Annotated in this window: 113 protein-coding genes and 2 tRNA genes (2 of these 115 only partly in view); 51 read left to right on the forward strand and 64 right to left on the reverse strand. The window is 61.9% G+C overall.

The genetic code is table 11. The annotated features are described in order from the left end of the window. On the forward strand, positions 1-956 hold the 3' end of the coding sequence (gene rapA, locus AC19YX_RS19160) for an RNA polymerase-associated protein RapA (protein WP_078470173.1). The gene continues 1,891 nt to the left of window position 1, outside the view; 956 of the gene's 2,847 nt are visible here — the last part of the coding sequence; its start codon lies beyond the left edge, outside the window; its stop codon occupies positions 954-956. A gap of 309 nt (positions 957-1,265) precedes the next feature. On the opposite strand, the gene AC19YX_RS19165 is transcribed toward rapA, so the two are convergent. Both AC19YX_RS19165 and AC19YX_RS19170 read right to left on the reverse strand, forming a co-directional pair. Then, entirely contained in the window at positions 1,266-1,706 is a 441-nt protein-coding gene (locus AC19YX_RS19165) for a hypothetical protein (RefSeq protein ID WP_078470172.1), read from the reverse strand. A 226-nt stretch (positions 1,707-1,932) separates the two neighbouring features. Next, positions 1,933-3,282, reverse strand: coding sequence for a spinster family MFS transporter (locus AC19YX_RS19170; protein ID WP_421547907.1), 1,350 nt, complete (start codon positions 3,280-3,282; stop codon positions 1,933-1,935). Between the two features lie 292 nt (positions 3,283-3,574). Between AC19YX_RS19170 and AC19YX_RS19175 the strand changes: the two genes are divergently transcribed. Both AC19YX_RS19175 and AC19YX_RS19180 read left to right on the forward strand, forming a co-directional pair. Continuing rightward, positions 3,575-3,943: a YkgJ family cysteine cluster protein gene (locus AC19YX_RS19175; protein WP_078470170.1), complete on the forward strand. Its 369-nt coding sequence runs from the start codon at positions 3,575-3,577 to the stop codon at positions 3,941-3,943. Between the two features lie 143 nt (positions 3,944-4,086). Beyond that, positions 4,087-6,372: a putative bifunctional diguanylate cyclase/phosphodiesterase gene (locus AC19YX_RS19180; RefSeq protein WP_201129758.1), complete on the forward strand. Its 2,286-nt coding sequence runs from the start codon at positions 4,087-4,089 to the stop codon at positions 6,370-6,372. Here AC19YX_RS19180 and AC19YX_RS19185 read toward each other — a convergent pair. Further along, positions 6,260-7,159, reverse strand: coding sequence for an NAD(P)-dependent oxidoreductase (locus AC19YX_RS19185; RefSeq protein ID WP_500606786.1), 900 nt, complete (start codon positions 7,157-7,159; stop codon positions 6,260-6,262). The genes AC19YX_RS19180 and AC19YX_RS19185 overlap by 113 nt on opposite strands. A gap of 195 nt (positions 7,160-7,354) precedes the next feature. Between AC19YX_RS19185 and AC19YX_RS19190 the strand changes: the two genes are divergently transcribed. Beyond that, positions 7,355-9,538 carry a hypothetical protein gene (locus tag AC19YX_RS19190; protein ID WP_078470167.1) on the forward strand — a complete coding sequence of 728 codons (2,184 nt, stop codon included), beginning with the start codon at positions 7,355-7,357 and terminating at the stop codon, positions 9,536-9,538. Between the two features lie 321 nt (positions 9,539-9,859). Here the strand turns inward: AC19YX_RS19190 and AC19YX_RS19195 are convergent, their stop codons facing one another. Further along, on the reverse strand, positions 9,860-10,165 hold the full coding sequence (locus AC19YX_RS19195; RefSeq protein ID WP_043230208.1) for a DUF2288 domain-containing protein: 306 nt from the start codon (positions 10,163-10,165) through the stop codon (positions 9,860-9,862). A gap of 349 nt (positions 10,166-10,514) precedes the next feature. On the opposite strand from AC19YX_RS19195, the gene AC19YX_RS19200 reads away from it, so the two are divergent. From AC19YX_RS19200 to AC19YX_RS19220, 5 genes are all read left to right on the forward strand, one after another. Continuing rightward, on the forward strand, positions 10,515-11,642 hold the full coding sequence (locus AC19YX_RS19200; protein WP_020299083.1) for a branched-chain amino acid ABC transporter substrate-binding protein: 1,128 nt from the start codon (positions 10,515-10,517) through the stop codon (positions 11,640-11,642). Positions 11,643-11,874: 232 nt separating this feature from the next. Continuing rightward, on the forward strand, positions 11,875-12,798 hold the full coding sequence (livH, locus tag AC19YX_RS19205; protein ID WP_078470166.1) for a high-affinity branched-chain amino acid ABC transporter permease LivH: 924 nt from the start codon (positions 11,875-11,877) through the stop codon (positions 12,796-12,798). Then, complete coding sequence (locus AC19YX_RS19210) at positions 12,795-14,051, forward strand: high-affinity branched-chain amino acid ABC transporter permease LivM (protein WP_078470165.1); 1,257 nt, start codon at positions 12,795-12,797, stop codon at positions 14,049-14,051. Before livH ends, AC19YX_RS19210 begins: the two co-directional genes overlap by 4 nt. Then, positions 14,048-14,815 (forward strand): high-affinity branched-chain amino acid ABC transporter ATP-binding protein LivG, encoded by a 768-nt coding sequence (livG, locus tag AC19YX_RS19215; protein ID WP_020299086.1) that lies wholly within the window; start codon positions 14,048-14,050, stop codon positions 14,813-14,815. The genes AC19YX_RS19210 and livG overlap by 4 nt, the downstream gene beginning before the upstream one ends. Further along, positions 14,816-15,517, forward strand: coding sequence for an ABC transporter ATP-binding protein (locus AC19YX_RS19220; protein ID WP_078470164.1), 702 nt, complete (start codon positions 14,816-14,818; stop codon positions 15,515-15,517). Between the two features lie 98 nt (positions 15,518-15,615). Here AC19YX_RS19220 and AC19YX_RS19225 read toward each other — a convergent pair whose 3' ends face one another. Continuing rightward, entirely contained in the window at positions 15,616-16,524 is a 909-nt protein-coding gene (locus AC19YX_RS19225) for a LysR family transcriptional regulator (RefSeq protein WP_500606787.1), read from the reverse strand. Positions 16,525-16,629: 105 nt separating this feature from the next. Between AC19YX_RS19225 and AC19YX_RS19230 the strand changes: the two genes are divergently transcribed. From AC19YX_RS19230 to AC19YX_RS19240, 3 genes are all read left to right on the forward strand, one after another. Next, positions 16,630-17,229 (forward strand): short chain dehydrogenase, encoded by a 600-nt coding sequence (locus tag AC19YX_RS19230; protein ID WP_201129750.1) that lies wholly within the window; start codon positions 16,630-16,632, stop codon positions 17,227-17,229. A gap of 72 nt (positions 17,230-17,301) precedes the next feature. Further along, positions 17,302-17,982 carry a COG3650 family protein gene (locus tag AC19YX_RS19235; protein WP_078470161.1) on the forward strand — a complete coding sequence of 227 codons (681 nt, stop codon included), beginning with the start codon at positions 17,302-17,304 and terminating at the stop codon, positions 17,980-17,982. Positions 17,983-18,092: 110 nt separating this feature from the next. Continuing rightward, positions 18,093-19,706, forward strand: a complete 1,614-nt coding sequence (locus AC19YX_RS19240; protein ID WP_500606788.1) for an NAD(P)/FAD-dependent oxidoreductase — start codon at positions 18,093-18,095, stop codon at positions 19,704-19,706. Between the two features lie 59 nt (positions 19,707-19,765). On the opposite strand, the gene AC19YX_RS19245 is transcribed toward AC19YX_RS19240, so the two are convergent. Continuing rightward, positions 19,766-20,860, reverse strand: coding sequence for a PLP-dependent cysteine synthase family protein (locus AC19YX_RS19245; RefSeq protein ID WP_421547911.1), 1,095 nt, complete (start codon positions 20,858-20,860; stop codon positions 19,766-19,768). A gap of 319 nt (positions 20,861-21,179) precedes the next feature. Between AC19YX_RS19245 and nhaA the strand changes: the two genes are divergently transcribed. Further along, positions 21,180-22,367: a Na+/H+ antiporter NhaA gene (nhaA, locus tag AC19YX_RS19250; protein ID WP_078470158.1), complete on the forward strand. Its 1,188-nt coding sequence runs from the start codon at positions 21,180-21,182 to the stop codon at positions 22,365-22,367. 75 nt (positions 22,368-22,442) lie between these two features. On the opposite strand, the gene AC19YX_RS19255 is transcribed toward nhaA, so the two are convergent. Beyond that, positions 22,443-22,907 (reverse strand): outer membrane lipoprotein, encoded by a 465-nt coding sequence (locus AC19YX_RS19255; protein WP_078470157.1) that lies wholly within the window; start codon positions 22,905-22,907, stop codon positions 22,443-22,445. 171 nt (positions 22,908-23,078) lie between these two features. Here AC19YX_RS19255 and AC19YX_RS19260 point away from each other — a divergent pair, with 171 nt between their 5' ends. Beyond that, complete coding sequence (locus tag AC19YX_RS19260; RefSeq protein ID WP_201129742.1) at positions 23,079-23,315, forward strand: hypothetical protein; 237 nt, start codon at positions 23,079-23,081, stop codon at positions 23,313-23,315. A gap of 9 nt (positions 23,316-23,324) precedes the next feature. On the opposite strand, the gene pdxH is transcribed toward AC19YX_RS19260, so the two are convergent. The 5 genes from pdxH to dinG all read right to left on the reverse strand — a co-directional run bounded on the left by pdxH (position 23,325) and on the right by dinG (position 31,375). Continuing rightward, positions 23,325-23,972 (reverse strand): pyridoxamine 5'-phosphate oxidase, encoded by a 648-nt coding sequence (gene pdxH, locus AC19YX_RS19265; RefSeq protein ID WP_078470155.1) that lies wholly within the window; start codon positions 23,970-23,972, stop codon positions 23,325-23,327. Between the two features lie 23 nt (positions 23,973-23,995). Beyond that, the gene (locus AC19YX_RS19270) at positions 23,996-25,246 is read right to left on the reverse strand and encodes an OmpA family protein (protein WP_500606789.1); all 1,251 of its coding nucleotides are present in this window, start codon (positions 25,244-25,246) and stop codon (positions 23,996-23,998) included. A 139-nt stretch (positions 25,247-25,385) separates the two neighbouring features. Further along, on the reverse strand, positions 25,386-26,531 hold the full coding sequence (locus AC19YX_RS19275; RefSeq protein WP_201129738.1) for a serine hydrolase: 1,146 nt from the start codon (positions 26,529-26,531) through the stop codon (positions 25,386-25,388). 176 nt (positions 26,532-26,707) lie between these two features. Then, a complete protein-coding gene (locus tag AC19YX_RS19280) occupies positions 26,708-29,137 on the reverse strand; it encodes a beta-agarase (protein WP_500606790.1) in 2,430 nt (809 codons plus the stop codon). Positions 29,138-29,230: 93 nt separating this feature from the next. After that, positions 29,231-31,375 carry an ATP-dependent DNA helicase DinG gene (gene dinG / locus AC19YX_RS19285; protein ID WP_078470151.1) on the reverse strand — a complete coding sequence of 715 codons (2,145 nt, stop codon included), beginning with the start codon at positions 31,373-31,375 and terminating at the stop codon, positions 29,231-29,233. Positions 31,376-31,473: 98 nt separating this feature from the next. On the opposite strand from dinG, the gene AC19YX_RS19290 reads away from it, so the two are divergent. Next, on the forward strand, positions 31,474-31,938 hold the full coding sequence (locus tag AC19YX_RS19290; RefSeq protein ID WP_078470150.1) for a CopD family protein: 465 nt from the start codon (positions 31,474-31,476) through the stop codon (positions 31,936-31,938). A gap of 78 nt (positions 31,939-32,016) precedes the next feature. Here the strand turns inward: AC19YX_RS19290 and AC19YX_RS19295 are convergent, their stop codons facing one another. The 3 genes from AC19YX_RS19295 to AC19YX_RS19305 form a co-directional block, all read right to left on the reverse strand. Next, entirely contained in the window at positions 32,017-32,775 is a 759-nt protein-coding gene (locus AC19YX_RS19295) for a collagen-like protein (protein ID WP_500606791.1), read from the reverse strand. Further along, on the reverse strand, positions 32,768-33,046 hold the full coding sequence (locus tag AC19YX_RS19300; RefSeq protein ID WP_020297196.1) for a DUF1145 domain-containing protein: 279 nt from the start codon (positions 33,044-33,046) through the stop codon (positions 32,768-32,770). The genes AC19YX_RS19295 and AC19YX_RS19300 overlap by 8 nt, the downstream gene beginning before the upstream one ends. 197 nt (positions 33,047-33,243) lie before the next feature. Continuing rightward, a complete protein-coding gene (locus AC19YX_RS19305) occupies positions 33,244-33,936 on the reverse strand; it encodes a PA1041 family peptidoglycan-binding anchor lipoprotein (RefSeq protein ID WP_078470147.1) in 693 nt (230 codons plus the stop codon). Positions 33,937-34,129: 193 nt separating this feature from the next. On the opposite strand from AC19YX_RS19305, the gene AC19YX_RS19310 reads away from it, so the two are divergent. The 4 genes from AC19YX_RS19310 to AC19YX_RS19325 all read left to right on the forward strand — a co-directional run bounded on the left by AC19YX_RS19310 (position 34,130) and on the right by AC19YX_RS19325 (position 35,884). Next, positions 34,130-34,627 (forward strand): DUF6231 family protein, encoded by a 498-nt coding sequence (locus tag AC19YX_RS19310; RefSeq protein WP_201129732.1) that lies wholly within the window; start codon positions 34,130-34,132, stop codon positions 34,625-34,627. 4 nt (positions 34,628-34,631) lie between these two features. Further along, a complete protein-coding gene (locus AC19YX_RS19315; RefSeq protein ID WP_201129730.1) occupies positions 34,632-35,108 on the forward strand; it encodes a YchJ family protein in 477 nt (158 codons plus the stop codon). Between the two features lie 72 nt (positions 35,109-35,180). Further along, positions 35,181-35,666 (forward strand): LEA/WHy family protein, encoded by a 486-nt coding sequence (locus tag AC19YX_RS19320; protein WP_500606792.1) that lies wholly within the window; start codon positions 35,181-35,183, stop codon positions 35,664-35,666. Between the two features lie 5 nt (positions 35,667-35,671). Further along, a complete protein-coding gene (locus AC19YX_RS19325) occupies positions 35,672-35,884 on the forward strand; it encodes an SEC-C metal-binding domain-containing protein (RefSeq protein ID WP_043229401.1) in 213 nt (70 codons plus the stop codon). A gap of 71 nt (positions 35,885-35,955) precedes the next feature. On the opposite strand, the gene AC19YX_RS19330 is transcribed toward AC19YX_RS19325, so the two are convergent. Then, the gene (locus tag AC19YX_RS19330) at positions 35,956-36,504 is read right to left on the reverse strand and encodes a cysteine hydrolase family protein (protein WP_078470143.1); all 549 of its coding nucleotides are present in this window, start codon (positions 36,502-36,504) and stop codon (positions 35,956-35,958) included. 145 nt (positions 36,505-36,649) lie between these two features. Here AC19YX_RS19330 and AC19YX_RS19335 point away from each other — a divergent pair, with 145 nt between their 5' ends. From AC19YX_RS19335 to pdeM, 11 genes are all read left to right on the forward strand, one after another. Next, on the forward strand, positions 36,650-37,288 hold the full coding sequence (locus tag AC19YX_RS19335; protein WP_421547919.1) for a glutathione binding-like protein: 639 nt from the start codon (positions 36,650-36,652) through the stop codon (positions 37,286-37,288). 178 nt (positions 37,289-37,466) lie between these two features. After that, a complete protein-coding gene (locus tag AC19YX_RS19340) occupies positions 37,467-39,896 on the forward strand; it encodes a penicillin acylase family protein (RefSeq protein ID WP_500606793.1) in 2,430 nt (809 codons plus the stop codon). A gap of 135 nt (positions 39,897-40,031) precedes the next feature. Beyond that, positions 40,032-41,063, forward strand: a complete 1,032-nt coding sequence (locus AC19YX_RS19345) for a ligase-associated DNA damage response exonuclease (RefSeq protein WP_500606794.1) — start codon at positions 40,032-40,034, stop codon at positions 41,061-41,063. Beyond that, positions 41,060-42,739 carry an ATP-dependent DNA ligase gene (locus tag AC19YX_RS19350; protein ID WP_500606795.1) on the forward strand — a complete coding sequence of 560 codons (1,680 nt, stop codon included), beginning with the start codon at positions 41,060-41,062 and terminating at the stop codon, positions 42,737-42,739. The genes AC19YX_RS19345 and AC19YX_RS19350 overlap by 4 nt, the downstream gene beginning before the upstream one ends. Positions 42,740-42,953: 214 nt before the next feature. After that, on the forward strand, positions 42,954-43,736 hold the full coding sequence (locus AC19YX_RS19355) for a transporter substrate-binding domain-containing protein (RefSeq protein WP_020297207.1): 783 nt from the start codon (positions 42,954-42,956) through the stop codon (positions 43,734-43,736). 55 nt (positions 43,737-43,791) lie between these two features. Beyond that, the gene (locus AC19YX_RS19360) at positions 43,792-44,520 is read left to right on the forward strand and encodes an ABC transporter permease (RefSeq protein ID WP_078470138.1); all 729 of its coding nucleotides are present in this window, start codon (positions 43,792-43,794) and stop codon (positions 44,518-44,520) included. Continuing rightward, positions 44,517-45,227, forward strand: a complete 711-nt coding sequence (locus tag AC19YX_RS19365) for an ABC transporter permease (protein WP_020297209.1) — start codon at positions 44,517-44,519, stop codon at positions 45,225-45,227. The genes AC19YX_RS19360 and AC19YX_RS19365 overlap by 4 nt, the downstream gene beginning before the upstream one ends. 9 nt (positions 45,228-45,236) lie before the next feature. After that, complete coding sequence (locus AC19YX_RS19370; protein ID WP_201129720.1) at positions 45,237-46,355, forward strand: succinylglutamate desuccinylase/aspartoacylase family protein; 1,119 nt, start codon at positions 45,237-45,239, stop codon at positions 46,353-46,355. A 13-nt stretch (positions 46,356-46,368) separates the two neighbouring features. After that, positions 46,369-47,133, forward strand: a complete 765-nt coding sequence (locus AC19YX_RS19375) for an ABC transporter ATP-binding protein (protein WP_078470136.1) — start codon at positions 46,369-46,371, stop codon at positions 47,131-47,133. Between the two features lie 100 nt (positions 47,134-47,233). Next, a complete protein-coding gene (locus AC19YX_RS19380; protein ID WP_500606796.1) occupies positions 47,234-49,729 on the forward strand; it encodes a ligase-associated DNA damage response DEXH box helicase in 2,496 nt (831 codons plus the stop codon). Further along, positions 49,726-50,382 carry a ligase-associated DNA damage response endonuclease PdeM gene (gene pdeM, locus AC19YX_RS19385; RefSeq protein ID WP_500606797.1) on the forward strand — a complete coding sequence of 219 codons (657 nt, stop codon included), beginning with the start codon at positions 49,726-49,728 and terminating at the stop codon, positions 50,380-50,382. Before AC19YX_RS19380 ends, pdeM begins: the two co-directional genes overlap by 4 nt. Positions 50,383-50,419: 37 nt before the next feature. Here the strand turns inward: pdeM and AC19YX_RS19390 are convergent, their stop codons facing one another. Then, positions 50,420-50,629: a hypothetical protein gene (locus AC19YX_RS19390; RefSeq protein ID WP_078470133.1), complete on the reverse strand. Its 210-nt coding sequence runs from the start codon at positions 50,627-50,629 to the stop codon at positions 50,420-50,422. Between the two features lie 105 nt (positions 50,630-50,734). Continuing rightward, complete coding sequence (gene dcd / locus AC19YX_RS19395) at positions 50,735-51,301, reverse strand: dCTP deaminase (protein ID WP_017129950.1); 567 nt, start codon at positions 51,299-51,301, stop codon at positions 50,735-50,737. Positions 51,302-51,653: 352 nt separating this feature from the next. Between dcd and AC19YX_RS19400 the strand changes: the two genes are divergently transcribed. Beyond that, positions 51,654-51,863 carry a cold-shock protein gene (locus AC19YX_RS19400; protein WP_002554837.1) on the forward strand — a complete coding sequence of 70 codons (210 nt, stop codon included), beginning with the start codon at positions 51,654-51,656 and terminating at the stop codon, positions 51,861-51,863. A gap of 123 nt (positions 51,864-51,986) precedes the next feature. Here AC19YX_RS19400 and AC19YX_RS19405 read toward each other — a convergent pair whose 3' ends face one another. After that, on the reverse strand, positions 51,987-52,994 hold the full coding sequence (locus AC19YX_RS19405; RefSeq protein ID WP_078470132.1) for a DUF481 domain-containing protein: 1,008 nt from the start codon (positions 52,992-52,994) through the stop codon (positions 51,987-51,989). A gap of 161 nt (positions 52,995-53,155) precedes the next feature. Here AC19YX_RS19405 and AC19YX_RS19410 point away from each other — a divergent pair, with 161 nt between their 5' ends. From AC19YX_RS19410 to AC19YX_RS19425, 4 genes are all read left to right on the forward strand, one after another. Beyond that, positions 53,156-53,509 carry an MGMT family protein gene (locus AC19YX_RS19410; RefSeq protein WP_500606798.1) on the forward strand — a complete coding sequence of 118 codons (354 nt, stop codon included), beginning with the start codon at positions 53,156-53,158 and terminating at the stop codon, positions 53,507-53,509. A 42-nt stretch (positions 53,510-53,551) separates the two neighbouring features. Further along, a complete protein-coding gene (locus tag AC19YX_RS19415) occupies positions 53,552-55,117 on the forward strand; it encodes an AmpG family muropeptide MFS transporter (protein ID WP_500606799.1) in 1,566 nt (521 codons plus the stop codon). Positions 55,118-55,246: 129 nt separating this feature from the next. Continuing rightward, positions 55,247-56,962 (forward strand): proline--tRNA ligase, encoded by a 1,716-nt coding sequence (locus AC19YX_RS19420; RefSeq protein ID WP_201129712.1) that lies wholly within the window; start codon positions 55,247-55,249, stop codon positions 56,960-56,962. A gap of 19 nt (positions 56,963-56,981) precedes the next feature. Next, positions 56,982-57,935, forward strand: a complete 954-nt coding sequence (locus tag AC19YX_RS19425; RefSeq protein ID WP_078470128.1) for a hypothetical protein — start codon at positions 56,982-56,984, stop codon at positions 57,933-57,935. A gap of 47 nt (positions 57,936-57,982) precedes the next feature. On the opposite strand, the gene dinB is transcribed toward AC19YX_RS19425, so the two are convergent. Beyond that, entirely contained in the window at positions 57,983-59,044 is a 1,062-nt protein-coding gene (dinB, locus tag AC19YX_RS19430; protein WP_020296533.1) for a DNA polymerase IV, read from the reverse strand. 295 nt (positions 59,045-59,339) lie between these two features. On the opposite strand from dinB, the gene AC19YX_RS19435 reads away from it, so the two are divergent. The 5 genes from AC19YX_RS19435 (at position 59,340) to AC19YX_RS19455 (ending at position 64,663) form a co-directional block, all read left to right on the forward strand. Beyond that, positions 59,340-59,416, forward strand: a tRNA-Met gene (locus tag AC19YX_RS19435). Between the two features lie 206 nt (positions 59,417-59,622). After that, a tRNA-Met gene (locus AC19YX_RS19440) sits at positions 59,623-59,699 on the forward strand. Positions 59,700-59,980: 281 nt separating this feature from the next. Beyond that, positions 59,981-62,629, forward strand: a complete 2,649-nt coding sequence (mprF, locus tag AC19YX_RS19445) for a bifunctional lysylphosphatidylglycerol flippase/synthetase MprF (protein WP_078470126.1) — start codon at positions 59,981-59,983, stop codon at positions 62,627-62,629. Further along, the gene (locus tag AC19YX_RS19450; protein ID WP_500606800.1) at positions 62,629-63,912 is read left to right on the forward strand and encodes a virulence factor family protein; all 1,284 of its coding nucleotides are present in this window, start codon (positions 62,629-62,631) and stop codon (positions 63,910-63,912) included. The genes mprF and AC19YX_RS19450 overlap by 1 nt, the downstream gene beginning before the upstream one ends. A 460-nt stretch (positions 63,913-64,372) precedes the next feature. Beyond that, complete coding sequence (locus AC19YX_RS19455) at positions 64,373-64,663, forward strand: DUF3077 domain-containing protein (RefSeq protein WP_078470124.1); 291 nt, start codon at positions 64,373-64,375, stop codon at positions 64,661-64,663. Between the two features lie 61 nt (positions 64,664-64,724). On the opposite strand, the gene AC19YX_RS19460 is transcribed toward AC19YX_RS19455, so the two are convergent. Beyond that, on the reverse strand, positions 64,725-66,566 hold the full coding sequence (locus tag AC19YX_RS19460) for a potassium transporter Kup (protein WP_421548324.1): 1,842 nt from the start codon (positions 66,564-66,566) through the stop codon (positions 64,725-64,727). Between the two features lie 368 nt (positions 66,567-66,934). Between AC19YX_RS19460 and rimO the strand changes: the two genes are divergently transcribed. From rimO to tsaA, 6 genes are all read left to right on the forward strand, one after another. Beyond that, positions 66,935-68,272, forward strand: a complete 1,338-nt coding sequence (gene rimO / locus AC19YX_RS19465) for a 30S ribosomal protein S12 methylthiotransferase RimO (RefSeq protein WP_500606801.1) — start codon at positions 66,935-66,937, stop codon at positions 68,270-68,272. 120 nt (positions 68,273-68,392) lie between these two features. Then, positions 68,393-68,866: a GNAT family N-acetyltransferase gene (locus AC19YX_RS19470; protein ID WP_500606802.1), complete on the forward strand. Its 474-nt coding sequence runs from the start codon at positions 68,393-68,395 to the stop codon at positions 68,864-68,866. Between the two features lie 82 nt (positions 68,867-68,948). Next, positions 68,949-69,659, forward strand: coding sequence for an rRNA pseudouridine synthase (locus AC19YX_RS19475; protein WP_020296541.1), 711 nt, complete (start codon positions 68,949-68,951; stop codon positions 69,657-69,659). 75 nt (positions 69,660-69,734) lie between these two features. Next, positions 69,735-70,202, forward strand: a complete 468-nt coding sequence (locus AC19YX_RS19480) for a YehS family protein (protein WP_020296542.1) — start codon at positions 69,735-69,737, stop codon at positions 70,200-70,202. 130 nt (positions 70,203-70,332) lie between these two features. Beyond that, positions 70,333-71,103 carry an SDR family oxidoreductase gene (locus AC19YX_RS19485; RefSeq protein WP_500606803.1) on the forward strand — a complete coding sequence of 257 codons (771 nt, stop codon included), beginning with the start codon at positions 70,333-70,335 and terminating at the stop codon, positions 71,101-71,103. Between the two features lie 73 nt (positions 71,104-71,176). Further along, a complete protein-coding gene (gene tsaA / locus AC19YX_RS19490; protein WP_500606804.1) occupies positions 71,177-71,872 on the forward strand; it encodes a tRNA (N6-threonylcarbamoyladenosine(37)-N6)-methyltransferase TrmO in 696 nt (231 codons plus the stop codon). 67 nt (positions 71,873-71,939) lie between these two features. Here the strand turns inward: tsaA and fpr are convergent, their stop codons facing one another. Next, positions 71,940-72,719, reverse strand: coding sequence for a ferredoxin-NADP reductase (fpr, locus tag AC19YX_RS19495; protein WP_003443014.1), 780 nt, complete (start codon positions 72,717-72,719; stop codon positions 71,940-71,942). Positions 72,720-72,854: 135 nt separating this feature from the next. On the opposite strand from fpr, the gene AC19YX_RS19500 reads away from it, so the two are divergent. Further along, positions 72,855-73,781, forward strand: a complete 927-nt coding sequence (locus AC19YX_RS19500; protein WP_078470119.1) for a LysR family transcriptional regulator — start codon at positions 72,855-72,857, stop codon at positions 73,779-73,781. Here the strand turns inward: AC19YX_RS19500 and AC19YX_RS19505 are convergent. After that, the gene (locus tag AC19YX_RS19505) at positions 73,778-74,140 is read right to left on the reverse strand and encodes a diacylglycerol kinase (protein ID WP_078470118.1); all 363 of its coding nucleotides are present in this window, start codon (positions 74,138-74,140) and stop codon (positions 73,778-73,780) included. The genes AC19YX_RS19500 and AC19YX_RS19505 overlap by 4 nt on opposite strands. A gap of 77 nt (positions 74,141-74,217) precedes the next feature. After that, entirely contained in the window at positions 74,218-74,868 is a 651-nt protein-coding gene (gene erdR, locus AC19YX_RS19510; protein WP_020296547.1) for a response regulator transcription factor ErdR, read from the reverse strand. On the opposite strand from erdR, the gene AC19YX_RS19515 reads away from it, so the two are divergent. Beyond that, positions 74,861-75,082: a hypothetical protein gene (locus AC19YX_RS19515; protein ID WP_153050225.1), complete on the forward strand. Its 222-nt coding sequence runs from the start codon at positions 74,861-74,863 to the stop codon at positions 75,080-75,082. The two genes, erdR and AC19YX_RS19515, sit on opposite strands and share 8 nt — an antisense overlap. Positions 75,083-75,107: 25 nt before the next feature. Continuing rightward, positions 75,108-76,019 (forward strand): DMT family transporter, encoded by a 912-nt coding sequence (locus tag AC19YX_RS19520; RefSeq protein ID WP_500606805.1) that lies wholly within the window; start codon positions 75,108-75,110, stop codon positions 76,017-76,019. Here the strand turns inward: AC19YX_RS19520 and AC19YX_RS19525 are convergent. Then, the gene (locus AC19YX_RS19525) at positions 75,991-76,713 is read right to left on the reverse strand and encodes a tRNA-uridine aminocarboxypropyltransferase (protein WP_078470116.1); all 723 of its coding nucleotides are present in this window, start codon (positions 76,711-76,713) and stop codon (positions 75,991-75,993) included. The two genes, AC19YX_RS19520 and AC19YX_RS19525, sit on opposite strands and share 29 nt — an antisense overlap. Before the next feature lie 188 nt (positions 76,714-76,901). Here AC19YX_RS19525 and AC19YX_RS19530 point away from each other — a divergent pair, with 188 nt between their 5' ends. Then, on the forward strand, positions 76,902-77,327 hold the full coding sequence (locus AC19YX_RS19530; RefSeq protein ID WP_020296550.1) for a PA3611 family quorum-sensing-regulated virulence factor: 426 nt from the start codon (positions 76,902-76,904) through the stop codon (positions 77,325-77,327). Positions 77,328-77,908: 581 nt separating this feature from the next. Next, positions 77,909-79,027 carry an LOG family protein gene (locus AC19YX_RS19535; protein ID WP_078470115.1) on the forward strand — a complete coding sequence of 373 codons (1,119 nt, stop codon included), beginning with the start codon at positions 77,909-77,911 and terminating at the stop codon, positions 79,025-79,027. 43 nt (positions 79,028-79,070) lie between these two features. On the opposite strand, the gene recX is transcribed toward AC19YX_RS19535, so the two are convergent. The 39 genes from recX to AC19YX_RS19730 form a co-directional block, all read right to left on the reverse strand. After that, positions 79,071-79,535: a recombination regulator RecX gene (gene recX / locus AC19YX_RS19540; protein ID WP_078470114.1), complete on the reverse strand. Its 465-nt coding sequence runs from the start codon at positions 79,533-79,535 to the stop codon at positions 79,071-79,073. An 8-nt stretch (positions 79,536-79,543) separates the two neighbouring features. After that, positions 79,544-80,596, reverse strand: a complete 1,053-nt coding sequence (recA, locus tag AC19YX_RS19545; RefSeq protein ID WP_020296553.1) for a recombinase RecA — start codon at positions 80,594-80,596, stop codon at positions 79,544-79,546. An 83-nt stretch (positions 80,597-80,679) separates the two neighbouring features. Then, entirely contained in the window at positions 80,680-81,180 is a 501-nt protein-coding gene (locus tag AC19YX_RS19550; protein ID WP_201129691.1) for a nicotinamide-nucleotide amidohydrolase family protein, read from the reverse strand. Between the two features lie 83 nt (positions 81,181-81,263). Further along, positions 81,264-81,800, reverse strand: coding sequence for a lysis system spanin subunit (locus tag AC19YX_RS19555; protein ID WP_500606806.1), 537 nt, complete (start codon positions 81,798-81,800; stop codon positions 81,264-81,266). Further along, positions 81,782-82,345 carry a glycoside hydrolase family 19 protein gene (locus tag AC19YX_RS19560; protein ID WP_421547932.1) on the reverse strand — a complete coding sequence of 188 codons (564 nt, stop codon included), beginning with the start codon at positions 82,343-82,345 and terminating at the stop codon, positions 81,782-81,784. Before AC19YX_RS19560 ends, AC19YX_RS19555 begins: the two co-directional genes overlap by 19 nt. A 47-nt stretch (positions 82,346-82,392) precedes the next feature. Further along, positions 82,393-82,752: a tail fiber assembly protein gene (locus tag AC19YX_RS19565; RefSeq protein ID WP_500606807.1), complete on the reverse strand. Its 360-nt coding sequence runs from the start codon at positions 82,750-82,752 to the stop codon at positions 82,393-82,395. After that, positions 82,749-84,530, reverse strand: a complete 1,782-nt coding sequence (locus AC19YX_RS19570) for a phage tail protein (RefSeq protein WP_500606808.1) — start codon at positions 84,528-84,530, stop codon at positions 82,749-82,751. Before AC19YX_RS19570 ends, AC19YX_RS19565 begins: the two co-directional genes overlap by 4 nt. A 283-nt stretch (positions 84,531-84,813) precedes the next feature. Next, positions 84,814-85,170 carry a tail fiber assembly protein gene (locus AC19YX_RS19575; RefSeq protein ID WP_500606809.1) on the reverse strand — a complete coding sequence of 119 codons (357 nt, stop codon included), beginning with the start codon at positions 85,168-85,170 and terminating at the stop codon, positions 84,814-84,816. After that, positions 85,167-86,924 carry a phage tail protein gene (locus AC19YX_RS19580; RefSeq protein WP_500606810.1) on the reverse strand — a complete coding sequence of 586 codons (1,758 nt, stop codon included), beginning with the start codon at positions 86,922-86,924 and terminating at the stop codon, positions 85,167-85,169. Before AC19YX_RS19580 ends, AC19YX_RS19575 begins: the two co-directional genes overlap by 4 nt. A 14-nt stretch (positions 86,925-86,938) precedes the next feature. Beyond that, positions 86,939-87,538: a YmfQ family protein gene (locus AC19YX_RS19585; RefSeq protein WP_201129680.1), complete on the reverse strand. Its 600-nt coding sequence runs from the start codon at positions 87,536-87,538 to the stop codon at positions 86,939-86,941. After that, the gene (locus AC19YX_RS19590; RefSeq protein ID WP_500606811.1) at positions 87,526-88,566 is read right to left on the reverse strand and encodes a baseplate J/gp47 family protein; all 1,041 of its coding nucleotides are present in this window, start codon (positions 88,564-88,566) and stop codon (positions 87,526-87,528) included. Before AC19YX_RS19590 ends, AC19YX_RS19585 begins: the two co-directional genes overlap by 13 nt. After that, on the reverse strand, positions 88,556-88,954 hold the full coding sequence (locus AC19YX_RS19595; RefSeq protein WP_020296564.1) for a phage GP46 family protein: 399 nt from the start codon (positions 88,952-88,954) through the stop codon (positions 88,556-88,558). Before AC19YX_RS19595 ends, AC19YX_RS19590 begins: the two co-directional genes overlap by 11 nt. Before the next feature lie 2 nt (positions 88,955-88,956). Beyond that, a complete protein-coding gene (locus AC19YX_RS19600; protein WP_078470107.1) occupies positions 88,957-89,463 on the reverse strand; it encodes a phage baseplate assembly protein V in 507 nt (168 codons plus the stop codon). A gap of 125 nt (positions 89,464-89,588) precedes the next feature. Continuing rightward, complete coding sequence (locus AC19YX_RS19605) at positions 89,589-90,629, reverse strand: phage baseplate assembly protein (RefSeq protein ID WP_500606812.1); 1,041 nt, start codon at positions 90,627-90,629, stop codon at positions 89,589-89,591. A 3-nt stretch (positions 90,630-90,632) separates the two neighbouring features. Continuing rightward, positions 90,633-91,877 (reverse strand): DNA circularization protein, encoded by a 1,245-nt coding sequence (locus AC19YX_RS19610; RefSeq protein ID WP_500606813.1) that lies wholly within the window; start codon positions 91,875-91,877, stop codon positions 90,633-90,635. Further along, positions 91,870-93,582 carry a phage tail tape measure protein gene (locus AC19YX_RS19615; RefSeq protein ID WP_500606814.1) on the reverse strand — a complete coding sequence of 571 codons (1,713 nt, stop codon included), beginning with the start codon at positions 93,580-93,582 and terminating at the stop codon, positions 91,870-91,872. The genes AC19YX_RS19610 and AC19YX_RS19615 overlap by 8 nt, the downstream gene beginning before the upstream one ends. Before the next feature lie 130 nt (positions 93,583-93,712). After that, positions 93,713-94,009, reverse strand: coding sequence for a phage tail assembly protein (locus AC19YX_RS19620; protein ID WP_078470103.1), 297 nt, complete (start codon positions 94,007-94,009; stop codon positions 93,713-93,715). Further along, a complete protein-coding gene (locus tag AC19YX_RS19625) occupies positions 94,006-94,353 on the reverse strand; it encodes a phage tail tube protein (protein WP_020296570.1) in 348 nt (115 codons plus the stop codon). Before AC19YX_RS19625 ends, AC19YX_RS19620 begins: the two co-directional genes overlap by 4 nt. 66 nt (positions 94,354-94,419) lie before the next feature. After that, positions 94,420-95,916, reverse strand: coding sequence for a phage tail sheath subtilisin-like domain-containing protein (locus AC19YX_RS19630; protein WP_078470102.1), 1,497 nt, complete (start codon positions 95,914-95,916; stop codon positions 94,420-94,422). Continuing rightward, positions 95,916-96,098 carry a DUF2635 domain-containing protein gene (locus tag AC19YX_RS19635; protein WP_078470101.1) on the reverse strand — a complete coding sequence of 61 codons (183 nt, stop codon included), beginning with the start codon at positions 96,096-96,098 and terminating at the stop codon, positions 95,916-95,918. The genes AC19YX_RS19630 and AC19YX_RS19635 overlap by 1 nt, the downstream gene beginning before the upstream one ends. After that, entirely contained in the window at positions 96,095-96,679 is a 585-nt protein-coding gene (locus AC19YX_RS19640) for a phage tail terminator protein (RefSeq protein WP_500606815.1), read from the reverse strand. The genes AC19YX_RS19635 and AC19YX_RS19640 overlap by 4 nt, the downstream gene beginning before the upstream one ends. Positions 96,680-96,865: 186 nt before the next feature. Then, positions 96,866-97,504: a hypothetical protein gene (locus AC19YX_RS19645; RefSeq protein ID WP_500606816.1), complete on the reverse strand. Its 639-nt coding sequence runs from the start codon at positions 97,502-97,504 to the stop codon at positions 96,866-96,868. Positions 97,505-97,712: 208 nt separating this feature from the next. Beyond that, positions 97,713-98,756 (reverse strand): phage late control D family protein, encoded by a 1,044-nt coding sequence (locus tag AC19YX_RS19650; RefSeq protein ID WP_500606817.1) that lies wholly within the window; start codon positions 98,754-98,756, stop codon positions 97,713-97,715. Between the two features lie 61 nt (positions 98,757-98,817). Next, entirely contained in the window at positions 98,818-99,024 is a 207-nt protein-coding gene (locus AC19YX_RS19655) for a tail protein X (protein WP_020296575.1), read from the reverse strand. Next, positions 98,999-99,844 carry a phage tail protein gene (locus tag AC19YX_RS19660; RefSeq protein ID WP_500606818.1) on the reverse strand — a complete coding sequence of 282 codons (846 nt, stop codon included), beginning with the start codon at positions 99,842-99,844 and terminating at the stop codon, positions 98,999-99,001. The genes AC19YX_RS19655 and AC19YX_RS19660 overlap by 26 nt, the downstream gene beginning before the upstream one ends. A 9-nt stretch (positions 99,845-99,853) precedes the next feature. After that, positions 99,854-102,427, reverse strand: coding sequence for a phage tail tape measure protein (locus AC19YX_RS19665; RefSeq protein WP_500606819.1), 2,574 nt, complete (start codon positions 102,425-102,427; stop codon positions 99,854-99,856). Positions 102,428-102,568: 141 nt separating this feature from the next. Continuing rightward, the gene (locus AC19YX_RS19670; protein WP_078470095.1) at positions 102,569-102,874 is read right to left on the reverse strand and encodes a phage tail assembly protein; all 306 of its coding nucleotides are present in this window, start codon (positions 102,872-102,874) and stop codon (positions 102,569-102,571) included. A 13-nt stretch (positions 102,875-102,887) separates the two neighbouring features. Continuing rightward, a complete protein-coding gene (locus AC19YX_RS19675; protein ID WP_201129639.1) occupies positions 102,888-103,397 on the reverse strand; it encodes a phage major tail tube protein in 510 nt (169 codons plus the stop codon). A 12-nt stretch (positions 103,398-103,409) separates the two neighbouring features. Beyond that, positions 103,410-104,576, reverse strand: a complete 1,167-nt coding sequence (locus AC19YX_RS19680) for a phage tail sheath subtilisin-like domain-containing protein (RefSeq protein WP_500606820.1) — start codon at positions 104,574-104,576, stop codon at positions 103,410-103,412. Positions 104,577-104,677: 101 nt separating this feature from the next. Beyond that, on the reverse strand, positions 104,678-105,112 hold the full coding sequence (locus AC19YX_RS19685; protein ID WP_500606821.1) for a phage tail assembly chaperone: 435 nt from the start codon (positions 105,110-105,112) through the stop codon (positions 104,678-104,680). After that, on the reverse strand, positions 105,112-107,031 hold the full coding sequence (locus AC19YX_RS19690; protein WP_500606822.1) for a phage tail-collar fiber domain-containing protein: 1,920 nt from the start codon (positions 107,029-107,031) through the stop codon (positions 105,112-105,114). The genes AC19YX_RS19685 and AC19YX_RS19690 overlap by 1 nt, the downstream gene beginning before the upstream one ends. Beyond that, entirely contained in the window at positions 107,028-107,633 is a 606-nt protein-coding gene (locus AC19YX_RS19695; protein ID WP_078470091.1) for a phage tail protein I, read from the reverse strand. The genes AC19YX_RS19690 and AC19YX_RS19695 overlap by 4 nt, the downstream gene beginning before the upstream one ends. Before the next feature lies 1 nt (position 107,634). Further along, positions 107,635-108,516 carry a baseplate assembly protein gene (locus AC19YX_RS19700; RefSeq protein WP_078470090.1) on the reverse strand — a complete coding sequence of 294 codons (882 nt, stop codon included), beginning with the start codon at positions 108,514-108,516 and terminating at the stop codon, positions 107,635-107,637. Continuing rightward, entirely contained in the window at positions 108,513-108,839 is a 327-nt protein-coding gene (locus AC19YX_RS19705) for a GPW/gp25 family protein (protein ID WP_020296586.1), read from the reverse strand. Before AC19YX_RS19705 ends, AC19YX_RS19700 begins: the two co-directional genes overlap by 4 nt. Positions 108,840-108,843: 4 nt before the next feature. Continuing rightward, positions 108,844-109,047, reverse strand: a complete 204-nt coding sequence (locus tag AC19YX_RS19710) for a hypothetical protein (protein WP_500606823.1) — start codon at positions 109,045-109,047, stop codon at positions 108,844-108,846. A 92-nt stretch (positions 109,048-109,139) separates the two neighbouring features. Then, positions 109,140-109,730, reverse strand: coding sequence for a phage baseplate assembly protein V (locus tag AC19YX_RS19715; RefSeq protein WP_500606824.1), 591 nt, complete (start codon positions 109,728-109,730; stop codon positions 109,140-109,142). Next, positions 109,727-110,248, reverse strand: coding sequence for a hypothetical protein (locus AC19YX_RS19720; RefSeq protein WP_500606825.1), 522 nt, complete (start codon positions 110,246-110,248; stop codon positions 109,727-109,729). Before AC19YX_RS19720 ends, AC19YX_RS19715 begins: the two co-directional genes overlap by 4 nt. An 88-nt stretch (positions 110,249-110,336) precedes the next feature. Then, entirely contained in the window at positions 110,337-110,687 is a 351-nt protein-coding gene (locus AC19YX_RS19725) for a phage holin family protein (RefSeq protein ID WP_020296590.1), read from the reverse strand. Between the two features lie 515 nt (positions 110,688-111,202). Next, a protein-coding gene (locus AC19YX_RS19730) for an XRE family transcriptional regulator (RefSeq protein WP_078470086.1) crosses the window boundary here: on the reverse strand, positions 111,203-111,509 show its end. It continues 437 nt past the right edge of the window; 307 of the gene's 744 nt are visible here — the last part of the coding sequence; its start codon lies off the right edge, out of view — the gene reads right to left on this strand; its stop codon occupies positions 111,203-111,205.

Here is a 111,509-nt window from a genome sequence, read left to right on the forward strand (position 1 = left end):
CACGCCTGCTGCCGCTGCTGGAAAACGCCGATGACGGCGAGTGGCAAGCCCTGATCGACGAAGCCCGTGCCGAGCGCGAGCGTCTGGAACAGGAGCTGCACACCGGCCGCGACCGCCTGCTGGAGCTCAACTCCGGCGGTGCCGGCGAAGGTGATGCGCTGGTGGAGGCGATCCTCGAACAGGACGATCAATTCGCCCTGCCGATCTACATGGAGACGCTGTTCGACGCCTTTGGCATCGACAGCGAAGACCATTCGGAAAACGCCCTGATCCTCAAGCCTAGCGAGAAAATGCTCGACGCCAGCTTCCCCCTGGGCGACGACGAAGGCGTGACCATCACCTACGACCGCAACCAGGCGCTGTCTCGCGAAGACATGCAGTTCATCACCTGGGAACACCCAATGGTGCAGGGCGGCATGGACCTGGTGCTGTCCGGCTCCATGGGCAATACCGCAGTAGCGCTGATCAAGAACAAGGCGCTCAAACCTGGCACCGTGCTGCTTGAGCTGTTGTATGTCAGCGAAGTGGTCGCCCCGCGCTCCCTGCAACTGGGCCGCTACCTGCCACCGGCCGCCCTGCGCTGCCTGCTGGACGCCAATGGCAACGACCTGTCGGCACGCGTCGCCTTCGAGACCCTCAACGAGCAGCTGGAAAGCGTGCCGCGGGCCAGCGCCAACAAGTTCATCCAGGCCCAGCGCGATCAGCTGACGCCCCGGATCAACGCCGGCGAAGAGAAAATCGCCCCGCGCCATGCCGAGCGTGTGGCCGAAGCCCAGCGTCGCCTGGCAGCTGACACCGACGAAGAACTGGCGCGCCTGACCGCCCTGCAAGCGGTCAACCCGACCGTGCGCGACAGCGAACTGGTGGCCCTGCGCCAACAACGCGAGCAAGGCCTGGCCATGCTCGACAAGGCGGCGCTGCGACTGGAAGCGATTCGGGTGTTGGTAGCCGGTTGATCACCGCCCTGCCCTGCTGAAACAAAAGGCCCGCGCAATGCGGGCCTTTTTTTGCCTTTGCGGGCGACTTCCAAGGATAAAAAAGCCCGCTGGGGAGGCGGGCTAACAGGGTTCATTAACGGTAGGGAGCTGAACCTGTGTCGCCAAGGACGCTGGCGGGCAAACCAGTTTCAGCCTAGGCGCAACAGCATTCAGCCCTGGAAACACCCCGCGAGGAGGATTATCTTCGCGGCACTGACAACAGCTGAAAACCAGGGCCACACGACCATCACCAGATAGAAGTCTTTGTGTGCGGCCTTGGTTGATCGCTTAACGAATGCTGCGGATGCTGCCTTTGTTACCTTTAACCGTCACCGAGACCTTCTTGAATACGAAGTAGTCTTCTTCAGTGACTTCATAACGAGGCGCAACAATCAGGTCGGCACCGGAAGCTTTGACTGCTTTGAAAGCCGCTGCCGATTTGACGGCTGCAACGGGATCAAGCCCCAGACCACCTAGACCACCCGAAGATTGGCCGCCGTAGGAAACACCATCGGCAAATTGGCTATCCCCGCCGAACTTGAACACACCAAAAAGCACATTGACCGAAGACTGGCCGGATATCGCCTCCCCGACCGCAACATCGGCCTTGAGGTCGGCTTTGACTTGGCTGTCAATCGGCGCCGAAGGTTGACTCATGTTGTAGCTCACGCAACCAGTGGCGCTAGCGATGATAGTGGAGAGAGCAATGACCTTGAAAACCGTTTTCACGAAAACCTTCCTTATTGCCTAAGTCAGACGAACGCATCCGAAGCTGGACACCTTTCCCGATGAAGCCGGGGTCCAGACACTAGCAATACAAAAAAGCCACCAACATGAGAAATTTCCCAAATATCCGCCAGAAACAACTGACGCATAGTGCGGCCTGAGCGCCTCTACAGCCCTGCCCTTCCCGCGAAACGCCCACCGATGACTGGGCGATTCCGACCATTGAGACTCACGAGACCACGGCTGCCACGATCGGCCTTTCACTCGCCACCAACCCCTCCTTCATCTGCTTCGCATCCTTCACAAAACTGCGCGAGGCCTGAAACAGAAACAGCATGGTCAAAAACAGTGCAACCGGAATCAGGTACATGGCGTCATGCAAGCCGACGGCCTTGAAGGCCTCGGTCATTTGCTCGGCACCGGCGGCGTACATCGCCGAGTGGGCAAAATGGTCGGACAGCCCGCCCACCACCACCGGCCCCAGGCCACCGCCCAGCAGGTACAGACCGGCAAAAAACAGGGCCATCGCCGTGGCCCGCAGCCGTGGCTCGACCACGTCCTGGATCGCCGTATAGACACAGGTGTAGAAGTTGTAGGCAAACAGCCAGCCGACACTGAACAGCGCGACAAACACGCCGATCTCAATCCGCCCGGCATGCAGCGCCCAGGCGGTGCACAGGGTGGAGATGATCAGACTGCAGGCGGCAAACAGCAGGCGCCCATTGGCTACGCGCTGGTGAATCTTGTCGGCGATCCAGCCGCCCAAGGTCAGGCCGATCAGGCCGGTCACCCCGACGATCACCCCGGTGGCCACGGCGGCCTCCTGCAGTGGCATCAGGAAATAACGCTGGAGCATCGGCACCAGGAACGAGTTGCAGGCATAGGTGGCGAAGTTGAAGCACAGGCCGGCCAGCACCAGCCAGAGAAAGGTCGGGATCGCCAGTACCCGGCGGATCGGCCGGTCCACCGGCTCCTGGGAAATCTTTACCGTCTCGGCGGCGCCTCGTGCCGGCTCCTTGATGAAGAACATGAATACCGCCAGCAGCAGGCCCGGCACGGCGGCGATAAAGAACGGCGCGCGCCAGCTGTCGAAGGCCTTGACCATCGCGCCGATGGTGAAGAACGCCAGCAGCAGCCCCAGGGGCAGGCCCAGCATGAAGATGCCCATGGCCCGGGCCCGACGGTGCGCGGGAAACAGGTCACCGATCAGCGAGTTGGCCGCCGGGGCATAACTGGCCTCGCCAATGCCCACCCCCATGCGCACGATCAGAAAGCTCCAGAAACTGCCCACCAGCCCGTTGACCGCCGTCAGCCCGCTCCACACCGCCAGGCCCCAGCCCATCAGTTTGCTGCGCGAGCCGGTATCGGCCATACGCCCCAGGGGCAGGCCGGCAATGGCGTAGACGATGGTAAAGGCGGTGCCGATGATCCCCAGCTGGAAGTCACTGAGGTGCCATTCCATGCGGATCGGCTCGATGATGATGGCCGGGATGGTGCGATCGAAAAAGTTGAACAGGTTCGCCAGAAACAACAGGAATAGAATGCGCCAGGCATTCGCCGCTTGGGTCGAGTTGTGCATGGTTCGGTCTCTTTATTGTTATTCGGCCAGACGCAAGCGAGCCTGGAAACTGCAATCTAGTCAGCCCTGCCGCACCTGTCTGTGATCATTCGCCATCCTGATATCAGGCCATGGCATCTTGCCCCGGGCTGAAGGCCGCGCCCCTTGGACCAAGCCCGAAAATCCGCAATCAAAGTGCCACCTTTATAGGCAGAAAATATAGTTCTCGCCCCCCCTTCCCAAGGCCAATGCGAAGCCTAGAATGGCGTCCTTGCCTCCCCCCTCTCTTCCCCCTTTTCTATTGATGACGCCCATGTCCGAAGCCAGTCCGTGTCTGAGTTGCGGTGCCTGCTGTTCACACTTTCGCGTGTCTTTTTTCTGGGGAGAATGCGCCTCGGCCGGGGGCTCGGTGCCCGACGACCTGGTGGCGTCCATCAGCCCCAGCCGGGTGGCCATGCTTGGCACTGACTGCAAACCCACGCGCTGCGTGGGGTTGGTCGGTGAAGTGGGCAGCCAGGTCAGTTGCTCGATTTACCATGAGCGCTCCAGCACCTGCCGCGAGTTCGAGGCCTCCTGGACCGACGGCCTGGCCAACCCCGATTGCGATGCCGCGCGTGCCGCGTTCGGCCTGCCCCCCCTTGAGCCGCGTTTCGACGAGCTGTATTTCGAACAGAGCGCTTAGCGCCAAACGCTATCGGGCCCATAACCAAATCATTAGAACCAGTTTGCCATCACCGCTTGCAGGCTACGGGCGAGCTCTATACTCAAGGCATTCGTCGGCGCCGGGATCCGCCAGGGCGAGCAAATTCCGTGATGGGGCATGCTATGGGATGGCTTGGGGCGCATTTTTTTACCGAGCTTCCGGAAGGTGGTCAGGTATTGCTCGACTGCAGCCATAACCCCTTTCTGGTGCTGCTGGCTTATCTGGTCGCCTGTGCGGCCAGCTTCGCCACGCTGGACATGGCCGAGCGCGTGGGCCACGTGGATAACCCCGCGGCCCAGCGGCTGTGGCGCTGGATAGGTGCCGCCTGCCTGGCGGGGGGGATCTGGGCCATGCATTTTATCGGCATGCTGGCCTTCCAGCCGCCGATCGAGGTCAGCTACGACCTGCCGATTACCGTGCTCTCGCTGCTGACAGCCCTGGTCGCCTCCTGGCTGGCGATGAATACCCTGAGCCAACCCGAACTGCGGTTGGGGCGCTACATCAGTGCCTCGATCTGGATCGGCCTTGGCATCTGCGCCATGCATTACGTGGGCATGGCCGCCATGCGCTCCAGCGCCGTGGCCATCTATGACCCGACCCGCTTCGCCCTGGCGGTGATCGTCGCCATCACCTGCAGCTTCGCCGCCTTGCTGCTGTCCAGTTTGTTGCGCGAAGGCAGCGGCATGTTCCATCAATTGCTCAAGTACGCCAGCAGCCTGGTGCTCGGCGCCGGGATCGTCAGCATGCATTTTCTCGGCATGTGGTCCATGACCCTGGCCCTGCCCCTCGGCGCGCCGCAACTCGCCCCTCAGGACAACAACCATATGCAGCTGGGGCTGACCATTGCGGTGATCATCCTGCTGCTGATCGGCAGCTGCATCAGCGCCGCCCTGGCCGACAAAAAACTGCAACACAAGGAGCGCGACCTGCGGCGGGTCAACGCCCTGCTCAGCCAGCTCGATCAGGCCCGTGTTTCCCTGCAGCAGGTGGCCCACTACGACGCCCTGACCAGCCTGATCAACCGTCGTGGCTTCAATCAGCTGTTCGCTGAAAAACTCATCGAAAAAACCGCATGCGGCGGCATGCTGGCGGTGATGTTTCTGGATATCGACCACTTCAAGCGCATCAACGACAGCCTCGGCCATGACGCCGGCGACGAGTTGCTCAAGGTGCTGGCCGGGCATATCAAGGGTTCCACCCGCAGCCACGAGGATGTGGTCGCACGTTTTGGTGGCGATGAGTTCTGCATCCTGATCAGCCTGCATAACCGCGACGAAGCGCGGCATATGGCCCAGCGCATCATGCAAAAGATGAAGCTGCCCATCGAGCTCGCCGGCCGGCGCATGGTCATGACCACCAGCATCGGTATCAGCGTGTTCCCCGACGACGGCCGCACCTGCGAAGAGCTGCTGAAAAACGCCGACCTGGCGCTGTATCAGTCCAAGGGCGCGGGTCGCAACAGCCTGCATTTTTTCAGCTCCAACCTGAAGACCCGCGCCACCCTGGAGCTGCAACTGGAAGAAGAGCTGCGCCACGCCCTGCGCAGCGAAGCCGGGCTGACCGTGTATTACCAGCCGATCTACGACCTGAAGAACGCCCGGGTCAGCAAACTCGAAGCGCTGATCCGCTGGCAGCACCCGGTACATGGGTTGCTGGCGCCGGACCGCTTTATCAGCATTGCCGAGGCCAACGGCCTGATCGCCGAACTCGACAATTGGGTGTTGCGCCGGGCCTGCGAGGACCTGGCCATGCTCAGGCGCCAGGGTTTCAACGAGCTCAAGGTGGCGGTCAATTGCTCGGCGCTGAACCTGATGCGCGACGAGCTGACCGACGAGATCAAGATGGCCCTGCACCACGCCGGCCTTCCGGCCCAGTGCCTGGAGCTGGAGGTCACGGAGAACGCCCTGATGGGCAACATTGCCAATACCCTGACGCTGCTCCAGCAGATCCGGGCCCTGGGCGTATCGCTGTCGATCGACGACTTCGGTACCGGCTATTCATCCCTGGCCTATCTCAAGCGCCTGCCCCTCAACACCTTGAAGATCGACCGCTCGTTCATCCAGGACATTCCCCATTCGACCCAGGACATGGAGATCGTCCAGGCCATTATCATCATGGCCCACACCCTGCATTTGCAGGTGGTCACCGAAGGCGTCGAAACCGTGCAGCAGTCCGCGTTCCTCAGCCATTACGGCTGCGACTTCATCCAGGGGTATCTGCTCAGCCGACCGGTGTCCCTGGAGCTGCTGCCGGCATTGCTCAGCGAACTCCAAGAGCACCAGCCGGCCTGGGCCGCTACGCGTCTTCACTCCCCGACTGGCGATAGAGATGGATCAGGGTCGCCGGGTCTTTTTCCAGATAGCCCTGGGCCCCATGCAGGCGCATCAACTGTGCTGCCAAGCCGCTGATGGGCGTGGCCGACCCCTGCTCGCGGGAAAACTTCACCGCCCCGTCCAGGTCCTTGAGCAAGGTCCGCACATGCCACTTCACCGGTTCGAAACGGCTTTCAGCCATTTGCGGGGCGAGGATCTGCAGCGGCCGCGAGTCGGCAAAACCTCCGGCCAGGGCCTCGGCAATCAGGCTGGCATCGACCCCGGAACGCTCGGCCAGGGCCACCACTTCGGCAATCACCAGGGCATTGCAGGCAACAATCATCTGATTGCAGGCCTTGGTCACCTGGCCGGCGCCTACCGGCCCCATGTGGGTCACCCGCTGCCCGAGGTTGAGCAGCAGCGGGCGAATCCGCTCGATATCCGCCACCGCACCGCCTGCCATGATCGCCAGGCTGCCGCTTTCGGCACCCGCCGTGCCGCCGGAAACCGGCGCATCGACCCAGCCCATGCCGGTCGCCTCGGCCAACTGGGCGGCCATTTCACGGGTGGCAGTGGGCTCTAGGCTGGAGAAGTCCACCAGCAACTGTCCGGCCCGGGCACCCTGGGCGATGCCCTGGTCACCGAAGACCACCTCGCGCACCACCTGGGTATTGGCCAGGCATAACAGCACCAGGTCACTGGCCTCGCACAACTGGGCCGGTGTGGCGACTTGTCGCGCCCCGGCGGCTACCAGTGGCGCGCACTTCTGCGGATTGCGGTTCCACACGGTCAGCGGATACCCCGCAGCCAAGAGGCGCCGGCACATGGGCAGCCCCATCAGGCCGATACCGGCAAATCCGAGTGAGGGTAACGCTGCCATCATCTTGCCTCCTTTTGATTAAAGATCGCCGGATATTGGCCGATTTATCTGGACGAAGGAAAGGATTCCCCCCTGCGTCCATAGGCACGTCCCCTGACGCGGGGGCCAATATCGCACTGTAAAAGTCGCGAAACCCACTCCGTGATGGCTCGATGATATTTTGTCGACGAGCCGACCAGTTCAGGCACATGGCGCACAATGACTTCTAAAAACAACTCTGCCGACGCAGTATCCGAGCTGACGCTGGCCTCTCCGATTCCAAGCCCCTCGATTTCGAAGCCATTGTCCAGCTCCCGCCCGCTGGCCACCCAGCAGTACCTGTATTTCACGGAGACCAACACCGACCGCATCCTCGACAACCTCGACGGCCTGCGCGACAGCGTGTTCCCGCGCCCACCGCACCTGGAAGGCGACAACGAGATCCGCCGCGACCAGGAATTCCCGTCGGTGTGCCTGATCGGCCTCGGCCGCTGCGGCTCGAACATTGCCCTGGATGTCGCGGAACTGGTGTACAACGCGCGCAAGTTCTACCTCAACGAATTCAATAACGAAGACAAATCCTACGAAGCCAAGGGCTACAGCCCGGGCCAATGGATTCGCAACAACCTGCGCCTGGGCCAGAACAAGGCCAGCAAGCCGGTGTTCCTGGTGGAACCGCTGGTGATGCTCGGCGACCTGGACAAGGACATCGCCGGGCGCATCCGCTTCTCGCGCAAGGGCGAAAAAAGCGGCTTTATCCGCGACTACAGCAAGATGAAGATCATGGACCTCTCGGAAGTCCATGCCGGCGGTGCCGGTAACGCGCCGATCCTGGGTCAGTACCTGGCCAAGATCATCCTCAACAAGGACACCCAGCGCTTCTCCAGCCCCGACTGGAAAATGATCCACTCGTACCTGATCGATTCCTGCGGGATCAAGGCCAACCAGTCGCGCCTGTATTTCTCGATCTTCAGCGCCGGCGGCGGTACCGGTTCGGGCATGGCGTCGGAGTTCGGCCTGGCCCAGCAGTACTCGTACATGAACAAGACGTTCGACACCAAGCCGGTGGATGAGCACGACAGCAAAAGCGGCCATTCCTTCGTCTTCGAGCCGATCTTCACCAGCGGCATCTGCGTGCTGCCGAATATCTCCGACCACCGCAGCGAAATGTCCGAGGCGCTGCATATCAACGCCGGCCGCCTGCTGTGCAAATACCTGTCGGAAGAGTGGGACTTCTCCTACAACTTCGACAACGAAGACAGCAGCGAAGCCAGCGTCATGGGCCGGATCCGTCCATGGAACGCGATGATGCTGATCTCCAACGACATCATGCGTTACGCCGAAGAAAGCGATGACGGCAACATCCAGAACATCGATGTCAACGCCATGGAGAAGCACGCCAACCAGTACATCTCCCAGCAGATCTTCAACATCCTCACGGCGCAGGCGGTGACCACCGACTACGACCAGAACTACTTCCGCCGCGCCGGCATCGACATTGGCGAAACCATCCGCCTGGATGCCAACGACCTGTTCATGAGCCTGGCCGGCCCGGTGGCGATTGCCTACGCCGAATCCGTGGTGCCCGAGCAGCCAGCGCCGTCGGGGGACAAGTTCAAGGTGTTCGAGAAAGAGCCGCAGCGCCTGAACATCGACGACCTGTTCTTCCGCTCGATCGATTTGCCGCACTTCAACAAGGTGACCCAGGCCATCGAGGGCATCAGCCTGCTGCCGATCGAGTCCAAGCGCTATCGCGCAGCCCTGGAGCAATACAAGGCTTCGGGCTACGACGCAGCGGCACTGCACGACCTGCACTTCTTCAAGAACTGCTCGTCGGTGGTCTCCATCGTCTCGCTGCCCAAAGACTACAAGCTGTCGTATATGGATCTGAATCGACTCAAGACCCATCTCAACAGCCTGTTCCCCAACACCACCCTCAAGCGCTATGCACTGGTGATCGGAGCTTCGGCCAACCTGTCGCTGACCACCCTGATTGCCAAGAGCCCGTGCCTGTCGGACGACTTCCTGACGCTGATCGTGGCCTTTATCAAGCGTTGCTTCGCGCGTAACCCGTACCGTTTCGACGAGACCCTGGACAACTCGATCCTCGACTTCATCGTCAGCGAGCACTTCGATGAAAGCCTGATCGACGACCTGCTGAACGAGTTCGAGAACCCGGCGAAGATCCTCGATACCAACTGGTACGCGATCAAACCGATGTACGAGAAGAAATACCGCGAGCTGATCAACGACAAAGACAAGTTCGTCTCGATCAATGACATCCGCCTGTCCCGCGATTGCGTGAAAAAAGCCATCAAGTACCTGCGCGAGATCTACCGTCACCGCATCGGCAAGACCAAGGTCATCTCCCTCAACAACCACACCGGCAAGACCGACCACTGATAGCCGCCGTGGTACGCCGGCTCCCGCCATTGCCTGGGGGAGTCGGTGTCAGCGGCCATTGCGTCGTTCCCCCCCTCTCCCTGCAAGACCAAGGCCTGGCGTTGATGGCACTTTTAGTGGCCGCGCGCCCTGCCAACTCACAATCCGAAACAATTAAGCAGCCCGTCGGCTGGGCTTGAAACTGTTCCCCTTCCGTGAACGTCATCCAGGCTGAAAAAGCGGTGGGGCCTTTCTTCACGGCAAGATGCCATCACCCGGATCGCGGTTACTCCGCTACACACTTTCTGTCGGGAAAAATGCGCACCATGAAGGTGCGCAGCATCAGGCAGACGCCCTTTCCTGGACCATAATCCACGGCGATACCACCACCGCCCACAGCTGCGGATCTCGTTCCACCAGATCCAGCGCCCGCGTCGCAGACACTTTGGCAACCTTCTCTTCGGCCAGCCAGGCAGCCACTTTCTCGGCCTGGTTCTCGGCCATGGCCTGCGCCGCTTCGATCAGATCCAGCCCGGGGTCGACCCACAATAGGGCACCCTTGGCGAAGAACGGTTCCAGCTCCTTCCAGGTAATAGATGCGGTTTCACCAAGCAGCTTGGCATAGAGGGTGCTAGGTTCTTGAGTCATGGGACTGTCCAGAAAAGAAATCGGCGCAATCATAACGTCGGTGATCTGGCAGAAAAACCCAGATGCCAACGCGTCAACGATAGAGAACTCCAGAAACGCCAAGGATTGCCCTCCAACAAGGCCGCACTACAGCGAAAATCCCGCCGCAATTCTGTCTTTTTCTTTCAATAAAGCGACACCCTATGGTTTTGCCCCCAGCAGCCAGCTTTTCAAGCGAACAACCGGCGCTCTACACTGTACCGGTACAGTTGCCAGGGGCATTTCCGGGGATAACAAAGATCTATCTGACCCGGTTCTGCGTCTCTGGCCGCCAGAACTATAAAAATTACAACAGTAAGAGTGGAGCACTATGAATAAGGCTACTAAGCAGATTTCCAAACTGTTTGCCGCTATGGTCCTGGCCGGGGTTGCCAGCCATTCGTTCGCAGCTGACACCATCAAGATCGGCATTGCCGGCCCTAAAACCGGCCCTGTAGCCCAGTACGGCGACATGCAGTTCAGTGGCGCCAAAATGGCCATCGAGCAAATCAACGCCAAGGGCGGCGTCAACGGCAAGAAACTCGAAGCCGTTGAATACGACGATGCCTGCGATCCGAAACAAGCCGTGGCCGTGGCCAACAAAGTCGTCAACGACGGCGTCAAGTTCGTGGTCGGTCACCTCTGCTCCAGCTCCACTCAACCCGCTTCCGACATCTACGAAGACGAAGGCGTGATCATGATCACCCCGGCTGCCACCAGCCCGGACATCACCGCCCGTGGTTACAAAATGGTGTTCCGCACCATCGGCCTCGACAGCGCCCAGGGCCCTGCCGCCGGTAACTACATCGCCGACCACGTGAAGCCGAAAATCGTCGCCGTGCTGCACGACAAACAGCAATACGGTGAAGGCATCGCCACCGCCGTGAAGCAGACCCTGGAGAAAAAAGGCACCAAGGTTGCCGTGTTCGAAGGCATCAACGCCGGCGACAAAGACTTCTCCTCGATGATCGCCAAGCTCAAGCAAGCCAATGTCGACTTCGTCTACTACGGCGGCTACCACCCAGAGCTGGGCCTGATCCTGCGTCAAGCCCAGGAAAAAGGCCTGAAAGCCAAGTTCATGGGTCCGGAAGGCGTGGGTAACGACTCCATTTCCCAGATCGCCAAGGACGCTTCCGAAGGCCTGCTGGTGACCCTGCCGAAATCCTTCGACCAGGATCCGGCCAACGTCGCCCTGGCAGATGCCTTCAAGGCCAAGAAAGAAGACCCAAGCGGCCCGTTCGTGTTCCCTGCCTACTCCGCTGTTGAAGTCATCGCCGGTGGTATCACTGCCGCCAAGAGCGAAGATGCCGCCAAGGTGGCTGAAGCCATCCACGCCGGCACGTTCAAAACCCCAACTGGCGATCTGAGCTTCGACGCCAAGGGTGACTTGAAAGACTTCAAATTCGTGGTCTACGAGTGGCACTTCGGCAAACCTAAAACCGAAGTCTCGCCTCAATAAGGCCCTGTCCTACTGAGCGTCCAATAAAGCCCACGGCGTGCCGTGGGCTTTGTTTTACGAATGTAATGGGCCGTGCTTCCGTGATCCGGGGCCTCCCCACCTGAAAATCTCAAAACCGTCATCAGCGGTTCGCTGGCAAAACTTGCACCCGAAGTGGATGCAGATCTACGGGGTCCAAGCGGGAAAATGACTCCACCAGTGAAATGCGTATCAGGTTTTTAGGAGCGTTGTAATGCCTGACATCTATCACTTTTTCCAACAGCTGGTTAACGGTCTGACCGTTGGCAGCACGTATGCCCTGATCGCCATCGGCTATACGATGGTTTACGGCATCATTGGAATGATCAACTTCGCCCACGGCGAGGTATACATGATCGGCTCCTACGTGGCGTTCATCGCCATCGCCGGGCTGGCCATGATGGGACTCGACAGTGTCCCGTTGTTGATGACCGCAGCCTTTATCGCGAGCATCGTCGTCACCAGTGCCTACGGCTACAGTATCGAACGGATCGCCTACCGCCCCTTGCGTGGCAGTAACCGCCTGATCCCGCTGATCTCGGCCATCGGCATGTCGATCTTCCTGCAGAACACGGTTCTGCTGGCGCAGGACTCCAAGGACAAATCCATCCCCAACCTGATCCCGGGCAACATCTCCATCGGGCCAGGCGGCGCACATGAAGTGCTGATCTCCTACATGCAGATCGTGGTGTTCGTGGTGACCCTGGTGGCCATGCTCGGCCTCACGCTGTTCATCTCCCGTTCTCGCCTGGGTCGCGCCTGCCGTGCCTGTGCCGAAGACATCAAGATGGCCAACCTGCTGGGTATCAATACCAACAACATCATCGCCCTGACCTTTGTCATCGGTGCGGCACTGGCGGCTGTGGCTGCGGTGTTGCTGAGCATGCAATACGGCGTGATCAACCCGAACGCCGGCTTCCTGGTCGGTCTCAAGGCCTTCACCGCAGCGGTTCTGGGCGGTATCGGCAGCATCCCGGGAGCCATGCTCGGCGGGCTGGTGCTGGGGGTGGCTGAAGCCTTTGGCGCCGATATATTCGGTGACCAGTACAAGGACGTCGTGGCTTTCGGCTTGTTGGTTCTGGTGCTGTTGTTCCGGCCGACCGGCATTCTGGGCCGTCCGGAGGTTGAGAAAGTATGACTAGGAATCTTAAATCGGCGCTGTTCAGCGCCCTGTTGGTCTGGGCCGTCGCCTACCCGGTACTCGGCCTGAAACTGACCATCGTCGGCATCAACCTGGAAGTCCACAACACCAGCAACACCACCCTGGCAATCATTGCGATCTGCTCGGTGCTGATGTTCCTGCGGGTGCTGTTCAACCACCAGATCAGCGCGGCCTGGAAATCCTCGCCAAGCATGCCGTTGATCCCGGCCAAGGCCAGCAACTTCCTGACCCTGCCAACGACCCAGCGCTGGATCATTCTCGCGCTGATCGTCGGGGCCCTGGTGTGGCCGTTCTTCGGCTCGCGGGGCGCGGTGGATATCGCCACCCTGATCCTGATCTACGTGATGCTGGGCCTGGGCCTGAACATCGTGGTCGGGCTCGCCGGCCTGCTGGACCTGGGTTATGTCGGTTTCTACGCCGTGGGCGCCTACAGCTACGCGCTGCTGTCGCACTACTTCGGCCTGAGCTTCTGGATCTGCCTGCCCATCGCCGGGATGATGGCCGCCACCTTCGGCTTCCTGCTGGGTTTCCCGGTACTGCGGCTGCGTGGCGACTACCTGGCGATCGTGACCCTGGGCTTTGGTGAAATCATCCGTCTGTTGCTGCGCAACATGACCGACCTCACCGGCGGCCCGAATGGCATCAGCAACATCGAGAAACCCACGTTCTTCGGCCTGACGTTCGAACGTAAAGCCGCTGAAGGCATGCAGACCTTCCACGAGTATTTCGGCCTGCAATACAACTCGATCAACAAAGTGATCTTCCTCTACCTGGTTGCGCTGTTGCTGGCATTGGCGGCCTTGTTCGTCATCAACCGCCTGCTGCGCATGCCGATCGGGCGTGCCTGGGAAGCGCTGCGTGAAGATGAAATCGCCTGCCGTGCCCTGGGTCTGAACCCGACCGTGATCAAACTCTCGGCCTTTACCCTGGGCGCCAGCTTCGCCGGTTTCGCCGGCAGCTTCTTTGCTGCGCGTCAGGGCCTGGTCACGCCCGAGTCCTTCACCTTCATCGAGTCGGCGATCATTCTCGCCATCGTGGTCCTGGGTGGCATGGGCTCGCAGCTGGGGGTGATCCTCGCTGCCGTGGTGATGATCCTGCTGCCGGAAATGATGCGCGAGTTCAGTGAATACCGCATGTTGATGTTTGGCGCCTTGATGGTGCTGATGATGATCTGGCGTCCACAAGGTCTGCTGCCGATGCAACGCCCACACATGGAGTTGCGAAAATGAGCCGCGAGATCCTTAAAGTCGAAAACTTGAGCATGCGCTTCGGCGGCCTGCTCGCGGTCAACGGCGTGGCCCTGACCGTCAAGGAAAAACAGGTCGTGGCCCTGATCGGCCCCAACGGTGCCGGCAAGACCACGGTCTTCAACTGCCTGACCGGTTTCTACAAGCCCAGCGGTGGCAGCATCCAGCTTGACGGCCAGGCCATCGAAGGCCTGCCAGGCCATGAGATCGCCCGTAAAGGCGTGGTGCGCACCTTCCAGAACGTGCGTCTGTTCAAGGACATGACCGCGGTCGAGAACCTGTTGATCGCCCAGCATCGGCACCTGAACACCAACTTCCTGGCGGGGTTGTTCAAGACCCCGGCATTTCGCAAGAGCGAGCGCGATGCCATGGAGTTCGCCGAGTACTGGCTGGACAAGGTCAACCTCACGGAGTTTGCCAACCGTACCGCCGGGACCCTGGCCTACGGTCAGCAACGGCGCCTGGAAATCGCTCGCTGCATGATGACCCGGCCGCGGATCCTGATGCTCGACGAACCTGCCGCCGGCCTCAACCCCAAGGAAACCGAGGACCTCAAGGCGCTGATCAGCATGTTGCGTGAAGAGCACAACGTCACCGTGCTGCTGATCGAACACGACATGAAACTGGTCATGAGCATTTCCGACCACATCGTTGTGATCAACCAGGGCACGCCCCTGGCCGACGGCACGCCGGAGCAGATCCGCGACAATCCTGAAGTGATCAAAGCCTACCTGGGGGAAGCGTAAATGCTGCAATTCGAAAACGTTTCCACCTTCTACGGCAAGATCCAGGCCCTGCACAGCGTCAACGTGGAGATCCGCCAGGGCGAAATCGTGACCCTGATCGGGGCCAACGGCGCGGGTAAATCCACCCTGCTGATGACCCTCTGCGGTTCGCCCCAGGCCCACAGCGGCAGCATCCGTTACATGGGTGAGGAACTGGTGGGGCAGACGTCGGCGCAGATCATGCGCAAGAGCATTGCCGTGGTGCCGGAAGGTCGTCGGGTGTTCGCGCGCCTGACCGTGGAAGAAAACCTCGCCATGGGTGGTTTCTTCACCGAAAAGGGCGACTACCAGGAGCAGATGGACAAGGTGCTGCACCTGTTCCCCCGGCTCAAGGAACGCTTCACCCAGCGCGGCGGCACCATGTCCGGCGGTGAACAGCAAATGCTCGCCATCGGCCGTGCGCTGATGAGCAAGCCCAAGCTGCTGCTGCTCGACGAGCCGTCGCTGGGCCTGGCACCGATCATCATCCAGCAGATTTTCGACATCATCGAACAGCTGCGACGTGATGGGGTGACGGTGTTCCTGGTGGAGCAAAACGCCAACCAGGCGCTGAAAATCGCCGACCGCGCCTACGTGCTGGAAAACGGCCGGGTGGTGATGCAAGGCTCCGGTGAAGACCTGCTGACCGACCCCAAAGTGCGCGAAGCGTACCTGGGCGGCTAGCCGCATGCGTCAACCAAAAACGGCCCTTCGGGGCCGTTTTTTTATGGCTCCGCTGCCCACTCCCAGCGTCCGAACACGGCCCGGGCCTGCGGCAGCGGCTACAGGCGGTCGAGGGCTTCGCCGCTGCGCTTGAACCAGCCGATCAGGTAATCGGCCAGGACCTGGGTGCGCTTGGGCAGGCCGCCCTGGTAGGGGTGCACCAGGTACATCGGCATGCTCCGGGTCTGGTAATCGCGCAGCAGCCAGCGCAGGCGGCCGTCGGCCAGTTCGGCCTGCAACAGGTAGGACGGTAGTCGCGCAACGCCGGCGCCCGCCAGTGCGGCCTTCTTCAACAGGTTGTAGTGATTGCTGGCAAACGGCCCGGAAACACGCACCCGCAACAGCTCGTGCTGTTGGTGATAAAGCCACTCCTCGCGGCCGCTATAGTGGCTGTTGAGCAGGCAGCGATGCTCGGCCAGGTCCCGGGGCGCCAGGGGCTCGCCGTGCTCCTCGAGGTAGGCCGGGCTGGCGCAGGTCAGCTCACGCCAGGCCAGCAGCGGCCTGGCCACCAGGCGCTGGTCATTGGCCACCTCGGAGCGGATCGCCAGGTCGAAACCGTCCCGTGACAGGTCGCGGTAGAGGTTATTGAGCTCCAGCTCGATCTGCACCTGGGGGTAGCGCCGGGAAAACTCCAGCAGCAGGCCATCGAAAAACGTCTCCCCCAACGACACCGGCACCGTGATCCGCACCGGCCCGGCCATGTCGTCCTTGAGCCGCGCCAGGGCTTGGCGCGCGCGTTCCACCTGCACCACCAGCGCCTGGGCCTGAGGCAGCAAGGCAGCGCCGGCGGCGGTCAGGCTCAGCTTACGGGTGGTGCGCTGCAACAGCACCACGGCGAATTTGGCCTCCAGCTGACTGATGCGCTTGGACAGTTGCCCCTTGCTGCAGCCCAACTGCTGGGCGGCCAGGGTAAAGCTGCCGGCTTCGATCAAAACGGCAAACGCCGCCAAGTCATCCATCTCGCTCATGGATTGTTTCCATTTGAAAACCAAAGATTGCCTATTAGCGCGTTAATCAACAGAAAAAACCACCTTAGACTGCAACTTCGTTCACCCACCCTCAGGAACCTCAACATGAAAATTCTCTTGATTGGCGCCCACGGCACCATTGGCTCGGCCGTTGACCATGAGCTCTCGCAACGTCATGAAGTGATCCGCATCGGTCGCACCAGTGGCGAGTTGCAGGTGGACATCAGCGACAGCGCCTCGATCCGCCGCCTGTTCGAACAAACCGGAAAATTCGACGCCCTGATCAGCGCCACCGGCAGAGTGACCTTCGCCCCCCTGGGGGACATGAGCGCCGACGACTTCACCCTGGGCCTGGAGAACAAACTGATGGGCCAGGTCAACCTGCTGCTGATCGGCCGTGAGTTCGCCAATGACGGTGCGTCCTTCACCCTGACCTCGGGCATCCTCAACCGCGACCCGATCCGCACCGGCGCCTCGGCGGCCCTGGTCAACGGCGCCATCGATGGTTTCGTACGCTCTGCCGCTCTCGAATTGCCCCGCGGCCTGCGAATCAACGCCATCAGCCCCACCGTGGTCCAGGAAGCGATGGGCAGCTATGCCCCGTACTTCCGAGGCTTCAAGCCAGTGAATGCCGCCGAAGTCGCCCTGGCTTACGCCAAGAGTGTTGAAGGTCTGCAAACCGGCCAGGTCTACCAGGTCGGCTAGGCATTGCCGGAGCGGGGTTGTGATGCGCGGCCAGCCTGCGTAACGTGGCGGCACTTGTCTGGAGACCCGATAATGCGCGCCGCCCGTTCACTGCTTTGTATCGCCCTGCTCCCTCTGTTTGCTGGCTGCCAGATGCTGCCGATGCTCAATGGCCAACCCCAGGCCCCGTCCATGGCGGGCCTGACCCGGATGCAAGGCGAACTCACCGCCGCCGACGGGCAACTGCTGTTCAAACCGTGCAACGAACAGCGCCGCTATGTGGTCAAGGACAGCGGCGGCACCAGCGTACTGCAGGAAGCCGCGACCCTGGCCGACCAACAGGGCAAGCTGTTCGCCGATCTGCGCGGCAGCTTCTCCTCGAACAAGGCCAGCGGCGATGGCCAGGTGGAGCTGCGCCAGCTATACCGCGTCGAACGCTCGGGCAATGCCTGCAACGACCCCAACTTCCAGCGCCTGATCCTGCGTGCCAGTGGCAAGACCCCGGCCTGGAACCTGGACGTCAGCGCCAAGGGCATGATGCTCGAACGCGCCGGCCAGCCGGCCCTGGCCCTGCCCTACCTGGAAGAGCAATTGGGTGACGGCCGCTTCAACCTCACCAGCGAAGCCAATAACCAGCACGTCGAGCTCTGGGTTGCGCCCCAGCGTTGCGTCGACAGCCAGACCGGCAGCGTCCAGCACCTGACGGCCGAGCTGCGGATCAACGGTGAAGTGCAGCGCGGTTGCGCCTATTTCGGCGGTTCGCGCAACGACTGATTCGACGGGCGACCGTTTTAACCTCACGGGATCCGGGCTTTGCGGCTTATAATCGCCGGTTTGTAAAACCGCCCTGACGCATTTGTGCGTCCCGCGAATCGGATCCCGTCATGTTACGAATCACTGAACTCAAGTTGCCGATCGACCATCCTGAAGAAGACCTGCGGCCTGCCATCGCGCAGCGCCTGGGCGTCGCCAGCGATGACCTGCTCGACTTCACCCTGTTCAAGCGCAGCTACGATGCGCGCAAGAAGTCCTCCGAACTCTGCTTCATCTACACCATCGACGCCCAGGTGCGCGACGAGGCCAAGGTGCTGGGCAAGTTCGCCGATGACCGTAACGTCAACCTGGCGCCGGATGTCAGCTACAAGGTGGTGGGCCAGGCCCCGGCCGATTTGAGCCAACGCCCGATCGTGGTCGGGTTCGGCCCGTGCGGCATCTTCGCCGGCCTGCTGCTGGCGCAGATGGGCTTCAAGCCGATCATCCTCGAACGTGGCAAGGAAGTGCGCGAGCGCACCAAGGACACCTGGGGCCTGTGGCGCAAAAGCGTGCTCAACCCCGAGTCCAACGTGCAGTTCGGTGAAGGCGGTGCCGGGACCTTCTCCGACGGCAAGCTCTACAGCCAGATCAAGGATCCGAAACACCAGGGCCGCAAGGTCCTGCACGAGTTCGTCAAGGCCGGCGCGCCGGAAGAGATCCTCTACGTCAGCAAGCCGCACATCGGCACCTTCCGCCTGACCGGCGTGGTGGAGAACATTCGCCAGCAGATCATCGCCCTGGGTGGTGAAGTGCGCTTCGGGCAACGGGTGACCGACGTACTGATCGAAGACGGGCAATTGACCGGTGTCGAGCTCAACAGCGGCGAACAGCTGCACTCCGAGCACGTGATCCTGGCCCTGGGCCACAGTGCCCGCGACACCTTCCGCATGCTCCACGACCGTGGCGTGTTCATGGAAGCCAAGCCGTTCTCGGTAGGCTTCCGGATCGAACACCCCCAGTCGCTGATCGACAGCGCACGCCTGGGCAAATACGCCGGGCACCCGAAACTCGGCGCCGCCGATTACAAGCTGGTGCACCATGCCAAGAACGGCCGCACGGTCTACAGCTTCTGCATGTGCCCCGGCGGCACCGTGGTTGCCGCAACCTCCGAGCCGAACCGGGTCGTGACCAACGGCATGAGCCAGTACTCGCGCAACGAGCGCAACGCCAACTCCGGGATCGTGGTCGGCATCACCCCGGAAGTGGACTACCCGGGTGGCCCGCTGGCCGGCATCGAATTGCAGGAGCGCCTGGAATCCCTGGCCTTCGAACTCGGCGGCAACAACTACGAAGCACCGGCGCAGCTGGTGGGCGACTTTATCGCCGGCAAACCTTCCACCGCCCTGGGCAGCGTCGAGCCGTCCTACAAGCCCGGTGTGGCCCTGGGCGACCTGGCCCTGGCCCTGCCGGACTTTGCCATCGAAGCCATTCGTGAAGCGCTGCCGGCCTTCGACCGCCAGATCAAGGGTTACTCGCTGCACGACGCGGTGTTGACCGGGATCGAGACCCGCACCTCATCGCCGCTGCGTATCACCCGCAACGAAGCCATGCAAAGCCTGAACGTCAAAGGCCTGTACCCGGCCGGGGAAGGCGCCGGTTACGCAGGCGGCATCCTCTCGGCGGGCGTCGACGGGATTCGCATCGCCGAAGCCGTAGCACGCAACATGCTTGGGCTCGAAGCTTAAGTCACAAGCCTGCATTGCCCTCGCCACGGTCCTGACCCAGGACCGTGGCGCCGGGTCGATCAGATGCCGGCGCGCAATACGCTGGCCGGTAGCGCAACGCCCTGCTCCACGCTGGCGGCTACCGCGTCGATCAAACCACTCAACTCATACCCCTGGGCGGCCAGCCACGGCTGATCGTAATAGGTGGTTGCATAGCGCTCGCCGCCGTCGCACAGAATCGCCACGATCGAACCCGACTCTCCCGCCTCCTTCATCTGCTGCGCGGCGATCAGGGCGCCAATCAGGTTGGTGCCACTTGAGCCCCCTACCCGCCGCCCCAGGCGCTGGGCCAGGTAATGCATGGCCGCGAGCGACAGCGCATCCGGCACCTTGACCATCGCATCGATCACCTTGGGCAGGAACGAAGCTTCTACCCGTGGCCGACCGATGCCTTCGATCCGCGAACCGCACTCCAGGCGCAGGCTGGCATCGCCGCTCTGGTAGTAATCGAAAAACACCGAACGCTCGGCATCGGCGCACAGGACCCGGGTGCAATGCTGGCGATAACGCACATAACGCCCCAGGGTCGCGGTAGTGCCGCCGGTGCCCGGGCTGGAGATCAGCCAGCTTGGCTCCGGGTAACGTTCGCAGCGCAGTTGCTGGAAAATCGACTCGGCGATGTTGTTGTTGGCGCGCCAGTCGGTGGCCCGCTCGGCGTAGGTGAACTGGTCCATGAAGTGCCCGCCGCTTTCCCGGGCCAGACGCTCGGACTCGGCGTAGATCTGCGTCGGGTCCTGCACCAGATGGCTCTTGCCGCCGTAAAAGGCGATCTGCGCGATCTTCTCCTGGGAGGTGCTGGCCGGCATCACCGCAATGAACGGCAAGCCCAGCAGGCGTGCGAAATAAGCTTCGGAAATCGCCGTCGAGCCGCTGGAGGCCTCGATCACCGGCGCGCCAGGCTTGAGCCAGCCATTACACAGCGCATAAAGGAACAGCGAGCGCGCCAGGCGATGCTTGAGGCTGCCGGTGGGGTGGCTGGACTCATCCTTGAAATACAGTTCGATCCCGGGCAGGCCAGGCAACGGCAGGGGGATGAGGTGGGTATCGGCGCTGCGCTGGAAGTCGGCTTCGATAATGCGGATGGCCTCGCGGGCCCATTGTCGGTTGTCGCTCATGGTCGGTTCTCGCTGGATCGAACGCCACGGCGGCGCAAGAGGAGGATAGTGGCCCGGAGTGGGAACCCGGCCCCCTTGAAACAGGCTGCACGACGGCGGCGATGGACTATGTTCAAGGGGCTATTGGGCGCCATGGTAGGAAAAATCCCGCGCGCCTCACAGGTACAGCTATGAAGCAATTGGATACACAACTGACAGGCCGTATTTTCAGCAGCGCGCTTTTCCTCTGCTTATAACAAAAAAGAATATAACTTTTGTTTTAACAACTAACGGTACGGGTTAGGGTGTGCCACCTTTAGCGTTTTTATGGAGAGCGACCTTGCCTCTGCGTAGTACTTTCACTCGTTTCTTTCAGTTGGAAGCTGCCAGCGGTCTGTTATTGATTGCCGCCGCAGTTCTGGCCCTGATCATCAATAATTCACCGCTGTCCTGGCTGTACAACGGCTTGCTGGACACCCCCGTGGTGGCCCAGATCGGCGCCCTGAAAATCGCCAAACCCCTGCTGCTGTGGATCAACGATGGCCTGATGGCGCTGTTTTTTCTGCTGATCGGGCTTGAGGTCAAGCGCGAAGTCCTCGAAGGCCATCTGTCCAAGCCGTCGCAGATCGTGCTCCCGGGCGCCGCGGCGATCGGCGGCATGCTGGTGCCGGCGCTGATCTACTGGTTCCTCAACAAGGACAACCCGCCGGCGCTGAACGGCTGGGCGATCCCGACTGCCACCGACATTGCCTTCGCCCTCGGGGTCCTGGCCCTGCTCGGCAAGCGGGTGCCGGTATCGCTGAAGCTGTTCCTGATGACCCTGGCGATCATCGACGACCTGGGCGCGATCATTATCATCGCGGTGTTCTACTCCGGGGCGCTGTCGACTCTGTCGCTGATGCTGGCGGCAGCCTGTGTGGCGGCGCTGGTAGCCATGAACCGGCTGGGGGTGGTCAAGCTCGGGCCCTATATGATCATTGGCCTGATCCTCTGGGTCTGCGTCCTCAAGAGCGGCGTGCATGCCACCCTGGCCGGCGTGACCCTGGCCCTGTGCATCCCGCTGCGCACTCGCAATGCCGAACCGTCGCCGTTGCGCAACCTGGAACACGCCCTGCACCCTTGGGTGGCCTACGGCATCCTGCCGCTGTTCGCCTTCGCCAATGCCGGGCTGTCCCTGACCGGGGTCACCGCCGAGAGCTTCACCCACTTCGTGCCCATGGGCATCGCCGTCGGCCTGCTGCTCGGCAAGACTGTCGGGGTATTCGGCCTGACCTGGCTGGCGGTCAAGAGCGGCCTGGCCGCGCTGCCCAGTGGCGCCAACTGGGGACAAGTGTTTGGCGTGGCGATCCTGTGCGGGATCGGCTTCACCATGAGCCTGTTCGTCGGCTCCCTGGCCTTTGTTCCGGGCAGCAGTGAATACGCCGGCATGGACCGCATGGGCATCCTCACCGGCTCGCTCTTCGCCGCCCTGATCGGCTACGCGGTGACTGCCGCCGCCAGCCGCAAGAGCAACGCCCTGCCCTCCTGAGCCAGGGTTGGCCCAGGCTGAAAACAAAAAACCCCGGTCAGGCAACTGACCGGGGTTTTGTTTTGCAGGATGCGATCAACGAGTAACGCGGCTGGTGCCATCGACCGTCATGATGCGCACGCGATCACCGACGCGGAACACTTCGTTTTCCTGCACCTGCTGCACATAGGCACGCATGCTGCCGTCGTCTTCACGTACGGTGATTTCCACGCCCTGGGTGCGGGTCAGGCCTTCCTCGGTGGCCGAGCCCAGCAGACCACCGGCGACTGCGCCGATCACCGCAGTGACGATGCTGCCGCGACCGCCACCGATGGCGCTGCCGCCGACACCACCGATCACGGCGCCAGCAGCGCCGCCGATTGGGGTCTTGGTGCCTTCGATTTTCACCGGACGCAGGGATTCAATGGTGCCCATGCGAACGGTCTGCACACGACGCGCTTCATCACGGGAGTAAGAGTCACCGGTCAGGTTCGAGGCACAGCCACCGAGCAACATCGCCATCGTGGTGAAGGAAGCAACTAGCAGAACAGACTTACGCATAGGATCAACTCCAAAGGACAGATCGTCATTAAACTCCGCAGCTTGATACCTGTCACGGCATCGCCCGGATAAAATTGCTTTCATTCAGTCTCAGTACAGACTACGCAGACTGCCAAAACGCTCAAAAAAGCTCAGGCAACATTTACGCGCACCCCAGGTACAGGACTTCTCATGGATTACTTCATCATCATTGCCACCACCGCCGCCGGCTTGTACTTCCACTGGTGGTTGTATGTGCGGATCAAACGCTGGATGGACCGAGACCTGGCGCTTTCCCTGGCAGGTGCGGATGAGCAGAAAAAAGCCTTCATGCTGCAACAACTGGCTAATGCCCATCAGCAGAAAGTAAAACGCCGGGACCTGCCGCAGTGGCTGGCAGCCGCCGCGACCGGTTATCCCGGCGCCTGACCTGAAACCTTAAGGCGCCAGGCGTTCACGCACCCAGTCAGCGCCCTGTACACGATAGTTCAGGCGATCGTGCAGACGGCTTGGGCGACCTTGCCAGAACTCGATACGCTCGGGCAGCAGGCGGTAACCGCCCCAATGCTCCGGACAATCGGGCTGACTGTCACTGAAGCGCGCCTCGGTCGCCTTGAGCAATTGCTCCAGCTCGCCGCGCCCATCTATCACCCGACTCTGGGGCGATGCCCAGGCCCCCAGGCGGCTGCCCAGCGGACGTACCTGGTAATAATCGTCGGACTCCTGCGGGCTGACCTTGACCACCCGGCCCTCGATGCGCACCTGACGCTCGAGGGTCGGCCAGAAGAAGGTCATGGCCGCAAAGGGATGAGCCGCAAGCTGCTCACCCTTGGCGCTCTGGTAGTTGGTGAAGAAGGTAAAACCCTGCTCATCCAAACCCTTGAGCAACAGGATGCGGCAATGCGGGCGGCCATCGGAGTCGACGGTCGCCAGCGTCATGGCATTGGCCTCCACCGGTGGCTGTTCGGTTTTCACCGCGTCTGCGAACCACTGGTGAAACAAGGCGAAGGGCTCGGCCGGAGCCTGGGCTTCGGTCAGTCCATCACGCGTGTAGTCGCGGCGCATATCAGCCAGGGCCTGGGTCATGGCAGCTTCCTTTCGCTAAAGAATCAGTTCTGTGCGGTGGTCGCCGGCGCTTTTGCCGGAACGGCTGCCTTGGCCGGGGCCACCTTCTTCGCTGGTTCTTTCTTGGTCGCTGGCTTCTTCGCAGGAGTGGCGGCCTTTTTCGCAGGAGCGGCTTTTTTGGCAGGTGCGGCTTTTTTCGAGGCAATGGCCGGCACAGCTGGCTTCACGTCCTGCACAGCTACCATTTCAGTTTCCGAAGGGGTTGGCTGGTTGTACTTGCTCAGCAGGCCGAGCATGGTGCTGCGCTGGGTCAGCATGATTTCCACGCGGCGGTTCAAGGCACGGCCCTGCGGGCTGTCATTGGCTGCACGTGGCATGACCGAACCCATGCCGCGCAGCATCAGACGGTCTTGTTTCAGGCCGCTGAGGCTGAAGATCGCTGCTACCGATTGCGCACGGTCACGGCTGATTTTCTGGTTCAGGGCAGTCGCACCAACAGTATCGGCGTGACCCAGCACCAGGACCGCAGTCTTGGAGTCGCCTTCAACAGCCTTGGCGACGCGGGTGAATGGACCCAGGGTCACCGGCAGCAGCATGGCTGGACGGTCCGGGTTGAACGAACCGTCGACCAGAGCGGTGACCACCAGTACGTTTTCGCGGCGTTCCAGTTGCAGCTTGCTGTCCTTGATCGCTTCACGCAGGCGAGGCTCGTAGTCATCCAGCCAGGCTTGGGTGATTTTCGGATCAGGCATCGGGATATCAGTGACATCGACCTTGCTCAGCGGCTTTGGCTCGCTCGGGCCAAATGGCCACCACCAGTTCTTGCCGGTGTCAGCCTTGGCAACGCTTGGAGCCGGTGCCGGTTCAGCTTTCTTGGCTTCGGCTACCGGCTTGTCGCCAGCGTCGTCCTTGGAGGAAAACGGCCACCACCAGCTGCTGCTTTCGCTCTTGGCTGCTGGAGCAGCGGCGGCGGCCGGTGCAGGCTCGACAGCGGCAATCGCGGCGGGCTTGGCAGCTGGGGCTGGCGCGGCGGCGGCTTTGACGGCGGGGGCTGCAGGCTTGGCGGCGGCGGTGGCCTTGCCGGCTGGGGCTGCTGCTGCAGGCTTTGCCGCTGGAGCTGGAGCCGGGGCTGCAGCCACGGGGGCTTTTTGTGCAGGCTCTGCGGCGCTGTTGTTGGTCGCCTTATCGGAACCGAACGACCACCAATGGCCACCTTCTGCGTCATTTTGCGGCGTTTGAGCACAACCGGTAACTGTGAGGCAAATGGCCAGGGCTAAAGACTTGTTCGACGACATGGGATATCCACAAAATGAGATAAATAATTACGGTCTGAGCGACCCGTAAACAGACGCTTGGAAATTATAAAAGCCACAAGGTTCCACCTTGCAGCTATTCCAGCATGTTTAAGCAAAAAAGTTCTTAACAGCAACCTTTTTACAGACAATCCGACAAAACCCTCGCTAGCTTCTGCGCCCGCGGATCCATCAATACATAAGGCCCCAGGGTATTTGTCACAAAACCGAAGGCCACATCATGCTCCGGGTCAGCAAAACCGGTGGAACCACCCGCCCCCGGATGACCAAAGGCCCGGGCACCCAGGCCAAAAGTCGCGTTCGGCACATCCGGTTGGTCCAGCATGCAGCCCAGGCCGAAACGGGTCTGGGTCAGCAGAGTCTTGTCCATGCCAATGCTGTGCTCACGGGTCAACTCGTCGAGCATGTCCGCTTCCAGCAGGCTGCCATCAAGCAGGCCACTGTAGAAACCGGCCAGGCTGCGGGCATTGCCATGCCCATTGGCCGCCGGCTGCTGCATGCGTCGCCACTCAGGTTTGTTGGTGCTGGTCATGATAGACGGCGGATTGGTAAACGCCCGGGTGGTCATGGCAGTGGGCTCGCGCATGGTCACTTGCAGCAGGCGCTGGGCGGCGGCATCACCGACATTGCCCTTGCCCCGGGCAATATGCGCCACCCGGTAGAACTCCGAATCCGCCAGGCCGACGTGAAAATCCAGGCCCAATGGCTTGGCCACGCGAGCCACGATCGACTCCCCCGGCCCCCGGCCATCGGCTCGGCGCAGCAATTCGCCGACCAGCCAGCCGTAAGTGATAGCGGCATACCCATGGCCTTCACCCGGCGTCCACCAGGGTTGCTCCGCGGCCAGGGCGTCGACCATGGTCTGCCATTCGTACAGCGCCTCTGGCGCGAGCATCTCGCGCAGCGCCGGAAGGCCGGCCTGATGGCACAGCAACTGACGCAGGGTGATGGCTTGTTTGCCGGCGGCGGCGAATTCCGGCCAGTACTGCGCCACCGGCGCGTCCAGCTTGAGCTTGCCTTCGGCCACCAGTTGCAGCGCGGTCACTGCAGTAAAGGTCTTGGTGCAGGAGAACAGGTTGGCAATGGTGTCGCTGTGCCAGGCCTCGGCGCCGTCTTTGTCGGCAGTACCGGCCCAGAGGTCGATCACGGTTTCACCGCCGACCTGAATGCACAGCGCCGCGCCGCGCTCCTGGGAATCTTCAAAGAGGGCCGCGAAGGCTTCACGCACGGCCTCGAATTTAAGCTCGTAATGACCTTGAATCTGCACCCGTGACTCCCCCCAAACCCATGCTCTACAAAGTGGCACGCATTGTTTCAGCCCCAGGCGGTTTTGGGAACAGATGCCAGCCGGTGATGAAATTCGCGCAAACCTGGGACGCCCGAGGGTTTTGCCCGGTGCCCCAGCGGATACGAAAGGGGCAGCCTGCAAGCTGCCCCTCGTGATCAATGACCGTTGCCGGAATGCCCGCCTGCGCGGCCGGCGCCGCCGTCCTTGCTGTCATGAGCCTTTTTGCCACCGTCGCCACCATGGCTTTCGGCAGCGGCAGCCTTGTCGGCTTCAGCCTTGGCCTTTTCGACCTCGGCGCCTAGTTGATCGACGGTCAGCAGGTTGCTCTTGCGCACGCTGTCGACGAACCCCTGGAACGGCAGGTCGGTGATGCCCACCAGGCCGAAGTGGCCATTCTCGCCATCCAGCAGGCGACCGGTCACCGGCTGGTCGAGGTACTGAAACCAGTGCACACCGACAATTGACGGCTCGCTGATCGCCTGCTTGAGGAAATTGGCATAGGCCGGCGCGCGATCTTCTTCACGGGCCAATTCGGTCACGCCACCCCAGAACGGGCCACGGTCACGGGAGCCGAAGTTGAATTCGGTGATCAGTACCGGCTTGTCCAGGCTGCGCAGTTGGGCGAAGTCATAACCGTCCTGGGGCTTGAGGGTGTACATGTTGAAGCTCAACACGTCGCAGTACTGGGCACAGGAGGTCACGGCCTCCGGGGTGCTGATGGCGAAACGACCGCCCAGCAGCAAGTGGTTCGGCGCATGCCACTTCAGCGAATCGGAGATGGTCTTGAAGTAGGTATCGGCAAACACTTTCTGGAAGTATTTGAAGTCGGCTTCGATTTCCGGGTGCTCGGGGTTCGGCAGCGGCGGCTCGAAACCCGGGTCTTCCATCAGCTCCCAGGCAGGCAGATCAATGCCCCAGGCCTTCGACAGGCCGGCCTGGTTACGGTATTTGTCGCGCAACTGCTTGAGAAACGCCCGTTTGGCCGGCACGTCGGTGGTCATGCGCAAGGTGCCGTAGGCCAGGGCGTAGCGGGCTTTGGGGCCATCACCGGGACCGGCCCAGGCCAGTTCGTTGTCGGCAAAGTAGCCGATCAACCAAGGGTCATCCCGATGGTCGCGGGCAGCGATGGCTACCGCACGCTCGGTGGCCATGGCAAAACGCGGGTCAAACGGGTCGGGCATGCCGCCCCACCAGTCGCTGCCGGTGCTGATGCTGGCGTAGTCGCCGACGATCGACAGCGGCAGGGTGTAAGGCACCCGCGCTTTGTCTTCAAGCGCCGAGGCGCTCCAGTTGCCGACGGTGTTGAAGCCCCAGGCCTGCAAGCGGTCCTGGGTGTGACTGACCCAGCGTTTGGTGTCTAGGGCCTCAGGGGCGCACGGCGCGGTCGTCGCAGTGGCAGGGGCGGCTGTCTGTTGCGCCTGCCGGGCATCGGCCTTGGCCGCGTCGGCTATCCCGGGCTGGGTTTCGCTGCCGGCTGCGCAAGGCACGCCGTAGGTGCGCTGCAAGTTGGCCGCGTAAAAGTCGTACCAGCGGCCACTGTTATAAGCACGGCCCTGGTCGGCGCCGTTGCCGCCACGGTTATCGCCCTCGCCGTAAAAACCGGCCAGAGGCTCACCGGGCTTGGGCAGGGCCGGGAACATCCATTCGCGGCCGGCTATATAGGTCTGGCTGTTCTCGGCAGTGACTGCATTGACCCCCAGGGAGTAAAACGGATGGCCTTCGGGGGTGACCAGGTACCAGCGCCCGTCACGCTTCTCGGTGCGGAAAAAACCGCTGGCCTTGAAGGGTGCGCCCTTGTCCCAGCCGCCGAACTTGTCCAGGGCACTGCGTTCGCGCTCGGCCAGCCAGGTCTTGAGCTGCTGCTGTTCCTTCCTCGCCGCGGTCTTCAACTGATCGTCGCTGCTGATTTTTTCCGGCCAGCGGGCGCGGGTCGACTGGCCGTAGCCATCCACCAGCGAACCGTAGACCGCCTTGACCACGCCCTCGCCGTCCTGCACGCCGAAGCGCTCAAGCAGAATGCTCTGGGCGGCCTTGGGTTGTTCCATCGACAGGGTGACCGACACCACCTGACTGCGATCCAGCTCGCCTTGGCTGCTGGCCAGCAGAATGCGCTGCCCGTCCACGGTCGTCGGCATCGGCGGCCCGGCCTTCATGCCCTGGCTCAACGGCGAGCTGGCCACCAGCGGTACCAACAGGGTTTGCGCCGGCCCGGCCGGCAGATCGATGCGGCTGACCAGGGTCTTGCCGTCATTGCTCTGGATTTTCACGTAGAGGGTCAGGGCCCAGTTCATGGCGCTCTGGATGCGCAGGCTCATCATTCCCGATTGCGACCAGTCCCAGGCACCACTTTGCGGGCTCAAGCGCAGGCTCGGCTGCGCCGCCGGGTTGAAGGTGACCCGCCGCAGCACTTCACCTTCGGCCGTTTGCTCTGCATTGGATTGCGGCAGGCCGGCATCCTGTGTCGTCACCTGGACCACAGCCGCGGGCCGGACAAAGTTGAACAGCGTCTGCTGTCCGGCAGGCGCAGCAAGCAGCGGCGCGGCGAACATCAGAGCCAATACGGCGGGCAACGAACGGCGAATCATATGAACCAGGTTCTCCCTAATGACCGATAAACGGCCTGTGTTGAATCGGTGACATGAAATAGACAGCGCGGGAAGCCAATCTGCAGACCGCGCTCAAGAAATTTCCCGCCGGAACGGCGGCAAGGCATTGAGGATAGCCTTGCCGTAGCGCTGGGTGACCAGACGCCGGTCCAACAGGGTGATGGTGCCGCGGTCCTGCTCGGTACGCAGCAGGCGACCGCAGGCCTGGACCAGCTTGAGCGAGGCATCGGGCACGGAGATTTCCATGAACGGATTGCCGCCCCGGGCCTCGATCCACTCCGCCAGCGCAGCCTCGACCGGATCATCCGGCACCGAGAACGGGATCTTGGCGATCACCACGTGCTCGCAGTAGGCCCCGGGCAAGTCCACGCCTTCGGCGAAACTGGCCAGGCCGAACAGGACGCTGGAGTCACCACCATCGACCCGCGCCTTGTGCTTGTTCAGGGTTTCCTGCTTCGACAGGTTGCCCTGAATGAACACTTGCTTGCGCCAGTCGCGGTCCAGGCCGTCGAACACGTCCTGCATCTGCTTGCGCGAGGAGAACAGCACCAGGGTGCCGCGCGAGCCTTCCACCAGTTCCGGCAGGTCGCGGATGATGGCCGCGGTATGGGCCGGCGCGTCCCGCGGGTCGGCCTTGAGGTCCGGAACCCGCAGCACACCGGCATCGGCGTGATGGAAGGGGCTGGGGACCACGGCGGTCACGGCTTTTTTCGGCAGGCCGGCGCGCATGCGGAACCGATCGAACGTGCCGAGGGCCGTCAGGGTGGCCGAAGTCACCAAGGCGCCATAGGCCACGTTCCACAGGTTACGTCGGAGCATTTCCGCAGCCAGGATCGGGCTGGCGTTGACTTCGATATCGAACAACGAGCCACTTTCAGCCAGGGTCAGCCAACGGGCCATGGGCGGGTTGTCTTCCGGGTCTTCGGTGGTGAAGGCGGTCCATAGCTCCCAGTTGCCCTGGGCCCGGGACAGCAGGCTGCCGAACAGTGGGTACCATTCTTCGGCCTGGTTGCTGGCGATGCCGATATTGACCTCGCCATCCATGCCTTCCTTGAGCAGGTCGGTGAGGCGGGTGAACAGGTCGGTCAGGCGTGAAAAGCCCTTCTTCAGCTCAATGCCCATCTCGCGCATGTGCTCGGGAATGACCCCGCCGACAAACCGATGGCGCGGCCGCTCGCGGCCCTCCATGTCTTCGCCGGTCTTGAAGTCCGCCAGTTGTTCGCAGGCGGTGAACATGAACTGCTGCTGGGTCTTGATCTCCCGCGCCAGCTCCGGCACCTGCTCGATCAGCTTGCCGAGGTCGCCCGGCAGCGGATGCTGGGCCAGCAGCTTGGTCAGGTTCTTGGCAGTCTGCTCCAGCCAATCGGCGGTGGAACGCAAGCGGGTGTAGTGGGCGAAGTGGCCGATGGCCTTGTCCGGCAGGTGGTGGCCTTCGTCGAACACATACAGCGTGTCCCGCGGGTCAGGCAGCACGGCACCGCCGCCCAGGGCCAGGTCGGCCAGGACCATGTCGTGGTTGGTGACAATCACGTCGACCTTGCCCATGCCTTCGCGGGCCTTGTAGAAGGCGCACTGGCCGAAGTTCGGGCAATGGCGATTGGTGCACTGGCTGTGGTCGGTGGTCAGGCGTGCCCAGTCGGAATCTTCGAGGGCGGTGGGCCAGCTGTCGCGGTCGCCGTCCCATTTATTGCCGGCGAGTTTCTCGATCATGCTGGTGAACAGCTTCTGGCTGGCTTCATCGACTTCGATCTTGAAGCCTTCTTCCTCGAACAGCTGGGCAGTGGCGGTTTGCGCGTGGCCTTCCTGCAGCAGCATGTCGAGCTTGGACAGGCACATATAGCGCCCGCGGCCCTTGGCCAGGGAGAAGGTGAAATTCAGCCCGCTGTTGCGCATCAGGTCGGGCAGGTCTTTGTAGACGATCTGCTCCTGCAGGGCGACGGTCGCGGTGGCGATCACCAGGCGCTTGCCGGCGGCCTTGGCGGTGGGGATGGCGGCCAGGCTGTAGGCCACGGTTTTCCCGGTACCGGTGCCGGCTTCCACGGCCACTACGGCCGGGTCGCCACTGCGCCGACCTTCTTCATCGGTATCGATGTCGCCAAGGACCTTGGCCACTTCGGCGATCATCAGGCGCTGGCCGTAACGCGGCTTGAGGCTCTTGGCTTCGAGAAAACGCGAGTAAGCGCCCTGGATCGTGGTTTTGAGTTCGTTGCTGATCATGGTCTTTGGGCGCGAAAAACGCTGGATAAATTTTCAGTGGTTCGGATCGGCCGCTATCATAACCCGCTAATTCATCCCGCGCAGAACGGAGTACCCGAATGACAGCCTTTGCCCTTGCTTACACCCTGCATGTCCTGGCCGCCCTGGTCTGGGTCGGCGGCATGTTTTTCGCCTGGATGGTGTTGCGTCCGGCGGCTGGGGCGGCACTTGAAGGCCCGACGCGCCTGAAGCTCTGGGTAGAAGTGTTTCAGCGTTTTTTTGTCTGGGTCTGGGTCGCGGTGGCGGTTTTGCCGATCAGCGGCGTCGGCCTGATCCAACTGCGCTTCAACGGCTTCGAGACCGCGCCGCGTTATGTGCAGGTGATGATCGGCCTGTACCTGGTAATGACCGCGCTGTTTATCCGCATCCAGTCGTTGCAGTTGCCGGAGCTGCGTAACGCGGTGGTGGCCGAGGACTGGCCGGCAGGCGCTGCGGCCCTGGGCAAGATCCGCCGACTGGTAGGCTGCAACCTGATTATCGGCCTGGTGCTGGTGGCCTTGGCTGCGGCACGGCCGATGTTCTAGGGCCGGTACGAAAACGGGCCGGCACGTGTAAGGAAACGTACCGGCCCGCCTTAACGCCCTGGCAGGCGCCCGTCTGTCTTACAACCGCTGGAGCGTCACCGAACCTGCTGGCCCTGCGGGCCCCGGCTGGCCTTCAGCCCCCGGGCGGCCACTCTTGCCACCGTCGGTACGATAGACGTAGCAGCCCTTGGACTTGCCACCTGTGCCCGGCTTGCCCGCAGGCCCCGCCAGACCGCCGGCGCCGCCATCGACCACGACCTTGATCTGCTCGGCCGGATAGTCACGCGGCAGTTCCACCCGAACCTGTGCCCCCGGCGCGCCCGGGCGGCCATCGCCGCCGTTGTCGCCATCGGCACCGCGCCCGGCCTGGCCCCAGGTGCAGCCCGGTTCCTGGCCATTGGCCCCATCCAGGCCGACAAAACCCGGAGCCCCGGCACCGCCACGGGCATCCACCGACAACTCCGGGCCATTCAGCGATTCGATGCGCAACGCAAGATTGCGCCCGGCCTTGGCCGGTTTTTGATAAGTGCCCGGGGCACCGCGCGAGGTGATCTGGCTGCCCGGTTCCAGTTCGGCACGCCGCACCTTCAGTTGCAGTGCCTGTTCGGCGGGGACAATGGCGATCCGAGCCTCACGGCCCAGGTGCAGTTCACCGACCTGAAGCTCGGTGACATTGGACGGGATCAACAAGGTGCCGTAGTCGGACACCTCCAGGCGCTCCAGTTGCAGGGTGCTGGTGGTGTTGGGCAAGCGCATCAGGGAGTTGGTTTCCACCGTCACCACTTGGGCCACGGCCAGGGGGCTGCACAGCAGCGCCAGCAGGCAGAATTTACGCATGATCAGCCTCCAGGCGGGGCGAATGGGGGATGCCTTGCAGGTGAAAAATCCCCACCAACAGGATCTGCAGGCGATCCCGCCAAGGGTTGCTGCGACCTTTGAGGCTGCCGTTGAACAGCACCAGCTCCAGCAAATGGGTGAGCAACAGCAGGCTGCCCGCCAGATTGACCAATAAATGCAGCGGATTGATCAACGGCTTGGCCAGGTTGATCAGCACCACCAGCCAGAACACCAGGGTCAAGATTTTCCCCAGCCCCCAAAAGACCTTCATACGCTCCCCCTATGTGAATTTTTCTTTGCGCGCACAGTAACGACTAATCCCGGGAATTAGCCAGCGCCTGGGAAAAAATCTTCGACATAGAGGTTCAAGGACCAGCGGCAAAGCGCTGCGGGGGGCAACAAACAGGGGAGGCCCCTGGATAGCCGCAATCACGGCCACCCCGGGGCAAGGCTGCTTATATAGAAGGATCAGCGGTTGATCTTGATTTCCGTCCGCCGGTTCAGGGCGCGCCCCTCAGCGGTTTTGTTGTCGGCCACTGGCTGGCTTTCACCGGCACCGGACACCGAGACGAAGCTGCTGCGTGGCACGCCGGCGTTGATCAGGTAATCGGTCACCGAATGCGCACGTTTATCCGAAAGCCGCTGGTTATAGGCATCACTGCCGACACTGTCGGTGTGCCCGGTCACGCGCAGTTGCGCCGACGCGGCTTCCTGTTTCAGGCGTGTGGCGATGGTGTCGAGCTTGGTTTTATCGGCGCCGGTCAGCCTGGCCGAGTCGAACTCGAAGTGCACATCGCGGATGACGATGGTTTCTTCCTTGACCACTACGACCTCTTCGACCACCGCCACCGGAACCGGTGGGCAGCCATTGGCATCGACCGGCACGCCTTTGGGCGTGTGCGGGCACTTGTCGCGGCTGTCCGGCACACCGTCGCCGTCTTCGTCGCCATCGCCGTGGACCCAGCAATAGGCACCGGCCAGGCCGCCTACCACCAAGGCGCCACCGCCGGCCCAGGACGCGCTTTCGGTCGCACCGAGCGCCGCACCGGTGACGCCCCCGACGGCGGCACAGGTCGGCCAGTCGGTTTTCTGCAAACCTGCGCAACCAGTCAACACACTGGTTAGCAGAACCAAGGGTAGTGCTGTGCGAACTATGCTCATCAAGGTGTTCTCCGTAGGGGATCGGCCCGGAGCCGATTCAGGGAGTAAAGACCGCGCTTTTAATCTGCGCCAGCAATAGGCCATGGCGGTTTGGGTCCTGTATTTGTTGGGGGCTTCGGCTATTTCGAGACAAGCGCTCTAGGCCCGGGCGTTCGGGCGCGCTAGTCTCTGCAGTTCTGATTGAGGATCTTCGATGACTGCTGGTATTTCTTCGCGCACGCCCCAGCAAGCCCTGGCGGCGCTGCTGGACCGCTATGCCCCACAACACCTGCTGCTGATCGGCGCCAGCGACTTCCCGGCCCTCGCCGCCTTCAAGCTGGCGCACCCCGACTGCCAGGTTGCCCAAACCGCGCCCGGCCCCTTGCCGGCGGAACTGGCGGCACGCCGTTTCGACCTGGCGGTGGTGGTCGATTGCCTGGAACACCTGCCCAAGCGCGATGGGCTGAACCTGCTCGGCGGGATCCGCAACCTCAACGCCAGCCGCATCGCGGTGCTGGCCGACCTGGCGGCCTGCGGCTGGCAGGAGACGGATTTCTTCTCCCTGGCATTGCAGGCCAGCGAACGCTTCCAGCGTGAAGAGCAGGTGCTGACCCTGTTTACCTACGATCTGCTTGAATACAAGCAAGTGCCGGACTGGCTCAACTCACGGTTCTGGGCCAACCCGGAAAACTTCGGAAAGTATTGGTGGTAACGCAATGAGTATGTCGATTTGTCCTTGTGGTAGCGGCACCCTGCTGGATGCCTGCTGCGGCCATTACCACGCTGGCCATCCGGCCCCCTGCGCCGAAGCGCTGATGCGTTCGCGCTACAGCGCCTATGTTCTGGGCCTGGTGGACTACATTGTGGCCACCACCCTGCCGGTGCAGCAGGCCGGCCTGGACCGCCAGGCCATCAGCGACTGGAGTGCTCAAAGCACCTGGCTCGGGCTGGAGGTGGAAAGCTCCGAAGTCTTCGGCGGCCAGCCCGAACACGCCTTCGTCACCTTCACCGCGCGCTGGCATGACAGCAACGGCGAGCACAGCCACCGCGAGCGCTCTTCGTTCGTGCAGAACAACGGCCACTGGTACTTCATCGACCCGACAGTCGGGTTCAAGGCCGGCCGCAACGACGCCTGCCCCTGCGCCAGCGGGCAGAAGTACAAGAAATGCTGCGCCAGCTACCTCACCCCTTGAGCCCCTGGCCGTGACCCAACCCTTACCACGCGCCCACGGTTGCTAGACTGGGAGTTCAAACGGAGTAATGGCATGGTTTCTGAGCTGCGCGTATTAAGGACAATCAGCCTGCTTTGGGTGCTAGGCCTCTCGGGGTGCGCGTCCTGGTTCGTCGATGACACCGTCGATCCCCAGGTGCACCTGGTGAAGGTCGAAGTGATTCGCGCCAATATGCTGGAGCAGCGCTTTCGCCTGCTGTTTCGCGTCGACAACCCCAACGACTCCGACCTCACGGTGCGCCACCTGTCGTACCGGATCCACCTCGACCGCCTGCTGCTGGCCGAAGGCGAGCACGAACACTGGTTTACCGTGGGCCCCAAAAGCAGCGGTTATTTCAAGGTGGCGGTGCGCACCAACCTCTGGCCCCAGGTGCGCGACGTGGTGAAATTGCTGCGCAACCCGCGGCAACCCACCCCCTATCGCCTGGAAGGCGAGTTGGAAACCGGATTATTCATCGGCTATGACGTGCACCTGAAGCGCAATGGCGAGATAATTCCCGGCGATTTTATTCCGGAGTGACACCGATGACCCAGCAACCCCATGTCCATGGCCCTGACTGCAACCACGATCACGATCATGATCACCACGCCCATGATCACGACCATGGCCATGTACACGGTCCGCATTGCAACCATGCGCCCCAGGAACCGGTGCGCAATACCCTGAAAGATGTCGGTCGCAACGACCCATGCCCGTGCGGCAGCAGCAAGAAGTTCAAGAAGTGCCACGGCGCTTGATGCACTGATCCTCATGCGCGGCCATGACAACCCGGTGCGACCTGCACCGTGTTGTCACGGCTATCCGGCTTTTATAGAAGCTCGGCGCTATTGATCACGGTGGCATATTCGCCGTGCAGGTTGCCCAGGGACATCCCGTGCACCTCATGCGCCGAACGCAGCCGACCAAAGAAGTCGACCTTGTCGAAGGTGTAGCAGGCGTCCTCGACCACCCAGGTCGCAAACCCCAGATTGCCCGCGGTACGCGCCGTCGCCTCCACTGAGTTGTGGGTGGCCACGCCGACGATGACCAATTGCCCGATCCCTGCCTTGCGCAATAGCCCTTCCAGCCCGGTGCCAGAGAATGCATCCGGCACCTGCTTCTGAATCAACTCCTCGCCGGCCCCCGGCACAAACTGCGGCTGGAACTCCACCCCCGATTGCTCGGGCCAGAACACCGAATCCGGCGAACGGGACAGATGCTGCACGTGGATCACCGGGCGCGCGGCCTGGCGCCACCTGGCCAGAAGCTCGGCCATGCGCTCCTCGGCCTCGGGATTGTTGCGCGGGCCGAGCCTGGGCTGAAGGATTCCCTGTTGCTGGTCGATCAGAATCAGCGCTGCGTTGGCATCGAGTTCCATGCTGATTTTCTCCGGGTTGGGCCATTGAATTCTGCGCACTTCAGCATCACCTCCCATGACAGGCAAGCCGACGCGCGCAAACAGGACGACCTAATGCCATTGTTTGCTGTCCCTATTTGAAGACCCGTCCCAGCTGGAGAGCTCCATGATCGACCTGTATTACTGGACCACCCCCAACGGCCACAAGATTTCACTGTTCCTCGAAGAAGCCGGCCTGCCCTATGAGGTTCACCCGGTGAATATCGGCCAGGGCGAACAGTTCAAGCCGGACTTTCTCAAGATCGCCCCCAACAACCGGATCCCGGCGATTGTCGATCACCAGCCCGAGGATGGCGGCGCGCCGCTGTCGCTGTTCGAGTCCGGGGCGATTCTTTTGTACCTCGCAGAAAAGACCGGACAGTTCCTGCCCAAGGACCTGCGCGGACGCCAGGAGGCCCTGCAGTGGCTGTTCTGGCAAATGGGCGGGCTGGGGCCAATGGCGGGCCAGAACCATCACTTCAGCCTCGCCGCCCCGGAGAAAGTCCCCTACGCGATCAAGCGCTACATCGACGAAACCGCGCGCCTGTATGGGGTGCTGGACCGGCGCCTGGCCGACCGCGACTTCGTAGCCGGCAGCGAGTACAGCATTGCCGACATGGCGATCTTTCCCTGGATCGTTTCCTACAAGAAGCAGAGCCAGCATCTGCAAGACTTCCCCCATGTGCAGCGCTGGTTCAACCGCATCCAGGCGCGACCTGCCACCGAACGCGCCTATGCCATCGTGCAGCGGGTCAACCCGAGCTGATACCCCGGCGCAATTGACCCATCGCCGGCAGGCCGCGTCCCGCTGAACCCGGACGCGGCCTGCCTTCGATCGCTATTTGCCCGGCAAAGCACAAATACCCGCTGCCCCGGCTTGCGCGGCACTCGCCTGCTCACTAACGTAGCGCCTTTATTGACGCTACCCCCGCAGGAGCTTTGCCATGGCCTCGCCAGCCCTCACACATTTTCTTCCCCGGTTCGGCGTTGCCGCGGCAGTGGCCGGCGTTCTCAGCCTGGCCGGTTGCCAGTCATGGAACACCCAGGACACCGTGCCCCCCTCCTCCGGCGTGCAGCCGCTCAAGGGCCTGGCGCAGAACGTTTCGGTGCGGCGCAATGCCATGGGCATGCCGCTGATCGAGAGCAACAGCTTCCACGATGCGCTGTTCACCCTGGGGTACGTGCACGCCAGCGACCGCATCAATCAGATGGTGACCCTGCGCCTGCTGGCTCAGGGCCGCCTGGCAGAAATGTCCGGTGCCGAGGTGCTGGACGTCGACCGCCTGATGCGCAGCGTCAACCTGAAAAAGAGCGCCGACGAGCTGTACAAGGCCTCCTCGCCGCGCATCAAACGCTTCTTCGAGGTCTATGCCCGCGGCGTCAACGCCTACCTGTTCCGCTACCGCGACAAGCTGCCGCCGGACCTGGCGGCCACCGGCTACAAGCCTGAGTATTGGAAACCCGAAGACTCGGCGCTGATCTTTTGCCTGCTGAATTTCGGCCAGTCGGCCAACCTGCAGGAAGAAATCAACGCCCTGGTACTGGCGCAGAAAGTCGGCGCCGACAAGCTGGCCTGGCTGACCCCAAGCTACCCGGACGAGCCGCTGCCCTTTGCCGAGGCAGAAAAACTCAAGGGCATCGCCCTCAATGTGCCGGGCCTGGCGCAAGTCAGCGGGGCCGCCGAGCGCCTGAGTGCGCTCAACCCGCTGGGCATCACCAGCGCCAGCAACCTGGCCATCGCCCCGCAGCGCAGCCGCAGTGGCCGCAGCCTGCTGGCCGCCGACAGCCACATGCAGGCCTGGAACTACGTGCAGATTCGCGCGCCGAAGTACCAGGCTGCCGGCGCTTCGATTGCCGGCCTGCCGGCGATTATCCAGGGCTTCAACGGCAAGGTGGCCTGGAGCCTGAGCGCAGTCAACGGCGACAACCAGGACCTGTTCCTGGAAAAACTCAAGTTCCAGGGCAACGCCCTGTACTACCTGGCGGGCGGCAAGTGGCAGCCGGCCGGCGTGCGTAACGAGACCTTTTTCGTCAAAGGCCAACGGCCGATTCGCGAAGCCGTGTACGAAACCCGCCACGGGCCTCTGCTCAACAGCGGCCAGGGCACAGCCCTCGGCAGCGGCTACGGTTTGGCCCTGCAAATGCCGGACCTCAAGGACGACAAGAGCCTGGACGCGTTCTTCGACCTGTCCCGGGCGCAAAACGTCGAAAAGGCCTCGGATGCCAGCCGCGAGATCCGTGCCATCGCGCTGAACATGGTGTTCGCCGATGCCAGCAATATCGGCTGGCAAGTGACCGGGCGCTTCCCCAACCGCCGTGAAGGCCAGGGCCTGCTGCCTTCGCCAGGCTGGGACGGGCGCTACGACTGGGACGGTTACGCCGATCCGATGCTCCACCCCTACGATCAGGACCCGGCCCAGGGCTGGCTCGGCACCGCCAACCAGCGAATCATCACCCAGGGCTACGGCATGCAGCTGTCCAACTCCTGGCACGCCCCGGAGCGCGGCGAGCGCATGGCGCAACTGGCCTCGAGTGGCAAGCAGGACAGCCGCAGCCTGATCGCCCTGCAATACGACCAGGGCACCACCTTTGCCGCCAAGCTGAAGAAAATGTTCGAAGCGCCGGGCATGTCCCAGCCGCTGAAAAAAGCCATCGACGCCCTGCCTGAAGCCGACCGCAGCAAAGCGCGCGAGGCCTACAGCCGCTTGCTGGCGTTTGATGGCAAGCTCAGCGCCGGCTCGGCGGATGCGGCGATCTACGAGCTATTCCTCCAGGAAAGCGCCAAACAGATCTTCCTCGACAAGCTCGGCCCATCCACCAGCGCCACCTGGAAAGCCTTTGTCGCCAACGGCACATTGTCCTACTCGGCCCAGGCCGCGCACCTGCTCGGCGAAGAAGACAGCCCGTTCTGGGATGACTCGCGCACCGCGCAAAAGGAAGACAAACCGGCGATCCTCGCCCGCAGCCTGGCCGCCGCCATCAGCGCCGGCGAAACCCAGCTCGGCGCCGACCGCAAGGCCTGGCAGTGGGGCAAGTTGCACAGCTACAGCTGGACCAACAGCAGTGGCCAAACCATCCGTGGCCCGCTGCAAATGGGCGGCGACCACAGCACCCTGAACGGCGGCGCCTACCGCTGGGGCCAGGACTTCGCGGTCACCGACACGCCCGCACTGCGCTTTATCGTCGACTTCGGCCAGAGCGAGCCGCTGATGGGCGTCAATAGCAGTGGCCAGTCCGGCAACCCGGCCAGCCCGAACTACGCCAACGCCATCGACCCGTGGCTCAAGGGCCAGTACCTGAGCCTGCCGCTGCAACCGCAGAACTTCGAGCGCAGCTACGGCAAGACCCGCCTGACCCTGGTCCCCGGCAAGTAAGCCGCCCCGCCCGTCCGGCACTCCAGCGCCGGGCGGGCGTCCGGCCTTGAGCCGCGCCTTCACCCCACACCCGATCGAACTTCTCCCGCGCCGCCCGCCTCCTACTTAGCAAGCCCACTGCTCCTGGCACTTTCCATGGACCTTGTGATTGCGCGCCCTGAAGGTTTGTACTGCACGGCCGGGGATTTCTATATCGACCCCTGGCGCCCGGTCGAGCGCGCCGTGATTACCCACGCCCATGGCGACCATGCCCGCGGCGGCAATCAGCATTACCTGGCGGCAACCCCGGGTGAAGGCATTCTGCGCTCGCGCCTGGGCCCGGCCATCAACCTGCAAACCCTCGAGTACGGCGAACGCCTGCTGCATCACGGCGTGACCTTGAGTTTTCACCCCGCCGGGCATGTGCTGGGCTCGGCCCAGGTGCGCCTGGAATACCAAGGTGAAGTCTGGGTCGCCTCCGGTGACTACAAGGTCGAGCCCGATGGCACCTGCGCGCCGTTCGAGCCGGTGCGGTGCCATACCTTTATTACCGAGTCGACCTTTGGCCTGCCGATTTATCGCTGGCAGCCACAGGCCGAGATCTTTGCCGAGATCAATCAGTGGTGGCAGGGCAACATCGGCGCGGGCAAAGCCAGCGTGTTGTTCTGTTATTCGTTCGGCAAAGCCCAGCGCATTCTCCACGGCATCGATGCCAGCCTCGGGCCGATCCTGGTCCACGGCGCGGTGGAACCACTGAACCAGGTGTATCGCGCAGGTGGCATCCACCTGCCACCGACGCTGTACGCCGGCGATGTCGACAAGAACGACCCGTTGATGCGCCAGGCACTGGTACTGGCGCCGCCCTCGGCCGGCGGCAGCAGCTGGATGCGCCGCTTTGGCGATTACAGCGATGCCTTTGCCAGCGGCTGGATGCGCTTGCGTGGCACCCGCCGGCGGCGCGGCGTCGATCGCGGTTTCGTGCTGTCTGACCATGCCGACTGGCCCGGGCTGCTCTGGGCCATCCAACAGACCGGCGCCCAACGGGTGCTGGTGACCCACGGCTCGGTCGCGGTGCTGGTGCGTTACCTGTGCGAACAGGGCCTGGACGCCCAGGGCTTCAGCACCGAATACGGCGATGACGAAGACGACAACGCCAGCCCGGAACCCGCTACCGAGGGCGCGCCATGAAAGCCTTTGCCAGCCTCTATGCCGACCTGGACGCCACCACCTCGAGCAACGCCAAACTGGCCGCCATGCAGGCCTACTTCGCCCAGGCGGCGCCAGAAGATGCGGCCTGGGCGGTGTACTTTCTGTCCGGCGGCCGGCCCCGGCAACTGGTACCCACCCGCACCCTGCGCGAGCTGGCCGTGGCCCTGTCCGGGCTTGAGCCCTGGCTGTTCGAAGAGAGCTACCAGGCCGTCGGCGACCTCGCGGAAACCATCTCCCTGGTGCTGCCCGAATCTCCCCAGGGCTCGAACGAAGGCCTGGCCCTGTGGATCGAGGACAAACTCCTGCCCCTGCGTGGCGCACCGGCAGAGACCCTGGCCGCCCAACTGCCCCGACTCTGGGCGCAACTGGACCGGCAAAGCCTGATGCTGTGCATCAAGTTGATCACCGGCAGCTTCCGCGTCGGCGTCTCCAAACTGCTGGTGACCCGAGCCCTGGCGGCCATGGCCGGGCTCGACAGCAAACGGGTGGCGCAGCGCCTGGTGGGCTACACCGATTTGTCGCACCGCCCCGACGCCGCCAGCTACCTCAAGCTGATCGCCCCCGAGTCGGCCGATGAGCACGCACAACGCGGTGGCCAGCCTTACCCGTTTTTCCTGGCCCACGCCCTGGCCCAGCCGGTGGAAAACTTCGAAGCCCTGCTGGGCCCGGTCAGCAACTGGCAAGTGGAATGGAAGTGGGACGGCATCCGCGCGCAACTGGTCAAGCGCGAGGGCCGGCTGTGGATCTGGTCCCGGGGCGAAGAGCTGGTCACCGAACGTTTTCCCGAACTGCTGGTTCTGGGCCAGCACCTGCCGGATGGCACAGTCATCGACGGCGAGATCCTGGTCTGGAAAGCACCCGCGCCGGATGACGCCGCGCCCGGCGCGGTGCCGGCCCCGTCAGTGCAGCCCTTTGCCCTGCTGCAACAGCGCATTGGTCGACGCAATGTGAGCAAGAAGGTCCTCGCCGACGCCCCGGTAGTGCTACTGGCCTACGACCTGCTGGAATGGCAGGGCCAGGACTGGCGCAACCAGCCCCAGGCGCAGCGCCGCAGCCAACTCGAGCAGGTGATCAAGGAGTGCGCCAGCCCACTGCTGTTGTCCTCCGAGGTTTTGCAGGGCCGAGACTGGTTCGACCTGGCGCGCCAGCGCGAAGCATCCCGCAGCCTGGGGGTCGAAGGCATGATGCTCAAGGCCCGCGACGCGCTCTATGGGGTTGGCCGGACCAAGGACATGGGCGTGTGGTGGAAGTGGAAGGTCGAGCCGTTCAGCGTCGATGCGGTGCTGATTTATGCCCAGCGCGGCCATGGCCGGCGCGCCAGTCTCTACAGCGATTACACCTTTGCCGTGTGGGATGGCCCGCCCGGCGCCAGCGAGCGCAACCTGGTGCCGTTCGCCAAGGCTTATTCCGGGCTGACCGATGAAGAGATGCGCAAAGTCGACAGCATCGTGCGCAAGACCACAGTCGAGAAGTTCGGCCCGGTGAGCAGTGTTACCCCAAGCCTGGTGTTCGAGCTGGGATTCGAGGGCATCGCCCTGTCCAAGCGGCATAAAAGCGGAATTGCCGTGCGCTTCCCGCGCATGCTGCGCTGGCGCCAGGACAAGCGCGTCGAGGACGCCGACAGCCTCGCCACCCTCCAGGATCTATTGGGCTGAACCCCTGTCAGCCCGCCTTGCACCTTATTGATGCGGCGCCTGGCGCGCGCCCTGTTTCGGCGCATGGGTCGCACCGACCAAACACTCGTGCCACCTTTTAAAACACTTGTTCGGGACTCTGGTTCGGAAATTGCTACTTTCATTGAGTCTGCTGCATTCCAGTAACAGTACCCATGCGCCACAAGCGCTCATATTGGTTTTTAGGGATTGAATAATGAAAAAAGCATTGCTGACCCTTTCTGCACTGGCTCTCTGCATGGCCGCCGGTTCCGCGCTGGCCAAGGAATACAAGGAACTGCGTTTTGGCGTCGACCCCTCCTATGCACCTTTTGAATCCAAAGCCGCCGACGGCAGCCTGGTGGGCTTCGATATCGATCTGGGGAATGCGATCTGCGCCGAGCTCAAGGTCAAGTGCAAATGGGTAGAAAGTGACTTCGACGGCATGATCCCTGGCCTCAAAGCCAACAAATTCGACGGTGTGATCTCTTCCATGACCGTCACTCCGGCCCGTGAAAAGGTCATCGATTTCTCCAATGAACTGTTCTCCGGCCCGACCTCCTTCGTGTTCAAAAAAGGCGCAGGCCTGAGCGAAGACCTCGCGTCCCTCAAGGGCAAGACCGTTGGCTACGAGCAGGGCACCATACAGGAAGCCTACGCCAAAGCCGTGCTGGACAAGGCTGGGGTCAAGACCCAGGCCTACCAGAACCAGGACCAGGTCTACGCCGACCTGATCTCCGGGCGTCTCGATGCGTCGATCCAGGACATGCTGCAAGCCGAACTGGGCTTCCTCAAGTCGCCACAAGGCGCGGATTACGAAGTCAGCAAGCCGGTGGACAGCCCATTGCTGCCAGCCAAGACCGCCGTCGGCATCTCGAAAGGTAACAAAGACCTCAAGGCCCTCCTCGATAAAGGTATCAAAGCGTTACACGATGATGGCACCTACGCCACCATCCAGAAAAAGCACTTCGGCGACCTGAATCTCTACAGCGGTAAGTAATGCTCTGGCGCCCATCTTCGATGGGCGCTTTTTTATCGCCACAGGTCCCTGATTTATGTTCGAAGAACTCTTGCAAACCCTAGGGCTTTCCGCCTTCAGCCTGAAGGGTTTCGGCCCCCTGCTGCTGGAAGGCACCTGGATGACGATCAAGCTGTCCGTGTTGTCGCTGTTGGTCGCCGTACTGCTCGGCCTGATCGGCGCCAGCGCCAAACTTTCCAGCCTGGCCCTGCTGCGGGTCCCGGCCCAGCTCTACACCACGCTGATTCGCGGGGTGCCGGACCTGGTGCTGATGCTGCTGATTTTCTACAGCCTGCAAACCTGGCTGACCTCCTTCACCGACTTGATGGAATGGGAATACATCGAAATCAACCCATTCAGCGCCGGGGTCATCACCCTGGGCTTTATCTATGGCGCCTACTTCACCGAAACCTTCCGCGGCGCGATCCTCGCCGTGCCCCGGGGCCAGGTCGAAGCCGCCACCGCCTATGGCCTCAAGCGCGGCCAGCGCTTTCGCTTCGTGGTGTTTCCGCAAATGATGCGTTTCGCCCTGCCGGGCATCGGCAATAACTGGATGGTGATGCTCAAGGCCACCGCCCTGGTCTCGATCATCGGCCTGGCCGACCTGGTCAAGGCTGCCCAGGATGCGGGCAAGAGTACCTACCAGCTGTTCTACTTCCTGGTCATCGCGGCGCTGATCTACCTGTTGATCACCAGCGCCTCGAACGTCGTCCTGCGCTGGCTCGAACGCCGCTACGCCGCCGGTTCCCGGGAGGCCGTACGATGATCGAGCTCCTGCAGGAATACTGGCGGCCGTTCCTCTACAGCGACGGCTACAACATCACCGGGCTGGCCATGACCATGTGGCTGCTCAGTGCCTCGATCTGCATCGGCTTTCTGGTGTCGATCCCGCTGTCCATCGCCCGGGTCTCGCCCAAGCGTTACATCCGCTGGCCGGTGCAGTTCTACACCTACCTGTTTCGCGGCACCCCGCTCTATATCCAGCTGCTGATCTGCTACACCGGGATCTACAGCATTGCCGCGATCCGCGCGCAGCCGGTGCTGGACGCGTTCTTTCGCGATGCCATGAACTGCACCATCCTCGCCTTCGCCCTCAACACCTGCGCCTACACCACGGAGATCTTCGCCGGGGCGATCCGCAGCATGGCCCATGGCGAAGTCGAGGCGGCCAAGGCCTATGGCCTCAGCGGCTGGAAGCTGTATGCCTACGTGATCATGCCCTCGGCCCTGCGCCGCTCGCTGCCCTACTACAGCAATGAAGTGATCCTGATGCTGCACTCCACCACCGTGGCCTTCACCGCGACCATCCCGGATGTGTTGAAAGTCGCGCGCGATGCCAACTCGGCCACCTTCCTGACCTTCCAGTCGTTCGGGATTGCCGCGGTGATCTACCTCTGCGTGACCTTCGCCCTGGTCGGCCTGTTCCGCCTGGCCGAACGTCGCTGGCTGGCCTTCCTCGGGCCGACCCACTAGGACTTGCACATGCGCCACCAGATCCACGACTTGCTCGCCCCGCTGCCCGGTACTGCGCGGCAGATCCACAGCTTCCACTTCGGGCCGCAGCACGCCGCCGGCAAAATCTATATCCAGGCGTCCCTGCACGCCGATGAAATGCCCGGCATGCTGGTGGCCTGGCACCTGAAACTGCGCCTGGCGGAGCTCGAAGCCGCCGGCCAACTGCTCAGTGAAATCGTCCTGGTGCCGGTGGCCAACCCGGTGGGCCTGGAGCAGGTGCTGATGGACGTGCCCCTGGGGCGCTACGAGCTGGAAAGCGGGCAGAACTTCAACCGCTGGTTCGTCGACCTTGGCGAACAGGTGGGCAACGCCCTCGAAGGCCAGTTGGGTGACGACCCGCAACTCAACCTGGAACTGATCCGCGCCAGCCTGCGCCAGGCCCTGGACCTGCACAGCGCGACCACCCAACTGCAATCCCAGCGCCTGACCCTGCAACGCCTGGCCTGCGACGCCGATATGGTGCTCGACCTGCACTGCGACTTCGAAGCCGTGGCCCACCTCTACACCACCCCCGAAGCCTGGGAGCAGGTCGAGCCCCTGGCGCGCTACATCGGCGCCGAGGCCAGCCTGCTGGCCACCGACTCTGGCGGACAGTCGTTCGACGAATGCTTCACCCTGCTCTGGTGGCAGTTGCAGCAGCGCTTCGGCGAACGTTTCGCGATCCCCCAGGGCAGCTTTTCCGTGACCCTGGAACTGCGCGGCCAGGGCGACGTCAACCACGGCCTGGCCAGCCTCGACTGCCAGGCCCTGCTGGATTACCTGACACACCACGGCGCCATTGCCGGCGAGGCGCCGCCCTTGCCCGAGCTGCCCTACCCGGCCACGCCCCTGGCGGGCGTTGAGCCGGTGACGACCCCGGTCGGCGGCCTGCTGGTGTTCACCGCCTTGCCGGGGGAGTACCTGGAAGCCGGGCAACTGGTGGCGCAAGTCATCGACCCGATCCACGACCGGGTGACCCCGATTCATTGTCGCCACGCCGGGCTGCTGTATGCCCGTTCGCTGCGGCGCATGGCCACCGCCGGCATGGTCATCGCCCATGTCGCCGGCCGCGAAGCCTATCGCAGCGGCTACCTACTTTCGCCTTGAGGATGTTCGCTCCATGTACAAACTAACCATCGAAGGCCTGCACAAGTGCTACGGCGACAACGAAGTGCTCAAAGGCGTTTCGCTCAAGGCCAGGACCGGCGACGTGATCAGCCTGATCGGTGCCAGCGGCTCGGGCAAAAGTACCTTCCTGCGCTGCATCAACTTTCTGGAGACCCCCGACGACGGCGCCATGAGCCTGGACGGCCAGCCGATCCGCATGGTCAGCGACCGCCACGGCATGCGCGTGGCCGACGATGACGAGTTGCAACGGATCCGTACCCGGCTGGCCATGGTGTTCCAGCACTTCAACCTGTGGAGCCACATGACCGTGCTGGAAAACATCACCATGGCCCCGCGCCGGGTGCTGGGGGTGAGTAAAAAGGACGCCGAAGACCGCGCCCGGCGCTACCTGGACAAGGTCGGGCTGCCGGCGCGGGTGGCCGATCAGTACCCGGCGTTTCTCTCGGGCGGCCAACAACAGCGGGTGGCCATCGCCCGCGCCCTGGCCATGGAACCGGAGGTGATGCTGTTCGACGAACCGACCTCGGCCCTGGACCCGGAGCTGGTGGGCGAAGTGCTGAAAGTGATCCAGGGCCTGGCCGAAGAAGGCCGGACCATGATCATGGTCACCCACGAAATGAGCTTTGCGCGCAAGGTTTCGAGCCAGGTGCTGTTTCTGCACAAGGGCCTGGTGGAAGAAGAAGGCACCCCGGAAGACGTGCTGGGCAATCCGAAAAGCGAGCGCTTGCAGCAGTTCCTCAGCGGCAACCTCAAGTAACCGGGGGCGCCGCCTTGAGCGGCGCCGCGGCCAACGCGATTAAACTAGTCGCCCGCTCCCGCGGTCTCTGAATCAGGAAGTTCAGAGCGCACGCCCCTGCATGGCCAAGACCTGCGACTACGCACACCAGTGGTTCAACACCCAAGGCTGGAAACCCTTCACCTTTCAAAAGGCGCTGTGGGCGGCGGTCAAGCGTGGCCAGTCGGGGGTGCTGCACGCCAACACCGGCGCCGGTAAAACCTACGCCCTGTGGTTCGCCGCGCTCAATCGCTACGCCAGCTCGACCGCACCCGGTACCAGCGATACTCCACGCCGGCGCAAGCCCGTGGCGCCCCCGCTGACCGTGCTCTGGATCACCCCGATGCGCGCCCTGGCCGCCGACAGCGCCCGTGCGCTGCAGGCGCCGCTGCCCTCTCTGGGCATTGCCTGGAGTGTCGGCCTGCGCACCGGAGATACCAGCGCCAGCGAACGCGCACGCCAGGGCCGGCGCCTGCCCACGGCGCTGATCACCACTCCGGAAAGCCTGACCCTGCTGCTGGCCCGCGCCGATGCCGAAACCGCGCTGGCGACCTTGCGCATGGTGGTGGTGGATGAATGGCACGAATTGCTTGGCAACAAGCGTGGCGTGCAGTTGCAACTGGCCCTGGCCCGCCTGCGCCAATGGCACCCGGAACTGATCGTCTGGGGCGTTTCCGCCACCCTGGGCAACCAGGCTTATGCCGAACAGGTACTGATCCCCCAGGGGCCGGCCCTCAGCGTGCAAGGCGACAACCGCAAGCCATTGCAGGTCGACACCCTATTGCCGGCGGTCATCGAGCGCTTCCCCTGGGCCGGGCACATGGGGCTGCGCCTGCTGCCCCAAGTGGTGGCAGAAATTGACGGCAGCCCCAGTTGCCTGGTGTTCACCAACACCCGCGCCCAGGCCGAGGTCTGGTATCAGGCGCTGCTCGAAGCACGTCCGGATTGGGCCGGCCTGATCGCCCTGCACCACAGCTCCCTGGCCCGGGAAACTCGTGATTGGGTGGAGCGCGCGCTCAAGGATGGGCAACTCAAGGCGGTGGTCTGCACCTCGAGCCTGGACCTGGGGGTGGATTTCCTGCCGGTGGAGCGGGTGCTGCAGATCGGTTCGGCCAAAGGCGTGGCGCGCCTGATACAACGCGCCGGCCGCTCGGGCCATGCGCCGGGGCGCGCCTCGCGGGTGACCCTGGTGCCGACCCACAGCCTGGAACTGATCGAAGCCGCCGCCGCACAGGACGCCGTGGCCCAGCGCCGCCTCGAACCGCGCACCTCGCCGCACAAGCCCCTGGACGTGTTGGTGCAGCACTTGGTGAGCATGGCGTTGGGCGGCGGTTTCGAGCCGGCGCAACTGCTGCAGGAAGTACGCAGCACCTGGGCCTACCGCGACCTCAGCGACGCCGAATGGGCCTGGGCCCTGGCCTTTGTGCGCCACGGCGGGCTGTCCCTGACCGCCTATCCCGACTACCGCCGGGTGGAGCCGGACGAACAGGGCATCTGGCGCGTGCCGGATGCGCGCCTGGCCCGCCGCCATCGCATGAGCATCGGCACCATCGTCAGCGACGCCAGCCTGCAATTGAAGTTCTGGAGCAAGGGCGGTGGCGGCAAGACCCTGGGTAATGTCGAGGAAGGTTTTATCGCCCGCCTGCGTCCGGGAGATGGTTTTTTGTTCGCCGGCCGCCTGCTGGAACTGGTGCGGGTGGAAAACATGACTGCCTATGTACGTCGCAGCACCGCGAAAAAGGCCGCCGTACCGCGCTGGAACGGCGGACGCATGCCACTTTCCGGGGAGCTGGCAGCTGCGATGATCCAGCGTTTTGGCGAAGCTGCCCAAGGCCAGTATCGCGGCCCGGAAATGCAGCGGGTGCAGCCCCTGCTGGAGCTCCAGCAACGCTGGTCGAGCCTGCCGACGCCGCAGACACTGCTGGCGGAAACCCTGAAATCCCGCGAAGGCTGGCATCTGTTTCTTTACCCCTTCGCCGGCCGCCAGGTGCACCTGGGCCTGGCCAGCCTGCTGGCATGGCGTATCAGCCAGCGCCAGGCCATCACCTTTTCCATTGCGGTCAACGACTACGGCCTGGAACTGCTCAGCGCCACGCCCATCGACTGGCACCACTCATTCAACGGCGAGCTGTTAAGCCGTGAGCAACTGCTGCCCGATGTGCTGGCCAGCCTCAATGCCGGGGAGCTCGCCCAACGGCGCTTTCGCGAAGTGGCGCGTATCGCCGGCCTGGTGTTCGCCGGCTACCCCGGCGCGCCGAAAAGCACGCGCCAGGTGCAGGCGTCCAGCAGCCTGTTCTTTGAAGTGTTCAAACAATACGACGCCGGCAACCTGCTGCTGGCCCAGGCTGCCGAGGAAGTGCTGCGCGAAGAACTGGATGTGCAGCGCCTGGAGCAGACCCTGGCCCATATCAGCCAGTTGCGGCTCGACCTGCATGCCATCAAACGCGCAACGCCCCTGGCATTTCCGTTGCTGGTGGAGCGTTTCAGGGAAAGCATGAGTTCGGAAAAACTCGCCGACCGTATCGCGCGGATGGTCAGCGACCTGGAAACCTCGGCTGACCGCGCAGGCCGATCATGAGCGCGCACTGCCCGGTCACCCTGGCGGGCGAAACCCTATGGTTGCTGGCGGAAAAAGCCATCTACTGGCCAGCCCGGCGTTGCCTGCTGATTGCCGATGCGCATTTCGGTAAGGCCGCCGCCTATCGCAGCCTGGGCCAGCCGGTACCCCGGGGCACCACCGCGAGCAACCTGCTGGTGCTTGAAGGGTTACTGGCCAAACTGGACTGTGAGCGGCTGATCTTTCTCGGCGACTTCCTGCATGGCCCGGGCTCCCAGGTCGAGGCCACCCTGGCACCCTTGCGCGCTTGGCGTCAGCGGCATCAGGCACTGCAAGTAACCTTGATCCGCGGCAACCACGACCAGCGGTCCGGCGATCCGCCGGCCGACCTGGATATCGAGGTGGTCGATGAACCGCTCAGCCTCGGGCCCTTCGCGCTGTGCCACGACCCCGTCCCACACTCCGGCCAGCACGTACTGGCCGGCCACGTGCACCCGGTGTACCGCTTGCAGGGCAAGGGCCGGCAAAGCCTGCGCCTGCCGTGCTTTCAACTGGGACATGAAGTCAGCCTGCTGCCGGCGTTCGGCGCCTTTACCGGCGGCTATCGAATAGCGCCAATGCCGGACAGCCGGATCTATGTGGTGGGTGAGCAACGGGTCTGGCCAGTCAGTTGAGCGTCCAGCGCAGCGCCTGACTGGCCATCGACCGGCCTCAGGCCACGGGGACGGGAGGCGGTTCGTCCGGCAGGGTCGGTTCGCCGGGCTCGGTAGGCTGGTTGGGTTGCGGGGTATCGGGATCAGGCTGGCCAGGGATGCCGCCTGCCATGCTGGCCGGATGGGCCAGGAGGGACCAGGCCAGTACACCGACCTGATTGGGTTCAAGCCTCGCCAATTCGGCGCTTATTCGCGGATCGATCTTCATAGGACACTCCTGAGCTAAGCGCGGCCCGCCTTGCGCGAACCGGGGCAGTACAATCATAGAGTGCCTGCCGGCTCAGGAATTCCCACAGTTCGTCAGATCAATGACTCAGGTACGCGGCAGAGTCACGCCACGCTGGCCCTGGTACTTGCCGCCACGGTCCTTATAGGACACTTCGCATTCTTCATCTGATTCCAGGAACAACATCTGTGCCACGCCTTCATTGGCATAAATCTTCGCCGGCAGCGTGGTGGTGTTGGAGAACTCCAGGGTCACGTGACCTTCCCACTCGGGCTCCAGCGGGGTCACGTTGACGATGATCCCGCAGCGCGCGTAGGTGCTCTTGCCGAGGCAGATGGTCAGCACATTGCGCGGAATACGGAAGTATTCGACGGTGCGCGCCAGGGCGAAGGAGTTCGGCGGGATGATGCAGACGTCGCTTTTGATATCGACGAAGCTCTTTTCGTCGAAGTTCTTCGGGTCCACGGTGGCCGAATTGATGTTGGTGAATACCTTGAATTCATCAGCGCAACGCACGTCGTAGCCGTAGCTCGAGACACCGAAGGAAATCACCCGGTCGGCGCCTTCGCCACGCATCTGGCGCTCGACGAAGGGTTCGATCATCCCGTGTTCTTGCGCCATGCGGCGAATCCACTTGTCCGATTTGATGCTCATGGCGGGTGTCCTGAAATAGCGAGGTGGAAAAATTCTGTCCGGCATCTTACCGGGGCAGGTCGCCGGGTTCAAAGACTGGGGCGTTTTTCTCGCTAATCCCCGCAATCCCTGGGGCTTCCCGGGGTTGCCAGACACCGTCAGTCACGAAAACAGAGAAACCTTCGCAAAGACCATTGGCACGTTCCGGAAAAAGGGTTAAGGTGGCGCCACTGTGCTGCTTGTGTCACTGAGAATCTCTACACGATGTTGAATTTCGATCCAACCATCTCCAAGAATTTTTCCTGCTCTTTGCACTCAGTCTCGGCCAGGGCTTTTCCTGAGTCGCAGTTAACTTTGTCCAAGGAGATACACCATGTCTAATCGCCAAACCGGTACCGTTAAGTGGTTCAACGATGAAAAAGGCTTCGGCTTCATCACTCCACAATCCGGTGACGACCTGTTCGTACACTTCAAAGCAATCCAATCCGACGGCTTCAAAAGCCTGAAAGAAGGCCAACAGGTTTCTTTCATCGCTACCCGCGGTCAGAAAGGCATGCAAGCTGAAGAAGTTCAAGTTATCTAACTTGTACTGATCCAGTAAAAAGCCCCGCCCTCAAAAGCGGGGCTTTTTTGTGCCCGTCTGTTTTGTTTGCAGCGCTGCATCTCAAGACGGACCGAGCCCTCAGGCCCGCCTTGAATCAGCCAACTACCAGGTGACGCCAAAGCCTGCGGTGTAGCGAGTCTTGCTCAGGTCGCTGTCTTCGGTGCCACTGATCACGTCTTTCTCGGCCTTGAGATTGAGGGAAGCCCAGTCGGTAACCTTGTACCGCAAGCCCATCTCGGCATCCAACGCGTAATCCGCCACGCCCGACAACGGCCTGCCCACCTCGCCCGTGGTGAAGAATTCGACTCGCTTGCCGATCAGGAAGCGGTTGTAGTCCCACTTCATGGCCAGGGAATAGAAGTTGTCCTTGCCGCCATCGGAATATTCGTAATCGGTACGGTTGAGCAGCGAGCCCAGGGAGAACGCACCCAACTCGTCATCCCAGAACTGGTAGCCCGGGCCGGTACCCACCACCCGCTGACGAGACAGGTCTTCAACCTTGTCGCGCTTGTAGGTCAGCCGCCCCTGCCAGAACCACTGATCAGTGATAAAGCGATCCAACGCGTACTCGGCTCGCCAGTTGTCCGTGGTCACCACGTCATCCTGGAACTCGCGGTTGTACTCGCCTTCGGCGGTGTGCCGCCATTTGCCGTGACGGGCCGAGGTCTTGAAGTCGACGTCGTAGTCGTCTGTATCCTTCTCCGCGCGCTGATAATCCAGGGCTACGTCGACGTGCCCTTTCCAGATCAGATCCTCGACCACCGGCTTGGGCTTCATGATCTGCTGGATACTGGCCAGCTCGACCGTGCGCGGCGCCTCACCATTGGCCAAAACCACCTTGCCATCATCGGCAGGCTTCAGCGATTTGGCCTTCTCGCCGGTGTAGGCGTCTTGCTTGACCAGCAGCTCCTGATCGCTTTCCAGGGTTTTGACCTGTTTCCAGTCGATCGGGATCGCCCCGGCGTAGTCGGTCTGGATCAACAGCTTTCCGCCGTCGAACACCTTGATCTTGCCGCTTAACCGGTCACCGTTTTTCAACCAGACGGTGTCGGCCAACAAGGGCGTGGAGGCGCTGAAGACAGCGAGGCACAGCAGGGTTCTTGGCAACATAAGCAAATACAGGGCTCGAGTTTGCGAAAAAAAGCGGCATTATCCCGTTGGATCAGGCCTTAGCTAGGACTGACCCAGGCATTTATAGTGAGTTCAATTCTCACTCCCTATTAAATGACTGCCCCGACCAACGACCGACAGGCAGATCAGGAACCACAAACGTGACCGAACCGAGCGACGCCGCTGAAAGCCCCGCGCAAATCCGACGCACGGCACTCTACCTGACCCTGGCCCAGGTGCCATCCGGCAAGGTTGTGAGCTACGGCCAACTGGCGGACATGGCCGGCTTGGGGCGAGCGGCGCGCTGGGTAGGACGCACCCTCAGCCAATTGCCGGCCGACACCCGCCTGCCCTGGCACCGGGTCCTGGCCGCCGGCGGACGTATCAGTTTGCCTGCGGGCAGCCCCTCGGGAGATGAACAGCGTGCGCGCCTGCGCGATGAAGGTGTCGTTATCCTGAACAATCGGGTGGATATTCGGTGCCATGGCTGGCGCCCGGTAGAGCACAGCGGTTAGAGTGCGCGCTTTGTTTCCGCAATCTGAGGCAGACTCCAGCCCATGCCCCGTAAAACCTGGCGCGCCGCGCTCGCCGCCTATGCCAGCCCCTCGACGCTCGTGCTGTTGCTGCTTGGTTTCGCCGCCGGCTTGCCATACATGCTGGTGTTTTCGACCCTTTCCGTCTGGCTGCGTGAGGCCGGTGTGGCCCGCGAGACCATCGGCTATGCCAGCCTGATTGGCCTGGCCTATGCCTTCAAGTGGGTGTGGTCACCCCTGCTCGACCAATGGCGCCTGCCACTGCTGGGCAAACTGGGCCGCCGCCGCTCCTGGCTGGTGCTGTCCCAGACCCTGGTGATTCTCGGCCTGATCGGCATGGGCTTCTGCGACCCGCAAAAACATTTGTCCTGGTTGATCGCCATTGCCGTGGTCGTGGCCTTCGCCTCGGCCACCCAGGACATCGCTGTCGACGCCTATCGCCTGGAAATCGCCGATGACAGCCGCCAGGCCGCCCTGGCTGCCAGCTACATGTCCGGCTATCGAATTGCCGCGCTACTGGCGACCGCCGGCGCGCTATTCTTCGCCGAAGGTTTCGGCTCCACCGGCTTCAACTACAAGCACTCGGCCTGGACCGGCACCTACGTCCTGTTTGGCTTGCTGATGGTGCCGGCCTTGCTGACCACACTCTTCATGCGCGAGCCGCCGGTGCCGCTGCGCACTCAGTTGTCGGCCGGGCGCTACAGCTTTGTTCACCAACTGATGTCGGTCTTCGTGCTGATCGTGCTGCTGGTCTCGGTACCGGCCATGTTCACCCAGCTGTACAACACCGACTTCGCCAGCGTGCTGTTCGGTGGTGCCAGCCCGCTTGACCTGCTGCTGGACGACCGCGCCTTCCTGCGGGCGATTCTCTACATCACCCTGACCACCCTGTGCCTGTCCACCATGGGCCGCCGTGGCCTGGCGCCGGTACTGACACCGGTCAACGACTTTATCCTGCGCTACCGCTGGCAGGCCTTCCTGCTGCTGGGCCTGATCGCCACCTACCGCATGTCCGACACCGTGATGGGCGTAATGGCCAACGTGTTCTACATCGACCAGGGCTTTACTAAGGACCAGATCGCCAGCGTGAGCAAGATTTTCGGGCTGATCATGACCCTGGTCGGCGCCGGCATGGGCGGTCTGCTGATCGTGCGCTTCGGCATTTTGCCGATTCTGTTCATCGGCGGCGTCGCCTCGGCCGGCACCAACCTGCTGTTCCTGATGCTGGCCGACATGGGCGCCAACCTGCAGATGCTGGTGGTGACCATTTCCCTGGACAACTTCAGCTCAGGCATGGCCACCTCGGCGTTCGTCGCCTACCTGTCGAGCCTGACCAACCTCAAGTTCTCCGCCACCCAGTACGCCCTGCTCAGCTCGATTATGTTGCTGTTGCCGCGCCTGATCGGCGGCTACTCCGGGGTCATGGTGGAAAAGTTCGGTTACCACGACTTTTTCCTGATCACCGCCCTGCTCGGCGTGCCGACCTTGATCCTGATCGCCCTGCACTGGTTCCAGGAAAGTCGCCGCTCCGGGCCGACTGCCACACCGGAACCCATCACGACGCCTGCCGCCGCCAGCGAAAATTCATAGCAAACCCCGGGGGTTGCGGGCTTTGGCCAGCCTCCCCCGCCCGGCCCGGCCACACGCCTGTACGCCAGCGGATCTCGCCCGTACAATGCTCCGTCATTTCTCGTCATCAGCAACCGACAACGGCCAACCATGCGCACCAGTCAATTTTTGCTCGCCACACAGAAAGAAACGCCTTCCGACGCGGTCGTCATCAGCCACCAGCTGATGCTGCGCGCCGGCATGATCCGCAAACTCGCCTCGGGCCTGTACACCTGGCTGCCGATGGGCTTGCGAGTGATGCGCAAGGTCGAAGCCGTCGTTCGTGAAGAAATGAACGCCGCCGGCTCGCTTGAAGTGTTGATGCCGAGCACTCAGCCGGCTGAGCTGTGGCAGGAATCCGGGCGCTGGGAAGAGTACGGCCCCGAGTTGCTGCGCTTCAAGGATCGTCACGGCCGCGACTTCTGCGCCGGCCCGACCCACGAAGAAGTGATCACCGATCTGATGCGCAACGAGTTGAGCAGCTATAAGCAGCTGCCGATCAACCTGTACCAGATCCAGACCAAATTCCGCGATGAAATCCGCCCACGCTTCGGCTTGATGCGCGGCCGCGAATTCATCATGAAGGACGCGTACTCCTTCCACGCCGACCAGGCATCGCTGCAAGTCACCTATGACCGCATGCACCAGGCCTACTGCAACGTCTTCACCCGCCTGGGCCTGAAATTCCGCCCGGTTGAAGCCGACAACGGCTCCATCGGTGGCGCCGGCTCCCACGAGTTCCACGTACTGGCCGAATCCGGCGAAGACGACATCGTCTTCAGCAACGGTTCCGACTACGCGGCGAACATCGAGAAAGCCGAAGCTGTGCCACGGGAAACGTCCCGCCCTGCACCAAGCGAAGAGCTGCGCCTGGTAGACACCCCGGAGACCAAGACCATTGCGGCCCTGGTGGATAAATTCAATCTGCCGATTGAAAAGACCATCAAGACCCTGATCGTGCACGCCGAAGAAGAAGGCAAGCTGATCGCCCTGGTGATCCGTGGCGACCACGAACTCAACGAAATCAAAGCCGCCCAGCAGCCAGGCGTGGCCAGCCCGCTGGTCATGGCCTCGGATGCCGAACTGCGTGACGCCATCGGCGCCGGCGCCGGTTCCCTGGGCCCGCTGAACCTGCCTCTGCCGATCATCATCGACCGTTCGGTCGAGCTGATGAGCGACTTCGGCATCGGCGCCAACATCGACGACAAGCACTACTTCGGCGTCAACTGGGAACGCGACCTGCCAGTTCCGACCGTTGCCGACCTGCGCAACGTGGTGGCCGGCGATCCGAGCCCGGATGGCAAGGGCACTCTGGAAATCAAGCGCGGCATCGAAGTCGGGCACATCTTCCAGCTGGGCAACAAGTACAGCAAGGCGATGAAGTGCGAAGTGCTGGGCGATAACGGCAAGCCGGTGACCCTGGAAATGGGCTGCTACGGCATTGGCGTATCCCGCGTGGTAGCCGCTGCCATCGAGCAGAACAACGACGCCAACGGCATCATCTGGAGCGACGGCCTGGCCCCGTTCCAGATCGCCCTGGTGCCACTGCGCTACGAAACCGAACAGGTGCGCGAAGCCACTGACAAGCTGTACGCGGAACTGACCGCTGCCGGCTTTGAAGTGCTGCTGGACGACCGCGACAAGAAAACCAGCCCGGGCATCAAGTTCGCGGACATGGAGCTGATCGGCATTCCGCACCGGATCGTGGTCAGTGACCGCGGCCTCGCCGAAGGCAACCTGGAATACAAGAGCCGCACCGAAGCCGAGGCACAAGCGTTGCCGGTGGCTGACGTACTGTCCTTCCTCCAAGCCCGTATCCGTCGCTGAAACCAGATCAAGAGAAGTCATGTTCAAGCGAAACACCTTAAGCCTCGGTGGTGCCGCCCTGTGCGGCACCCTGTTGCTCAGCGGCTGTGCCAATCAGATGTCACAACGCAGCGAGCACGAGGAGCGGGTCGAGCGTAAATTGCTCGATCACAGCCTGCAGATCGATGTCGGTGAGCCTAAGGTGCTTGAGCTGCCGCAACGCCGGGTTCGTATCCACGAGCAAAAGACCTTCGAAGTCACCGAATTCGAGGTCACCCGCCGCTATGATCGCTATACGCCCTACCAGCCCTGGCGCGAACTCTATGAGATCCCGGCAGGCCTGGTGGCGGTCGTCGCCGGCGTCGGCGCCAATGTGGTCAACGTCTTCGCCCTGGGCAACCTGCCGGACAGCGTCACCAAGGACTGGATCAGCTACGGCGTAGCCGGGCTCAACCCGTTCATGAACGTGCAGTCCCACGGTCGCGCGCAGCAGAACCTGGCGGGCATCGATGAAGTCCAGCGCGACAAGCGCGTGGAGTATTCGAGCCTGCCCTGGAGCGAGCGCCCGGTGCAGGTCACGGCCGGCAAGCTGACCCACGAGCTGAGCACCGACCGCAACGGCGTGTTGCGCCTGAACCTGCTGGACAGCCCGTTCTCCGAACAGGACCTGAACCACGTCGGCAAGCTGCTGATCCGTGTCGAAGATGCCCAGGATGACGTGCACACCGACTCCTCGCTGGCCATCAGCGGCAACCTGCGCAACAAATTGCTCGAAGCGCACACGCTGATCTACGACGACCTGGAAGACGACGAAGTGAGCCAGTGGGTACACCGGGTCAAGCGTCTGTCGGAACTGGGCCTGGAAGAAGAAGCCAGCGAGCTGGAACAGAGCCTGATCGAACTGACCCGCAACGACCCGGAACTGCAAAGCGAATTTCTCAAGTCGCTGACCAAGAACGCCGGCCGTCTGGTCGCCGACCCTGGCGCCAACTGACCCCCTGCGCAACCGATCGCCGGCTTACCGGTGATCGGCTTGCCACCTCAGCGATTGAACAACTCCAACTGTTCATGCCCGCCGCGCAAATCCTGCAATCGCACGCCAATCCCCAGCAAGCGCACCGGCTTGCCGCCGCGCTTGAACGCCTGGGTCAGCAACTGCTGATAACTTTCCAGATCCCTGCCGGCCCCCGCCTGCTCCAGCGTGGTTTGGGTGAAGTCGTGGAATTTCACTTTGACGAACGGCTTGCCCGGTCGATAGCTGCTGTCGATACGTTCGATGCGCCCGGCCAGGGTCGCCATCAGCTCGGGCAGCTTGTCCAGGCAGGCTTCCAGATCCGGTAGATCGACGTCGTACGTATTTTCGACGCTGATCGATTGCCGGCGGCTGTCGTTCTGCACCGGGCGCTCATCGATGCCCCGCGCCAAGCCCCACAGCCGCTCGCCAAAACTGCCGAACTCGCGCACCAGCGCCAGCTTGGTCCAGTCGCGCAACTCCTCACAGTTGACAATACCGAGCCGGCCCAGCTTGTCGGCGGTGACCTTGCCCACGCCATGCAACTTGTTGACCGGCAGCGCCGAGACAAAATCCTCCACCAGGTCCGGGGTGATCACAAACAAGCCGTTGGGCTTCTTCCAGTCACTGGCGATCTTGGCCAGGAACTTGTTCGGCGCGACCCCGGCCGACACTGTGATATGCAACTGATTGGACACCCGGCGCCGAATATCCTGGGCGATGCGCGTGGCACTGCCGGCGAAGCTCTGGCTGTCGGAAACATCGAGGTAGGCCTCATCCAGCGACAGCGGCTCGATCAGGTCGGTGTAGTCGCGAAAGATCGCCTGGATTTCCTTCGACGCCTCGCGGTAGGCGTCCATCCGCGGCTTGACGATGGTCAGGTCCGGGCACAGGGTCAGCGCGTGCCGCGAAGACATTGCCGAACGCACGCCATAGGCCCGCGCTTCGTAATTGCAGGTGGCAATCACCCCGCGCCGCTCCGCCGAGCCACCCACCGCCAGCGGCTTGCTGGCAAGCGTCGGGTCATCGCGCATTTCGATGGCGGCGTAGAAGCAATCACAGTCGATATGGATGATTTTGCGCTGCGTCATATAAAGGCAGAGTTCACGGACAGAGGTAACAATAAACCGGGCCGGCAGTATCTCACTGACACCTGTATATAGCACCAGTGCTTTGATTCCTCTGATATGAATGTAGGAAAAATCCGCGATGAATTTATTTCTTCAATCGTTCGCCCCCCTTCAATAGAGCTGAAAGCCCCGTGCGACAGGCCTCGCAGCCCCTTCCAAGGCCCCACCAGAGGCGCTAAGCGATTGAAGGAGAAGAGGTTTTCTTGAATTAGCATTTGACAGCCCAGCATTCCTCTGTAGAATGCCGACACACAGACGCGGGATGGAGCAGTCTGGTAGCTCGTCGGGCTCATAACCCGAAGGTCGTCGGTTCAAATCCGGCTCCCGCAACCAAACATCAAAAAAGGCTACTCGAAAGAGTGGCCTTTTTTGTGTCCGCAGGTTTTACCCCTTCCCGGCTCAGCCAGTCCGAAGCAAAAGCAAAACCCCTTGCAGGACCATGACTTACCCGCACTGATAACCGTTCAACGCTTATTTGACCCGTTTCTGCATTAACGGTTGACACTCAAGCGTTCGTCTGTAGAATGCCGCCACACAGACGCGGGATGGAGCAGTCTGGTAGCTCGTCGGGCTCATAACCCGAAGGTCGTCGGTTCAAATCCGGCTCCCGCAACCAAACATCAAAAAAGGCTGCTCGAAAGAGTGGCCTTTTTTGTATCCGTCGAAAAAGTTCTTTCGCAACAATGATCTGGCAATGTATGGCGATGCGTCAGCCGGCGCCCCCGACTCTTCTTATGCAGACTATGCTCAGTCGCAAACGACACCCTTTTGACACGCAAGGGTGCACAGTCGTCGACCATGGCAAGACGCGTTAATATTTGAAATTATTTTTTCTACAGGGATTGGTAACTTGGCTGGATACCTCCATCCTGTCGCGCACAATCCAAGAGGTGATTGATGCGCGCCAACTCGTCTGATTCACAAGACACCGATACCGTTACAGCGACCCAACCGATCACAGTCACTCGTTTGCGCTGGCTGGACCTATTGAGCAAATACCGCCAGCCCATCGGCCTGGCCGTGACCCTGCTGCTGTTCGCCATTGCCCTGATCGCCTGTCGCCACCTGCTGAGCGAGCTCGACCTCTACGCCCTGCATGACTCGATTCTGGAAGTGCCGAAACCGGCGCTGCTGGGCGCCTTGGGCGCAACCATTGTCGGCTTCATCATCCTCCTGGGGTATGAATGGTCCGCCAGCCGTTATGCCGGCGTCGACTTGCCGGCGCGGACCCTGGCCCTGGGCGGCTTCACCGCCTTTGCCATTGGCAATGCCATCGGGCTGTCACTGCTGTCCGGCGGTTCGGTGCGCTACCGACTCTATGCCCGGCATGGCGTGGGCGCCTCCGATGTGGCCCATATGACCCTGTTCGCCAGCCTGTCCCTGGGCTGCGCGCTGCCGCCGCTGGCCGCATTGGCCACCCTGAGCAACCTGCCGGCGGCCTCCGCGGCCCTGCGCCTGCCGGAAAGCCTGTTGGGCGGGATCGCCCTGGCGGTCCTGTTGCTGGCTGCCGTGCTGACCATCGGCATCTACCGTCGGCGCCTGCCGGAACAACCGCTGCGCGACAACCTGCTGGTCAAGGCCGGGCGTCGCACCCTGCGCCTGCCGGGCCGACGCCTGACCCTGCTGCAATTGCTGATCACCGCATTCGACGTCGCCGCTGCCGCCACCGTGCTGTACCTGCTGTTGCCCGAGGCTCCGCCCTTTGGCGCGTTCCTGCTGGTGTACCTGCTGGCCCTGGCCGCCGGTGTACTCAGCCATGTGCCCGGCGGTGTCGGGGTGTTCGAGGCGATTCTGCTGGCCGCCTTCGCCGATCAATTGGGTGCCGCGCCCCTGGCCGCCGCCCTGCTGCTGTACCGGCTGATCTATGTGGTGCTGCCGATGCTGGTGGCGTGCATTCTGCTGCTGATCAATGAGGCGCAACGGCTGTTTCAGTCTCGCCAATCGCTGCGGGTCGCCTCTGGCCTGGCCGCGCCGATCCTGGCGGTGCTGGTATTCCTGTCCGGGGTGGTGCTGCTGTTTTCCGGGGCCACGCCGGAGATCGACACCCGCCTGCAACACATCGGTTTTCTGATCCCCCATCGCCTGGTGGATGCCTCGCACTTTGGCGCGAGCCTGATCGGCGTGCTCTGCCTGCTATTGGCCCAGGGCCTGCGCCGGCGCCTGTCGGCGGCCTGGATGCTGACCACCATTTTGCTGCTGGTGGGCGCCCTGCTCTCGCTGCTCAAGGGCTTTGACTGGGAAGAAGCCTGCCTGATGACCCTGACCGCCAGCCTGCTGGCGGTGTTCCGGCGTTCGTTCTATCGCCCGAGCCGTCTCACCGAGCTGCCGTTCTCGCCGCTGTACCTGGTGGCCAGCGTCTGCGTCTTGGGGGCCTCGATCTGGCTGCTGCTGTTCGCCTATCAGGACGTGCCCTACAGCCATCAGCTCTGGTGGCAGTTCACCCTGGACGCCGATGCCCCACGTGGCCTGCGCTCCCTGCTGGGTGCCGCCGTGTTGCTGGTGGTGGTCTCGCTGACCTGGCTGCTGCGCACCGCGCGCCCGGTGATCCACCTGCCCACCCCCGAAGAGCTGGAAAAAGCCGCCAAGATCCTTATGGCCTCCTCCCAGCCCGATGGTGGCCTGGCCCTGACCGGTGACAAGGCGCTGCTGTTCCACCCCAACGACGACGCGTTCCTGATGTACGCCCGTCGCGGGCGCAGCCTGGTGGCGCTGTACGACCCGATCGGGCCGACCCAGCAACGGGCCGAGATGATCTGGCAGTTCCGTGACCTGTGCGACATCCACCATGCGCGCCCGGTGTTCTACCAGGTGCGTGCGGAGAACCTGCCGTACTACATGGACATCGGCCTGACCGCGATCAAGCTCGGTGAAGAAGCCCGGGTCGATCTCAAGCGCTTTGATCTCGAAGCCAAGGGCAAAGAGATGAAGGACCTGCGCTACACCTGGAACCGAGGCACCCGCGACGGCCTGTCGCTGGAGATCCACGAACCCGGTCTTGCGCCGATGGACGAGCTGAAAGTCATCTCCGACGCCTGGCTGACCGGCAAGAACGTGCGCGAGAAAGGCTTCTCCCTCGGCCGTTTCAGCGATGAGTACCTCAAGCACTTTCGCATCGCCATCATCCGCTTCGAAGGGCGCCCGGTGGCCTTTGCCAACCTGCTCGAGACCTACGGCCATGACTTGGCCAGCCTCGACCTGATGCGCGCCCACCCCGACGCGCCCAAGCTGACCATGGAATTCATGATGGTCGGCTTGATCCAGCATTATAAAAACCATGGCTACGCCCGTTTCAGCCTGGGGATGGTGCCGTTGTCAGGCCTGCAACCGCGTCGCGGCGCACCGCTGACCCAACGCCTGGGTTCGATGGTGTTCCGCCGCGGCGAGCAACTGTATAACTTCCAGGGCTTGCGCCGCTTCAAAGACAAATTCCAGCCTGACTGGGAACCCCGTTACATGGCCGTGCCCGCCGGACTCGATCCGCTGGTTGCCCTGGCCGATACCGCCGCCCTGATCGCGGGCGGCTTGACTGGATTGGTGAAACGCTAATGATTCAACGCTCTTGGCGGTATGTACTGGCCACCCTGGTGGTGCTGGCCCTGATGGCGGGCGGTGGTTACTGGTTCTGGAATCGTCCAGCCCCCGAGCCGGCCCTGGAACACCTGAGCCAGGCCGATGGCTCGACCATGACCCGCGTCATCCCCGGCACCACGCCCAAGGCCCAGGTGGCTGTGGCGGTCCTGGCCGACGCAACCCTCAGCGACAACCAGCTGCTGGCCCTGAGCCGGGGCGGTGCCGCGCAGATCGTGCAAGTGATCGTGCCCAAGGACGACTGCAAGGCCCAGGAACAAGCCCTGCAAAACGCCCTCGGCCAACTCAACGGCCCAGCGACCCTGGTCAGCGGCATCGGCCCGGGCGCCGCACTGGCCTGGCGCTGGGTAGCGACCCAGAACAATGACAAGGCCCAGGCCGTGTCGGTGGGCTTCACCATCAACGAGCCCGGCTGCAGCCACCCACTGCCGAAAACCCTGGCCCACGGCCATTGGCTGGTGGCCTGGAACGACAACCCGGACGACGAAAGTGCCGGTTTCGTACGCGACACGCCGAACGCCACCACCAGCATCAGCGACTACGACATCCACCTGCCCCAGGTGCTGAACAACGAACTGCGCAAACTGCTGGTGGGCTCGGAAAACGGCGGCCTGAATATTCCGGTGGTGGAAGTCCCGGCCGGCCAGGCCAAGGACACCGTGACCCTGTTCCTCTCCGGTGACGGCGGCTGGCGCGATCTAGACCGCGATGTGGCCGGGGAAATGGCCAAGATCGGCTTCCCGGTCGTGGGCATCGACACCCTGCGCTACTACTGGCAGCACAAGACTCCGGAACAAAGCGCCACCGACCTCACTGAGCTGATGCAGCACTACCGGCAGAAATGGGGCACCAAGCGCTTTGTGCTGACCGGTTACTCGTTCGGTGCCGACGTCTTGCCGGCCATCTACAACCGCCTGCCGGAAGCCGAGCAGCAGCGAGTGGATGCCATTATCCTGCTGGCCTTCGCCCGCACCGGCAGCTTCGAGATCGAAGTCGACGGCTGGCTCGGCAACGCCGGCAAGGAAGCCGCCACCGGCCCGGAAATGGCCAAGCTGCCCGCCGCCAAAGTGGTGTGCATCTACGGTGCCGAAGAAGTCGACGAAAGCGGCTGCACCGACAAGACTGCCGTGGGTGAAGCGATGAAGCTGCCCGGCGGCCACCACTTCGACGAGAACTACCCGGCCCTGGCCAAGCGCCTGGTGGATGCCATCGAGAAGCGCCAAAGCAAAGCCGAGGAGTGATCCTGACGCTACGCAAACAGCCTCCGCCGCCTAAGGGTTGCGGGGGCTTTTTTACGCGTGCTGCAGCCGGGAACCGAGGGTCGGCGGCAACATGCCGTACCGTTTGGCTGCGCAATACCGGATGACTCCCGATGACCTCGTAGGCAAACTCCGAGAATTGCGTAGGGGGTGCGTTTTGGGCACTTTGCTGCCTTGTTGGCCTGCGCTTCGACGGGCTAGGCTCCGGGTGTCGCTGACTATTCAGTGACCGGGCTTGGAAACCCGAAGAATCTGGGCAACTAGCACCCCCGTTGTGATTGCAGACGAATTAACGCCTGCAGTCCATCAGTTATGGCGGCTGTGCGCGGGAGACCTTCGAGGTCTGCCGGTTTCCTGGTTCCCGGTTTTCCAACCTGCGCACAGCTGCCACCCATTCGCTTGGAAACGAACGTGGTAGCTCCTCAAATTCAGGAGTTGGACCATGAACAAAGCAAACCCGCCTCAGCTATCAAACCTGAAAACTGTCGGCTTAACCCATTTCATCTACTGCTCAGACCATCCCCTATTCCAGGTCAGCCCCGGCGTCCCCATCGGCGAAGCCCTGGCCCAAGCCTCCGACCTGCTGTCCCTGGCCAAGGCCTTCGCCGAGGACGCCGTCTACAGCAGAGACAGCGACCGCCACGCCTGGGCCGCCCATTACCTGACCGCCTTGGGCAAGGCGGTGATTGACGATGTGCTGCAAGGGCTGAGCCTCGAAGTCGCCCGCCATTGATCCCCCAGAAACCAAAAAGCCCCCGCTGCCGGCAGGCAACGGGGGCTTTTTTGCGGGGCGCTTACATCTCGACCTGGGTCCCCAGCTCGATCACCCGGTTCACCGGCAGGTTGAAGAACCGCAGGTTGCCGTTGGCGTTTTTCAGCATGAAGGCGAACAGCGCCTCGCGCCAACGGGCCATGCCCACCAGCTTGGAGGCAATCACCGTCTCGCGGCTGAGGAAGTAGGTGGTACGCATCGGGCTGAAGTCCAGGTCGTCCAGATGGCACAGCTTCAGGGCTTCCGGAACGTCCGGCTCGTCGGTAAAGCCAAAGTGCAGGATCACCCGGAAGAAGCCCTCGCCGTAGGAGTCGACCTCAAACCGCCGCTGCGCCGGCACCCGGGGAATATCCTCATACACCACCGTCAGCAGCACCACTTGCTCGTGCAGCACCTGGTTATGCAGCAGGTTGTGCAACAAGGCGTGGGGCACCGCGTCCGGACGCGCAGTGAGAAACACCGCCGTGCCCTGGACCCGGTGCGGCGGCTGCACGCGGATACTGCTGATAAAGATCGGCAGCGGCAGGCCACCTTCGTCGAGGCGATCCACCAGCAATTGCTTGCCGCGCTTCCAGGTGGTCATCAGCACGAACAGCACGATCCCGGCGATCACCGGGAAGGCACCGCCCTGGACGATTTTCGGCACGTTAGCGGCGAAATACAGGCCGTCCACCAGCAGGAAACCAATGGACACCGGCACCGCCAGGATCGGTGGCCATTTCCACAGCAGCAGCATCACCGCCGACACCAGCACCGTGGTCATGAGCATGGTCCCGGTCACCGCGACGCCGTAGGCCGAGGCCAGGGCTCCGGAGGACTCGAAGCCCAGCACCAGCAGGATCACGCCGACCATCAGCGACCAGTTCACCGCGCCAATGTAGATCTGACCTTGTTCGGCACTGGAAGTGTGTTGAATGTGCATGCGCGGGATGTAGCCGAGCTGGATCGCCTGGCGAGTCAGGGAGAAGGCGCCGGAAATCACCGCCTGCGAGGCAATCACCGTGGCCAGGGTCGACAGGCCGACCAGGGGAATCAGCGCCCAGCTCGGTGCCAGCAGGTAGAACGGGTTGCGCGCGGCTTCCGGATCGCCCAGCAGCAAGGCGCCCTGGCCGAAGTAGTTCAGCACCAGCGCCGGTAGCACCAGGATGAACCAGGCACGGGCAATCGGCTTGCGGCCGAAGTGGCCCATGTCGGCATACAGCGCTTCAGCACCGGTCAGGGCCAGGACCACCGCGCCGAGGATGGCGACGCCGATGCCCGGGTGCACGATAAAGAAGCGCACGCCCCACACCGGGTTCATCGCGTTCAGGACTTCCGGGTGCTGCAGGATGCCGTACACCCCCAGGGCGCCGAGCACCACAAACCAGGTGACCATGATCGGCCCGAACAGGATGCCGATGCGCGCAGTGCCATGGCTCTGAATCAAAAACAGCGCCACCAGCACCACCAGCGACAGCGGCACCACCCAGTGGTCGATGCCGTCGAACGCCAGCCCCAGGCCCTCGACCGCCGAGAGCACGGAGATAGCTGGGGTAATCATGCTGTCGCCGTAGAACAGCGCCGCACCGATCAGCCCGCACACCACCAACAGGCTGCGCAGCTTCGGGTGCCCCGCCGCCGCGCGCCGCGCCAGGGCGGTCAGGGCCATGATCCCGCCTTCACCCTGGTTGTCGGCCCGCAGCACGAACATCATGTATTTGAATGACACGACCCAGATCAGCGACCAGAAGATCAGCGCCAGGATCCCCAACACCCCATCATGGTTGACCTGGACCCCATAGCCGCCGGAAAACACCTCTTTAAGGGTATAGAGCGGGCTGGTACCGATATCGCCATACACCACCCCGACTGCGGCTACCAGCATCCCCAGAGGCTTGGCCGCAGAATGCTCGCCGCCCACCGCCTGACTACTTGCCTGACCCATCTACCACCACTCCTACTACCCAGACCGGGGCTTGATATGAAAAGCCTGGCAACAAGAACACGCCAAGCCTTAAAACCTGCGCAGCATGCGCTGTTTTACCTGTTGTTACAGACGAACGGTTGACTGCGTCATTTCACTAGCAAGCAACGGCGCGAAGCATAGCGCAGCACTCGTCGTATTTCCCTGCATAAAGCTGGTCAAGTGCTTTCAGCATCGCTAGAATTGCGCACTTTTTGATCAGAGGCGCAGCCAGCGCCCAACCGTCGCACTTGCCCCCCAAGTGATTCGACACCATACCGAGGTTAGACATGTCCACCCCCTCCACGCCGGCCAACCCGAAAGTCGGCTTCGTTTCCTTGGGCTGCCCGAAAGCCCTGGTCGACTCCGAGCGCATCCTTACCCAACTGCGCATGGAAGGCTATGACGTGGTGTCCACCTACCAGGACGCTGACGTCGTGGTCGTCAACACCTGCGGCTTTATCGACTCGGCCAAGGCTGAATCCCTGGAAGTGATCGGCGAAGCCATCAAGGAAAACGGCAAGGTCATCGTCACCGGCTGCATGGGTGTGGAAGAAGGCACTATCCGCAACGTGCACCCCAGCGTACTGGCCGTCACCGGCCCGCAACAGTACGAGCAGGTGGTCAACGCCGTGCACGACGTGGTGCCACCGCGCCAGGACCACAACCCGCTGATCGACCTGGTGCCGCCCCAAGGCATCAAGCTGACCCCGCGCCACTACGCCTACCTGAAGATTTCCGAAGGCTGCAACCACAGCTGCAGTTTCTGCATCATCCCGTCGATGCGCGGCAAGCTGGTCAGCCGCCCGGTGGGTGATGTGCTCGACGAGGCCCAGCGCCTGGTCAAGTCCGGCGTGAAAGAGCTGCTGGTGATCTCCCAGGACACCAGCGCCTATGGCGTCGACGTCAAATACCGCACCGGGTTCTGGAACGGCGCGCCGGTGAAAACCCGCATGACCGAGCTCTGCGAAGCCCTGAGCAGCCTCGGCGTCTGGGTCCGCCTGCACTACGTGTACCCGTACCCGCATGTGGACGAGCTGATCCCGCTGATGGCCGCCGGCAAGATCCTGCCGTACCTGGACATCCCGTTCCAGCACGCCAGCCCGAAAGTCCTCAAGGCCATGAAACGCCCGGCCTTCGAAGACAAGACCCTGGCGCGGATCAAGAACTGGCGCCAGATCTGTCCCGAGCTGATCATCCGCTCGACCTTTATCGTCGGCTTCCCGGGTGAAACCGAAGAAGACTTCCAGTACCTGCTGAACTGGCTGACCGAAGCCCAGCTCGACCGCGTCGGCTGCTTCCAGTACTCGCCGGTGGAAGGCGCGCCGGCCAATGACCTGGACCTGGACGTGGTGCCCGATGACGTCAAGCAGGACCGCTGGGATCGCTTTATGGCGCACCAGCAGGAAATCAGTTCGGCGCGTCTGCAACAGCGCATCGGCAAGGAAATCGAAGTGCTGATCGATGAAGTCGATGAGAATGGCGCGGTCGGCCGCTGCTTCTTCGACGCTCCGGAAATCGACGGCAACGTCTTTATCGATGGCGCAGGCGATCTCAAGCCGGGCGACAAAGTCTGGTGCCGGGTTACCGATGCAGACGAATACGACCTGTGGGCCGAAACCCTGTAACGGGTAAAAAAATCGAAAAGCCCTGCTCTCTTCCCGAGATGCGGGGCTTTTTTAGGTCTATCGTTTGCTCAACAGACGGCCTCCATCAAGGCGGCCAGGCACAACACAGGACCCGGCGGCATGCGCCAGCACGCGATCATCCACACCCCGAAAAACAGCGACTACGCGGAACTGACCCGGGTCTGGGAGGCGTCGGTACGCGCCACCCACGACTTCTTGCCGGACAGCTACATCGAACTGCTGAAAAATCTGGTGCTGACCCGCTACCTGGATGCGGTGATGTTGATCTGCACCCGCGACCATCGCCTGCAGATCACCGGGTTTGCCGGGGTGGCCGCGGGCAAGATCGAGATGCTGTTTATCGACCCGGACCATCGCGGCCAAGGCCTGGGCCGGCAGTTGCTCAAGTACGCCGTCGAGCACCTGAATGCCTGCCAGCTGGACGTCAACGAACAGAATCCGCAGGCCCTGGGGTTCTATTTCAAGCAAGGCTTCGAAGTCATCGGCCGCACGGAACACGACGGCATGGGCCAGCCTTATCCGCTGCTGCACATGCGCTTGAAACAGCCGCACCTGCAAGCCGGACGCGGCTAAAAGCCACAACCGGCAAATGGACCCGGGATTAACCGGCGCCGGGCAGGTACAATGCCCACCCCCTTTTACTGCGGCCCCTGTCATGACTGACCCGATTCGTCTCTCCAAACGCCTCATCGAACTCGTCGGCTGTTCCCGCCGGGAGGCTGAGCTGTTCATCGAGGGCGGCTGGGTCACGGTGGATGGCGAGGTGATCGACGAGCCGCAGTTCAAGGTCGAGAACCAGAAGGTCGAGCTCGACCCGGAGGCCAAGGCCACCGCGCCGGAGCCGGTGACGATTCTGCTGAACGTGCCGGTGGGCATGGATGCAGACAGCGCCATGGCCAGCATCAGCGCCGACACCCTGAGCGAGGAGCATCGCTACGGCAAGCGCCCGCTCAAGGGGCACTTCCTGCGCCTGACCGCCAGCAGCGACTTGCAGGCCAACGCCAGCGGCCTGCTGGTGTTCACCCAGGACTGGAAGATTTTGCGCAAGCTCACCGCCGACGCCAGCAAGATCGAGCAGGAATACGTGGTCGAGGTTGAAGGCGACATGGTGGCTCATGGCTTGAACCGCCTGAATCACGGTCTGACCTACAAGGGCAAGGAGCTGCCGCCGGTCAAGGCCAGTTGGCAAAACGAAAACCGCCTGCGCTTTGCCATGAAAAACCCGCAACCGGGCGTGATCGCCCTGTTCTGCCAGGCCGTCGGCCTGAAGGTCGTCGCCATCCGTCGGATCCGCATCGGCGGCGTGTCCATCGGCAAAGTGCCCCTGGGGCAATGGCGCTACCTGTCCGGCAAAGAGAAGTTCTAAGACCTCTGCCGCCGCCTTACATTTCGGCGCCGCAGCTTATGCGGCGCCCACTGCTGAATATCAGGATTGCACACCATGATTCATAACGACGTACTGCGCAGCGTGCGCTACATGCTCGACATCAGCGACAAGAAAGTCATCGAGATCATCAAACTCGGCGGCATGGACGTGGCCCTGGCCGACCTGGTGACCTACCTCGACAAGAAAGAGGAAGACGAAGAAGGCTTCGTCCGTTGCCCGGATGAAGTCATGGCGCACTTCCTCGACGGCCTGGTGATTTTCAAGCGTGGCAAGGACGAAAGCCGTCCGCCGCAGCCGATCGAAGTCCCGGTGACCAACAACATCATCCTGAAAAAACTGCGGGTGGCCTTCGAACTCAAGGAAGACGACATGCACGCCATCCTCAAGGCCGCCGAGTTCCCGGTGTCCAAGCCTGAGTTGAGCGCGCTGTTCCGCAAGTTCGGCCACACCAACTACCGTCCGTGCGGCGACCAGTTGCTGCGCAATTTCCTCAAGGGCCTGACCCTGCGCGTCCGTCCCTGAGCACCTCGGAGGCGGCTGACTACGGTCACCGCCTCCGCGCATGACGCCGTATTCCCTGTAAAAATAGTGGCTCCGCTGCACCCGCCTGACGACTAGGGTAACCCCTTACTCCAAGCCCTCAGGACTCGCCATGCATCCCTACTTCTCCCTGCAAGGCCGCACCGCCCTGGTGACCGGCGGCACCCGTGGTATCGGCAAAATGATCGCCAAGGCCTTTGTCGAGGCCGGCGCCAGCGTTTACGTGTGCGCGCGCGATGCCGAGGCCTGCCGGCAGACCGCCGAAGAACTCGGCGCCCTGGGGCAATGCCGCGGGCTGGCTGCCAACCTGGCCACCGAAGAAGGCGTGCAGCAATTGGTCGCGCAGCTGGAGCAGGAGGTCGCCCAACTGGACATCCTGGTGAACAACGCCGGCACCACCTGGGGCGCACCGCTGGAAAGCTACCCGGTCAAGGGCTGGGAGAAGGTCATGCAGCTCAACGTGACCTCGGTCTTCACCTGCATCCAGCAATGTCTGCCGCTGCTGCGCAAAGCCGGCTCGGCGCAGAACCCGGCGCGGATCATCAATATCGGCTCGGTGGCGGGCATTGCTTCCTTTGGCGAACAGGCGTACGCCTACGGCCCGAGCAAGGCTGCCCTGCACCAGTTGTCGCGGATTCTGGCCCGCGAGCTGGTCAGCCAGCACATCAACGTCAATGTGATCGCTCCGGGGCGCTTTCCGAGCAAGATGACCCAGCACATCGGCAACGATGAGCAGGCACTGGCGGACGACACCGCGCTGATCCCCATGGGGCGCTGGGGCCGCGAAGAGGAAATGGCCGCGCTGGCCATCAGCCTGGCGAGTACCGCCGGGGCCTACATGACCGGAAACATCATCCCGCTGGATGGCGGCTTCAGCCTCTGAACGAGCGGCGTTCGCGGGCGCTGGCCGCCGGGTGCGCTATCATGCGCGCCTCACCCGGCCTCGACCCCTGACCATGACCTACAGCGTTTCCCCCATCGGCTTCGTGCGTTCCTGCTTCAAGGAAAAATTCGCCATCCCGCGCCAGCCACAACTGGCTCCGGCCGCGCGCGGCGTGCTGGAGCTGGTGGCGCCATTCGATCAAGGCGACGCGGTCCAGGGCCTGGAGCAGGTGAGCCACGTGTGGCTGCTGTTTGTGTTCCATCAGGCGCTGGAGGACAAGCCGCGGCTCAAGGTGCGCCCGCCGCGCCTGGGCGGCAATAAATCCATGGGGGTGTTCGCCACCCGCGCCACCCACCGCCCCAACGGCATCGGCCAGTCGGTGGTCAAGCTGGACAAGGTTGAAGCCGGCCGCCTGTGGATCTCCGGCATCGATCTGCTGGACGGCACGCCGATCCTCGACATCAAGCCCTACGTGCCGTACGCCGACATCATCGACAGCGCCCACAACAGCATCGCCAGCACCGCACCGCAACTGATCCCGGTGCACTGGGCCGACGAAGCGCTGCAACAGGCTCATACGCACGCTCAGCGCCTGCAAGAGCCCTTGGTCGAGCTGATCGAGCAGTGCCTGGCCCAGGATCCGCGTCCGGCTTATCAGGCACCCACGCCGGAGCGCCAGTACGGCGCGCAATTCTGGGACCTGGACGTGCGCTGGCATTATCCGGAGCCGGGCCTGATTCGAGTGCTGGAAGTGGTCCCCGCCGCCTGAACCGCAGAAACAAAAAAGCCCGCGCTGCCTTATCAGGCAACGCGGGCTTTTTAGTGGAACGAGGCGCTTACTTCTCGACGAAGGCGCGCTCGATCAGGTAATCCCCCGGCTCGCGCATACGCGGCGAAACCTTGAGGCCGAAGCTGTTGAGCACTTCGCTGGTCTCGTCAAGCATGCTCGGGCTGCCGCACAGCATGGCGCGGTCGTCCTGCGGGTTGATCGGCGGCAGGCCGATGTCGCTGAACAGTTTGCCGCTACGCATCAGGTCGGTCAGGCGGCCTTCGTTTTCGAACGGCTCGCGGGTCACGGTTGGGTAGTAGATCAACTTGTCACGCAGCGCCTCGCCGAAGAACTCGTTCTGCGGCAGGTGCTCGGTGATGAATTCGCGGTAGGCGACTTCGTTGACGTAGCGCACGCCGTGGCACAGGATCACTTTTTCGAAACGCTCGTAGGTTTCCGGATCCTGGATCACGCTCATGAAGGGCGCCAGGCCAGTACCGGTGCTGAGCAGGTACAGGTGTTTACCAGGCTTCAAATCGTCCAGCACCAGGGTGCCGGTCGGTTTTTTGCTGATGATGATCTCGTCGCCTTCCTTCAAGTGCTGCAGCTGGGAAGTCAGCGGACCATCAGGAACCTTGATGCTGAAGAACTCGAGATGCTCTTCCCAGTTAGGGCTGGCAATCGAGTAAGCGCGCATAAGCGGGCGGCCGTTGGGTTGTTGCAGGCCGATCATCACGAACTGACCGTTCTCGAAGCGCAGGCCCGGATCGCGGGTGCACTTGAAGCTGAACAGCGTGTCGTTCCAGTGGTGAACACTGAGGACACGTTCGTGGTTCATGTTGCTCATGTACGGGGAACTCCTGGAAAGTTGTCTGCGCAAGCTCAGTGCACAATGAGCTGAGCACAATTGCATAGCATTCTAATGGCGGCGACAATATCTGTTAAATGGATTATTAAGATAAGGGTTATCGGTTATATCGATATGCGATTTACTCTCCGTCAACTTCAAGTATTCGTCGCCGTTGCCCAGCAAGAGAGCGTGTCTCGCGCTGCCGGGTTGCTGGCCCTTTCCCAATCCGCCGCGAGTACCTCGATCAGTGAGCTCGAACGGCAATCGAGTTGCCAATTGTTCGACCGCGCCGGCAAGCGCCTGAGCCTCAACGCCCTGGGCAAACAGCTGTTGCCGCAAGCGGTGGCGCTGCTGGACCAGGCCAAGGAAATCGAGGACCTGCTCAACGGCAAATCCGGCTTCGGCTCGCTGTCGGTGGGCGCCACCCTGACCATCGGCAACTACCTGGCCACCTTGCTGATCGGCAGCTTCATGCAGGTCCATCCGGAAAGCCAGGTGAAGCTGCATGTACAGAACACTGCGCATATCGTGCAACAGGTCGCCCACTACGAAATTGATCTGGGTCTAATTGAAGGTGACTGCAGTCATCCTGATATCGAAGTCCAGACCTGGGTCGAAGATGAGCTGGTGGTGTTCTGCGCCCCGCAGCACCCCCTGGCCAAACGCGGGCACGCCACCATGGAGGAGTTGACCCAAGAGGCCTGGATCCTGCGGGAACAGGGTTCAGGTACGCGCCTGACCTTCGACCAAGCAATGCGCCATCACCGTAGCGCGCTGAATATCCGCCTGGAACTGGAGCACACCGAGGCCATCAAGCGCGCGGTGGAGTCTGGTTTGGGGATTGGCTGCATCTCTCGGCTGGCCCTGCGCGATGCCTTCCGCCGTGGCAGCCTGGTGCCGGTGGAAACCCCGGACCTGGACCTGGCCCGGCAGTTCTACTTCATCTGGCATAAGCAGAAGTACCAGACCTCGGCCATGCGCGAGTTCCTGGAGCTGTGCCGCGCATTCACAGCTGGCGTGCAACGCAGCGACGAGATCGTGCTGCCGAGCATTCCCTAGATCAGGATCACCGCCCATACGGCGGCAATCATGCTCAGTGCCACGAACTGCGCGGCGCTGCCCATGTCCTTGGCATTTTTTGACAGGGGGTGGCGATCCAGGGAAATCCGGTCGATCGCCGCTTCCACTGCCGAATTGAGCAGTTCGACAATCAGCGCCAGCAGACAGACCGCAATCAGCAACGCGCGCTCGACCCGGCTGACGGACAGCAAGAAGCTCACCGGAATCAAAATGACGTTGAGCAGCACCAGTTGACGGAATGCGGCTTCGCCAGTGAAGGCGGCACGCAAACCATCGAAGGAGTAGCCGGAGGCGTTGAGGATGCGTTTAAGACCGGTTTGACCCTTGAAAGGCGACATAAGGTAGGCAACTGAGCAAAAAAAGAAGTGGGAAAACTAGTTCAACAAGAGTCAAAAAAGCGTGAACAAACCGACCATCAGTGGCTGGAAATTGACTCAAGTTGTTGCAGGAGCAAGGCGGCCTGGGTCCGGGTACGCACCCCGAGCTTACGGAAAATGGCCGTGACGTGGGCCTTGATCGTCGCCTCCGATACGCTCAGTTCGTAGGCGATCTGCTTGTTCAGCAACCCTTCGCAGACCATGGTCAACACCCGAAACTGCTGCGGCGTAAGACTGGCCAGGCCCTCGCTGGCGGCCTTGGCTTCGGCAGAAACGCTGACCTGTTCAAACGCCTGCGGCGGCCACCAGACGTCACCGTCGAGCACGCTGCGCACTGCTTTCTGGATGACTTCCAGTGGGCTGGATTTGGGGATGAAACCGCTGGCACCGAACTCACGGGAACGCACCATGACCGAGGCTTCTTCCTGGGCCGAAACCATCACCACCGGGATTTGCGGGTACTGACCGCGCAACAGCACCAGCCCGGAAAAACCGTAGGCACCGGGCATGTTCAGGTCCAGCAGCACCAAGTCCCAGTCGGCCTTCTCGCTCAAGCGCGATTCCAGCTCGGCGATACTCGCCACCTCCACCAGCCGCACATCAGGGCCAAGGCCCAGGGTCAGCGCCTGATGCAGTGCACCACGAAACAGTGGATGGTCATCAGCTATCAGGATTTCGTATGTGGCCATTTTTCAAATGATCCTGTTTTTTATGGCTGAACCGATGCATTCGGTCCTCACCAAAACAACACAGATGCGCGCCAGAATGCGCCATCTGAAAACAGCACGATCAACGCCAAGAGCCCGGGAAAGCGGCGTTTCAAACTTCGGTCGCGCCCTAATCGGCGCCAAGCATGCCCAGCGAAGCCGGGGTGGTCAAGTTCCAAGCTTTGCGGCATCGTAGCCGGCTAACTAATAAGAGAGCCATCATGCGAAGCCGAGCCTTGCGTGCCGATGTCCTGATGCTGGTCACCGCCATTATCTGGGGCTCAGCCTTTGTCGCCCAAACCACGGGCATGGACCACATCGGTCCTTTCCTTTATTCCGGCCTGCGTTTTGCCCTCGGCTCGCTGTGCCTGCTGCCATTGGTGCTGCGCCGCCAGCGCGGTGAACCCAAGGCTGAGCCACTGCTGACCCGGGGGCTTTTGCTCGGAGGCAGCCTGATGGGCCTGGCCCTGGCTCTGGGCATCAACCTGCAACAAGTCGGACTGATGTTCACCAGCGTCACCAATGCCGGCTTCATCACCGGGCTCTACGTCATTGTAGTGCCACTTCTGGGGCTGCTGATCGGGCATAAGACCGGGTTGGGTACCTGGCTCGGCGCAGTGCTGGCGGTGGTGGGGATGTTTCTGCTGAGCGTCAACGAGGGCTTCACGGTGGCCTCCGGGGACTGGCTGCAGTTGATTGGCGCCTTTGTCTGGGGTGGGCACGTGGTGCTGGTCGGCATCTTCGCCAGCCGTCACGACCCGATTCGCCTGGCCTTTCTGCAATTCACCACCTGTTCGGTGGTCAGCCTGATCCTAGCCCTGTGCCTTGAGCCCATTGAATGGACCGCGATCATCGCTGCCGGCCCGGCCATCGTGTATGGCGGGGTGATTGCCGTGGGGATCGGCTACACCTTGCAGGTGATCGCGCAAAAGGACGCGATCGCCTCCCATGCGGCGATCATTCTGTCGCTGGAAGCGGTGTTCGCCGCCATTGCCGGCGCCTGGCTGCTGGATGAGTCCCTGCAGATGCGCGGCTATATAGGCTGTGCGCTGATGCTCAGCGGCATGCTGGTGGCGCAACTCTGGCCCAGAAAGCCGCAACGGCTTAGGGCGCAGACGGCAGAAAGGGCTTGAGCCGGTTATGGACCTCATCATCGGGGTCGATGACCAATTGATACTTGGCTGCCAGATAATGAGTGCTGAACACGTCCAGATAGGCGTCTAGCACCTCACTGGCAAGCGGGTCCTGGGCCAGTTCCAGGCATAACGCGGCCACCTCCGCAGTGCAAAAGTGGTCGTCGCGCTTGGAGCGTCGCAGCTTATAGCGCGACAGTTGCTCGGGCTCCAGGCTGAGCACTGGCAAGTGTTCCAGGTACGGGCTCTTGCGAAACATCTTGCGCGCTTCGCTCCAGGTCGCGTCCAGCAGAATAAACAGTGGGCGCTTGCCTTCTTCCAGGCGAACTTCGCTCACCACCCGCTCCGGCGCCACGAACTCCCCCGGAAAAACGATGTACGGCTGCCATTGCGGATCGGCAATCAGCGCCAGCAACTCGGGATCGACTTCGGTCCGCGACCAGGGGAATGCGCTGGTCTCATCGATCACGTCAGCGATCAGCCAGCCGGTATTGCTGGGTTTGAGCGGCTCCACATCATGCATCACCAGGCACATGGCCGATCTGGCCGAGACCTTGGGCCGCCAGGCACACATGCAATGGGAGGGAATAACCCGGCAGCCGGGGCAGCGTTCGGCCCGCGAACCTCGTGCAACGAAGGGTTTGACGGCACGGGCCAGGCGCTGGGCGCGCAAACGGGAAACAGCGTGGCTCATCGCAAGCAGCCCCGGCAAAGCAGAAGAATCGACACGAAAAGCACTCGGCAGGGTAAAAGTCGCGCAAGTTTATCAGAGCTATCTGCGCAAACCTGTACCGCCTTCCCAGCACTCCCCTATAATTCGCGCCACTGAACGCACAGCCCAGCGGCTGGTCGAAGCATCAGTCACTGCACCAGGAGAGTTTCATGTTGCGCTTTATCGTCCCCACCGTTGCCCTGCTGCTGGCCCTGCCCTTCAGTGCCCAGGCTGCGTCGTTGCAAGACTTCGAACTGAACAAAACGCTGCAGAAAGTGGCTGAAGAAAGCAATGTCGGTACCCCCCGGGAAGTTAACGAGAACATCCTGGACCAAGGCTACACGGTTGAAGGTAAAGAGCTGATCAACCACCTCAGCGTGCAAGCCGACCACGCGGCAAAAATGCGTGAGAACCCCAAAGCGGTGTATCTGCAATTGGGCGCCAGCGTTTGCCGTAACCCGAACTACCGCAAGTTGATGGCCAGGGGCGCGATCATGCGTTACGAATTCACCGAGAACCGCACCAACCGCCCAGTGGCCTCGGCGCGCTTCCAGGAATCCGACTGCCCCGCAGCCACCCCCGCCAAGAAAAAGTAATTACCCACTGACTGGCGCAGCTGCCGATCATCGATCCGCAGCTCGACCGGCAAGCCTGCATCTGACGTACACGGCGCTTCCATCCAGCAAGCGCCGCCGTCGATGCCCTTGATGCTCGATGGCATCGGCCCTCAAGCTGACGACGACCGAGCTCTCCTATCCCTCTCTGCGATCCCCCTCTGACGCTGACACCTGCATGTCTTGTTTGCGCGATAGGGTGCTTATCTGCTCATAGCGGGTTGGCGGCTCACATTGATCTGTCGCTGCATCACCTGGCAAACGCCAATATCCTGTTGCCAGGCAAGACTTTGTGGGCACATGATCGAGTCATTCAGAGCGTACTGCCGTTAACTGTCCCGGGCAGTTGGAGGAGCCCGATCACGTCTTGCCGTGCAACTGTTGTCTCAAACAAGGAAAAGCAGAATCGGTATTCATGACTGCTCGTCAGGCCACTCAGTGACGGCCACGACCAGTCAGAAGGCTCAGGCAAAAATCTGGGCGAATAGCGACACATGCCGTGTCGTGGCGCTGGTGAATACCTCGCCCGTGCCGAAGGTTCTGTGCAGAAGGAGAAGTTTTTAATGCCTTATGAACCGAGTGACCTACTCAGCCGTCATTTTCAAAACAAGGGTATCGACCTCACTAGCAAGGTCGAAGAGCAACTCAACCTGATTGCCCCCAACAGCCCGAATATCCCTCTTTATCGCGACATGATCCTGACCGTGCTACGCATGGCCCAGGATGACCTGAACCGCTGGAACGCCAAAATCACCTTGCAGGCCCTGCGCGAACTCGAGCATGCATTCCGCGTGCTGGAACAGTTCAAGGGGCGACGCAAAGTCACGGTATTCGGATCGGCACGCACGCCGATCGAACACCCGCTCTATGGCATGGCCCGGGAACTGGGGGCCGCCCTCGCCCGCTCCGACCTGATGGTAATCACCGGCGCCGGCGGCGGCATCATGGCGGCAGCCCATGAAGGTGCGGGCCTTGATCACAGCCTGGGGTTCAATATCACCCTGCCCTTCGAGCAGCACGCCAACTCAACGGTCGGCGGCACCCACAACCTGTTGTCGTTCCACTTCTTCTTCACGCGCAAGTTGTTCTTCGTCAAGGAAGCCGATGCACTGGTGCTATGCCCTGGCGGTTTTGGCACCCTGGATGAAGCCCTGGAAGTCCTGACCTTGATCCAGACCGGCAAAAGCCCGCTGGTGCCAGTGGTACTGCTGGATGTTCCCGGAGGCAGTTTCTGGCAAGGCGCGCTGGACTTTCTCCAGCAGCAACTGGAAGCCAATCATTACATCCTGCCCACCGACATGAAGCTGATGCGCCTGGTGCACAGCACCGAGGAGGCAGTGGCAGAAATCAACCAGTTCTACGCCAACTTCCACTCCAGCCGCTGGCTGAAGCATCAGTTTGTAATCCGCATGAACCACAAACTCAGCGATGAGGCACTGGAGCAGATGCAGGCCACCTTTGCCGATTTGTGCCTGAGTGATCACTTTCATCAGCATGCCTACAGCGGCGAAGAGCACGACGAACCCCAGTTCAGCCACCTGGCGCGCTTGGCATTCACCTTCAATGCTCGCAACAACGGTCGCCTGCGAGAACTGATCGACTTTATCAACCTGCCGGAAAACTGGGCCAATACTCAGGCCAAGACGCAACATCGAGTCAGGGAGCCGATCAAGGTCACTTGATCAGCACGTGGTGGCCCGAACCTTTCAGGGCAGGGCCACACTGTCAGTCATCTGATCGACCGCTGAACAAGCGGTTGATCAACTCCATCGAATACCCCCGATAACTCAAAAAGCGCCCCTGCTTGGCGCGCTCACGGGCATCGATCGGTAAATGGCCGGAAAACTTGCGGCGCCAGACATCCTGCAACTGTTCTTGCCAGTCGATACCCGACTCACGCAAGGCCAGTTCGATATCGCCGCGCTGCAAGCCACGCTGACTCAGCTCTTCGCGGATACGCAAAGGGCCGTAACCAGAACGAGCACGGTAGGAGACAAAACTTTCGAGGTAACGAGCTTCGGAGAGCAGGCCATCCTCGGTCAGACGGTCAAGTGCTTCTTCGATCATTTCGGGAGAGGCGCCGCGCTGACGCAGTTTACGCGTCAGCTCGACTCGACCATGCTCGCGTCGCGCGAGCAGGTCCATTGCAGTTCGCCGCACCGCGACGAGGGTATCGAGTACGGCGGTCATTGGCTCAATCAGCTATCAGCATCAGCCAGGTCAGCAACGCTTTCTTTGGCTGGCGAAGCTTTGACATCTGGAGCCGGGGTCAGCAGCTTGTCGCGAATCTGCTTCTCGAGGGCTGCCGCGATATCCGGATTGTCCTGCAGGAACTTGGCCGAGTTGGCCTTGCCCTGGCCGATCTTGTTGCCGTTGTAGGCATACCAGGCGCCGGACTTCTCAACGAAGCCATGCAGCACGCCAAGATCGATCATCTCGCCGTTGAGGTAGATGCCCTTGCCGTAGAGAATCTGGAACTCGGCCTGACGGAACGGCGAAGCCACCTTGTTCTTCACGACTTTGACGCGGGTTTCGCTACCAACGACTTCATCACCCTCTTTAACCGCGCCGGTGCGACGGATATCCAGACGAACCGAGGCATAGAACTTCAGCGCGTTACCACCGGTGGTGGTTTCCGGGCTGCCGAACATCACGCCGATTTTCATACGGATCTGGTTGATGAAGATAACCAGGCAGTTGGCGTTCTTGATGTTACCGGTGATTTTACGCAGCGCCTGGGACATCAGACGGGCTTGCAGGCCCACGTGCATGTCACCCATTTCGCCTTCGATTTCAGCCTTTGGTACCAGAGCGGCTACGGAGTCGACGATGATCACGTCAACAGCGTTGGAGCGCACCAGCATGTCGGTGATTTCCAGAGCCTGCTCGCCGGTATCCGGCTGGGATACCAGCAGGTCGTCGACGTTGACACCCAGCTTGCCGGCGTACTCAGGGTCCAGGGCGTGCTCGGCGTCGACGAATGCGCAGGTGGCGCCGGCTTTTTGAGCCTGGGCGATCACCGACAGCGTCAGCGTAGTTTTACCGGAAGATTCCGGACCGTAGATTTCAACGATACGGCCTTTTGGCAGACCGCCAATGCCGAGCGCGATGTCCAGACCCAGAGAGCCAGTGGAAATAGCCGGGATCGCCTGACGGTCCTGATCGCCCATACGCATTACGGCACCCTTGCCGAATTGACGTTCGATCTGACCCAGGGCCGCAGCCAAGGCTTTCTTCTTGTTGTCGTCCATTAAAGTCCTCACGTAATCAATAAGGCCTGACGGCCAACACCTGTATAAGTAGCCAGTATTATTCCACAGCGCTTGAGGATCGCCTACCCCTGATTTGAGATTTCTGCCGCGGCATGTTGCAGCAGCCCCTCTAGCGCGGCCTTCACCGTTTGTCGGCGGACCTCATCCCGGTTACCGGCGAAGTGCCGCAGCTCACTGACCAGCGTCTCTCCCGCGCCCCAGGCGAGCCAGACGGTGCCCACCGGCTTCTGTGGCGAGCCCCCGTCCGGCCCGGCCACCCCACTCACCGCCACGGCAAAATGGGCCAGGCTTTTATCCTGGGCGCCGCGCACCATGGCCTCGACCACCTCGCGACTGACCGCGCCCACCGAAGCGAAAAGCTCGGCAGGCACTTCCAACTGCTGGGTTTTCTGCCGATTGGAATAGGTGACATACCCGGCCTCGAACCAGGCCGAGCTACCGGGAATGCGAGTGATGGCTTCGGCAATTCCGCCGCCGGTGCAGGACTCGGCCGTCGTGACATGGGCATTGAGCACCTGCAGACGCCTGCCAAGTTCAGCGGCGAGTTGGGTGATTTCTTTCACGGAGGCTTCTCCTGATGGGGCGGGCAAGTGACTTACCGTACACCAGCAGGTTGCGCTTGCAAGACACAGTCTGGATCAAAATGTCAGTGAAGGATCGCCCTGACATACGCCTGGCATGCCTGCAGGGCAATCAGTCCGCGGTCTCCGGCGTCGGTGATGGCGATAATTCGTTGAGCATGCGCCGGGTCAAGTCGGGCTCGTGAGCCTGCATGAACCAGGCCGCCGCTGGTGGCGGAGGCAGGCACTGCGCAGCCGGCGCGTGGATCGTCGGCGTCGAGTAGGACTGACAAGCGCAAATCAGCAGTGGCAAGGCGATCGCGCAAGCGACCTTGATCACGTTGTGCATCGGTTAATGCTCGGTAATGAACTTGCTCGCTGGCCTGCAGCTGTTGCTCCAGCACCAAGCGTTTATCCTGCTCGGCGCGCTGTTGCGTAGCAGCCGACAGGGCCAATTGGTCCAGGGTTTCACTGTGCAATCGAGCCTGTTCTGCCAATTGCCCGGCGTAACGCCAGCCCTGAATACGCCAGGCCAGCGCCGCCGAGCCGCCGGCCACCACGGCCAACAGCACGACAACACCTAGCACCCGATAAGTCGCGAAGTTCAGACCGAGGGCTGGCATAACACCGCCCTCGCTCGAGCCCAGAGCTGCAAGCGATCCTGCAGCCCATTCAAGCCGCCATTGATGCGGCGGGTAATGCTGTTGAACTCGTCGCGATCGGCCAGGGCATTGAGCCCGCCCTGTTCCCAGAACCAGGCCGCCGACTCGGCGGCCCATTGCGGCTGCTCCAGCAGTTGCGGCAACTCCAGCAGGCGCTCATCACCGAACAGCGCCAGGCTGCAACGACGATAGTTGCTGCGCCCGGTGACCTGGATCAGTCCGCGCCCACGAAAACGCTGGCCATCGCCATCGGCTTCGGGGGTATTACCCAGCCGCGCCGCGAGAGTACCGGTGTCGTATTTGCTCAGGTATTGATCGCTGCCCAGTTCACGCACGTATTGCAGCTGCCCGGATTCATGACCGATCTGCGCAAGAAAGGCCGCCTGGCGCTTCGGCGTATCGATCTGCCGACGGGCCATGGCGGTGTTAAGTGGAGAAACAAAAACGCCCGCTTGGCGGCGGGCGTTGGGGAGGATTTGTTGCAGTTGTTGTTCGGTGATTGGCATGAGTGAGGTTCGAGTCTCGTAAAAAACGCCCCGTCAGTACGGGTCGCTTAGAGGTTTGGAGTTTCGTCGGGTGGGACCGGCCAATCAATCACCAGGGGAAAGCCATCCTGTTTATCGATCCGGTTGAGGGCGATACGGTATTGTTTCCAGAGTTTTAGAAGAGCCACTTCATCCGGCACGTCCTCACCCTCTTCGACCGCATCTTGTAACGGCCCCATCTTATTTGCGGCAACGGCCAGTAGCCGGTCGCGAGCTTCCCTTGCTAGCCTATCAAGCTCGTCAGCGGAAAGAGGGAGTGCGACGGGGTCAGGTGGTGTCTGCGGTGTATACCACTCGTCAGCACTAATATCCTCGACACCAGAAACAGCGCGCCAACCTTGACCATCATTTCGTACTGCATAGCTCATAGACTTTCCTCCCAGCCATGCACCTTAACGACGCAATCTGCCGTGTTCGATATAAAGTAAATATTGGCGCTTTCAAGCAAAAATCTGCTGGGAATGAGCGCATTAAAATAGGTCTGAGCCGCTTGACTCATAAAAGCAAAGCAATTGTTTTGGTCTAAAGCCGGAGAAGGCCCTACTCCAATTGCCAAGGATGGAACAGCTGAGCGAATCGACACACCAATGCTGAAAGCTGTGGGTGGCACAAAAGCGCCCACGGCAGCAGGAGTAGCAATAAACGACGTGCTACCTGACGCAATAACGGGATAAGTCAGTAGATTACTCGAAGCAGCAAGCTTGTACTGAACAGACTTTCCTGCTTGAACGAACGACAATGGAAACTTGTTAACCGTCGCATCGGTAAAGAAGGAGCCCACACGCATCGCAACATAACCCGCCGGCAGAACAGGCTCATATACAAAACGCAGAACCGTGTTCGCAGCTGTAGCGTTCGCAATCGTACTGACAGTAATCTGGCTTGCAGAATCCACCGATTTTATAAACACACCTGGCGGAAAGCTTGCACCACCAAGGCGCATCCCTGCGCGCATGGAAGCAGTGCTGGCAATGCCCGTAACCACTGAAGAACCAGCAGTAGTAGTACCCTGAATAACCGGCATCAGCGCAGCAATACCTGCCACTTGAGCGCCATTGGTCACAACCCATGAGCTATACCAACTTGAAGCCGCCAGTGAGCCAACATCAAGACCATTCAACCCCTGTGTTTGAAGGTTGATGTTCACATCTACGCCATTCAAGGCCTGCGCGGTGGCGCCACTTCCGACAATAAGGCCTGTAGCCTTGACGGAGATAATCGCATTGGTGCCAGTAGCGGAAACTACCAATCCTTTATGGACGCCAAAACCGGACAATGCTCGAAGCTTCTGCATCTCCAACACTAGCGCCGCTACATCGACCTGGCCCTGATTGATAGGGGCGTTCCAGGCCTTGATGCACCACATGACCGCTAGGTTGCGTGGACGGGTTTCTGAAGCGGTTCGCGGCGAACCATCGACGCCGTTATTAATTGCTTCTCGTACTCCGTTTGTTGTTGGATTTCCCGTTCCAAAACGAGCGAGGTAGTCACCTGTGGTTCCGCCAGTCGAATATGGTCTAGCTGTATCGGCTGCGCTAGCGTGGTAGTGCCCCTGAAATGCATCCGCCTGCCAACTGCCAATAGCCCGGCCAAGATCTACTCCACGCCCATGATCCCAACCACGCAAAAACTCCCCGCGCGACTCCGGCAACCGGAAGTTGCCCGCCCCTTCGCCACCGGTATTGAACGTAGTCCCCAAATACGCCGCCAGATCCGGCAATGCCGCAATGCTCTGCACACTGCCATCCACCTCCAGGAACCCCGCCGGCACCGTCCCTTTGGGAAAAGGCACCATGGCTCCCACCGGCAGCGCCGACATGTTCTTCAGCAGTGCCTCGATCTCTGCTTTGGTGTAGGTCACCGACTTGGTGTAAGCATCGGTAATCCCGTACGCCGCCAATGTCGTCCTGATCTTTTCCGGTGGAATGGAGTCTTTGACGATCGCCTTGATCGCCGCCAATAGCTGGTCATGCTCGGCCTCGACCGGCTCATCGCCGCCGGCACGAATCACGTTCAGCAACTCATCGGTCACCGCGTTGCCCCACTCGGAGGAAATCAATGATCCGACCTGGCCCGTGATCGGGTTCTCGTCGACAAACTTGCCATTCACCAGCCCTACGCTGGGCACACTCTTCGGGTAATCCATTCGTCTGTCCTTTGGTTATCATTGATATGCGCCGATCAAAGTTCGACGCAGTGCCATAAATCAGATAATTCGGGTTGCAGCGTTTTACTCGGCGACTGACGTCCGTACATTGCTAACTGACAGGATTCACTCCGCTATGTGTAGCGCGACGGGAGGCTTCAATTACCGAGCTTTCAACGATTGGGATAAGAGTTATAACCAGTATCAAATCGACACCGGCATACTTGGAACTTAACAACGATGCGGAAGAAAAAGATGGCAGGCTTAAGTCAAATCGATAAAGTTACTTGAGCTGGTCTGGGGACATTGGCCACTCCACATCCACTGGAAACTTCTCCTGCTTCTCGATTCGGTTAAGCGCAATCCGGTAACATTTCCACCTGAGCAAGCTTTCTACTTCTTCCTCAGTCGCATTTTCGGTGTCGACTGCATCTTGCAAGGGCCCCATGCGGTTGCCTGCAATAGCCAATAATTGGTCCCGCTGCGCCTTGATTTGTGCGCTAAGTTCTTCAACAGAAAATTGCGCTACGGATACATTCAACGGCTGCTTATCAGTGAAGATTTCATTGGTCATCAATTCACTGATGTTATCCACGGCACGCCATCCGACAGTGCCATCATTTCGAACGGCAAAACTCATACATCATCCTCCCAGCCATAACACATAAGTCCTGCGGTTCCCGCGCCGAAGTAATAGACCTTGGACTCTTCCAGCAAGAACTGCCCCTGGGTGTTGTGCTGGGTGCTTGTTGAACCAATGCTATTGAGTGGCGGACAGTTTGGCCCGCTGTAGCCGCCCGAATAATTTGCACTGGGTGCGGCAGATGAGTTGCTGTTGGTGGCCCCAAGCAATTGAAGCGCAATGCCAATGGCAGTGACCGAAACAAACGGAATAATACTGACCGGGACCAGGCTGGTGCCCGTCCCCATTGCTCCGGACGCCATCATCGGAAGGGCCGCCAGGTTGGAGCCGATGGCGACTTTGTAACGGAAATTCTTTCCCAACTGCACGAAGGACAACGGGAACTTGTTTGCAGATGCATCGGTAAAAAATGCATTCACCCGCACAGCCACATAATCAGCAGGCAAGACCGGCTCATACACAAAACGCAGCGTAGTGCTCGCACTGGTCGCGGTCGCAGGCATGCTGGCCGTAATCTGCCCCGCCGAATCCACGGACTTGATAAAAGCCCCCGGCGCAAAATTCACCCCGCCAAACGGCATGCCCGGGCGCATCGACGCAGTACTGGAAATACCGGTGACAATCGCTGAACCCGCCGTGGTGGAGCACGAGATAAGCGGCATCAGCGCTGCAATCCCCGCGACTCGGGTGCCGTTGGTGACAACCCAGGTGCTGTAGCAACTGGACGTTGCCAGCGCGCCTGTATCCAGGCCATCCAGTCCATTGGTCTGAAGATTGATACTCAAATCCACGCCGTTCAAGGCCTGAGCGGCACCGCCGCTGCCCACGATCAAACTGCGGGCCTTGACCGAGATCAGCGCGTTGGTTCCGCTAGCAGAAACGCAGAGCCCTTTGTAGGGGGCACCCGAGAGGTTCTTGAGCCTTTGCACCTCTGCCGCCAGCGTGGCGATATCAATATTTCCCTGATTGATCGGCGCGTTCCAGGCTTTGATGCACCACATAACCGCAATGTTTCGCGGACGGGTTTCCGAACCACCAGTAAAACCGGTTCGGACACCTGCAATTCCGCCCACGGCGTGGGGCGCTACAGCCCCACTAGTACCTAAGGAAGCAGGTGAGGAATACCGATCACTCGCATAAGTAAGGTGATCATGACTCTCAATTTGTCCGGTCTGGGTGCTAGCAATCGACCGACCAACATCCACCCCCCGCCCATGATCCCACCCCCGCAAAAACTCCCCACGCGACTCCGGCAAACGGAAATTACCCGCCCCTTCGCCCCCCGTGTTGAACGTCGTGCCCAGATACGCCGCCAGATCCGGCAACGCCGCAATGCTTTGTACACTGCCATCCACTTCAAGAAACCCCGGCGGCACGCTGCCCTTGGGGAACGGCACCATGGCGCCGACCGGCAAGGCCGACATGTTCTTGAGCAAGGCCTCGATCTCGGCCTTGGTGTAGGTCACCGACTTGGTGTAGGCGTCGGTGATCCCGTATTGCGCCAGCGTGGTTCTGATTTTTTCTGGTGGGATGGAGTCTTTGACGATGGTTTTGATCGCGGCCAGCAGTTGGTCGTGATCCGCCTCGGAGGGTTGCTCACCCCCTGCGCGAATCACGTTCAGCAACTCGTCGGTCACGGCATTGCCCCACTCGGAGGAAATCAGCGAACCGACCTGGCCGGTGACCGGGTTTTCATCAACAAACTTGCCATTCACCAGCCCTACGCTGGGTACACTTTTTGGAAAATCCACTCGTTTTCTAATCTCTAGTCATAGTTGATGTACACCTGCGTATGCGCCGGTGCACTGCGATGAATCAGGCATTCCAGGGCGCTGCCCGGGTTGGTGCCAAAACGTTCTCCCCAGTAGCTGGCGCCGAAGCGCCGGCCCAGCAGCAGTCGGCCGCCGGTGTTGAGGGTCCACATGAAATGCGCCTGCCAGGTGCCGAAGTGCGCGTCGCCAAAACGCGAGCGCCCCATGCGCGGGGTGCGCAGTTCAGTGACGCTGGCGTTGGGGTAGCCCTGGCTGCGGGCGATTTCGACGAAATAGCTGGCGCGCTGGCTGCCGACGGCCAACAAGCGGCGGCGCACCGCCAGGCGGCGGTCGTCGAACAGCGGGGTCAGGCCCAGGCAGGGGTCGGGCAGGTTCATGACCTTTTCCCAATCCGGCACCAGTTCGCTGACGCTCGCCGGGTCCATTTCGTTTTGCAGGTCGACGGCGCGGGCGTCGATGCGCGCCAGTTCCTGGGCCACGCCTTGCAGCACCTGCTGCAATTCCGGCAGGCGCTCCGGGTCCCAGGCCGGGCCGCTGGGCAGCAGGCTGCGCAGTTGGCCCTGGTATTGCGCGGCGCTTCTTATTCCAGCCATACACAACCTCCGAACACCAACAGTTGGTTGTTGGCCGCGGGCACATCCTGGGTGGGCGCCAGCAACCGGTGATCGCGCTCGCCGGTGGCACTGCTGATGGCCTCGCTGATGTGGGTCAGCAGCAGGCTTTCGCCAAGCCCGGCTTCGCGGCTGTGCAGGTCGCGCAATTCAGCCTCGACGGCGGCGCGCACGGCGCTGGTGTCGGGGGTCAGGCGTAGCCTGTAGGTCACGGGTTGCATCACCGGCGCCAGCACATAGAGCTCGGCGGTCACCGGGCGCAGCGGTTCGATGTAGGCCTGAACCTGCGCCAGTTGCTCGGCATTGGGGATGGGTTGCAGGTCGTCGTCGCGCATCACAAACAGGCCGACGGTGCCCGGGCCCAGGTAGTTGCGGCGGCACCAGGCACGGGTGATCCCGGCGCATTCCAGGGCCCAGGTCTCGTAGTCGTCAGCAGCGCCGCCATGGGGAATGATGCGGTACGACCGAATCACCCGAGCCCGCAGCGACTCAAGGCTTTCCTCGGCCACGCCGCCACTGACGCCCGGCGCCAGCACCGTGAAGCTGTTGCCGATGCCCTGGATCGGCTGCACCGGAATCAGGCTCAGGCCCTCTTCGGCATTACCAAGGGTGCCGGCGTCCACGGCCTGGATGCTGGTGCTGTTCAGGCCGGCGCTGGTGGTGCGCGCCGCGGTCACTTTGTAACTGCGGCCGTCACTGCTTTGCAGCAGGGTATCGACATCCAGCACGGCACCGGCCACCGCACTGAAGCTGACACTGCCACTGCCGGCCTGGGCCGCTTTGCGCGGCTGGTTCAGGCGCAGCGCGGCGATGCGTTCCAGGGTCGACTCATCGGCCTTGTCCGGCAGGATCTGCTCGGCGATCCAATCCAGGTAGCCATACAGGCCAAAGGCGGCGCCGCTGAGGGTGCGGGCCAGCACTTGCGCATCGGACTGGCGCAGCGCATCGCTGGCCAGGTCGCTTTGGGTGCGCTTGATCAGCACCGGCAGCGAAGGCGTTTCAAACGGCATAGGTCACCTGCCAACTGTGAGTGGGGTTGATGTCCAGGCGCTCGCCATCGGCCAGGGTCAGCACCGTGCGCAGGTTCAGGCGCTGGGCGTCGAGGCGTTCGCTGATGATGTCGATGGCGCTGCAATGGCCGTCGTCGATCAGCCATTGCAGGGCTTCGCGGGCATAGAATTCAGCGTCGAGCTGGGTCTGCCGGGTCAGCTTGACCCGCCGTAGCAACCACAGGCGCGAGCCGATACGGTCGTCGGCGACACTGGGAAAGCTGTCGCCCCACCAGCCGAAACGCTCGTCGTCATCGAGGGCGTCGTCATCGGCGGCGCGGCGCCAGGTAAACAGGCTGATCAGCACCGACCGGGTCAGCGCGGCTTTCAGGTTCAGAGAGGTCAACATACTCAGCCCCCCACCGGCATGCCGGTCTGCCCCGGGCCCGGCTGCACACCAGAATGCACGTGCTGGATCTGGCTGATGCCGCCTGCGATCTGGTCGCCCTGGGAGACGATCTGGCCGCTCTGGGTCAGGGTCGGCGTATCGATGTTCACCGCACTGCTGGCGCGGATGTTCAGGGTCGCGGTGTCGATGTCGATGATCCGCCCGCGCTTGAAGTGGATCTTGTCGCCCTCGTCGGTGTAGATCGCCACCTCGCCCTCGGCCAGGGCCTTGAGCCGGTAGCGACGATCGGCGACCACCAGCACCACGGCATGGGAACGGTCGCCGCCGAGAAAGGTGGCGATGCCTTCAGCCCCGGCCAGGGGGTTGCTGGTAAAGCCGTAGGGTTCGAAATGCTCCATGTCATCGCTCACCTCACCGGCGGTCAGGCGCATTTGCAGCGATTGCAGTTTATTGGCCGAGTTGGCGAGCACGACGGTGCCGCGCGCCAACAGGCGTGTCAGTAGGCTCATGGTGGAATCCTTTGCAGCAGGTCGCCGCGGGTGAGAAGCCGATGGGCTGGCCATGGATGCTGAGCAGAACCGATGGAGCGCCAATGCCGGCAAGCGGCGTCTATAGCGCTCAATCGGGCCCGGAGTCAGCGTTTGGTCGGCACCGGGTTGGCGTCGAAGGTAGGGGGCGGCGCCACTTGCAGGGTGGTGATGGAGCCGCGCTCGGACAGCGAGTAAGTGACCTTGGAGATCAGCATCTCCTGATCGAAGCCCAGCACCTTGTCGATCACCCGTACCAGGCAGTTGTGACGCCACAGGTCGCCATTGGCCTGACGCCAACCTTGCACGCTGTAGGTGGTGGTCAGCGCCTTGCCCTGGCGGGTGGCGCTTTCCCAGTCGGCCCGTTGCTGGGCCAGCTCCGGGGTCAGTTGCGCCGCCTCGCTGATCACCGTGACCCGCTTGCGGGTGGTCTGCGCATCGCTCGCCACACCGGACACTTCACTGACCGCGCTGCCGCTTTTCTGGTCGCTGCCCTTGTGCTGGCCGATCACCCGGTACTCGGAAAACACCGCGGAGAAATCCATCGCTGCATTCGCCGACAGGATGTTCTTGCCCAGCTCCAGCACATCACTGGCGCGCCCGCCGCTGCCCGGTGCCGCCAACAGCAACGCGCCCTCGACATCGTCGGTGGAGAACACCCGGTACAGGGTCAGCAAGCGGTCGATGGAAGCGAACACCGTTTCCCCCGGGACGATGCTGTGGGTGTGCAACTTGCTGGTGGTGGGGATTTCGCTGCGCACGGTCACCCCATAAGGCTGGGCCAGGGCGCGAACAATGTTCAGCAGGTCCTGCTCGCGCCATTGGCTGGGGCGATTGATGGCAGCGCAATCCACTAGGTCCTGGGTCAGCGAACTGCCTTGGATACTCAGGCTGATTTGCTTGCCGTCGTAACTGACGGGCGCCTTGTACACGTGCCCGGTGAGCACCAAGTCCCAGCCGATACGCACCTGGCAGCGCGCGCCGGGCTTGATCCGCACCTGCTGGTCCTGCCCCGGCCACTGCCAGGTGATGTTCATGCTGAAGGTGCGAAACTGACGCTCCAGATCGGCAACGATTTCCACGTTTTTCCAGCCGCTGTAATCCAGGCCGTCAACGGTCAGGGTCACGGTATTCTGCAGTTCGGTCATGGCTTACTCCCGGGCGACTTTAAGGTCTTTGGCCGGCAGGAACCCGGGGTGCGCCGCGCCATTGCGCTGGATCACTTCGCCGACCCGCGTCGCATCGGCAAAACGCTGATAGGCCAGGACCAGCGCCGGTTGGCTCTGCGTGGGCGACAAGGTAATCAGGCGCACCCCGGAGGACGCCACCGCGGTCAGGTGGCCGAACAACTGCTGGCGCAGTGCGTTGAGCACTTCGTAGTGCCGGGCATCGGCCTTCAGCGCCGCGCCCCAGATCACCTCATTTAGGGCATCGCGCAGGGTCAGCACATCGTCGGCCACCGGCACCTCAAGACGCTGCACCGGTTGTACCGCCTGCTGCCCGACGGCCGGCGTGGAGTTGAGCTTGACCACCGGCGTCGCCACCGGCATCTGCGCCACCTTGTAGCCCAGCTTCACCAGCAGTGCGTCCTGCACCAGGTTGGCCATGGCCTGGGCTGCTGCCGTGGTGTCCTTGCCAGTGGTGAGTTTGGGCGTATCGATCTGCTTCGCCGCCTCGACCTGCTGCGACGCATTAGCCAGAATTCCGCGATAGCCCTCCCGGGCGAAATCCTTGAGCTCGCGGATATCCCCCAGCAGGCCTTCGAACTCGGCGCTGACTTCACGCGGCAGTTCCTTGATCGAACGCACTAGCAGGCTGAGGTCACGGTAGGTGTCGAGCACTTGTTTGAACTCATGCTCGATCACTTGATAGACGTCCTTGAGGCTGTCGCGCAGCTCCTTGACCCCTATCCGCACCGCCTTGATCAGGCTGACCGCTTCTTCAAAACGGCTCACCGCCGAACCCAGCAGGCTGTCGGAGGCCACCAGCAACTGCTGCTGGGTGTTGACCGCTGCCGAGGGAAAGCGCAGCGGCTGATCCGGGTAAAACTTCAGGCTGAAGGTCACCAGTCCGCCGTCCTGGCGGGTCTGGGTCATCTCGCACTCGCCGACCTTGACCTGCATCCTCCCCAGCCACGGGTGCACCAGCTCACCGGCGCCCTCTTCCAGGGCCTTGAGCAGTTTGTCGCGCTGCTCCAGGCAATCGGCGCCGACGATAAACGCCGTCAGGTCATGGATCTTCGCCTGCTGCCCCAAGCCCTCGAAAAACGGCTGGTCGCGTTGTGGGTATTCGTGCAGCTGGCCCTTTTGGCCGACCGGGGTTTTAGCCTGATCCACCCAAAACGCCACGCCACGAAACGACGCCGGCAATAAACGATCACGCCAGGAATCAGACATTGGAACCTCCCAGGGAAAGCGAGCGATAGCCGACGGTGGAGGCCACGGTCAGGCCTGGCTGGTTGGTTTGGGCTTGGTCGACGCGTAGGCCGGCAGGGGCGTTGGCGAAGCTCACCATCAAGCCGCCTTCGAGTTGAGTACGGTTATTGGCGGCGGTTTGCTGGATCAGCGCACTGGAGTTTTGCGTCAGCGCGCCGCCCTGCATTGAAGCCAGCCCGCTGCCCGCGGCATTGATGGTTCTTTGTGCCTCGGTGAGGCCTTCAACCTTGCCGGTGACATTGGCGATCACCCCGGCGAACCCGCCCTCAAACAGCTCTTTGATCGGTGCGATCACGTCCTGGAGTCGTTGCCACAACCCCACGAACCACTCGGTGATCGGCTCCCAGTTATTGATCACCATCCCCAGGGGCGACCAGTCGAACAGCGTGCCGAAGAACGCCTTGACGGCCTCGGCCGGCGGTTGCAACGCAGCCCAGATCGAACTGAAGTAATCGCCGATGGCGCCCCAGTTGTTGATGACCATCCCCAGAGGAGAAAAATCGAACAACAGGCCGAAGAAGTCCTTGATGACTTGAGCCGCCGATTGCAGGCCCGCCCAGATCGAACTGAAGAAACCGCCAATAGCCCCCCAGTTGTTGATGATCATCCCCAGCGGAGAAAAATCGAACAACAGACCGAAGAAGGTCTTGATCACTTGGGCAGCCGGTTGCAACGCTACCCAGATCGAGGCAAAAAACCCGGTGATCGCCCCCCAGTTGTTAATGATCATGCCCATCGGCGACCAATCGAACAGGCCCTTGAGAAACCCCATGACCGGCACTGTCAACGCCTTGAGCAGATCCCAGATCGCCGAAAACAAGCCGGTCAGCCCGCTCCAGTTATCCATGACCAACCCCAACGGCGACCAGGAAAACACCGCCTTCAGGAAATCGACAACCGAGCCCGCCAGCGCTTTGATCCCGTCCCACAGACTGGAAAAAAACGCCGTGATCGAGCCCCAGTTGTTAATCACCATGCCCAGCGGAGTCCAGCTGAACATTGTGCTCAGCACATCCATCGCCGTCGCCGCGGCGCTTTTGACGCCCTCCCAGAGGCTGACAAAAAAGCCTGAAATCGGAGTCCAGTTGGCCACGATCAAACCGGCGGCCAGGGCGATGCCCATGGCGATCAACATCACCGGGGAGGCACTGAGCACTGTGCTCATCAGGCCAAACACCTGAGTCGCCCCGGTGACCGCCGTCTGCATCGCCGAGAAAGCAATGGCGCCAGCAGCCAACCCTTCAACCAGCGCCGGGTTGTCGTTGAGCAGGCTGCCCACGCTGTTAAGCATGGGCTCCAGGCCCACCACCAGTGCACCTACGGCCGGCAACAATGCCGCATCGATGGCGGCTGAAACCTTGCCCATCGACTGGCTGAACACATTCATGTTTTGCGCAGCGCCCGGCATATCGGTACCGCTGGCCGAATCGCCGACCTCGGCCAACTTGCCCTTGAATGCATCGCAGGCCTTGATCCCATCCACGAACGGCGTCATCAGGCTGCCGCCCTTGAACAGACCGCTGATATCCAGCTTGCCCAGCCCCGTCTGCTCAAGGTTCTTCTTGAACGTGTCGACCTTGCCCTGAAGAGAAGCGAGTTTGGGGGACAGCTCATCGATGCCGCTGAGCAGCACCGATTTCTTTTCTACGGTTTGTGTGTCTGCCATCACTGCACCTGCTGCATCGCATTGATCCGTTGCGCGTGCTCCAGGGATTCCCGGAGCACATCCAGTGGCCTGGCCAGCATCTGTTCGGGGTCTACCTTCCAGAACCAGGCCAGGTCATAGGCGACAGCGATCAGGTCGGCGATGGCTGCGATGCCGCACTCATGAAAAAACTCGCCACCGCCCAGCTCAAGGCATTGAGGTCGGCCAGGTCCAGTTGGTTGACCGAGGACGGCGGAATGCCGGCGCAGACCGCGATGTATTTGGCCGCGACGTCCATGTCCAGGCTGACTTCCTCGCCCTTGTCGATCTTGTACGGCAGCGCCTTGATCGTGCGCACTTCCTGCACCGTCGGCCGGCGCAGGGTCAGTTCCAGCAACGGCTCGCCGTGAGCTTCGATCGGCACTTGCAGCTTTACCAGGCTGCTCATTGCCAGGTCCCCTTCTGCCCTTCGAAGCTCAGCTCGATGGTGGCGTCATCGCCCTTGGCCACCGGTTCGTCCACCAGGTAGGCACCGGCCAGCACGTAGACCTTGCCGTTGGCGAACTCGCAGGTGACGGTCATGTCGGAACCGGCAATCAGCTGCTTGAGCGGGAAGTCCGGGGTGTGCAGCGCGGTGACTTTGAACGACGGGGTGAGGTCGGTTTCCTTGTAGAAACCCGGGACCACGGTTTCCCGCTTGACGGCCATCAGCGGTGCTTCGCAGCCGCCGTTGATGGTCAGTTGCGCGCCGTCCACTTTGACGTAGCAGGTGCCTGCAATCAGTTGACCCATGATATTTCTCCGAAAAAATAAGCCCGCTCGAGGCGGGCTGAAAAAACGCTATGCAACAGGCCCGATTCAGGCCGCCGCGTCGTACTGCAGGCGGAACTGGTTGAGCAGCGCGAACACCCGCAGGCCATTGATGTAGTCCGGCGGGAACAGCACGTTGACCCGGCTCGGGTCCTGCACGTCGCGCTCGACGATCAGGTGCTCGGCGAACAGCTCGGCGTTCTCCACGTGGCCTTCCATTTCCAGCTTGGCGTACTGGGCAATCAATTCGCCGCGGATGGTGCTCGGGGTCACGATCGGTTGTCCGGCGCCAAAGCGGGTGCCATCGGAAGCCAGCTTGTGTCGCCCGTATTTGCTGGTGATCACGCTTTGCAGGCGACGCACGATAAACGCCGACTGGTGCATGGTTTCGCTGTCCAGGTAGGAGTTGTCGGCCTGGCCGTAGGCGTTTTTCTGGTAGGTGGTGATCGAACGCTGGATCCGCACGTAACCGCCTTCGTAATAGGCGGTGGCGATGCCGTAGTTGAGCAGCGACTGACGCTCGGTCAGGGTGAAACGCTCGCTGGCCGGTGCCGGATCGACACCCGGCAGGCTGCCACTTTGAGTCGGACGGCTGGCGTCGGCAGAGATAAACACCGAGGTCCGCGCAGCCAGGGCGGCGGCTTGCACCCACACCGGTTGCGGCACACCGGCTTCCAGGGCCTGGATGGTCATGTGCTGGTCATTACGCGCCTGGCCCGCTGCTACCAGCGTGCCGACGGTGCCGCGCTTGGCGCTGTAGACATGGCCGAACAGTTGCTTGGCCCAGGACCAGCGACCGGTGCTGTCATCCATGACCGCTTGCCAGGCGTTGAGGGTCGAGGTGTCGGTCCAGGGCATGCAGATAAATTCGAAAGGCTCGTCGCCCAACGCCGCCAATGCCGCGACCTGATCCGGCACACCGGTGCCGCCGGCCATCTTGCCCAGGGTCAGCGACAGGCCGGCCGGGGTTTCCTCGCCATTGCTCTTGCCCAGGCGATTGAGTTGCAGGCTGATGTCATTGCCCGTGTCGCCGGTCCACTTCGCGCTCAGGGTGACGGTGCCATCAACGGCAGCCGCTGTGACCGGCAGATCGACCGCGGCGTTGATCTTCAGCGCCAGCGCCGCGGCGGCCTGAGTGGCTGTGGCGCCGGTGACGATCGAGGCCTGCACCCGCACACCGCCGACATACAGATTGAGCAAGCCGCTCTGGGTCGCCGCGCCGGTGAGCTTCAGCTCGGCCTTGGCCATGCTGCCCTCGGTGCTGTGCAGCGGCAGGCACCAGATCTCGCCGACCGGGTCGGTCTTGCGCCAGGTTTCGTACATGGCGGCGAGCATCGAGCCAGTGCCGCCGATGCTTTTCGCCAGGGCCACACTGGATACCAACACCAGGCTGCCGACTTCGGTGCTGGTGGCGTTGTCGTTGACCTGGGCCACGATCAGGCGGCGCATGGACGACGAAGCACTATTGGCTGCCGAATTGTCCATCTCGGCGTAGAACAGCGGTACACGAATGTCCGCAGGGATATTACTGAAACCGATCGCCATTATTTGGCTCCTTGTGATTTCGCCGCTTTCACGGCTTTGCTGGTGATATCGCCATCGGCCAGACGTCGACGCCACCAGGCGTTGTCCGGTACTTCGCGGCCGGTGACAGGCAACAGATCGCCCGCTTCCGGGTCCGGCACCGCGCGGCCAGCGGCCGGCAGCACAGTGATGCGTTTAGTCATGGGGTTACGTCTCCTGAAAAAGTCAGCTCCAGACGCCCGTCGGGCCCCGGACGTTGCAGATTGGGGTCGGCCGGATCGATGGCATCGACCCGCACCGTGACCCCGGTAAAAGACGGCAAGCCGTCGAGTTCACGTTCATGCCAGGTTTCCGCCGGCTGGCTGGGCAGGTTGCGACCCAGCTGGAACTCGGCGAAAAAGCGCAGGCGGTAGAGCAAGCGGGTGGCACTGAGCGACACCAACTCGCCGCCGTCGTATTCGATGGGGTTGTAGTCGAGGCCAGGTTTGAAACCGACCAGGGCCCGCCAGACTTCGGCGCGCAGGTCGTGCATCAGATCCAGCGCTTTTGTCGCGTCGGTTGCGTCAAGCACCAGGAGCACTTCGAAGCGGTCGCGGATGGTTTGGCGGTTAGCGTTCTGCGCCGCACTGCGACTCGCCACATCGGTCAGGGGCGCGATATAGGCCGCAGGGAGCTGCAGCGAGGGATCGGTCTCCTGGGAAGGCAGGTCGATGCCGACAGCGATGCGGTTGGTGAGGTTGGGGCAGTGAGTGCGGAGCTGGGTGGAGATGGGGGTGATTTTCATGGGGTCACCGGGCAATAAAAAGCCCGCTGGGGGCGGGCTTAAAGAAGAGTCCGAATCATCGGAGGCCCGCATCCTTGCAGGCTGGGGTCGAGGTTATCGCCCCTTAGTTGCCACTCCGCTGGGCTTTATTTTGTTCTCACTCACTTGGTATGAACTGTATTCGGGCGAACCGAATCGTTGTGTCGATTAATTGGTGATCAACATATCGATAGTGCTGGTATCGCATGAAAAATTAGCTTTCTTATCAAGGACAAAATAGAGGGTGGACGATTTGGTGACGGGCACTTTAGTTGCCGAAAAGACAGTGCCTTTACCTCTGGCCAAACTGCCGGATTGAATAACGGTGCCATCCACATTCAGTGACCAGGCGACACCATCACCACAGGTGTCATGGACATGGTTGACACGCCCCAAAACATTAACCTCCCCAACGATTGGGCTGCTCCAGCGGATGATGGTCTGGCTATTCTCGCCAGGGTGAAAAGCAACGCTCCCCGGCGTGAGAGAAAAGGTGCCGTTTCCTGTAAACGTATAAGGCTTGAAATGGACTGACACATGAGCCCTTGAAGCCGGATCCTGCCAGCATGTAACAGGGTTTCCATTACAGTCATCCGCCTTGAAGAAAGGTAGCAACGTATAATTTTCAGGATTATTCGTCCCCGACGCGTTCTGCATAAATGCCCAGGGCGAGTTTGGTGCAGGATTACTCTTAATAAAGACAACATCCCGCGCCAAGTTCCAAGACATGGCATCCGCCCAGGTATTCAGGGATGTACCCATCAACGAAAACAGACTCAAGAGCAATACAGCTTTAATCTTTTTCATACTATCTCCGATAGTGTTTTTGCGAGCTTACGTGCTCATTTTCAAAGCGGCTTGCGCAGAAAAACTGCCGCAACTCCTTACAACGAGCGATCAACCAATCGCCCCTAACGCTTCATCACTGACTATTAGTGCTCATGGATCCCAATAGCGATCCAACCGCAGATAAAACTCAGTCCAGCCCAAGCACGCCAAAGTTGGGCGCAATGACTTAAAGCTGCACCACCTTAAGTGGCCGGGCTGCTGGCTTTTTCTTGCCCGCAGCCTTGGCCTTGCCTTGCTTGCCGCCATTGCACTCAACCGTGGTACTCCAGCCAGATTGGGTGAACAACTGCTCGACCGAATCCACCAGGTAGTCGCCATCGAGTCCGACCTTGAAGCCCTGGGCACTGATGATTCGCTCGGCAAACAGATCGGTACGCCCGGGCATATCCAGGCGCAAACTGGCGGTGCTGCGGTTGAAGGCCGCCAAACGCGCTTTGGCAGCCTGCTCGGCGGCCTGTTTGTTCGGATACAGATGCCGATCGGTATTCACCGTCGGCACGCCTGGCGCTGCATGCTCATTACCCAGGTCGATGACTTTGAGCGTTCCACTCTTTTTGTCCTGATGCCGGGTCTGCACCGCCTTGTGGGTACTGCCATCACTCAGGCGGAACTGATAGCGGCTGACATCACCACGGGTAAGGGTGACGACGCCCAGAGCCTTGCCGCTGGCGCTTTGCCCGGCTTGCCGGGGCAGTACCAGGAGCTTGCCTTCGGCCACCTTGGCGGTGCAGTCGTATTGCCTGGCCAGGCGGGTGATGAAGTTGAAATCGGACTCATTGAGTTGATCGATGCGCGGCACCTTGATGGCGAGCGGGCAGATCGGTATCCATCCGTTGCGCGCCGCCAGGTCACGCACAATCAGTTGCAGCGAGACGTTCTCCCAACTGCCACTGCGCGTGGTCTTGCCGCTGCCGCGCATGTCACTGGCCTTGCCGCGAATCTCGAGGGTGTCGGGCGGTCCGTTCACCACCACCTCATCCACGGTGTAGCGCCCCAGGCGGGTCAGTTCCTGGCCGGCGTAACCGAGGAACACTTCAATGCTCGCCCCTCGCCGGGGCAGCGCCACGGCGCCGGCGCGGTCATCGATGCGCAGCTCGAATTCGTCCGACTCCATGCCGGGCTTGTCCGTGGTGCGCAGGCTCAGCAAGCGGTCGTTGATCTGCGCGGTGATGTCCCGGCCATCGGCAACAACGCGGAACCTTGGCGTCATGATCCGTACTCCAGAAAGCGCAAACCCCGTACTCGACGGGGCTTGTTGAAGGGGTTGAGGGTCAGTCCCATAGCTGGACCATGGCCTCGGCCCGAACCGGCAGTTGCGGCAGCCGGATCAAGACCCCGGCGCGAAACGGCTGGGGTTCGTCGGCCAGCCCCTGGTTGGCATCCAGCACGGCCTCGACACTGCCGTTGAGGTGGCCGTAGTACTGCTGACACAGGGTATCGAGCAGGTCCCCGTCAGACGTTCTGCAGGTCGTCGCCATAGCTTACGAACTCCAATGAAAAACCTTGTTTGCGGGGGATACCACCGGCCAGCAGGTGGCTCTGATCTTCCTCGATGCTGGTCAGGCACCAGGTGCCCAGCACTTCACCGTAGCCCGTGGTCAGGCCCAGCGGCTGCAAGCGTCGGCCGATACTGCGCAAGGTTTGCAACTGCCCGAGGCCCCCCTTGAACCCCGGAAAGATCGCGCCCTTGAGGGAAATGCGCTCTTCACCCTGGCCCACCGCCTGCTGGGCGACACTGCGGCTCAGGCGCTCCTGACCGGCCCAGCGGAACCCGGTCTGTCGGCGCAGCTCCTCAAAGGCCGCGGTGTCGACATTGAAGTAGTAAGGCTGCCCACCGGCCCCCAGCGGTTGCAGGATCAACAGGTGGGGGAAGGGCTTCACCGCTTCGGCCGCCGGTGTGGCCTGTTCGTCAAACGCGGCCGTCGGGAAAATATTGCCCAGGGCGGGGCTGATCTGCCCGCCGATGCGGTTGATCGCCGCGCCGGCCTTGGCCACCTGTTCCTGCAAGGCGCCAAGACGCTGCTGCACCTGCCCCACCACCGTCACCGCCTGGCTGTACTTGGCCGCCACTTCACCGACGACCGACTGCGCGGCGCTGATACCGCGCATCGTGCGCTGCAACTTGGCGCCCAGGGCCGGCCCGACAAAGGGCAGGTTCTCCAACTCCAGGGCGGCGCCAGTGATATCGCTGATGGCACCGTTCATGGGCCCCAGCATCTCATCCGCACTGCGCCGCCCCGCCTCCGCTGCCGCCACCAGGGAACCAAGTCCCGATTGCAGCTGTTCCATGTAAGCCATGGGGTCTCCTTAAACGTGTGCCGCGTCGAACAGCTGGCGAGCGGCAGCCTGGCGGCTGAACTCGTCGAACTGCCAGCGCAGGTGCGGTTCCAGCTCCCGAGCCAGTTGCGCAGGGTCGCGCACATCGCCCTGGACCGAGATCGACAGGTAGGGCGCGAAGCTGAACTGCTGCTCGATGACCGGGGGGACCTGGGGTTTGAATGAATCCGGCGCAGTGATCGTGGCCAGCGCCGCGCTAGACGACGATGGACTGGCCATCGAGCGCGCCGCTTGACCCATCAGCGGGGGTGTCTGGCCTTTCTGGAAGGATTTGGCGATGTCGCCCATGACCGGCGGGATGTTCTGCCCGGCGTTGCGCATCATCAGCGGACCGGCTGCGGGCATTCTCTTGAGCGAGTCGTCGGAGCCGAACATCGCCTTGCCTGCATAGGAGCCCAGGGCGTCGCCGCCCCAGTAACCCAGAGCACCGCCAATGACGACACCTGCAGCGCCGCCAAAGGCGGTGCCTAGTCCTGGTATGACAGAGCCAATGGCAGCCCCGGCAGCAGCCCCCATTTTGGCCCCGACCAAAGCGCCTGCTAACCCACCCGCCGCGCCGCCATAACCTTCAGCCTTCTCGTCGCGGGTCTTGGCGTTCTGGTAGGTATCTGCCACCTGAATACCGGCATCTAGCACCGAAAAGAATGAGCCACCCAGCTTGGGTGGTTTTATCTTCCTGAACGTTGACCCTACCCAGTTCAGCGCCGTGCGCCCCATGCCCAGCGCACCATTGGCAACGCTGCCTATACGAGCTGGACTGAATGCACCTTTCAGTGTCTGGAAAACCCTACTGAACCTGCCGGGCTTGGCCTTCGCGCCACCTGGGCGCTTTCGACCCTTGTTGCCCTTCTTTTCCCGGCCGCCGTCGAGGTCGTAATCGCCCGCCCCCATTCCCAGTGCGTTGGTGACAAATACCCGCTGTACAAACTTGGGATCAATCTTCAGCCCGCCTCGGAAAACATTCAGCAGGCCCTTGCCCATGCTGTAGACGGCCATCAGCTTTTTCACCGCGACATAGGCGGCGCCCAGGGCGGTCACTCCCAACACCAAGGACGGAGTCGTCTCCGCCAATTGAGTCAGCTTGCCGACTACCAGGGTCAGGCCCTTGGCCACCAGATCAGTGGCCGGGCGCAGGGCCTCTCCCACGGCACGCATGCCATCGTCGACCGCCTGCGCGGTTTCAGCCCAAAGCTGCTTGGAGGCTTGCCGACGCTCGGCCAGGTTCCTATCAAGAACGCCCGAAGCACTCAACGAATCCTTCTTCACTTGCTCGTACTGCTGCCGGCCCTGGGTCTGAGCCAGCAAGGCCGCCTTGATCTGCATATCGGTGAACAGGTCGCCGGTGCGCAGAGACTCTTCCAGTGCCTCGAGCATGGCCTTGGCCTTCGCCGGGTCCGTTTCCTTGCTGATCTGCGCCTGGGCCTCGGCCATCTTCGCCGCCTTGGCCGGGTCGATGGCCCTGACGTAGCGCATGGCCAAAGCAAAGCTCGCCTCCAGGCTCGACATGCCCTTCTGGATACCAGTGTTCAGCGAAGCCTGGTAATCAATACCGGCGTCTTCGTAGGCTTTGACCGCCTCACTGGAGCCGATTTTCCCTATCCAGTTCTGCAACTGGCCGGCGGCCTCATCGGGACTTGCGGCGGTGTTCATCTGCACCTGCAGCATCGAGCCCAGTTGACTCACCGCATCCATACCGGTGAGCCCCTCCCCCTTCGCGCTCTTGAGCAGGGTCGGCAGCAAGCGCGCCATGTCGGCGGCTTCGAAATTGCCCGCCTGCCCCTGCTGGGCGATGGCCTCCAGGGCCTGCTCCATGACCTTGGGATCGCTGATCCCGGCTTGCAGCTCCAGAGCTCGCATCAGCTTCGCAGTATCTTCGACACCTGCGCCCTGGCCCACCGCAAACTTGGCCGCCAGCGCGGCATAGCCCTGGGCCTTGTCCAGCGACATACCGCTGGCAGCCATCTGCCCCACCAGAGCGGCCACCTCGTTGCGGGCCATCCCCGTGTCCCGTGACGTCTGAATGACGGTGCGGCTCAACTGCGCTTCCTGAGGCTGATTGGCCACACCGGCCTTGATCGCGATATCACGGATCAGTGCCTGATAGTCGGCACTGACCTTGACCGGGATGGCCAGCTTGCCGACCCCGTCCTTGGCCAAGCCATAAGCCGCCTTGAAGTCGGCCTTGCCCTGGCCGATCTGCTGCAGCCCTCGGGCCTGCAAAGCCGAGCCCCGAGCCACATTACCCAGCGCCTGGTACTCCTGGCGCAGTTTGTGGACCTGAACACCCTGCTGGCGCAGGCCATCACGGCTCTCTTCCAACCGGCGCAACAGTCCGGCGGCGGAAGCGGCGCCGGTGTCATGGGCCTTTTTCCATTCATCCTGCAGACGCAGGGTCTGGCCGATGGCCTTTTCCAGCACCCCGGCCTTGTTGCCCTGTGCCTCCAGCTTCTTGATCCGGTCTTCCACCGTCTTGAAGGCGGCGTCCCACGTCGAACTGAGGGCCGTACCAATCACCACCAGCCCTGATTCCAGTTTGCTCGCCATCTGCCTCTCCTGCTCCTTGGGTGACGGGCTCAATCCGTGAGCCACCAGACCATGTCGGAAAACCTCATGGTCATGATTTCCTCGGCGGCGAAATGCAGCTCGCTGGCGAGCCGCTTCGCTGCCATTTTCATCACCTTCGGATCAAAGCTCGTCGTCTTGCACCAGGCGAAAATAGCCGGCCTGCAGGCGCTGGTAATCCTTGAGCGCCATGCCCTCCAGGTCCTTGGCGCTGATTTGCGCGAGGCTGGCAAACAGCATCAGCTCGCGCTGTTCATCATCGCCGGCAGCCCCGGCATTGGCCGCACGCACATCGCGCACGGTTGGAGCGCGCAAGGTGACCTTGTCGCAGACCACCCCGTTCATCTCCACCGGTTTGCTAAGGCTGATCACGACGTTTTCCGCGCTCAGGGTCATCCACACCGGGGTCTTGTTGCTTGCTTGAGACATGCTGGTGGTTTCCTTACAGGCCCAGGGCCGAACGTTGCGCGGCCAGTTGGTCGACGCCATTGATCACGCGCTTCATGCCCAAGGCATCGATTTCGTAGATCAGGCGACCGTCGACTTCGAGCTTGTAGTAGGTCAGCGCCACGTTGTGCTTGATCTCGGCCTTGTCGCCGGACTTCCAATCGCCCATGTCGACTTCCTTGAGCAGGCCACGCAGGGTCACGATCACCGGGGTGACCTTGCCCTTGAGGCCCTTGAAGGCACCACGGAACACACCGCTGAAACCGGTGCCGTCCGCCAGGCCGAACAGCTTCAGCGACTCACGGCGCACCCCGGTGGTGGTGAAGCCGGCTTCCTGTTTTTCCATGCCCATGTCCAGCTCCACCGGCACATCCATGCCGCCGACACGATGCTCCTCGGTCTTGAGGGTCAACTTGGGCAGGGTCAGGCTCGGCACGTCGCCTTGAAAGCTGATGCCATCGACGAACAGGTTCATGTTCGCCAGGGTTTCGGGAATCATTGCCATTGCTGCTGCTCCTTAAGCGGCTTGATCGAGGACTTCGGTCAACCACTGGTTGGTGACCTCGACTCGGAAGTTCGGGTTTTCGGCGGGCGGTACGTCGGTGAAACGGATGTTCCAGTACACCTTGCCCTGCTCCAGCTGGCTGGCCGTGTTGAGCTCGGTGTCGGCGTAGACCTCGAAATTGATGATCGCGCCCTGGTTTTTCAGATCACGCATAAACGCCTGCAGGCCCTCGGTGACGTCCTTGACATAGGTCGCCGTGATCGAGCGGTCGACCGCCCACTTGTGGCCGAAGAGGATGGCGTCCATGACGATGTCCATGGTCCGCACCCGAGTGACAAACGCCCACTTCGGATCGCTCGACAGCGTGCGGTTACCCCACAGACGGAAGCCGTCGTCGCGGATGACGGTGGTGATGTTGGCGTTGTTCAGCAGGTTGGCGCGGCAGGTTTCATCGCCGTCCAGGAACTCGATGGAGCGCGAGGTGCCGGTGATGCCGACAAACTCCTTGTTCGATGGCGAAGCCCAGAAGCCGTATTCGTTGTCGGTCCAGGCAAACAGGCCGGCGACCCAGGCCGAGGCCGGCGCGTCGACCGTGGCGCTGGCGCCGTTGTCCCAGTACTGAACACCCGGATCGACCATGTAGGCGCGCTTGGCGCCAAAATTCTTGGCGTACTCCATGGCCGCTTCGTCGGTGCTGTTCGGGCCGTCGATGATCGCCAGGCCACGCAGCTTGTCGGCCAGGGCGACCAGCGCGGTGCCGACCGCCTGGGTCGAACTGTGTTTGGGGGTGACCAGCAAACGCGGCTGGGCATTGAAACGGCTCTTGCCATCCAGCAGCGCCTGCAAACCGGTGCGCTTACCGTCGGCCAGCACCCCACCGATGATCGCCGAAGTCTGCTCCGCCGCCTCAGCCACCTTGGCCACGCCGCAGGCAACGATCACCGCCTTGGCGCGCTGATAGATGGCCTGGCAGGCCTTGGTGATGGCCGCATCCGGGCCCCAGGCCGCGATGGCCTCGCGCTCGTTGGTGATCAGCAGCAGGTCGTTAGCCTTGGCCGTGAAGGCCGGGGCTTCGGTGAAGGTGTCCACCAGGCCGATGATCGAGGACGTCGGCAGCGAGATGGTGCGTGCGCCGGTATCGACGTTGGTGACAGTAACGCCGTGGAAAAAACCACTCATGGATAAACTCCAGACATGAAAAAGCCCCGGGTAAAGGGGGCTGTAAGGGATGTTGGGTTAAGGGGAAGCGGGAAAGAAAACGCCCCGGCGGTGCGGGGCGTTTATTGGGTTTGTTCGGCGATCCAGGATGGGGCCACTGGGCGGTGTTCGGCCTGTGGAAAGTCCGGGGATTGCGGCCAGTCGCGCAGGGCCTGCATGCACACCAACAGCTCTTTGAACTGTTCCGCCGTAAGCGTGGTTTCCACCTCGATCTCCAGTTGGTCGCGGTGACGCTCGCGCAGCCAGACAGCTGATGCAAGCTCACCATCGCGCCAGGCTCGTTCCGCTTCTATCAATTGTTCATGAGAAGGCGGGCCAGGATCGACAGCAATCGGAAATCCTCGCTCGTCCGGCACGATGACTTTTAACTCACGTTGAGCGGCAAGAAGCGACACTAGGGCCTCACGCGTAATCTCAACCGCGTCCGACGGCATGCTCTTGCCGTTTACAGCAGACGTGTAAAAGCTGTGCGCTGTTGCCGAGTAGAAATGTCCCATCAGTACCCCCATGCCCACCAGAAATCGGTTTCTGTAATTGTTCCGCCTGAATGCCGGAAAGTGGCGCTCGAATTGGTATGCGGAATGTTTTGACTGAGCGTCAACGCATACGCCCCCGTGCCGTCCGTGACACGTTGCGCAGAAATAAAAACAGCGCGAGATGGGAATGCAGTCGGAAAAAGCACAGTGGCGGAGTTGCCGTTGATCGAGAATCGACCCCACTGCAAGATAAATCCGCCTAGCCAAGTCGGGAGCGCAACATAGCCGTCAGTACCGAACATGCATGAAAAACCAAGGCGCTGTTTTTTTGGAGTGACGATTGTCGCGTCATTCGTGCCAGCGTTGATCTGCACGTCAGTTGCGATTTTCGCCGTACCTTGATTTGCCTCTGTCGCCTGAGCAGCAAGCGGGGCCAGCGCCGCAACGTCGATGTTTCCCTGATTGACGGGTGTGTTCCAAGCCTTGATGCACCACATGACCGCCAAGTTGCGCGGGCGGGTTTCCGATCCAACACGAGGCACGCCGTTCACGCCGTCACTGACGAAAGCGCCCGTTAAGTTACGTGGTCTTGTGCCCGGAGCGACTGAGCCCAACGGCGGGCCGTACGCTGGATCACCAGCGCCGCCATCATCGTTACCCCAGGATGTGCCAGCCTTAGTTCGCAGCGTCTCCAGGCGGAAGCCTTGCAGACTATCGAGCTGCATAGAGCCAATTGCGCGCCCGGCATCCACCCCACGCCCATGGTCCCAGCCCCGAAAGAACTCACCCCGAGAGTCTGGCAGTCGGAAGCTGCCCGCGCCTTCATCGCCCTTGTTGAAGGTGGTCCCGAGGTACGCCGCCAGGTCAGGGAAGGCAGCAACGCTCTTCACGCTGCCATCAACTTCAAGGAAGCCCGGCGGAATCGCGCCCTTGGGAAACGCCACCATCGAGCCCACCGGCAACGACGACGCCTGCGCCACGATGGATTCGATCTCAGCCTTGGTATAGGTGTCGGTGATGCCATGACCGGCCAGGGTGGTCGGGTTGGTACCCGCGATTACCCGGCCGTTCTTGTCGACCGTGACATTGGCATACGAACCCGCGCTGACGCCGCTCCGGCCCACGGCCATTTCAAAGTCCAGCGCCGTGCTGCCCAGGGTGATCGGCCCATCCGTAACCAACTGCCAAACACTGTCGCCATTGACCGTGCCCTTCTCGATGCTGACAAACAGACCCGGGGTCACTTCCAGGCTGCTGTCGGCATCCTGCGCCCGTTTCCAGACGCCGGTCGCCGACACCACGTACAGGCCGTTGTCCTTGGCCTGGGTCTGGTTCTTCACCAGCACCCGGGCATCGGCCGGCAGCAGCACCTCGTCGATGGTCAGGATCCCGCTCAACGCGATGTTGGCCGTGGTAGCCACCAGCGCTGAGTGCTTGAAGTCCATCTTGGCCAGGGCTTCGATCACTGCATTGTCGACGTACTCACGGGTCGCCAGGACCACCGCCGGATCGATCTTAAGCACGACCTGCGCGGTATTGGCCACGATGAAGTTCATGCGGATGACCTGGGTCTTGCCAGTGCCCTGGGCCAGCAGAGGCTTGAAGCTTGGCGCGCAGTTGGCCACCGCCACCAGGTCGCCGTCGGCATCGAACAGGCCGATTTCACGGATCCAGCGTCCACCGACATCGGGCGGGATTACCTGCTCGGTGATAATGACATTGGGATTCGCCGGATCAGTACGTACCTGATTCACCGGTGCGCGGCGCCATTCGTTGATCAGCTTGGTCTGGGTCTTGCTGGGGATGGGGTCGCTGCCGTTGGCATCCCCTACTGCCATCTCCTTGAAGGTCCAGGGCGTGCCCAGGGCGGTGGCGTTGGCCTGTTTCGCCTCGCCCACTGCTGTGAGGATGGCGAAGAACTGACTGTTGGAATCGATCATGAGTACACATCCAGGGTGTCTGTTTCATCAATGCACATGACCTGGCCGTATCGACCGGTCACATCAATATCACGGGGTGCCGGGGGGTAAACGTCGAGCACTTCGCCCTGGTCCACATAGGCGCCGTAGCCGATCACCCCGGAGGTTTCCAGGCTGATGGCCAGCCCGGTCATGTGCCGGCTCACGGGCCTGGCGTCGTCGATCAGCCGGGTCAGCTCCTGGTACATCTCCTCGGTGATACCGGTATCCAGCACCCCGACTTTCAGGGCAAAGGTGGCGGGCTCACCCCGGGGGACCATCTGCCACCATTCGACCACTTCGATCAGGTAACCCAGGGGCTCCACGACCCGGCGCAGCGCACCGATGGTGCCCTTGCGGGCATGGATGAAGAGCGAAGCGCGAATGGCGTTGCGCTTGACCGTTTCGCTCCAGCGCGGGTCCCAGCGGTCCACCGACCAGGCCCAGGCCAGTTGGGGCAGCAGGTGCACCGGACAGGTCGAGGGGTTGTACAGGGTGCGCAACATGGTGGCGGTGTCGCCGGTGTTGGTCGCCTCGAGGGCGCGCTCCAAAAGGGTGCTATTGCTTGGCAGCAGGCTGGTCATATCAGCTCCCCAAGGTGACGCTGTAGCCAGTGCAATACGCAGCCTGGGCCTTGCTCGGAGCGATGTCCTGCCAACCGCGCAGGTCGACCCGGGCCACGCCGGCCACATGCAGCTGGGCATCGATGGCAGAACGCGCCACCTCGATACCCAGTCGCCGGCGTGGGTTGACCCAGGCGGCCAGCCTGCGCTCGGCCTCGGCCAGGGCCGCATCACTTTCAGGCCCGGGGCCTTTCATGTGCAGCACCGCGTCGATGCGATACGGCAGGACCTGGGCACTGTTCACCGTGACCCGATCTCCCAGGGGGCGCACGTCCTCATCATTGAGGGCCGCGGCAACCGTCGCCAGCAGCTCAGGCGCCGCGGCGCCGTCGCCCTCAAGGCCCAGCACCGTAACCGTGACACAGGCCGGTGACGGGCTTTCGGCCTCGGCATCGGCCACCAGGGCCGACGCATTACGGGCATGCAGGATGTAGCTGTTACGCGGCCCAGCGGTGGTCAGCCCTTCGTAGGCCAGTTGGGCACGTTCGCGCAGTGCGTCATCGGCTTCCTTGATCTCCTCCACCGGCGGCACCGCTTGCGGGTCGCCGGCCTGGATCACCAGGCGTTGCAGATTGACGTTGGCAGCCAGCTGATCCAGATCCGTGCCCTTGGCATGGGCCAGCAGCAGCGCCTTGGCCGCATCGTTGACCCGGGCTCGCAACAGCATGTCGCCGTAAGCGGACAGCTCCAGGTGTTTGGTGACGGGGTCGCTTTCCAGGTTGGCCGTCCAGTTGTCGCCCATGTAGCGGCGAAAGGTCGCCAGCTTGTCCTGATACAGCGCTTCAAAATCCAGGGCTTCCAGCACCTGGGGCGCCGGCAGCGCCGACAAATCCAGCATGCTCATGCCGTCACCTCCAAAACCGCGTTGTTGCCCAGGTACTGGCCCGTCAGTTGGAAACTGACCTGGCCCTCCACCACCGCTACCACTCGCACCCGCTCCAGCTTCAGCCGTGGCTCCCAACGCAACAGCGCCCGTGCCACCTCGGCCTGCACCGCGCTTTTCCAGCCGCCGGTTACCGGCAGGTCGACGTAACGGCGCAGGTTGCTGCCGTATTCAGGTCGCATCCGCCGGCTGCCCAAAGGGGTGGTCAGGATGTCCTCGATGGACTGCCGCAAATGCTCGATGCCGGACAGCGGCTGGCCAGTACGGCGATCCATTCCGATCATCGTGTTACTCCTGCGGCTGAAAGTCCGGATGCTGCTGCAGATAGTCCCGGGCAAGGCTGTCGCCCGCCGGCACCGATACCGTTCCCTGGACCACCGCCAACTCGCGGCCATCCGCCAGGATCAGAATGCGGGAGGTGTAGAGAGTGTCGCGAAATACCGCAGCGCCAGTAACGGCCGAGCGGTCGAGCTTTTTTTTCGGAATTGCCATGCTTTTCTCCGGGTACAAAAAATCCGCACTCGGCGGATTGATCAGGTTTATCTAGGCCATGGGTAGGCTGGCCGACGTTGATCGGCAAAGCGTCACTGAGGCGTTGCGGTTGATCCAGGGCCGGGCATCACGCCCACGTGGACATGGGTCGAACCGACATTCACGCCGTTGTGCTTCAGGCTGGCGCCGTTGATTTGCACATCGCCATTGAGGGTGATTGCCCCGGTCAATGTGATGCTGTCAGCCGTGCCCGTAATGGCGCTGTCCGTGACCAACGCCGAACTGGCGCCGACCTGGATTGCCACCGTGCCGCTGGGCAGGCTGATGCTGTAGCGCTTGGCCTGCCAGTCGTAGACCAGCGAGCCGCCATCATCGAAACGCCAGACTTCGACATGATCGCGGTTGTCTGGTTGAGCACCGGCATCACCGTACAGGCCCGGTACAAACGTGCCCTGCGCCGGCTCGCCGCTGGGGCTGATCAGGACGCCCTGCTCACCCAGGCTCGGCGCCCGCCAGTGACGGGCCTTGCCGGCGGCCTGGCTATGCCAGCGCACCCAGGCACTGGTCCAGCCGGCACCATCGCAAACTCGCACCAGGCCGGCAGCCAGGTCCACACCGATCACGCTGCACGGGAGAATCAAGCCGGCAATCATGCGGTCGTGGGTTGCAGATACGTAACTCACGCCATGTGCTCCGGTGACTGATAGTCAGCCTCGTGACCTGGGCCGGTATCGGGACTGAAGCCCAGTACCAGCGTGCCTGATGGCTGATTCGGCCATGGCCATTGCTCCTGGCCAAGGTAGATAAGCTGCTGCCAGCGCACAATCCACTCGGCTCTGTAAGCCGGCTCCGAGACTATATCCGCAGGTTTTGCCGAGACTGCCGTTGCGCCTTCGACAAAATCGAGGTCCCACTGCTGGCAACGCAGAAGCTCGATCAACTGAGCCGCCAGAATGGCCGCCTGCAAAGGCGCCTGCACAAGATTGGCATCCACTCGCACCCGCGTCTCGAGAGTGGCCTGCATACAACTGCGGCCGTCGCCCGGGTCGGTGCCCTGGTCCAGGCCGGTAATTGCAAGGTAGAGCGCCGGCTCAGTGGCGTCCTCAAGCACCTTGGGCAAGGCCTCGACCGTATGCAGCTGCGGCATCGCCAACTTGATCGTGGCCATGATGGCGTCTTGTAGCTGGGTCAGTTCGTTCATTGTCGTGTTCCAGAAGAAGGTCGACGCTGCCACGCCTGTGGGTCCATGGTCGGCAGACCTTGTTTGAGGGCCAATGCTGATCAGGGAATCAAGGCTGATCAGAGTGAGAGTCCCGCGGTGGCACCTCGCACACCCCAATCCGCTTGGCCGCCCAACGTTCATAAAGGCCGATGGCGACATCGGCGCCGGCCATGGCGGTCAGGCAGCCGAGTGCGCAGGCGGTCCAGATCGACACGCCGACCCCGTACAGCAGCATGATCGCCGAGACGCCGCAGACCACGCAGGCGCCGGAGCGCAGGGCCAGTCGTCGCACCAGCAGCCAGCCGCGAGCGCCCTCCTTGTCAGCGCGCCACATCTCGCCGGACACGCCACCCACCAGGGCGAGGACGATGACCAGCCAGATCGGCATGTCCAGCAACGCTTGTTGCTCGTTTGTCATGTCTTGCCTCCAGTGCGGGAAAAGCCAATTCATTGGCCGGAAAAATAATGCGGGTGCTGCTGTGAGCCTGTATCGCCAAGGGGCATACAGTTAGGCAGGCATTCCAAAAAGCCCGGTTGCCCAGGCTTTTCAGTAATGCGGTCCTTCTGATCTTTCGGCGCTACTGGCGCGGTACGGATCCATTTAAATTGTTCCTCCGACCGCGACCCTGTCCGCCGGATAACTGCTTCTGGTGCTTTACGCTGCACACCCGGGTCAGTTGCCAACCCTCTGAACCGTTGAGGCCGGTTCATCGCTGCCTTTGCTTTGCCACTAAAGAGCGGTGTTGCTCGCCGTTGTTGAGCGGCTTGAGACAAAGAATATGCATGTATGCATATACAGTCAATGCATAAATGCATTTATTTATGCGCAATAAATGCGCGCATGCATGAAACCCTTATTGCACAAGGCTCACGGCTTTTCTGCAGGCGAAAAAAAACCCGCTCGGTGGCGGGTTTTATCTGACGGTGGTTCGGTTAGCGGGCGTACATGCCCCACCAGAAGACGTGGCCGAGGATGGTGATCTGCTCTTCCTGGATTTCCTGGAAGCTGTAGTCCTCATCCGGATGCTCGTCGCGATTGAAGCTGCGCAGGCGAATGCCGGTAGGCAGGCGATACAGCTGCTTCACCCGCAACTGGCCATTATGGTTAATCGCGTAGAGGTCGCCATCGACGATGTCGCCGATACCGCACTTGCCGGCATTGACGCCCACGGTGGCGCCGTCGCGCAGCACCGGCAGCATGCTGTTGCCGCGCACTGTGACGCACTTGGCCTGGTCAAAC

The sequence above is a fragment of the Pseudomonas sp. MF09150 genome (assembly GCF_059862355.1).

Excerpts from the sequence above, each read along its gene's own strand:
- AC19YX_RS19235 (WP_078470161.1), top strand. The coding sequence starts at position 17,302 with ATGCGCGCCGCCCGTTCACTGCTTTGTATCGCCCTGCTCCCTCTGTTT.
- AC19YX_RS19240 (WP_500606788.1), top strand. The coding sequence starts at position 18,093 with ATGTTACGAATCACTGAACTCAAGTTGCCGATCGACCATCCTGAAGAA.
- erdR (WP_020296547.1), bottom strand. The coding sequence starts at position 74,868 with ATGGCCACATACGAAATCCTGATAGCTGATGACCATCCACTGTTTCGT.
- AC19YX_RS19340 (WP_500606793.1), top strand. The coding sequence starts at position 37,467 with ATGGCCTCGCCAGCCCTCACACATTTTCTTCCCCGGTTCGGCGTTGCC.
- AC19YX_RS19555 (WP_500606806.1), bottom strand. The coding sequence starts at position 81,800 with ATGCCAGCCCTCGGTCTGAACTTCGCGACTTATCGGGTGCTAGGTGTT.
- AC19YX_RS19390 (WP_078470133.1), bottom strand. The coding sequence starts at position 50,629 with ATGAAGATCGATCCGCGAATAAGCGCCGAATTGGCGAGGCTTGAACCC.
- AC19YX_RS19505 (WP_078470118.1), bottom strand. The coding sequence starts at position 74,140 with ATGTCGCCTTTCAAGGGTCAAACCGGTCTTAAACGCATCCTCAACGCC.
- fpr (WP_003443014.1), bottom strand. The coding sequence starts at position 72,719 with ATGAGCAACATGAACCACGAACGTGTCCTCAGTGTTCACCACTGGAAC.
- AC19YX_RS19455 (WP_078470124.1), top strand. The coding sequence starts at position 64,373 with ATGAACAAAGCAAACCCGCCTCAGCTATCAAACCTGAAAACTGTCGGC.
- AC19YX_RS19660 (WP_500606818.1), bottom strand. The coding sequence starts at position 99,844 with ATGGCTTACATGGAACAGCTGCAATCGGGACTTGGTTCCCTGGTGGCG.
- AC19YX_RS19405 (WP_078470132.1), bottom strand. The coding sequence starts at position 52,994 with ATGTTGCCAAGAACCCTGCTGTGCCTCGCTGTCTTCAGCGCCTCCACG.
- AC19YX_RS19695 (WP_078470091.1), bottom strand. The coding sequence starts at position 107,633 with ATGACCAGCCTGCTGCCAAGCAATAGCACCCTTTTGGAGCGCGCCCTC.
- mprF (WP_078470126.1), top strand. The coding sequence starts at position 59,981 with ATGCGCGCCAACTCGTCTGATTCACAAGACACCGATACCGTTACAGCG.
- AC19YX_RS19170 (WP_421547907.1), bottom strand. The coding sequence starts at position 3,282 with ATGCACAACTCGACCCAAGCGGCGAATGCCTGGCGCATTCTATTCCTG.
- AC19YX_RS19475 (WP_020296541.1), top strand. The coding sequence starts at position 68,949 with ATGACTGACCCGATTCGTCTCTCCAAACGCCTCATCGAACTCGTCGGC.
- AC19YX_RS19590 (WP_500606811.1), bottom strand. The coding sequence starts at position 88,566 with ATGCCGTTTGAAACGCCTTCGCTGCCGGTGCTGATCAAGCGCACCCAA.
- AC19YX_RS19720 (WP_500606825.1), bottom strand. The coding sequence starts at position 110,248 with ATGAACGAACTGACCCAGCTACAAGACGCCATCATGGCCACGATCAAG.
- AC19YX_RS19675 (WP_201129639.1), bottom strand. The coding sequence starts at position 103,397 with ATGGCAATGATTCCCGAAACCCTGGCGAACATGAACCTGTTCGTCGAT.
- AC19YX_RS19320 (WP_500606792.1), top strand. The coding sequence starts at position 35,181 with ATGGTTTCTGAGCTGCGCGTATTAAGGACAATCAGCCTGCTTTGGGTG.
- AC19YX_RS19195 (WP_043230208.1), bottom strand. The coding sequence starts at position 10,165 with ATGACTCAAGAACCTAGCACCCTCTATGCCAAGCTGCTTGGTGAAACC.
- AC19YX_RS19595 (WP_020296564.1), bottom strand. The coding sequence starts at position 88,954 with ATGTTGACCTCTCTGAACCTGAAAGCCGCGCTGACCCGGTCGGTGCTG.
- AC19YX_RS19655 (WP_020296575.1), bottom strand. The coding sequence starts at position 99,024 with ATGGCGACGACCTGCAGAACGTCTGACGGGGACCTGCTCGATACCCTG.
- AC19YX_RS19485 (WP_500606803.1), top strand. The coding sequence starts at position 70,333 with ATGCATCCCTACTTCTCCCTGCAAGGCCGCACCGCCCTGGTGACCGGC.
- AC19YX_RS19245 (WP_421547911.1), bottom strand. The coding sequence starts at position 20,860 with ATGAGCGACAACCGACAATGGGCCCGCGAGGCCATCCGCATTATCGAA.
- AC19YX_RS19665 (WP_500606819.1), bottom strand. The coding sequence starts at position 102,427 with ATGGCGAGCAAACTGGAATCAGGGCTGGTGGTGATTGGTACGGCCCTC.
- livG (WP_020299086.1), top strand. The coding sequence starts at position 14,048 with ATGAGCCGCGAGATCCTTAAAGTCGAAAACTTGAGCATGCGCTTCGGC.
- AC19YX_RS19260 (WP_201129742.1), top strand. The coding sequence starts at position 23,079 with ATGGATTACTTCATCATCATTGCCACCACCGCCGCCGGCTTGTACTTC.
- AC19YX_RS19645 (WP_500606816.1), bottom strand. The coding sequence starts at position 97,504 with ATGAAAAAGATTAAAGCTGTATTGCTCTTGAGTCTGTTTTCGTTGATG.
- AC19YX_RS19530 (WP_020296550.1), top strand. The coding sequence starts at position 76,902 with ATGTTGCGCTTTATCGTCCCCACCGTTGCCCTGCTGCTGGCCCTGCCC.
- AC19YX_RS19535 (WP_078470115.1), top strand. The coding sequence starts at position 77,909 with ATGCCTTATGAACCGAGTGACCTACTCAGCCGTCATTTTCAAAACAAG.
- AC19YX_RS19640 (WP_500606815.1), bottom strand. The coding sequence starts at position 96,679 with ATGAAAATCACCCCCATCTCCACCCAGCTCCGCACTCACTGCCCCAAC.
- dinB (WP_020296533.1), bottom strand. The coding sequence starts at position 59,044 with ATGACGCAGCGCAAAATCATCCATATCGACTGTGATTGCTTCTACGCC.
- AC19YX_RS19670 (WP_078470095.1), bottom strand. The coding sequence starts at position 102,874 with ATGTCTCAAGCAAGCAACAAGACCCCGGTGTGGATGACCCTGAGCGCG.
- AC19YX_RS19305 (WP_078470147.1), bottom strand. The coding sequence starts at position 33,936 with ATGAGCATAGTTCGCACAGCACTACCCTTGGTTCTGCTAACCAGTGTG.
- AC19YX_RS19610 (WP_500606813.1), bottom strand. The coding sequence starts at position 91,877 with ATGTCTGATTCCTGGCGTGATCGTTTATTGCCGGCGTCGTTTCGTGGC.
- AC19YX_RS19725 (WP_020296590.1), bottom strand. The coding sequence starts at position 110,687 with ATGACAAACGAGCAACAAGCGTTGCTGGACATGCCGATCTGGCTGGTC.
- AC19YX_RS19420 (WP_201129712.1), top strand. The coding sequence starts at position 55,247 with ATGCGCACCAGTCAATTTTTGCTCGCCACACAGAAAGAAACGCCTTCC.
- AC19YX_RS19225 (WP_500606787.1), bottom strand. The coding sequence starts at position 16,524 with ATGAGCGAGATGGATGACTTGGCGGCGTTTGCCGTTTTGATCGAAGCC.
- AC19YX_RS19520 (WP_500606805.1), top strand. The coding sequence starts at position 75,108 with ATGCGAAGCCGAGCCTTGCGTGCCGATGTCCTGATGCTGGTCACCGCC.
- AC19YX_RS19605 (WP_500606812.1), bottom strand. The coding sequence starts at position 90,629 with ATGACCGAACTGCAGAATACCGTGACCCTGACCGTTGACGGCCTGGAT.
- AC19YX_RS19690 (WP_500606822.1), bottom strand. The coding sequence starts at position 107,031 with ATGATCGATTCCAACAGTCAGTTCTTCGCCATCCTCACAGCAGTGGGC.
- AC19YX_RS19415 (WP_500606799.1), top strand. The coding sequence starts at position 53,552 with ATGCCCCGTAAAACCTGGCGCGCCGCGCTCGCCGCCTATGCCAGCCCC.
- AC19YX_RS19500 (WP_078470119.1), top strand. The coding sequence starts at position 72,855 with ATGCGATTTACTCTCCGTCAACTTCAAGTATTCGTCGCCGTTGCCCAG.
- AC19YX_RS19375 (WP_078470136.1), top strand. The coding sequence starts at position 46,369 with ATGTACAAACTAACCATCGAAGGCCTGCACAAGTGCTACGGCGACAAC.
- AC19YX_RS19175 (WP_078470170.1), top strand. The coding sequence starts at position 3,575 with ATGTCCGAAGCCAGTCCGTGTCTGAGTTGCGGTGCCTGCTGTTCACAC.
- AC19YX_RS19280 (WP_500606790.1), bottom strand. The coding sequence starts at position 29,137 with ATGATTCGCCGTTCGTTGCCCGCCGTATTGGCTCTGATGTTCGCCGCG.
- livH (WP_078470166.1), top strand. The coding sequence starts at position 11,875 with ATGCCTGACATCTATCACTTTTTCCAACAGCTGGTTAACGGTCTGACC.
- AC19YX_RS19575 (WP_500606809.1), bottom strand. The coding sequence starts at position 85,170 with ATGAGTTTTGCCGTTCGAAATGATGGCACTGTCGGATGGCGTGCCGTG.
- AC19YX_RS19295 (WP_500606791.1), bottom strand. The coding sequence starts at position 32,775 with ATGCGTAAATTCTGCCTGCTGGCGCTGCTGTGCAGCCCCCTGGCCGTG.
- AC19YX_RS19705 (WP_020296586.1), bottom strand. The coding sequence starts at position 108,839 with ATGATCGGAATGGATCGCCGTACTGGCCAGCCGCTGTCCGGCATCGAG.
- AC19YX_RS19230 (WP_201129750.1), top strand. The coding sequence starts at position 16,630 with ATGAAAATTCTCTTGATTGGCGCCCACGGCACCATTGGCTCGGCCGTT.
- AC19YX_RS19330 (WP_078470143.1), bottom strand. The coding sequence starts at position 36,504 with ATGGAACTCGATGCCAACGCAGCGCTGATTCTGATCGACCAGCAACAG.
- AC19YX_RS19300 (WP_020297196.1), bottom strand. The coding sequence starts at position 33,046 with ATGAAGGTCTTTTGGGGGCTGGGGAAAATCTTGACCCTGGTGTTCTGG.
- AC19YX_RS19200 (WP_020299083.1), top strand. The coding sequence starts at position 10,515 with ATGAATAAGGCTACTAAGCAGATTTCCAAACTGTTTGCCGCTATGGTC.
- AC19YX_RS19360 (WP_078470138.1), top strand. The coding sequence starts at position 43,792 with ATGTTCGAAGAACTCTTGCAAACCCTAGGGCTTTCCGCCTTCAGCCTG.
- AC19YX_RS19600 (WP_078470107.1), bottom strand. The coding sequence starts at position 89,463 with ATGAGCCTACTGACACGCCTGTTGGCGCGCGGCACCGTCGTGCTCGCC.
- AC19YX_RS19585 (WP_201129680.1), bottom strand. The coding sequence starts at position 87,538 with ATGGCTGGAATAAGAAGCGCCGCGCAATACCAGGGCCAACTGCGCAGC.
- AC19YX_RS19345 (WP_500606794.1), top strand. The coding sequence starts at position 40,032 with ATGGACCTTGTGATTGCGCGCCCTGAAGGTTTGTACTGCACGGCCGGG.
- AC19YX_RS19450 (WP_500606800.1), top strand. The coding sequence starts at position 62,629 with ATGATTCAACGCTCTTGGCGGTATGTACTGGCCACCCTGGTGGTGCTG.
- AC19YX_RS19685 (WP_500606821.1), bottom strand. The coding sequence starts at position 105,112 with ATGGGACATTTCTACTCGGCAACAGCGCACAGCTTTTACACGTCTGCT.
- AC19YX_RS19335 (WP_421547919.1), top strand. The coding sequence starts at position 36,650 with ATGATCGACCTGTATTACTGGACCACCCCCAACGGCCACAAGATTTCA.
- AC19YX_RS19525 (WP_078470116.1), bottom strand. The coding sequence starts at position 76,713 with ATGAGCCACGCTGTTTCCCGTTTGCGCGCCCAGCGCCTGGCCCGTGCC.
- recX (WP_078470114.1), bottom strand. The coding sequence starts at position 79,535 with ATGACCGCCGTACTCGATACCCTCGTCGCGGTGCGGCGAACTGCAATG.
- AC19YX_RS19570 (WP_500606808.1), bottom strand. The coding sequence starts at position 84,530 with ATGGATTACCCGAAGAGTGTGCCCAGCGTAGGGCTGGTGAATGGCAAG.
- dcd (WP_017129950.1), bottom strand. The coding sequence starts at position 51,301 with ATGAGCATCAAATCGGACAAGTGGATTCGCCGCATGGCGCAAGAACAC.
- AC19YX_RS19185 (WP_500606786.1), bottom strand. The coding sequence starts at position 7,159 with ATGATGGCAGCGTTACCCTCACTCGGATTTGCCGGTATCGGCCTGATG.
- AC19YX_RS19315 (WP_201129730.1), top strand. The coding sequence starts at position 34,632 with ATGAGTATGTCGATTTGTCCTTGTGGTAGCGGCACCCTGCTGGATGCC.
- pdxH (WP_078470155.1), bottom strand. The coding sequence starts at position 23,972 with ATGACCCAGGCCCTGGCTGATATGCGCCGCGACTACACGCGTGATGGA.
- AC19YX_RS19460 (WP_421548324.1), bottom strand. The coding sequence starts at position 66,566 with ATGCTGGTAGCCGCAGTCGGGGTGGTGTATGGCGATATCGGTACCAGC.
- AC19YX_RS19615 (WP_500606814.1), bottom strand. The coding sequence starts at position 93,582 with ATGGCAGACACACAAACCGTAGAAAAGAAATCGGTGCTGCTCAGCGGC.
- AC19YX_RS19370 (WP_201129720.1), top strand. The coding sequence starts at position 45,237 with ATGCGCCACCAGATCCACGACTTGCTCGCCCCGCTGCCCGGTACTGCG.
- dinG (WP_078470151.1), bottom strand. The coding sequence starts at position 31,375 with ATGATCAGCAACGAACTCAAAACCACGATCCAGGGCGCTTACTCGCGT.
- tsaA (WP_500606804.1), top strand. The coding sequence starts at position 71,177 with ATGACCTACAGCGTTTCCCCCATCGGCTTCGTGCGTTCCTGCTTCAAG.
- AC19YX_RS19710 (WP_500606823.1), bottom strand. The coding sequence starts at position 109,047 with ATGGCAATTCCGAAAAAAAAGCTCGACCGCTCGGCCGTTACTGGCGCT.
- rimO (WP_500606801.1), top strand. The coding sequence starts at position 66,935 with ATGTCCACCCCCTCCACGCCGGCCAACCCGAAAGTCGGCTTCGTTTCC.
- AC19YX_RS19700 (WP_078470090.1), bottom strand. The coding sequence starts at position 108,516 with ATGAGCATGCTGGATTTGTCGGCGCTGCCGGCGCCCCAGGTGCTGGAA.
- AC19YX_RS19425 (WP_078470128.1), top strand. The coding sequence starts at position 56,982 with ATGTTCAAGCGAAACACCTTAAGCCTCGGTGGTGCCGCCCTGTGCGGC.
- AC19YX_RS19565 (WP_500606807.1), bottom strand. The coding sequence starts at position 82,752 with ATGAGCTATGCAGTACGAAATGATGGTCAAGGTTGGCGCGCTGTTTCT.
- AC19YX_RS19355 (WP_020297207.1), top strand. The coding sequence starts at position 42,954 with ATGAAAAAAGCATTGCTGACCCTTTCTGCACTGGCTCTCTGCATGGCC.
- AC19YX_RS19270 (WP_500606789.1), bottom strand. The coding sequence starts at position 25,246 with ATGTCGTCGAACAAGTCTTTAGCCCTGGCCATTTGCCTCACAGTTACC.
- AC19YX_RS19210 (WP_078470165.1), top strand. The coding sequence starts at position 12,795 with ATGACTAGGAATCTTAAATCGGCGCTGTTCAGCGCCCTGTTGGTCTGG.
- AC19YX_RS19620 (WP_078470103.1), bottom strand. The coding sequence starts at position 94,009 with ATGAGCAGCCTGGTAAAGCTGCAAGTGCCGATCGAAGCTCACGGCGAG.
- AC19YX_RS19310 (WP_201129732.1), top strand. The coding sequence starts at position 34,130 with ATGACTGCTGGTATTTCTTCGCGCACGCCCCAGCAAGCCCTGGCGGCG.
- AC19YX_RS19560 (WP_421547932.1), bottom strand. The coding sequence starts at position 82,345 with ATGCCAATCACCGAACAACAACTGCAACAAATCCTCCCCAACGCCCGC.
- AC19YX_RS19255 (WP_078470157.1), bottom strand. The coding sequence starts at position 22,907 with ATGCGTAAGTCTGTTCTGCTAGTTGCTTCCTTCACCACGATGGCGATG.
- AC19YX_RS19220 (WP_078470164.1), top strand. The coding sequence starts at position 14,816 with ATGCTGCAATTCGAAAACGTTTCCACCTTCTACGGCAAGATCCAGGCC.
- AC19YX_RS19190 (WP_078470167.1), top strand. The coding sequence starts at position 7,355 with ATGACTTCTAAAAACAACTCTGCCGACGCAGTATCCGAGCTGACGCTG.
- AC19YX_RS19350 (WP_500606795.1), top strand. The coding sequence starts at position 41,060 with ATGAAAGCCTTTGCCAGCCTCTATGCCGACCTGGACGCCACCACCTCG.
- AC19YX_RS19680 (WP_500606820.1), bottom strand. The coding sequence starts at position 104,576 with ATGAGTGGTTTTTTCCACGGCGTTACTGTCACCAACGTCGATACCGGC.
- AC19YX_RS19650 (WP_500606817.1), bottom strand. The coding sequence starts at position 98,756 with ATGACGCCAAGGTTCCGCGTTGTTGCCGATGGCCGGGACATCACCGCG.
- AC19YX_RS19180 (WP_201129758.1), top strand. The coding sequence starts at position 4,087 with ATGGGATGGCTTGGGGCGCATTTTTTTACCGAGCTTCCGGAAGGTGGT.
- pdeM (WP_500606797.1), top strand. The coding sequence starts at position 49,726 with ATGAGCGCGCACTGCCCGGTCACCCTGGCGGGCGAAACCCTATGGTTG.
- recA (WP_020296553.1), bottom strand. The coding sequence starts at position 80,596 with ATGGACGACAACAAGAAGAAAGCCTTGGCTGCGGCCCTGGGTCAGATC.
- AC19YX_RS19470 (WP_500606802.1), top strand. The coding sequence starts at position 68,393 with ATGCGCCAGCACGCGATCATCCACACCCCGAAAAACAGCGACTACGCG.
- AC19YX_RS19630 (WP_078470102.1), bottom strand. The coding sequence starts at position 95,916 with ATGGCGATCGGTTTCAGTAATATCCCTGCGGACATTCGTGTACCGCTG.
- AC19YX_RS19325 (WP_043229401.1), top strand. The coding sequence starts at position 35,672 with ATGACCCAGCAACCCCATGTCCATGGCCCTGACTGCAACCACGATCAC.
- AC19YX_RS19480 (WP_020296542.1), top strand. The coding sequence starts at position 69,735 with ATGATTCATAACGACGTACTGCGCAGCGTGCGCTACATGCTCGACATC.
- AC19YX_RS19625 (WP_020296570.1), bottom strand. The coding sequence starts at position 94,353 with ATGGGTCAACTGATTGCAGGCACCTGCTACGTCAAAGTGGACGGCGCG.
- AC19YX_RS19290 (WP_078470150.1), top strand. The coding sequence starts at position 31,474 with ATGACAGCCTTTGCCCTTGCTTACACCCTGCATGTCCTGGCCGCCCTG.
- AC19YX_RS19400 (WP_002554837.1), top strand. The coding sequence starts at position 51,654 with ATGTCTAATCGCCAAACCGGTACCGTTAAGTGGTTCAACGATGAAAAA.
- AC19YX_RS19635 (WP_078470101.1), bottom strand. The coding sequence starts at position 96,098 with ATGACTAAACGCATCACTGTGCTGCCGGCCGCTGGCCGCGCGGTGCCG.
- AC19YX_RS19365 (WP_020297209.1), top strand. The coding sequence starts at position 44,517 with ATGATCGAGCTCCTGCAGGAATACTGGCGGCCGTTCCTCTACAGCGAC.
- AC19YX_RS19380 (WP_500606796.1), top strand. The coding sequence starts at position 47,234 with ATGGCCAAGACCTGCGACTACGCACACCAGTGGTTCAACACCCAAGGC.